Below are 111,576 nucleotides of genomic sequence, written 5' to 3' on the forward strand. Positions count from 1 at the left end.
GTGAGGACCACAAAGGGCGCTTCAAACCCACTTCGGAGGGCGACCGCATCATGAGTTTGTCCGACTACCTTGTTCGAAGCGCCCATCGCGGGCGCGCGAAAACGAGTTGTTCAGACCTTCCCTCGGCGAATTTGCCGACCCGCAGGTGGCCTGGCTTCATGCAAATGGCGAAACCAGGGTGCTCGATGGCTTGAGCGGCGCCATTGCCATCGACGAGCAGGGCAAGGTGCTCGGGGTGTCGAACGAAGCAGGCCACGAAGGTGAACTGGCGCTTTGGTCGGCGGGCATGCTGTCGTATGGCGGCCTCAGCCTGCCGCCTCCGCGGCCGAGCTACGCCACGCCGGACCCGAGCGAGGTGTTCCCTTTTGTGGAGCCGCTGACAGGGCTCTACGCGGAACACCGTCTGGTCGGGCTTTACGCTGCCAACGAGGCTGGGCAGTTGGCGGCGATGGCCTGCACCGACATCAGCGGATGGTGTGTGGCACTGCGGCTCGACCCTATCCCAGCGGTGCCCGAGCCGTCCACGGCCGCCGCCTTCCTGGCCGGCGCGGCTGCGCTCTGCATGGCCGGGCGGCGGCGGATGCGCAAAGGCTGAGCGATCAGCCCAGCGCCGCCAGGCGGGCGGTGAGTTCCCGCTTGCCGATCTGGCGCAGCGACGCAATCGCTTTGAGCTTGGCCGCGCTGGGCCGCGTCTTGCCCGCTTCCCAGGCGTAGATCGACTGTCCGGTGGCCCCGACGAGGCGCCCGAAGTCCTGCGCCGACAACCCCAGCCGCTTGCGTTGCGCTGCCAGCCGGGTGGCGCTGAAGCGCAGCCCCTCGGCGCCCGTGCCAGCCTCTTCGGCTGCCGCAGCTTCCGGGCGCGACCTGGCCGAGGCCTTGGCACTGGCGGCCAACGACCGCTGCTGCGCTTGAACGAGCCGCTTCAACTGGGTGATCTGCGCACGCTGGCCGCTCAGGGCCTTCTTCAATGCGTCGATGTCGTTCCGCACCGTCTTGCGGGCAACTCGTGCGATCTCGTCTTTCAGTACGGCTGCAATGTTCGGCATGTGTGTGGAGTGATGGTCGCCCTGTTGTGACGCGGCCGATGGCCGCGTTGTCCGGACGTTGATGGCTCCCTCCCACGTTGCGCCCTGGTGAGCAGGCGGCTTGCTCTGGCGGAAGCGGTGAGATTCGAACTCACGGATGGGTTCCCCCATCGCCGGTTTTCAAGACCGGTGCCTTAAACCGCTCGGCCACGCTTCCTTGCTGTGCGCAGGAGCCGCGAGTTTACTCGGGGCGCGCGCCAGCGCGGCGTTGTGGCACAGTGCCGCTCGCGGCGAGCCTCATTCGCCCGAGCTTGAGGAACGAGTGAATCACAGGACCGGCGCAGTGCCCACCATCGTCGAAGTGGCCGAGCAGGCCGGGGTGTCGATCAAGACGGTGTCGCGCGTGTTGAACAACGAGCCCAACGTGCGGCCCGAGACACGCGAGCTGGTGCTGCGTGTGGCCGGTGAGCTGAACTACCGGCCCAAGCTGTCGGCTCGCAGCCTGGCGGGCGCACGCTCCTTCCTGATCGGGCTGCTGTACTACGACCCCAGCGCCGAGTTCGTGGCGCGGGTGCAGCGCGGCGCCACGCTGCGCTGCCGCGAGGCGGGTTATCACCTGGTGGTGGAGGCGCTGGGCAGTGCGGCGCGCGACGTCGGGCCGCAGCTGGACCACATGCTGGCCGCACTGCGCCCCGATGGGGTGATCCTCACCCCGCCGATCTGCGACAACCCCGAGGTGCTGGCTGCGATGGAAGCCACGCGCACGCCCTGCGTGCTGATCTCGCCCGGGCACCAGGGCAGGCGCCTGCCCCATGTGCGCATGGACGACGTGCATGCCGCGGAGGAGGTGACCAACCTGCTCATCAGCCTGGGCCATCGGCAGATCGCGTTCATCAAGGGTGCCAGCGACCAGGCCGCTTCCGCCTGGCGGCTGCGCGGCTTCCGCCAGGCCATGCGCGCCCATGAGCTCGAAGTGGACGAGTCGCTGCTGTGCCAGGGCGATTTCCAGTTCGCCTCTGGCGAGGCGGCGGCGCATCAGCTGCTGAGCCGGCGCTCCCCGCCCACGGCGGTGTTCGCCAGCAACGACGACATGGCACTGGGTGTGCTCGCCGCGGCCCATCGCCTCGGTGTGCAGGTGCCGCAGGACCTGTCGGTGGTGGGCTTCGACGATTCGCCGGCAGCCAGCCTGGTGTGGCCGGCGCTCACCACGGTGCGCCAGCCGTTGATGGAGATGGCCACTGCGGCCGTGGACATGTTGCTGGAGCGCGGTGGCCGCCCCACGGCGGACGGCGTCCAGCAGCCCAGCGCACCGCGCGTGCTGGCGCATGAGCTGGTGGTGCGCGCCTCGACCGCTGCGCCTGCCAAGCGCGGCCGGCGGGCACCCGGCTCACACGCTGACCGGTTGGCGTGAGGTGCCCGCGCGCGCGCACAGCTGTTCCACCAGCGCGCGGTGGTCCGGCAGGTCCGCCAGCGCATGCTGGGCCACCTGGGCGATCGTTGCGAACTCACGCCGCGCCTCGTCCATGCGTGGGTGGCTGGCGGCATGGGCACGCATGTCGGTCTGGAACTCCATGCCGTAGAGCACGAACTGCCAGCTGGCGGCCTGGTACATCTCCAGGTCGGCGATGAAGTCCAGCCGGTGTGGCGGGCGGCAGCGCCACATCGAGAGCTTGTCGCGCAGGGATGGCGGCATGGTGGCGGGGTCGGCGTTGTCGGTCCAGAAGCGGTGGTCGGTGCGCTGGCTCAGGCCGTAGTGCAGCTTGATGAAGTCGATGATGCGTTCGTAGCGGCCCCGCATGAACTCGTTGAACAGCTTGGCCACCGGCTCGGTCCGGCCGTCGTGCGGGAACAGGTGGCTCACCAGGTAGGCGGCCGACTCGATCAGCCCGATGCCGGAGGATTCCAGCGGCTCCAGGAAGCCGCCCGACAGCCCGACCGCAACGCAGTTCTTCACCCAGTGGGTCTCGCGGTAGCCCACGTCCAGCTTGAGCAAGCGAGGCGTCAGCCCCCGCGCCTGCGGGCCGATGTAGGACTTGAGCACTTGTTCGGCCCGCGCTTCGTCGGTATGGCGGCTCGAGTACACATAGCCGATGCCGCGGCGCTGCTGCAGGCCGATGTCCCAGGTCCAGCCTGCTTCGTGGGCGGTGGAGATGGTGTACGAGGGGATGGGTGTGTCCGCACGCTCGTAGGGCACCTGCAGCGCCATCGCGCGGTCCACGAACAGCACGTGGTTCATGCTGCGCCAGGGGGAGCCGAGCGCCTTGCCGATCAGCTCGGCGCGGAAGCCGGTGCAGTCGATGTACAGGTCGGCGCGCAACGGGCCATGCTCGTGGGTGTGAAGGCAGGCGATGGCGCCGCTGTCGTCCAGCGCCACCCGCTCCACGGTGGCCAGCACCCGCTGCACGCCGAGCGACTGCGCGTGTTCGGCCAGCAGGCCGGCAAAACGGCCGGCATCGAAGTGGTAGGCGTAGTTCAGCGGCCCGACATAGTCACCATCCGATGGCCGCTTGGGTGCGCGGCTGGCGTCGGCCACGCGCTTTTGCAGCGTGGCGGCCTGCGCAAACGGCACGTCCTTGCCGGCGGCGCCCAGCAGCCAGTAGGGCAGCAGCTCCGGGCCGCCGCTGCGCTGGCTGGGCAGGCTGAAGGGGTGGAAGTAATGGTCGGCACCCGCGCTGCCGGGCGGCCGCACCCAGTGAGCGAACTTCACGCCCAGCTTGAAGGTGGCGTGGCTGTCACGCAGGAAGCGGGCTTCGTCGATGCCGATGGCGGCCAGCGTGCCCTTGATCGAGGGGAAGGTGCCCTCGCCGACACCGATGATGCCGATGTCGCTGGACTCCACCAGCGTGATGCGCACCGGCGCGTGGGGTGCCGCCGCGCCGAGGGTGCGCGCGAGGTAGGCTGCGGTGAGCCAGCCGGCGGTGCCGCCGCCGACGATGAGCACGTCCCGGATCGCTTGCATGTCAGCGCTGCCGTTTCATCCAAGTGTTTGCACTGCGCAGACAGTGCGCCGCGCGCTCGATGATGCATGAAAGACAGCGTTGTCATCTTGGTGTTGACCCGTAGTTGACAACGTTGTCATCGGTTCGCATGATGCTCAGCGTTTGGCGAGCTCGGACGCCAAGGCGGTCCATGCCCAAGCAGCATCCACTACGCGAGGAGACAAGATGAATTCCCGTATTCGGAAGTACCGAAAGGCATTGGTGTCGCCCACCCAGGTGGCGGTGCTGATGCTGCTGGCCACCCATGCGGCGCATGGCCAGAGCACCGCCGCGCCCCCCGCGGCCGCCGCCAGCGCCGCCGCGTCCGAGGACGTGCAGCAGGTCACCATCACCGCCACCAAGCGGGCCACCTCGCTGCAGCGCACGCCGCTGGCGGTCACGGCGCTGAGCGCCACCGACCTGGAGAACGCCCATGTGCAGACGGTGCAGGACATCGTGCACCTGGTGCCCAGCTTCCAGGCCACCACGCAAGGCGACCACGGTGTCATCACGATGACCTTGCGCGGCATCGGCAATGACAGCGCCAAGACCGAATACGCCGACCCCGAAGTGGCGCTGTTCGTGGACGGCATCTACTCGCCGCGCGCTGAAGGCGCCGCCGCGCTGCTGTTCGACATGGAGGGCATCGAGGTGCTGCGCGGCCCGCAGGGCACGCTGTGGGGCCGCAACTCCACCGTGGGCGCGGTGAACATGAAAACCGCCAAGCCGGTGCTGAAGGACAAGTTCGGCTCGATCGAGGGTGGGCTGGGCAACTACAACCGCCAGGGCCTGCGCGGTGCTTTCAACGTGCCGGTGGGCGACACGGTGGCCCTGCGGTTTGCCTTCGCGCACGAGCAGCACGACGGCTACGTGGACTACCAGCGTGCGCCCCATCCGTCGCTGGCCGAGCAGCAAGCCGCCTTCCTGGCGTCCAACCCGCCCGCCGGGCTGGCCTTCCAGCCGCTGAACCCGAATCTCTTCGTGCAGGGCGGCCCCAAGTACAACGCGCAGGACCAGACCGCCGCTCGCATCAGCCTGCTGTGGAAGCCCACGCCCGCGTTCAGCTGGAACCTGTCGTATGAGCAGTTCCTGGACCGCGGCACGCCCAGCATGAACCTGCTGCAGGAGCAGCGCCCGGGCGAGAAGTTCTGGTCCGCGCTGATCCAGGTGGCGCCGTACCTCAAGCGCGACGTCAACACCGTGCGCAGCCGCATCGACTACGACCTGGGCAACGAGATGAGCCTGTCGTACATCGCCGGCTACTCGCGCTACACCGGCTCGTCCGATTTCGACCAGGCCGGCGGCGCCACCGTGCCCACCAGCTTCACCACCGGCGCCACCTACCAGCAGGACCGCACCAACTGGTCCAAGTACACCAACCACAGCCATGAGCTGGAGTTGCAGTCCACCGGCACCCACACGGTGGACTGGATCCTGGGCCTGTACTACGCCGCGGAGGACAACGGGATCCGCTTCGACATCCCCATCATGAACGGCACCCAGCAGGGCACCGTGGGCTGGCAGGGCTCGTTCATCCAGCCCAAGGAAACGGTGGATTCCAAGGCGGTGTTCGGCCAGGCCACCTGGAACGTGACCGACGCGCTGCACCTCACCGGCGGGCTGCGCTACACGAAGGATGTGCGCAAGAACATCGGCGGCCGCAACTGGGGCTGGGACGGCAGCGACCCGCTGGCGCCGCACGTGCCGGTGGACCCGGGCCTGGATCCGTCGTCGCCGCACAGCGGCTTTGGCGCCAACCCGCAACACAACGACGGCCGCTACGAAGGCAGCAAGACCACCTACCTGGCACGCGCCAACTACGACGTGACCAAGGACTTCATGGTCTACGCCAGCGTGTCAAGCGGCTACAAGTCCGGCGGCCTGCAGGACGGTGGCGTGCCCTACGGCTCGGAGACGCTCACCAACTACGAGGTGGGGACCAAGAACACCTTCCTGGGCGGGCGGGTGCGCTTCAACAACGCGCTGTACTACGAGAAGTTCAAGGGCTTCCAGTTCAGCGCGCCGGTGACCAACCCCGACGGCACCCACTCGCTGGCCACCTCCAATGCCGAAGGCGCCAAGGTCTATGGCTTCGAGAGCGAGCTGGCCGCCAAGCTGACCGACAACGACCGGGTGCAGGCCTCCTTTGCCTACACCCACACCGAGCTCGGTCACCTCATCGGCGGCAGCAACGACTACCGGCTGCCCACCTGCACGGTGCCCGGCATCAGCACCTGCCTGGACGTCACCGGCAACCAGCTGCCGCACGCGCCGAAGTTCGCGGCGCAGGTGATGTACGAACACACCTTCCAGCTCGGCAATGGCGACACCCTGGCGCCGCGCATCAGCGTGCACTACGAAACCGCCAGCTGGCTGAGCGTGTTCAACATGGGAGACCCGGACCGGCAGAAGGCCTACTCACGCACCGACCTGGGCTTGCGTTATGCCTCGTCCAAGGACTGGTGGGTGGACCTGTTCGTGCGCAATGCGGAAAACGGCAAGGTCAAGACCAGTGCGCAGAACGCCTTCGGGCCGTGGCAGGCGCAATACCTGCCGCCGCGCACCTATGGGCTGAACGCCGGCGTCTCGTTCTGACCCTGGACCTTCGTGCGCACGATGACGATCCGGCGCTGGGCGGCGGCGCTGCTGGCTGCCTGGGGCGTGGCGCTGGCCATGCCCCAGGCGCTGGCCCAGCCAGCGCCCATCACCCTCACGGTGGCCACCTTCCCCGACCTGGACCGCTCTGCCAAGGCAGCGCTGGCCCAGTGGGCGAAGGAGCGGCCCGACGTGCAGGTGAAGATCGCGTCGCTGCAGTACGCCGACCACCACACCGCGATGACCACGGTGCTGGCCACCGGCTCCGGCGTGCCCGACGTGATGGCGCTGGATTTCCGCTTCATCGCCAAGTTCACCGAATCCGGTGGCCTCACCGACCTGTCGCAGCCGCCCTTCAACGGCCTGCAGCTGAAATCCTTGTTCGTGCCCTTTGCCTTCGCGCAGGGCATCAACAGCCACGGCGCGCTCGCCGCTATTCCCACTGACATCGGCCCCGGCACGCTGCTGTACCGCAAGGACCTGCTGGACCGTGCGGGCGTCAGCGAGGCCGAGCTCACGGCGAGCTGGGAGAGCTACATCGCAGCCGGCCGCCGCATCAAGGCGGCCACCGGCGCCTACCTGCTGGCCGATGCGGCCGACGTGCGCGACATCCTCATCCGCAGCGGCGTGCAGCCGGGCGAAGGCCTGTACTTCGACGACGCGGGCAAGGTGCTGGTGGACAGCCCGCGTTTCGTGCGCGCCTTCGAGATCGGCCGAGCGGTGCGCTTGGGTCGCCTGGATGCCAAGGCGGTGGCCTGGTCCAACGAGTGGACCGCCGGCTTCAAGCACGACCGCATCGCCACCCAGATGATGGGCGCCTGGCTGGCCGGCCACCTGAAGAACTGGCTGGCACCGCACAGCGCCGGCCAGTGGCGCTCGGCGCTGCTGCCGGGCGGGCAGGTGGCCTCGTATGGCGGCTCCTTCTATGCCATCCCGCGCCTGGCGTCGCACAAGCAGGCGGCCTGGGACTTCATCCGCTTCCTCACCACGCGCAAGGACGTGCAGCTGAATTCGCTGAAGGTGATGGACGCCTTCCCGGCGCTGCTGGCCGCGCAGGACGACCCGATGATGGACGAGCCGCTGCCCTTCCTCGGCGGCCAGCGCGCCCGGCTGCTGTGGCGCGACATCGCGCGCCAGGTGCCGCCGATTCCCGTGAACCGCAACGACTCGATGGCCACCGACGTCATCCGCTCGGAGTTCGAGCAGGTGGTGAGCGAGGGCAAGGACATCCGCCAGGCGCTGGCCGATGCGCGCCGCCTGCTCGAGCGACGCACCCGCCGCTGAAGGCCACCATGAGCTTCCAACCCGTTGCCGCCATGAGCAGCACCCCCGCCGTTGCCGCCAGCCCGAGGCGCCAACGCCGCTGGACCGCGCGCCAGGTGATGCCCTATGTCTTCATCTCGCCGTTCTTCATCCTGTTCTTCGTGTTCGGCCTGTTCCCGCTGGGCTTTTCCGTCTGGCTGTCGCTGCACCAGTGGAACCCGGCGGCCGGGCTGGAGGCGATGCGCTGGGTGGGCCTGGAGAACTACAGCTTCACCCTGGGCGACCCCTGGTTCCACCAATCGCTGCTGAACACGCTGTGGTTCGCGGTGGCCTCCGGCGTGCCGCAGCACCTGGTGGCGGTGCCGCTGGCGTACTTCATCCACCGGCGCCTCAAGCGTAGCCGCAACCTGGTGATCGGCGCCTACTTCGTGCCCTACATCACCTCCAGCGTGGCGGTGGCGCTGATCTTCGCCACCTTGTTCTCGCGCGACTACGGCCTGATCAATGCGGTGATCGAGCAGCTGGCGCGCGTGCCCGGCTTGCAGGCGCTGCTGCCCGCGGGGGCGGTGGACTGGCTGGGCAATGCGCGCACCACCAAGCCGGCGGTGGCGTTTGTCGTGTTCTGGCGTTACCTCGGCTGGAACGTGGTGCTCTACCTGTCGGCATTGCAGACGATCGACAAGGACCTGTACGAAGCCGCCACCCTGGATGGCGCGGGCCCCTGGGCGCAGTTCCGCCACATAGCGCTGCCGCTGCTCAAGCCGATGATGTACTTCGCGGTCACGCTCACGCTCATCGGCAACCTGCAGCTGTTCGAGGAGCCGTTCATCCTGATCGACGGCGAAAGCGGCGTGGCGCGCTCGGTGATGACCACCGCGATCTTCATGTACCGCACCGCGTTTTCCGATGGTGACTTCGGCACCGCCTCGGCCATCTCGTGGCTGCTGTTCATCATCATCGCGGCGCTGGCCTGGCTGAACAGCCGGCTCTTCGGCCGGCAGGGGGGCGAGCATGGCGCGCGCTGAGCGGCGGGCCGACGCGGCCGCCTTGCATCCGGTGAGCATCGCGTTCATCGGCGCTGGCGCGCTGCTGCTGGTGGCGCCGCTGTACTTCACCTTCGTGTTCGCCACCCACGCGCGCAGCGAGATCTTCAACTCGCCGCCGCCGCTGTGGTTCGGCCACGCGCTGCTGTCCAACCTGCAGCTCCTGCTGGAGCGCCTGCCGTACTGGCGCAACCTCGGCATGAGCCTGTATGTGGCGGGCATGACCACTGCGCTCAACCTGCTGCTGTGTTCGCTCGCGGGTTTTGCGTTTGCGGTGTACGAATTCCGCTTCAAGCGCGCGCTGTTCGCCATGGTGCTGGGCTCGATGATGCTGCCCAGCTTCCTCAACATGATCCCCAGCTTCATGGTGATGAACGTGCTGGGCTGGATCGACGAGCCGCGCGCGCTGTACATCCCGGGCGCGGCGGGCGCGCTGGGCATCTTCATGATGCGGCAGTACATCGGCAGCGCCATTCCGCGCGACCTGCTGGATGCAGCGCGCATGGATGGCTGCAGCGAGCCGCGCATCTTCTGGAGCGTGGTGATGCCGCTGCTGGGGCCGGCCCTGGGAACGCTGGGGCTGATCACCTTCATCACCTCCTGGAACAACTTCGTCGGCCCGCTGGTGGTCATGCGCACGGTGGATAACTACACCCTGCCGCTGGCGCTGCGCAGCATGCAAAGCCCCAACAACACCGAATGGGGCGCACTGATGGCCGGGAGCGCCATCGCGATGCTGCCGCTGCTGGTGGCCTTCTTCTTCTGCGCCCGCCGCCTGGTGGCGGGCTTGACCGCCGGTGCCGTGCGCGGCTGACCGGCATTTCTCCCGACCTCCAAGAACATGACCTTGCTTGCCACACCCGTGTCCATGCCCGTGCTTGATGCCGCGCTGTTCCGCCCCGGCTTCCTCTGGGGCGCTGCCACCAGCGCTGCGCAGATCGAAGGCGCTGCGGACACGCGCGGCCCGTCCATCTGGGACCGCTTCTGCGCCGAGCCCGGCCGCATCATGGACGGCTCCAACATCGACGTCGCCTGCGACCACGTGCACCGCTTCCACGAGGACGTGCAGCTGATGCGCTGGCTGGGCACCAAGGCCTATCGTTTCTCGATCGCTTGGCCGCGCGTGCAGCCCGACGGCCGCGGCGCCTGGAACGAAGCCGGCTTTGCCTTCTACGACCGGCTGATCGACGAGCTGGTGGCAGCCGGCATCCAACCCCATGTCACGCTCTACCACTGGGATCTGCCCGCGGCCCTGCATGACGACTTCGGCGGCTGGCAGTCGCGCGAGGTGGTGCCGCTGTTTGCTGCCTATGCTGCCGAAGTGGCGCGCCGCTTCGGCAGCCGGGTCAAGAGCATTGCCACCTTGAACGAGCCCTGGTGCGTGGCCACGCTGGGTTATGAAACCGCGCAGTTCGCGCCCGGGCTCACCAGCCGTGCTGCGGCCGCGCAGGTGTCGCACCACCTGCTGCTGGCCCATGGCGCGGCCATCGAGGCGATGCGCCAGGTGACCCGGACGCCGCTGGGCATCGTGCTCAACCACACACCGGCGTTTCCCGCCGAGCCCACCGAAGCCGACCGCCGCGCCGCGCGCCTGGATGACGGGCTGAACGTGCGCTGGTACATGGACCCGATCTTCCGCGGCAGCTACCCGGCCGACGTGATCGAGCACCTGGGCGCCGACGCACCGAAGACCGAGCCCGGCGACCTGGAGCGCATTGCCCAGCCGCTGGACTTCCTGGGCGTGAACTTCTACACCCGCAGCTTCATCAGCACCCAGCAGCCTGCCGTGCCCGCACCGGGCGCGATGGGCTTCACCGACATGGGCTGGGAGGTGTACCCCAAGGCGCTCACCCAGCACCTGGTGCGCATCACGCGCGAGTATTCGCCGCCGCCGATCTTCATTACCGAAAACGGCATGGCGAACCCCGACACGGTGACCGGCGGCCGGGTGCATGACGAGGCGCGCATCAACTACCTGCGCGAGCACCTGCTGGCGGTCAGCCGCGCGATCGAACTGGGCGTGGACGTGCGGGGCTATTTCTACTGGAGCCTGCTCGACAATTTCGAGTGGAATTCGGGGTACACCAAGCGCTTTGGCCTGTTCCATGTGGACTACGCGACGCAAGTCCGCACGGCGAAGGACAGCGCGCATTGGTATCGTGAGTTCATTCGGCAGCATGCTGCCGTTGCTTCGGGAAGCTGAGCATGGGGCCTCTCTACTGGTGTGCGCGAGATCGGGCCGCTGGGGCGCTCTACTGCGCTCATGTCCCCCGGCGCCGGCCTTCGGCCGACACCTCCTCCTTTACTTCGCTACGCAGAACGCCCCATCGTCCCGATCAGGCAACGCTGTGGCTGTTCGACGGACCGAACACCCCGGTGGTCCGATGCGAGGGCGGTAGGTGGCCAACGCAGCGAAGTAAAGGGGGAGGTTCGGGCGCAGCCCGAGCCGGAGGACATGAGCGGAGGTGGCCGCCCGCCGCCCTCGCCGCGCGCTCGGGGCACTGAGCATGGCGCAACTACGCCTCGCTGGCCTCGCCAAACGCTACGACAACGGTGCCCATGCCGTGCACGAGGTGAACCTCGACGTCGAGGACGGTGAATTCATGGTGCTGGTCGGCCCCTCGGGCTGCGGCAAGAGCACCACCTTGCGCATGGTGGCGGGGCTGGAGGATCCCACCGAGGGCCGGATCTTCATCGGTGGCCAGGATGTGACGGACCGGGCGCCGGCCCAGCGTGGCGTGGCCATGGTGTTCCAGAGCTATGCGCTGTACCCGCACATGACGGTGGCGCAGAACATGGGCTTCGGGCTGAAGATGGCCGGGCAGTCACGCGAGCAGGTGGAACAGGCGGTGCGCCATGCGGCACAGACGCTGCAGCTGGAAGCGCTGTTGCAGCGCAAGCCGCGTGAACTCTCCGGCGGGCAGCGGCAGCGGGTGGCCATCGGCCGCGCCATCGTGCGCCAGCCGCAGGTGTTCCTCTTCGACGAGCCGCTGTCCAACCTGGATGCCGCCTTGCGCACGCAGATGCGGGTGGAGCTGTCGCGCCTGCATGAGCGCCTGCGCGCCACCATCGTGTATGTCACCCACGACCAGGTGGAAGCCATGACCCTGGGCCAGCGCATCGCGGTGTTCAACCAGGGGCGCATCGAGCAGGTGGGCACGCCCATGGATCTGTATGCCCAGCCGGCGAACCGCTTCGTGGCCGGTTTCCTCGGGTCGCCGCGCATGAATTTCCTGCCTGTGCGGGTGTTGCCCGACGGTGAGGGCGGCTGGCAGCTCGATGCCGGGCTGGCCGGCCGGCTGGCCTGGCGCGCCCATGGCGTGCGTGACCCGCTCAGCGGCGCGGCGGTGGGCGTGCGGCCGGAACACTTGCAAGTGATGGCCGTCGATGACCCGCAGGCGCTGCAGGCCCAGGTGGAATTGGTGGAGCACCTGGGCGACGTGGTGCTGGTGCACTGCCGGCTGCCCGGCGTGGAGGACCCGGTCACGGTGAAGAGCCCACCCGAGCGCGCGGCGCAGTTGTCGCGTCATGAGGCGGTGGGCCTGCGTCCGCAGACCGAGCACCTGCTGGTGTTCGATGCGCAGGGCGCGAACCTGGGGCGTTGAGGTGGCAGAGGCCGGTTTCCCAAGCGCGACGGGCGGCATCGGCCTGCGTGTCACGGGGCTGTTTGTCCATCCGATCAAGGCCTGTGCCGGTGTGCCGGTGCACGCCTTGTCGTTCTCCGATGGCGGCGGGGTGGTGGGCGACCGCGAATGGGCGGTCACCGATGCCGAGGGTGCGGTGACCTGGCAGGGCGCTTATCCGCGCCTGGCGCTGGTGCGGCCGATGCTGGTGGATGGCGGCCTGCGCCTGCAGGCGCCCGGCATGCCCAGCCTCATCGTGCCGCGCCGGCAGAGCCGCTGGGACTGCGAAGTGCGCCTGTGGAACGACACGCGGGGCCTTCACGAATCGTTTGCGGCGGAAGAGGCTGGCGCCGACGTGCAAGCCTGGCTGGCCGGGGTGGTGGGTGCGCCGCTGCGGCTGGTGCGGCTGGGTGCGGCGGCGTTGCAGCGCCCCTCCATCAACCCGGTGCACCTGGTGTCCTGGCCGTCGCTGCGTGCACTCGACGCGCATCTGCACGCCGGGGCGGCGGTCGGCGACCTGATGGAGCGCCTGCGCCCCAACATCGTTGTCGATGCGCTGGAGGACGAGGCGCTGCAGCCCTTCGACGAGGACCACCTGGCCCGCATCGCCTGGCCCCAGGCCGGCGTGACGCTGGAGGCCACCGGCCCGTGCGTGCGCTGCGTGGTGCCCAACGTGGACCCGCGCACCGCCAGCGTGGGCGATGAGCCGCTGCGCGGCATGGCCGCCCTGAGCGCCACCCGCCATCCCGGCCAGCCGGTGCGCTTTGGCGTGTACGCACGCAGCCGCAGCGCGGGCAGCCTGGCCGTGGGTGACGCCGGGTGGGCCGAGCTGCGCTTCTAGCGGTGCGGGTGGTGTGCGCGGTTGTATGCGCTAACCCGGCGCCTGCGCCTGCTCGCAGGCCACCTGCACCACCTCGCGCCGCCCGCCGTCCACCCGCACCGCAGTGAGCCGGCCGCCCCAGACGCAGCCGGTGTCCAGCGCCAGCAGGTCCGGCCGCTCGATCAAACCGAGCGTGGACCAGTGGCCGAAGGCGATGGGCGTGCTCTCGGTGCGCCGGCCGGGCACCTCGAACCACGGCCGGAAGCCCGGGGGCGCAGCGTCCGCACCTTCCTTGGCCTTGAACTCCAGCGTGCCGTCGTCGGCACAGAAGCGGATGCGGGTGAGCACGTTGATCACGAAGCGCCAGCGGTCGGGGCCCTGCAGCGCCTCGTCCCAGCGGCTGGGTTCGTTGCCGTACATCACCCGCAGGAAGCCGGCCAGGTCGGGGCTGCGCAGCAGGGCCTGCACCTCGCCGGCCAGCGCCAGCGTCTGCGCACGGTCCCATTGCGGCACCACGCCGGCATGCACCAGCAGCCAGCCGTGCGCCTCGGCCGCCAGCGGGCGCTGGCGCAGCCAGTCGATCCAGGCCTCGCGCTCGGGTGCGGCCAGGATGTCGCGCAGGGTGTCGCTGCGGTGCTCCGGCCGCACGCCCTCGGCCACGGCCAGCAGGTGCAGGTCATGGTTGCCCAGCAGGCAGGTGGCAGCGTCGCCCAACGCATGCAGGCGCCTCAAGGTCTGCAGCGACTGCGGCCCCCGGTTCACCAGGTCGCCCAGCACCCACACCTTGTCGCGCGAAGGCGAAAACTGCAACTCGGCGAGCAGGCGCTCGAACGCATCGCAGCAGCCCTGCAGGTCTCCTATCAGGTAGTCCATCAGGCCTCCCGCGGGGCCAGCCGGAAATCCAGTTCCGACGGTGCATAGGGCAGGGAGCGCGCTAATCCTGAGGGGTTCATGCCGGTGATTCTGCTACGCTCGCAACCCTTCGCCCCCTGGGGGTGGTGCCGCTGCGCGCACCGCTCTCGCCGCATGGACGTCGCCCTACTCGCCTTCCTCATCCTCCTGAACGGCCTGTTCGCCATGTCGGAAATGGCGCTCACCGCCAGCCGCAAGGCGCGCTTGCAGGTCATGCTGGAAAGCGGCGAATCGGGCGTGCAGGCTGCCATCGACCTGCACGACAACCCGACCAAGTTCCTGTCCACCGTGCAGATCGGCATCACCTCCATCGGCGTGCTCAACGGCATCGTCGGCGAATCGGCCTTCTCCGGCCCGGTGGCGCGCTGGATGGAAGACAGCTTCCGTGTGTCGCACCGCGTGGCCGAGATCAGCGGCACCGCGCTGGTGGTGATGTTCATCACCTTCCTCACCATCATCTTCGGCGAGCTCGTGCCCAAGCGCGTGGGCCAGATGTACCCGGAAACGGTCGCGCGCCTGGTGTCGCGGCCGATGGAATGGCTCTCGCTGATCGCCCGGCCCTTCGTGCGGCTGCTCACGGTGTGCACCGAGGCCTCGCTGCGCGTGCTGGGCATCCGTGGCGGGCCGGACCGGTCGGTGACGGAAGAAGAGATCGCCGCCAGCCTGGAGGAGGGCGTGGACGCCGGCGTCATCGAAGCCCAGGAGCACCAGATGGTGCGCAACGTGTTCCGGCTGGACGACCGGCAGGTGGGCTCGATGATGATCCCGCGCGCCGACGTGGTGTGGCTGGACGTGGCCGACCCGTTCGTCGATGTGCTGAAGACGATTGCCGAATGCGGCCGCTCGCGCTACCCGGTGTGCCGCGGCGGGCTGGACGACGTGCTCGGCGTGGTGGCCGCGCAGGACCTGCTGCAGCCGCTGGCCAGCGGCGAGACGCCCGCGCTCACCGACCGGCTCAAGCCCCCGGTGTTCGTGCCCGAAACCCTGTCCGGCATGGAGCTGCTGGACCACTTCCGCGCCTCGGGCGCCGAGCTGGTGTTCGTGGTGGACGAATACGGCGAGGTGCAGGGCGTGATCACGGTGCGTGACGTGCTGGAAGCCATCACCGGCGAGTTCGCCACACCCAGCGACGAGGATGCCTGGGCCGTGCAGCGCGACGACGGCAGCTGGCTGCTGGACGGCCTGATCCCCGTGCCCGAGCTGAAGGACCGGCTCGACCTGAAAGACCTGCCCGAGGAAGACCGAGGGCGCTACAACACGCTGGCCGGCATGATCATGCTGCTGCTGGGCCGCCTGCCCCACACCGCCGACAAGGTGGAATGGGAGGGCTGGACGTTCGAGGTCGTGGACCTGGACGGCAAGCGTGTCGACAAAGTGCTGGTGCAGCGCAGCCAAGACGTTGGAGAACGAGAGACATGATCGTCGAAGCCCTTTACAAGAACGTGCTCGCGCTGGACCGCGTGCAGCACAAGTCGCTGCGCATGCGCCACGGCTTCACCGACCTGACGCCCACCGCCGGCATGAACGCGGTCTTCGTGGCCGCCATCGAATTCGCCGACGTGTGCCGCGAGTACCCGATCGTGTTCGTGCGCGCAGGCAAGGACGAAGCCACCGGCAAGGACCACATCGCGCCCATGGCCGTGCTGGGCATCTCGCAGAACGACAACCTCTACCTGCAGCCGGGCGGGCGTTGGCGCACCAGCTACATGCCCGCGTTCCTGCGCCGTTATCCCTTCGGCATGGCGTCGGTGGGCCCGGACCAGATGGCCATCTGCATCGACCGCGCCTGGGACGGCTGGTCCGAGACCGAAGGCGACCCGCTGTTCGAAGCCAGCGGCGAGCCGACGCAGCTGCTGAAGAACGTGCAGAACTTCGTCGAGAACTTCGAACAGGAAGTGCACCGCACGCGCCTGTTCTGCGGCGTGCTGCGCGATGAAGGCCTGCTGCAGGACATGCGCTTCGATGCCACCCTGCCGGACGGGCAGAAGATGGCAGTGGACGGCTTCCTCGCCATTGACGAGAAGAAGCTCGCCGAACTGCCCGACGCCAAGGTGGTGGAGCTGCACCGCAACGGCATCCTCGGGCTCATCCATGCGCAGCAGGTCTCCATGGGCCTGATGCGCCGCCTGGTGGAATGGCATGCCGAGCGTGCCGCTGCCAAGCATTGAGCATCGCTTGAGCATGGTGAACCCGGTGCCCGGCTGATGTCTGCCACCGTGTTCGAGCAGTTCCTGTCCACGCCCGAGATGCTGGGCGTGTTCAGCGAGGCCGGCGTCGTGCAGGCGATGCTGGACTTCGAGGCCGCACTGGCGCGGGCGCAGGCCGGCGAAGGCCTGCTCACCGACGCGCAGGCGGCCACCATCGCGGGGGCCTGCCGGGTGGAGCAGCTGGACGTGCCGGCCCTGCTGGCCGCCAGCGGACGCGCCGGCAGCCTGGCCATCCCGCTGGTGCAGCAGCTCAAGGCGTGCGTGGCGCAGGCGGACCCCGAGGCCGCCAGGCGCGCCCACCACGGCAGCACCAGCCAGGACGTGATCGACACCGCGATGGTGCTGTGCACCCGCCGCGCGCTGGCCCTGATCGACCGGGATCTCTCCTCGCTGGCCGGCGCACTGTTGCGGCTGGCCGATGCACACATCACGACACCGATGCTCGCCCGCACGCTGATGCAGCCGGCGGCCGTCACCAGCTTCGGCTTCAAGATCGCGCAGTGGCTGCAACCCCTTCTGCGTGCCCAGGCCCGCCTGCATGAGGCCGGGCAGCGGGCGCTGCAGCTGCAGCTGGGGGGGGGCGTGGGCACGCTGGCCGCGATGGGGCAGGCTGGCCCGGCGGTGGCGCGCCGCACGGCCGCCTTGTTGGGCCTGCCCGAGCCGCACGGCGCCTGGCACACCCAGCGCGACGACTGGGTGCGGCTGGCCTGCGAACTCGGCGTGTTGTGCGGCTCGCTCGGCAAGCTGGCGCGCGACTGGTCGCTGATGGGCCAGGCCGAAGTGGCCGAACTGGCCGAGCCGAGCGAAGCAGGCCGCGGCGGCTCCACCGCCATGCCCCACAAGCGCAATCCGGTGGCGGCCATGGCGGGCTTGGCAGCCGCCCAGCGTGCGCCCCAGCGCGTGGCCGCGCTGCTGCAGGCCATGCCGCAGGAACATGAGCGCGGCCTGGGCAACTGGCAGGCGGAGCTCGCCGAATGGACCGGCCTGCTGCTGTCGGCGCACGGCGCGCTCAAGGCGCTGGCCGATGCAGCGGCAGGCCTGCAGGTGGACACGGCCCGCATGCGCCACAACCTGGCCTTGCTGGGCGATGCCCTCGCCCCAGGCACCGATCTCGACGAAGCCGCCGCCGGCGCGGGCCAGCGGGCCGACGAATTGCTGCAGCGCCTGCGCCCCCAGGCCGCCGCGTTGGCCGCCCGCCAGCCCTGGCGCGCCTGGCTGCCCTGAACTCCACACAACTGCCATGACGACATCCCGAGACGACGATTTCGACCGCGGCCTGAAGAACCGGCGCGAGGTGCTGGGCGAGGACTGGGTCACCCGGTCCACCGCCGGTGCCAACAGCTTCAACGCCGACTTTCAGGCCTTCATCACCCGTTACGCCTGGCACGACGTGTGGGGCCGCCCCGGCCTGGACCGCCAGACCCGCCGCCTGCTGGTGCTGGCCATGACCATGGGCCTGGCGCGCTGGGAGGAATTCGAGCTGCACTGCCGTGCCGCGGTGCGCGGCGGCGTGCCGCTGGAGGCGATCAAGGAAACCCTGATGCAGGGCGCCATCTACTGCGGCGTGCCGGCGGCCAACACCGCCTTCAAGATCACGCAGGAGATCCTCAAGGCCGAACACGTCACGCTGGAACCGGCGCCGCTGGTGGCCGGCCGCCGGGTGCAGGTGCACCACACGTTCAGCCAGCCGCAGCTTCGCGTGGCGCTGCAGGGCGCGGAGCACGGCGTGCCCATCGTGATGAGCCACGCGCTCGGCCTCGACCTGGGCATGTGGGACGAGCTGGCCGACACGCTGGGCGAACACCATCCCGTGCTGCGCTATGACCAGCGCGGCCATGGCGGCTCGGCGCCCCAGCGCGAGCCCGCCACGCTGGACGAGATGGTGGACGACGTGGCCCGGCTGGTGCGCGAATGGGGCCGCGGGCCGGTGGTGTTCATCGGCCTGTCCATGGGCGGCATGGTGGGCCAGGGTTTTGCCATCCGCCACCCGGAGCTGGTGCGCGGCCTGGTGCTGGCCAACACCACCGCGCGCTACCCCGACGAGGCCCAGCTGGGCTGGACCCAGCGCATCGCCACCGTGCAGCAGCAGGGCATGGCGGGCATCGTGGACACGGTGGTGGAGCGCTACCTGAGCGAGGACATGCGCCAGCGCGAACCGGCCTTTGCCCAGGCCCTGCGCGAGCGCCTGCTGCGCTGCGACCCGGCCGGCTATGTGGCCTGCTGCCATGCGGTGCGGGCGGTCGACTGGCTGGACGGTTTGAGCAGCATCAAGGTGCCCGCCCTGGTGATCGCCGGCGGCCGCGACACCGGCACGCCGCCGGAGATGAACCGGGCGATCGCCGAGCGCATCGCCGGCGCCCAGCTGCAGCTGCTTGAGCACGCCGCCCACCTGAGCGTGGCCGAGGCGCCGGAGCGGTTTGCCGATGCGGTGCGCGGGCTGCTCAAGCGCGCGGCTTGAGCCCTGCGGCCCGGCGGGCCCGCGTTCGCCGCGGCGTCGCTCCTCTCGCGTCCCAGATGAAACCAGATGTACGGCGGTGCCGCTGTGCCGCAGTTGTCGGGCGCGCCGCTTCCACGGAACTAACCCGCCTTGGCCGCAACGAAGCTGCGGCCCTACACTGCATTGCGGCTGCCACATCCGGTTGCATGCACTCCCGGCCCCGCCGACGGGCTGCACACGCGACCCGCTAGGCTTGCCGGAGGTGCACCGCACTGCGGCCCACGTTTCCCCCGCCACTTCAAAGAGATGCCCATGGCCCAATCCAACACGCCGAAGCTGCGCGAAGTCGCTCGCGCCGAAAAGGAACCCACCGAGTCCAGCACGCCCGTGGTGCGCGCCATCGACGTCGGCTTCGGCCTCGTCAAGCTCTCGGTGCCCGCCGGTGACGGCGTGCAGTTCATCAGCTTCCCTTCGATGGCGATCCCGGCCGATGCCAGCGCCGTGCGCACGCTGGGCACCCGCCGGCGCGACACCTTCGACGTGCCGGTCAACGGCGCGCTCTACGAAGTGGGCCGTGACGTGGGCCTGGCCCAGGCGGGCGGCAGCTTCGGCCGCGACGTGACCGACGAGTTCTACCGCGGCGCGATCTACGAAGCGCTCACCAAGGGCGCGCTGCGCTACATGGCTGAAGCCGGCGACACCGTCATCGACGTGCTGGTGCTGGGCCTGCCGGTGAACCAGTACAACGACGCCAAGCGGCGCGACTACCTGCGCGCCACCTACGAAAACGAAATCGACATCGGTGACGGCAAGAAGATCACCGTGCGCAAGGTGATCGTGCAGGCGCAGCCCATGGGCGGCTATGCGGCGCTGGACGACCACCTGGACGAACTCAACCGCGTGATCACCAGCACTGGCGGTGCGCTCAAGCCGCTGAATTCCGGCGAGGAGCTGGACGACCTGGCCGTGCTGATGATCGACCCCGGCGAGCACACGCTGGACTGGCTGCTGATCCAGCAGGGCACCATCAACCCGCGCGCCAGCGGCGCGGCCTCCGACGCCGGCCGCCACCGCGTGGTGCGCTCGGTGGTGGAGTCGCTGGGCTCCGACGTCGGCCGCCCGCTGGGCCCCGCCGTGCTGCCGCGCATCAACGAGGCGCTGCGCAAGAAGACGCCGGTCAAGCTGAGCGGCGTGGCGCACGACCTCAACCGCTATGAGCCGGTGATCATGAGCGTGATCGAGGACTCGATCAACCGCATGGTCGACGGCCTGCGCGACGCGCATGAGATCGTGGACCTGATCGTGCTGGTGGGCGGCCATCCGGAGCGCTACCGCGACGTGCTGGTCAAGCGCTTCCCCGCCATTCCGGTGTTCATCATGCCGGAGTCCATGGCGGCCAACGTGCGTGGCTTCCAGATGATCGGCGAGGCGCTCGCCGCCGGCTGACGCACGCGCATCCGATGGCTGTGCTGCGCCTGGAGCTGGACATCGACAGCGATGTCTACCCCGAGCTCTATGCCCAGTTGGTGTTCATCACCCGCTCCGCCGCCCGCGGCGAGCGGGTGCGCCAGCTCGCTGCCACCGGCCTGGTGTGGGAGACGGTGCGCATCCATGGGTTCGCGGCGGCGCAGCTGCCGGCCGTGCCCGGCGTGCCGGCGCCCCTGAGCCCCGCGGTGGTGGCCAGCCCGCCACCAGCCCCGGCGGTCAAGCCGGCGGCAGCCAAACCCGTCCCCGCGCCGCGCAGCACACCGCGTGCGGCCCCCAAGCCGGCCCGCGCCGCGGCGGCGCGCCCGCCTGCGCCCGCAGCGGCGGCGTCGGCCGACTTCGTGGACCTGGGCATCAGCGCCATGCCACCCGAGGCACTGCCCCCGCTGGTGCCGCCCAACGAACTGGCTGCCGCTGCCGCGCAGCTGCCGGTGCTGGTGGACGTCGTGGACACCAGCATGGGCCACAGTGGCGGGCCCATCCCGACCCTGATGGAGCAGGCGCCGCTGCACGACGGCGACGAGGCGGTCCACGCCCGCGAGGAGGCCGATGCCGGCACGGCCGGGCTGGGTGGGATGGCGCACCGTTCGGCGCCGCGCTCGCGCCTGATCCGCATGAAGGAACGCGGGCTGTTCAAGAACGGGTGAAGCCACGCCGGGTCGTGTGGCTGGCCCGCCCGGCCTGAGCCTTGCGTTTTGCGATGCTGCAGCAACACACCACCACGCTCACCTTCACCACCCGCGGCCGAGGGCTGAGCGAGATCACACCCGAGGTGCGGCGCTGGGCTGAAGCGCAAGGCCTGCAGACCGGGCTGTTGACGCTGTGGCTGCAGCACACCTCCGCCAGCCTGCTGGTGCAGGAGAACGCCGACCCCGATGTGCAGGCCGACCTGGAGCGCTTCTTCACCCGGCTGGTGCCCGATGGCGACCCGCTGTTCGAACACACCGCCGAAGGCCCGGACGACATGCCCGCCCATGTGCGCACCGCGCTCACCACGGTGCAGCTCAGCGTGCCGCTGGTCGACGGCCGCCTGGCACTGGGCACCTGGCAGGGCCTGTACCTCTGGGAGCACCGGCGCCGCGGGCACAGCCGGCACCTGGTGTTGCACCTGCTGGGCGCCTGAGCGCCGAGCGGCGGCCGTGAGGAGCGCGGCAGTCACGACAGCGGCTGCACGCACAGGCGAACCACCGGCCCGCGCACCCCTGGCAGGCCTTCCAGCGCCGCCAATACCGGCCGAAGCTGCAGCGGGGTGGCCTCGCCGGTGATGAACGCCAGCGCGCCGGCGTGAGGCGCCTCGCCCGCCGTCTCGCGGTGGGCCAGCACCGTGATGTCGTGCTCCGAGAAGGCGCGCAGGGCAGCCGGCAGTGTTGCTGCGGCGTCGTCAACCGGCAGGCGCAGGTAATTGCGGGTGGGCAGCTCGTCCACCTGCAGCGCCGGCACCGCCGCCATCACATGGAGCTGGCGCCCGAGGGCCGGCACGCGCTGCACCGGCAGCGCATCCGCCAGCCGCGCCACGTCCACCAGGTCCGCAATCACCGCCGAAGCGGTCTGCTCCGAGCCGGCCCCCGCGCCGTAGTAGAAGGTGACGCCGGCCGCGTCGCTGTGCACCATCACGCCGTTCATCGCGCCATCCACCTGCGCCAGCAGCGTGCTCGCGGGCAGCAGGGTCGGTTGCACGCGCAGTTCCAGGCCCTCGGCATGGCGGCGTGCCACCGCCAGCAGCTTGATGCGGTAGCCCAGCTGCTCTGCATGGTGGTGGTCCTCGGCCTGCAGCGCACGGATGCCCTCGACGTGCACTGCGTCCAGCCGCACCGGCGTTCCGAAGGCGATGCTGGCCAGCAGCACCAATTTGTGGGCCGCGTCGATGCCGTCCACGTCGAAAGCCGGGTCGGCCTCCGCATAACCCAGGCGCTGCGCCTCGTGCAGCGCTTTGTCGAACGACAGGCCGCGACCACGCATCTTTGTGAGCACGAAATTGCTGGTGCCGTTGACGATGCCGGCCACGCTTTCCACCCGGTTGGCCGCCAGCCCTTCGCGCAGGGCCTTGACGATCGGGATGCTCACCGCCACCGCGCCTTCAAAGGCGACCATCACGCCGCGCGCCTGCGCCGCCGCGAAGATCTCGCAGCCATGTTCGGAGAGCAGGGCCTTGTTGGCGGTGACCACGTGCTTGCCGTGGGCGATGGCCTCGAGCACCAGTTCGCGCGCCACGGTGCAGCCGCCGATGGCTTCCACCACCACATCGATCTGCGGATGCCGCACCACGCGCATCGCGTCGGCCAGCACTTCCACATCCGGGCCGACCAGCGCCCGCGCACGCGGCAGGTTGCGCGCAGCGACCATCAGCAGGTCGATGGTGCGCCCGGCACGGCCCGCGATCAGCTCGCGATTGCGCACCAGCACACGGGCGGTGCCGGAGCCGACGACGCCGATGCCGAGCAAGCCCACCCGCAGCGGCGGTCGCGGCGCAGGCGTGGCGTCAGGGGAAGGAAGGTGCTGCATGGGTTTCTCCGTTGTGAGCCGGCGGCGGAGCGGAGAAACAACAAGGCCCCGTCCATCGCTGGCGGGGCCTGGGGGGTGAAGCGTCTACTGGATGCGCTGGCTCACCTCCACGTCCCGCACTGAGCGGTCGTGGTGGTAATGATGATGGTGGGCATCTGCGGACGCATGGGGCGCATCATGCCTGCGTTCGCGGCAGGGCGTCAACTTCCGGCGAACACCGCCTGCCCCAGACGATCCCGCTGGCCCGGCTGAGGGTCAGCGTGACGGCCATGCTGCAAGGGGCTATGCGGCGCCGCTGCTCTCAGCCGCAGCGTGGATCTCCATCTTGAAACCCTCGTCGTCTGCGGGCGGCTCGAACAGCGAAGAGACATGGTCGAAGTCGGCCTGCGTGAGGTGATACGAGCCCTCCGGCCGTTCAATGTTCCGCTTGCCCATGCGTCTGAGGCAAAGCGGATCCGGCGTGTCCAAAAAGTGCAGCACATGCGCAGCACCGGCCGATTCAAACAGCGAACGAAGCCATGCTCGCGAGGCTTTGGTGTTCGCGGGGTAGTCGAGCACCACGGTCTGGCCCAGGCGCAACAGGTCAATGACGAGGGGACCGACCACCGTCTTGGCTCGCTGCGAATAGAGCCGGTAGTCGTCAAACGACTTCATCGGCCCGTAGAGGCGGATGAGCCAGATGTCTTCGGCGATGAGGATCGCCTTGTGCTCCGCGGCCAGTGCGGCCGCAAGAGTGGACTTGCCTGCGCCGGCTTTCCCGCACAGGAGATGGAGCGTGGCAGTGGAACTCATCGGCGGTTGCGCGAAAGGGCCATGGCGATGCCTAACGATGGGTACGAACGGGCATGACTCGGCTTGCCGGGGCATGTCCGCTCGGTGGAGGGCTCCCACCGCTTTAGGCTCACTGACGCTCAGGCGGAAACGTTGGGCTGTTCGAGCGTTGGATATCTTTACGCTGCTTCTCCAACACTGCCGGAGCCAAGCCGTCCCACCGGGTGGGTACTCCGGAAGCACCAGACGCTGGCTCCCCAACCTTTGGCATTGAAGACCGCTGGGAGGCCGCCCCTTCGGGCCTAACCCCCGCCTGCGCCCACGCCCCGCTGGCGAACAATACAAGCAGCGCAGGCAGAAACGACGAGCCGACTTTCAACATAGCGCTCTCCTGTGTGAGACACAGCGAACTGTAAAGCGCTTGCCCACTTATGGAGCTAACCCGATCTCCGCAAGAGGTGTCGCCGCACCTAGGGATCATGTCCACCCGCGTTCCGCTCGCGTCGCCCGGCGCTGCGCACGCGGACCGCTGGGGCAACGTTGCAACCAATCCCCAGCCTCACTGCGGCCGCCGCAGCGTGCGGATCATCAGCTCGTGCAACGCGTCCACTGCAGCGTGGCCCCTGGACGCGCGGCTGCGCAGCACCGCCACGGCCATCGCGGGTAGCGCCGGCAGGCCGGCCTTGTGATCCAGCACCAGCAGGGAGGGCGGCACGCTGCAGCGGGTGAGGACGCCCACGGCCACGCCGCTCTCCACGGCGGCGAGTTGCCCTGCGAGGCTGGGTGTGTTCACCACCACCCGGAAGCGCCGCCCTGCGGCCTTCAGTGCCTGCAGCGCGCCCTTGCGGGCCTGGCTGCCGGGTTCGTACACCGCCACCGGCAGCGGGTCGCGGTGCCAGAGTTCGAAGTTGGCGGCCGCCACCCACACCAGCGGCTCATGGAACAGCAGCACACCGCGCCCGGGCTTGTCGCGCGACACCAGCGCGACGTCGATCTCGCCCCGGCTCACGCGCGGCACCAATGCGGTGGACTGTTCGCAATCCAGCACGATCTCCACGCTGCCGTGCCGGGCGGCAAACTGGCGCAGCACCGGCGTGAGGTAGGTGGCCGCATAGTCGTCCGGCACGCCCAGGCGCACCTGGCCGCTCAACTGCGGCTCGCGCAGCGCGGCCACCGCCTGGCCATGCACCTCCAGCAGCTTGCGCGCATGGGGCAGCAGCTCCTGGCCAGCCAGGGTGAGTGCCAGGTGGCGCGGCCCGCGCGACAACACCGGCTGCCCAACCGCCTGCTCCAGCTTGAGCAGCTGCATGCTCACCGCGGACTGCGATCGATGCACCAGCGGTGCGGCTGCCGACAAGGAGCCGGCATCCACCACGGCCACGAAGGCTCGCAGCCAGTCGAGTTGCAGGTCGGTCTGGGTGGCCATGAAGTGAACGTCTCCGAGGTGTATCTGAATACTCTATTCGAATATCGAATGGATGGATCGCGAAACATCCGCTTGTCGCATGGCAAACCCGCGGCCAGCATCACGGCATGCGCACCCCTTCTCGCTCAACCGCCGCCCACGGCCTGCTCTGCATGCTCGCCGGCGGCCTGCTGCTCGGCACGCTCGGCGTGTTTCTGGAAGAAGCGGGGCAGCACCCGCTCACCGCCGTGTGGTTTCGCTGCGCGTTTGGCTGGCTGGCGCTCAGCGCAGCACTTGGCCTGGCGGGGCGCTGGCGCGACATACGGTTGTCGCCCCGCGCGTTGCGAGCGGCGGTGGCCGGCGCCCTGCTGATGCTGCTGAACTGGGCCTTGTTCTTCTCGGCCATCCAGCGTACGTCGATCGCCCTGGCCACCGTGGTGTTCCACGTGCAGCCCTTCATCGTCATGGCGCTGGCGGCCTGGTGGTGGCGCGAGCCGGTGCGTCGCACGCAGTGGGCTGCAGCTGCGGTGGCGCTGATCGGCCTGGTCCTGGCGGCAGGGGCGGCCTCCGCAGGAGGTGCCAGTGGCTCGACTGCCAGCGTCGCCGGCCTGGCGATGTGCCTGGGCGGGGCCTTCAGCTATGCCCTCGTCGTGCTGCTCGCCAAGGCGGTGTCGGTGGAAGGCGGCAGCGCGCTGGCGATGGCCTGGTGGCAGTGTGGCGTAGGCACCGTGGCGCTGGCCTGGTGGCCGCTGCGCGAAGGCCTGCCGCCGATGGGCCCGGCGTGGGGCTGGCTCGCCGGGCTGGGGGTGCTGCACACCGGGCTGGCCTACGTGCTGCTCTATGCCGGCATGGCGCGGCTGGGCGCTGGCCAGGTGGCGGTGCTGCAGTTCGTCTACCCCATCACCGCGGTCGCCATGGACGCGATGGTGTACGGGCGCCGATTCACGCCTGCACAGGCGCTCGGGCTGGTGCTGATGATGGCCGCGCTCTGGGTCGCGATGCGGCCGGCACCGCGGCGCGGCGCGCAGGCCGCGCCATCGCCTGCTGCGGCTGGGCCGCGCCCGGACGCATCTGCCGGGGCGTAGCGCCGTAGGACTTCTTCATCAGGCGGCGCAGCGCGGTGGCGTCGCCATAGCCCACGCGGTGGGCCACTTCCTCCACCGACAGCCCGCTGCCCTCGAGCAGCGCACGCGCGCACGCCAGCCGCACCGACTGGATCAGCGCCAGCGGAGAGCGCCCGGTGGCCAGCCGCACCTGGCGCGACAGCGTGCGCGGCGACATCGCCAGCGCATCGGCCAGCGCCTGCACCGTGGGCGCTTGCGGCAGGGTGGCGCGCACCCGGGCCTCGATGCGCGCCAGCAGCTGGTGCCCGGCGTTGACCATGGTCTGGTCGATGTACGGGCTTTGCAGCTGGCGGCCGTCGATCAGCAGCACGCGGGCCACCGCTTCGCTCAAGCCCTGGCCGAACTGACGCCGCAACAGCCACAGCATCAGGTCGATCTGCGCAAAGGCGGCGCCGGCGGTGATCACCGGCCCGTCCTCGATCACCATGCGCATCTCGTCGACCTGGCACGCGGGCGCCATGCGCCGCAGCAGCGCCGCCAGCCACCAGGAGATGGTGGCGCGCCGGCCCTGCAGCAGCCCCGCGTGCGCCAGCACCAGCACGCCCGAACACGAGGCCGCGATCGTGCTGCCCTGTGCTGCGGCGCGTTGCAGCCAGCCGATGGCGGCCTGGGTGCCGGGCTCGGCCAGCAGGGCTGCGGCCTGGCGCCCCCCTGTCATGCCCAGGCCGGGCACCACCCAGGTGGGCCGACCGGGCGGCAGGCGGCGCGGCAGCGGTTGGGTGGTGATGCTCAGGCCGTTGCTCAGCGGCACGCTGCCGCCGGTGGCCGACACCACGGTCCAGCGCGGGCCGGGCTGGCCGAGGCGGCTTGCCATGTGGCGCGCCGCATCCAGGATGTCCAGCGTCGCCGCCACGCTGGTGGCATGGGCGCCGGGTGCCAAAAGCACCACAAAATCATGCATGGCCGGAATCGCCTGAAAAGTGTCTGAACGGACACTGTAGCGCGGCGCGGTTCTCCCCTCCAATGGCAGGTATCGAAGCCCGGGAGAACCGCACATGCCTGAACGTGTCGTCATCGTGTCCGCCGCCCGCACGCCGCTGGGCGGCTTGCTGGGCGATCTCGCCGGCCTGCCTGCGTGGGAGCTGGGTGCAGCCGCGATTGCCGCCGCGGTGCAGCGCGCCGGCGTGCCGCGCGACAGCATCGACGAGGTGCTGATGGGCAACTGCCTGATGGCCGGCCAGGGCCAGGCGCCCGCCCGCCAGGCCGCACGCCGCGCCGGCCTGCCCGACGCGACCGGCGCGGTCACGCTCAGCAAGGTGTGCGGCGCGGGCATGCGCGCGGCGATGTTCGCGCACGACATGCTGCTGGCCGGCAGCGCCGACGTGCTGGTGGCCGGCGGCATGGAGAGCATGAGCAACGCGCCGCACCTGGCGCACATCCGCAAGGGCGTGAAGGCCGGCAGCACCTCTTTGCTGGACCACATGGCCTACGACGGCCTGGAAGATGCCTACGAGCCCGGCAAGCCGATGGGCCTGTTCGGCGAGGAGTGTGCGCTGCGCTACGGCTTCAGCCGCGAGGCGATGGACCGTTTCGCCATCGCCTCGGTGGAGCGCTCACAGCGCGCCAACGAGGACGGCAGTTTCGAGTGGGAGATCGCGCCGGTGCCGCTCAAGGGCGGAGCCGGCAGCGTGCTGATGTCGCGCGATGAGCGGCCCTTCAAGCTCAAGGTCGACAAGATCCCCAGCCTCAAGCCCGCCTTCCGCGAGGACGGCCGCATCACCGCCGCCAGCTCATCGAGCAATGCCGATGGCGCGGCCGCGCTGGTGCTGATGCGCGAGAGTGATGCACAACGCCAGAGCCTGGCGCCGCTGGCGCGCATCGTGGCGCATTCGGTGCACGCGCAGGAGCCGCGCTGGTTCACCACCGCGCCCATCGGCGCCATCCACAAGCTGCTGGACCGCGCCGGCTGGAGCTCCGGCGAGGTGGACCTGTGGGAAGTGAACGAGGCCTTCGCGGCCGTGCCCATGGCGGTGATGCACGAGTTCAAGCTCGGCATCGAGCAGATGAACGTGCACGGCGGCGCTTGCGCGCTCGGCCACCCGATCGGCGCCTCCGGCGCACGCATCGTGGTCACCCTGCTGGGCGCCTTGCGCCAACGGGGCCTCAAGCGCGGCGTGGCCTCCTTGTGCATCGGCGGCGGCGAAGCCACCGCGATGGCGCTGGAGCTGCTCTGAACAACGACCGCAGCGCCGCCCTTCAGCGGGCCGCCGCGGGCGGCGCCTGGTAGATGCGCACGTAGTCCACTTCCATCTGCAGCGGGAAGATCGTGTCGTCCACCGGCCCGCCGAGCGCGCCACCGATCGCCAGGTTGAGCAGCAGGAACTGCGGCTTGTTGAAGGGCCAGGCCCGCTCGCCCGCGTCCAGCCGCGGATAGCGCAGGAAGGCAAAACCGTCCACGCCGAAGACCACCTCGTCGGCGGTCCAGTGCATCTGGTAGCGGTGGAAGCCGCTGCAGGCGTCGGGCAGGCGCAGCGTGCCACCCACCGCATGGCCGCCATGGCCGGCGGTGGTGTGCACCGTGCTCAGCACCTGCGTGGGATTGCTGCCCACGTGTTCCATGATGTCGAGCTCGCCGTCCTCGGGCCAGCGCCCGCCGCTGCCCAGCATCCAGATCGCCGGCCAGGTGCCCTTGCCGCAGGGCAGCTTGGCGCTCACCTCGAAGAAGCCATAGGTCCAGGCTGCCTTGCCCTGGGTGTTCAGGCGCGCCGAGGTGTAGCGTTGGCCGCCCCAGTCGGGCGCGGTGCTGCGCGTTTCCTTGCGCGCCGTGATCACCAGGCGGCCGTTGCGCACCACCGCGTTCTGCGGGCCGCGGGCGGAGTAGTACTGCAGCTCCTCGTTGTGCCAGCCCTGCTTGTTGCGGGCGGTGTCGTAGACCCACTTGGCGGGGTCGGGCAGGCCATCAGCGTTGAACTCGTCGGCCCACACCAGCTGGTACCCGGGCGGTGGCGCGAAGGTGTCGGCCGCGCCCGCCGGCCAGGGCAGGGCGGCACCCAGGGCGCCGGCCAGCGGCATCACGCAGGTGGTGGGCCAGGCGAAGGCTCGCCGAAGCTGGGAAAACAGGGGCATGGGGAATAACCTCAAGGAACGCGACGGCCATCGGCGTCGAAAGCCAGCGTGGCGCCGGTCTGGGCCTGCAGGCCAACGGCCTCGCCAGCCGCGAGGGCGGCCTCGCCCGCGCCCACCTTGGCGTGCAGCAGCTCGCTCACGCCCTCGATGCGCAGGTGCACGATCGCCGAATCACCGAGGTGCTCGGCCAGCACCACGCTGGCCGGCACGCCCTGGCCCGCGGGCACCAGGCGCAGGTGCTCCGGCCGGATGCCGGCACGCCGCACGGCCTCGGTGGCGCTGGGCAGCAGCGCCTGCCACAGCGCCGTGTGGGCCGGTGCTGCGCCGGCGGTGGGCCGGTCCACGAAGTTGATGCGCGGTGCGCCGAGGAAGGCGGCCACGAACTCGTTGGCCGGCCGCTGGTACAGCTCCAGCGGTGCGCCGAGCTGCTCGATGCGGCCGCGGTTGAACACCGCGATGCGGTCACCCAGGGTCATGGCCTCGACCTGGTCGTGGGTGACGTAGACCATGGTGGTGCCCAGCTCCTGGTGCAGCCGCGCCAGCTCGATGCGCATGTTCACGCGCAGGGCAGCGTCCAGATTGGACAAGGGCTCGTCGAACAAAAAGACTTTGGGCTTGCGCACGATGGCGCGGCCGATGGCCACGCGCTGGCGCTGGCCGCCGGACAGCTCGCGCGGGTAGCGCCCCAGCAACTCGGTGATGCGCAGCGCCTCGGCCGCGCGCTGCACCTGCTGCGTGCGCTCGGCGCGGGGCGTGCCGGCCATGCGCAGCGCGAAACCCATGTTGTCCGCCACCGTCATGTGCGGGTACAGCGCATAACTCTGGAACACCATGGCGGCGCCGCGTTCGGCTGGCCGCACCTCGTTGGCGCGCTTTCCGTCGATCAGCAGTTCGCCTTCGCTGATCTCTTCCAGACCCGCGATCATGCGCAGCAGCGTGGACTTGCCGCAGCCCGACGGCCCCACGAAGACCAGGAACTCGCCGTCGCGCACGGCCAGGTCCACGCCGGCGATCACTTCCACATCGCCGAAGCGCTTGCGCACACCGCGCAGGCTCAGGCCGTGCGACGCGCCGTGTTCCCGCACGGGGCTGGCATTCAAGGCACTCATGTGGAGCTCCGTTCCCTGCAGGCGCGCACGAGGTCGCGGTACCACAGCCCGCTGTCCTTGGGCGCGCGCTGCTGGGTGGCGTAGTCCACGTGCACGATGCCAAAGCGCTTGGCATAGCCACTGGCCCATTCAAAGTTGTCCATCAGGCTCCACACCATGTAGCCGGCCACCGGCACGCCGCGCTCCATGGCGTCGGCCACCGCGCCGATGTGGCCGCGCAGGTAGTCGATGCGGTCCGCGTCGTGCACCTTGCCGCCGTCCATGTGGTCATCGAAGGCCGCGCCGTTTTCGGTGATGTAGACCGGCGGCAGCTCGTATTCATGGTGCAGCGTGGTCAGCACGCCGGTGAGGCCGCGTGGATAGATTTCCCAGCCCATGGCGGTGAGCGGCAGGCCGCTCTTCTTGGCATCGAAGGAGTTGTCCGCGCTGGCCACGTGGCGCGAGTAGTAGTTGATGCCCAGGTAGTCCATCGGCGTGGCGATGTGCGCCATGTCGCCCGCTTCCACCCGCGGCGCGTCCGCCCCCAGTTCGTCGAGCGCAAGCTGCGGATAGCGGCCCTTGAAGAGCGCGTCGGTATACCAGCGCCGGCCCATGGCCTCGTCCAGCTCCACCCGGGCGGCGTCGGCGGCCGACGAGGTGGCGGGCTCGGTGTGTGCCAGGTTGAGCACGATGCCCAGCGGCGCCTTGGCACCGTCGGCCCTCATTGCCTCCAATGCAAGGCCATGGCTCACCAGCAGGTGGTGGGCCACCTGGTAGGCGGTCTTGCGGCTCTTGATGCCCGGGGCGAAGGTGCCGAACTCATGGCCGAGGATGGCGATCACCCAGGGCTCGTTGTGGGTGGTGATCATGCGCACCCGGTCGCCCAGGTGGCGTTGCACGCCGCGCGCGTAGTCCACGAAGCGGTGCATCGTGTCGCGCGCCGCCCAGCCGCCCCGCTCCTGGAGGGCTTGCGGCAAGTCCCAGTGGTTCAGGGTGAGGCAGGGCTCGATGCCGCGCGCGAGCAGGCCGTCCACCAGGCGCTCGTAGAAGGCCATGCCCTTGGGGTTCCAGGCGCCGCTGCCAGTGGGCAGCACACGCGGCCACGACACCGAGAAGCGGTAGCTGGTGACGCCCAGCGAGGCGATGAGGTCCAGGTCGCTCTCCCAGCGGTGGTAGTGGTCGCAGGCCACGTCGCCATGGCTGCCATCGGCGATGGCGCCCGGCTGGTGGCAGAAGCGGTCCCAGATCGACTCACCGCGCCCGTCCTCGAAGGCGGCGCCCTCGATCTGGAAGGCGCTGGTGGCCACGCCCCAGCGGAAGCCGGGCGGGAATCGGAGGTGCAGGTCGTTCGGTGAAGGCATGGTGTCGGGGGAGGGCAGAAGCGCTTACTTCACGGCGCCGGCGGTGAGGCCGGCGATCAGCTGGCGCGAAGCGATGGCAAAGAGCACGAGCAGCGGCAGGGTGGCGATGGCCGAGCCCGCCATCAGCGCACCCCACTCGGTGTTGGTGGTGCTCTGCATGCTGCGCAGCGCCAGCGGCAGCGTGTAGTTGCCCACGCTGCGCATCACCACCAGCGGGTCGATGAAGTTGTTCCAGGAAGAGATGAAGGTGATGAGCCCCAGCGTGCCCAGCGCGGGCTTGAGCAGCGGCAGCACGATGTGCCAGTAGATGCCCAGCTCGCCGCAGCCGTCCATGCGCGCAGCCTCCATCAGCTCGCGCGGCACCGCGGTGCTGGCGTACTGCCGCATCAGGAAGATGCCGAAGGCGCTGGCCGCGCCCGGCACGTAGAGCGCGCGATGGGTGTCGATCCAGCCCAGCGCGTCCATGATCAGGAAGGTGGGGATCATCTTCATGAACGAGGGCATCAGCATGGTGGCCATCACCAGCGCGAAGATCGCCTTCTTGAAGCGGAACTCCATCAACGCAAAGGCGTAACCGGCCATAGAGCAGAACAGCAGGGTGAGCGCGGTGGACATCAGCGCCACATAGAGGCTCCAGCCCACGTTGCGCCAGAACGGCAGCAGGCCGGTCAGGATCTTCAGGTTGCCCGCCAGGTCGTTGCCGAACCACAGCGGCGGCGGCAGGTCGAAGATCTCGCTGCGGGTGTGGGTGGCAAACACGAACATCAGGTAGAAGGGCGCCAGCATGAACAACGCCCCCACGCCCACCAGCGCATAAGCCGCCCAGGTGGACATCGGCTGGCGGTCCATGTACTTGCCCTGGCGCGGTGCGGCATCGCGCCGAAGCGGCGCCTGCAGCGGCTCCGGCGTGCTCATTGGGTAACCTCCGCGCTACGCACTGCGGTGCGAGCGCCTTCGGGCGGCCGGGCGGCGCTCATTGCGGGCCCCTTTCCTTGAACGCGCGGTTGGTCGCCCAGGTGAGCAGCGCCACCACCGCCATCAACAGCCAGGCCATGGCGCTGGCACCGCCGAAGTCATTGAAGTCGAAGGCCATGCGGTAGAGGTACAACGCCGAGGTCATGCCGGACTGGTCGGGGCCACCGATCGGGCGGTCGGAGCCGCCGGTGAGGATGAAGGGCTCCTCGAACAACTGCAGCCCGCCGATCACGCTGAGCGTCACCCCGAAATACACCATCGGCCGGATGCCCGGCAGCGTGATGTGCCAGAACTGGCTCCACGCGCCGGCGCCGTCCAGCGTGGCGGCTTCGTACAGGTCCTTGGGGATGGTCTGCAGCGCGGCCAGGTACAGCACCAGGTTGAAACCCAGGTAGCGCCAGAACACCAGCAGTGCGATCGCCGGCTGCAGCGCCTCGGGCTGGTTGAGCCAGTCGATGTTGGGCAGGCCGAGCGGGCGCAGGCCCGCGTTGATGAGGCCGTAGTCGGTGGAGAAGAGCGCGCTGAACAGCAGCGCGATCGCGACCGTCGACGTGATGTAGGGCAGGAAGTAGGCGCCGGTCAGCCCGTCACGCAGGCGCTTGAACGAGCGGTGGACGAACACCGCCAGCGGAATCGCCACCAGGTGCTGCGGTGCGCCCGAGACGATGGCCAGCCAGACGGTGTTGCGCAGCGACTTCCAGAACCAGTCGTCCTGCAGCGCGAACGAGAAGTTGCCCCAGCCCACGAACTCCATCGCACCCAGGCCGCTGGTGGGCTCCCAGGACTGGAACGCCAGGTACAGCGAAAACGCCAGCGGGAACAGCGCGAACACCAGGAACAGCACCAGAAAGGGGCTGAGGAACACATAGGGCGCCCAGCGGGGCGACAGGAGGGGGGGCAATCGCATGGCGTGGCTCTTCAGCGGTGGGCGCGTTTTTCGAGCAGGCGCTGCGCGTCGGCCAGGGCCTGGGCGATGGGCTTGCCACGGTCGATCACGTTGTCCAGCTCGGTGTTGATCACTTCGTCGCCGAAGGCGTTCTGCTTGTGGATGCCGGGCACCGCGATCTTGCGCGCGGCATCGCGCCACAGCACGCGGGCACGCTGCCCACCGAGGAAGGGCAGGGGCTGCTCGAAGAACGGGTCCTCATAGGTGGCCTGCAGCGCGGGGAAGGCGTCCTCCGACTTGAAGGCCGCCAGCTGCAGGGCCGGGTCCAGCGTGAGCAGCTGCAGAAACTCCCAGGCCAGTGCCTTGTTCTGCGCCGCGGCCCTGCGCGGCAGGGTGTAGAAGGTGCCACCGAAGGCCGCGTAGGTGTTGCCCGGCAGCTGAGCGGCGCGCCACAGGCCCTTGGTGTTGGGCGCCACCCAGTTCGACATCTGGCCCACCATCCAGCAGCCGCGCAGGTCGGTGGCCACCTGGCCGCGCTTGAAGCCCTCGGCCCATTCGTTGGTCCAGGCCGTCACCCGTGCGTCCAGCCCATGCTGGCGCACCCGCTTGCAGAGCTCGAAGGCGCGCACGAAGCGCGGCGAGGTGACCAGCGGGCGTGATTCGGCGTCGAAGTACAGGCCCTCGCCCTGGGCGACCGCGCGGACCAGGATGTCCTTGAGCGACTGCACGCTGCCGATGAGGTAGGCGCCGGTGGCCTTTTTCAGGCGTACTCCCGCCTCGACATACGCCTCCCACGAGCTGGTGAGGTCGGCCTCGGCCAGGCCGGCCTTGGCCAGCAGGTCGACGCGGTACAGCAGGGTGCCGGGGCCGATGTCGGTGGGCAGCGCCCTCAGTTCGCCGTGCAGGCCGTGCGCCTGGCGCCAGGCGAAGGGCACGAAGCCCGAGGCGAAGCGGTCGGCTCCAAAGGGCTCGCTCGACAGGTTCTCCAGCCCGGCGCCGAGCGCGAAGTTGCCGAGATAGCGCGATTCCAGTGCCATGACATCCGGCAGCCCCACCGAGGTGGATAGCGCGGTCGTCATCGCGGTGTGGTGGTCCTTGTAGCTGCGGCTCACCACCTGCACCGGCACATCCGGATGCCGCTGGGCCCAGGGGCCGGCCACGGCGGCCTTGACGATCTCGTCGATGCGCGGGAAGGCCGCCACCGTCAGCTGCGGCTGCGCCGCGGCCGCGCGCAGCGGCATGGCGCCCGCCAGCCCGGCCGCCAGCATGGCGCGGCGACTGAATGCGTTGCGGCCGGCGCTCATCGAGGCGCCCTTTGCGATGCGCGCGTCGGCACCCGCCGGCGGGAGGCATGGCACGTCAAGGGCTTGAAAGAAGTCGCCGGTTGCATCGGATGAGCGCGGAGCGCGCCGTGTGAAAACGCTTTCAGAATTCTGCGTTCACCTGTCTGCCCGGTGCATCAGGGCAAACCCTCCTGCGAAAGCGCTTTCAACGTATCACGCGGCGGGTGGATTCCCGCGGTACCAGGGTGGGTGCCGGCAGGGTCGCCACCGGCGTATTGCCGCGCAACAGCTCCAGTGCCGCGAGCGCCGCCTGGGCGCCGGTTTCATAGACCGACTGGCGCACCGTGGTCAGCGGCGGGATGGCGAAGCGGGCGGGCGCCACGTCGTCGAAACCGACGAGTGACACGTCGTCCGGCACCCGCACGTTGCGCCGGTACAAGCCCAGCGCCGCGCCGATGGCGGCCTGGTCATTGGAGGCGAAGATGGCGGTGAAGGGGGCGCGGCTGTCGAGCAGGCGGTTCACCGCCATCAGGCCGCCGGCTTCGGTGAAGTCGCCCGGCATCACCAGGCCGGGGTCGAATGCCAGGCCGGCCTGCTCCAGCGCCTGGCGATAACCGGCCTCGCGCTCCAGTGCATCCTCATGGCCCGGGTCCCCGGCGATGAAAGCGATGCGGGTGTGGCCGCACTCGATCAGATGCTGGGTGGCCAGCACGCCGCCCTGGCGGTTTTCGAAGCTCAGGCTGAACAGGCGCGGGCCCTTGACCTCGCGCCCCACCACCACCATAGGAAGGCGCTTGGCGTAAGCCTGCAGCGCGGTGTTGGAGAGGCGGCCCGCCAGCACGATCAGGGCATCCACCCGGCGCGACAGCAACGCCTCGATCGCATTGCGCTCCTCGCCTTCGGTCCAGTGGCCGCTCACGAACAGCGGGATGTAGCCGGCGCGTTCGAGTTCGTCCTCGATGCCCAGCAGCGCTTCGCCGTAGAACGGGCTGCTGATGGTTTGGGTGAGCACGCCCACGCTCATGGTGCGGCCGCCCGCCAGCCCGCGGGCCACGGGGTTGGGCCGGAAGCCCAGCTTCTTGATCGCCGCGTCCACGGCCACCTTTTTGTCCGGGCTCACCGTGGCGGTGCCGTTGAGGATGCGCGACACCGTGCTCGGCGACACGCCAGCCTGCTGCGCCACCATTTCCAGCGTCACCACGCCGGCAGGGTTGGACTTGGAAGAGGCCGCCTTGGAGGCGGTGCGCCGGCTCGCCGGGGTTTTGGAATGCGGTTTCATCGGGATCGCATCGTACCTGCGCCCGCGCCCTGCGGCTACCCGGCGTTGCCTCTGGCGCGCGGCCAGGCCGCACTCGTTGCGGCCTCTCGGCTGCCTATGAAGAAAGCGCTGTCAGATTTCACGCTGCATTAGGGTGCGCCCTAGTTCGAACTCCGTAACGTGCCGCCTATTATTCTGAAAACGCTTTCAGCAACCCGCCACCACGGCGCCCTGACTTTCCGAAGCGTCGATGCCGGAGGGCATCGCACAACACACCACTGGAGACCGACATGTCCGTTTGTTCACCCGCCGGCCGCCGGCAGCGCGAGCGCCACGCCTTCACGGCCACCCGAATTGCGGCGGCGGTCGGGCTCTTGATCACGGGAGCAGGCAATGCCGTGGGACAGCAGGCGACCGACGCGCCGGCCCCTGCGGCGACGGATGCGGCGCAAGTGGAGCGGGTGGTGGTCACCGGCATCCGGCGCAGCCTGGACACCTCGCTCAGCCTGAAGCGGGACGCGCAGGGGGTCGTGGACGGCATCGTCGCCGAAGACATCGGCAAGTTCCCGGATACCAACCTCGCCGAGTCGATGCAGCGCATCAGCGGCGTGTCCATCGACCGCCAGAACGGCGAGGGCTCGCGTGTCACCGTGCGCGGCGTCGGCCCCGACTTCAACCTTATCCTGCTGAACGGCCGCCAGATGCCGACCGCAGCCATCGAGGGCACGGCCGCGTCCAACTCGCGTGCCTTCGACTTTGCCAACCTCGCGTCGGAATCGATCGCTGCGCTGGAGGTCTACAAGACCAGCCGTGCCAGCACGCCCACCGGCGGCATGGGTGCCACCATCAACATCAAGACGGCGCGGCCGTTCGACAACCCCGGCCTGCAGGCAAGCTTCGGCGTCAAGGGCATGTATGACCAGTCGAACGCCCGCCTGCCCGAGCAGCTGCGTGGCGACAAGGTCACGCCGGAGATTTCCGGCATCTACAGCAACACCTTTGCAGACAAGACCTTCGGCATCGCGCTGTCGGGCAGCTACCAGGAGCGGCAGCTGGGCTACAGCCAGGGGGGCATCAGCGGCTGGCGCGCGTTCCGCGGCGACGAGAACAACTGGGGCACCATCCCGCAGGAAGGCCAGCCCGGCTCGGAGAACATCACCAACCGGCCGGGGCCCAACGACATCTATGCGGTGCCGCAAAGCATCGCCTACAGCGTCACCGCGGTCCAGCGCACGCGCATCAACGGCCAGCTCACGCTGCAGTACGCGCCCACCCGAGACGTCACCGCCACGCTGGACTACACCTACTCCGAGAACAAGCTGGAGACCCGGCGCAACGACATGTCGGCCTGGTTCAACTTCGGGCCGTCGAGCAGCTCGTGGACCAACGGGCCGGTGGCTTCGCCGATCTTCTATTCGGAGACCATCACGCCCAATCCGGAAACCGGCCGGTTGAGTGACTTGGCCATGGGCGCGGGCCGCTTCGCCACCCGCAACAAGAACGACTCCGTCGGCCTGAATGTGACGTGGAAGCCGTCCGACCGGCTGAGTTTCGACTTCGATGCGCACAAGTCCACCGCCACCTCCGGGCCCGACAGCCCGTACGGCTCCGATGCGGTGCTGGGCGCAGCCAGCTTCAACCGCGGCACCACGCGGGCCGACTTCTCGCATGACCTGCCGGTGCTCAGCATCCAAGGAGCGGTGGCCGACCCGGCGCTCATGGAACTCACCGGCTCGTCGTTCCGCAACAGCTACATGAAGTCGGAGATCGAGCAGGGCCAGTTCCGCGGCAAGTACAAGCTGGGCGACGCCTCGCGGCTGGACTTCGGCTTGAGCCTCACCGACGCGCGCAACCGCTCGGCCTATGGCTTCGTGCAGCGCGACACCTGGGGCGGGGCCACCGACGCACAGGGCAACGTGATCGGCCCCGGCCCGTTCCCGGATTCGATGTGGCACCCCGACCAGATCAACCGCTACCTCGGCCGCATCGACGGCAGCGGCGACCCGGCGCTGTTCAACAATTTCTTCATCTGGGACTTCGACACCGCGCGCGGCATCGTGGCGTCGGCCAGCGGGCTGGGCAACCTGTACCAGGCGCCGTCGGCCTACACGGTCGACCGCCGGGTGAAGGAAAAGTCGCAGAGCGCCTTCCTGCAGTACAGCACCGACTGGGAGCTGGGCGTGCCCATGGGCCTGGGCGTGGGCCTGCGCTATGAGCGCACCAAGGTGACCTCCAGCGCGCTGGTGCCCACCCCAACCGGCGTCAACTGGGTCGGCACCAACGAGTTCCAGGTGGTGTTCGGCGAACCGGCCTTCACCACGCTGAACGGCACCTACAACTACTGGCTGCCGAGCATCGACTTCGACGCCGACCTGACCGACAAGCTGAAGTTCCGCGCCAGCTATGGCGAAACCATCGGCCGGCCGGCCTGGAACTACATCCAGGGCGGGCAGACGCTGGACCAGCTGGTGCGCGTGGGCGGCGGCACCGGCGCCCAGGGCAACCCGGGGCTGAAGCCGCTGAAGTCGAAGAACATCGACCTGTCGCTGGAGTGGTACTACGCCAAGAGCAGCTACGCGGCGGTGGGCTACTTCGCGAAGAACATCTCCAACTACGCCGGCTTCAATGCGGCGACGGCCAGCCCGTTCTCCATCACCACGCCGGCCGGCGGTGCAATGTTCCAGCAGGCGGTCACGGCGGGTGGCTGCCCGCAGTCCGACCTGGCCTGCATCCGCAGCTACATCTTCGCCAACTTCAACGGCGTGGGCGGCGTGAATGCAGCCACCGGCGTCATCCCCGGCCAGCCGGGCGATCCGGTGGCCACCTTCCAGATCACCACGCCGGTGAATCAGCGCTCGGCGCGCCTGTACGGGGTGGAGCTGAACCTGCAGCACCTGTTCGCCGGCTCCGGGTTCGGCGTGGCCGCCAACTACACCTACGTCAACTCGGGCCTGAAGTTCAACAACGCCGGCCTGGGCGAGCAGTTCGCGCTGGTGGGCCTGTCGGACACGGCCAACCTGGTGGCCTTCTACGAGGACGACCGCTTCAACGTGCGCGTGGCCTACAACTGGCGTGACCAGTTCCTGGCCAGCACCACCGACGGTCTCGGGCTGCCCAACCCGACCTACGTGGAGGCGTACTCACAGCTGGACATGAGCATGGGCTACAAGCTGACGCAGAACCTGTCGCTTCAGTTCGAGGCCATCAACCTGCTCGATGCCACGCAGCGCACCCACGGCCGCAGCGAGCAGATGGTGTTGCAGAACACGCAGACCGGCCGCCGCTTCATGGTCGGGGCACGCTACACCTTCTGAAGCCGCCCGCGCGCCCTGGCATCATGGCCGGCATGTCGGACCAGCCTGTCGCGCACGTCGTCATCCTGGGCGGCGGTTCGGCGGGCTGGCTGACAGCCGGCCTGATCGCTGCGCAGCACCGTCACCGGCTGAGGGTGACGGTGATCGAGGCGCCGGATATTGCGCCGATCGGCGTGGGCGAGGGCACCTGGCCCACCATGCGCGACAGCCTGCGCAGCATCGGCGTCAGCGAGTCGGACTTTGTTCGCGAGTGCGAGGCCACCTTCAAGCAGGGTTCGCTGTTCCGCCGCTGGGTGGACGGCAGCGCGGACGACCTGTACTTCCATCCCTTCATGCTGCCGCAGGGTTGGGGCGACGCGCCTCTGGCGCAGGCTTGGCAGCAGCATGCCGGCACCCGCTTCGCCGACTGCGTGAGCGTGCAGCCGCACCTGTGCCAGCGCGGCCGGGCGCCCAAGCAGTTCGCCACGCCGGAGTACGCAGGTGTTGCGAACTACGGCTACCACTTCGACGCCGGCCGCTTCGGGCCGTTCCTGCGCACGCACTGCGTAAAACGCCTGGGCGTGCATCACGTCGCCGATCAGGTGGTTGCGGTGCTCTCGCACGACAACGGCGACATCGCGGCGCTGCAGACGCGCAGCCACGGCGCGATCGCCGGTGATCTGTTCATCGACTGCAGCGGCCTGAAGGCCCATCTGCTGGCCGGCCACTATGGCGTGCCCTTCGTGTCGCACAAGCACGTGCTGTTCTGCGATGCGGCGCTCGCGCTGCAGGTGCCCTATGCCGACCCGCAGGCGCCGATCGCGTCGCAAACGGTGTCCACCGCGCAGTCGCACGGCTGGGTGTGGGACATCGGGCTGCAGACGCGGCGTGGTGTGGGGCTCGTGTATTCCAGCAGCCACTGCGACGACGAAACGGCGCACCGGACGCTGATGGACCATATCGCGCGCAGCGGCGCCAACGGCACCGCGGCTGTCGACCTGCCGCAGCCGCGCCAGTTGCGGTTCGAGCCCGGACATCGGCGCACCTTCTGGCACCGCAACTGCGTGGCGATCGGCCTGTCGGCGGGCTTCCTGGAGCCGTTGGAGGCCTCCGCGCTGGCCTTGGTGGAGTACTCGGCGGAGTTGCTGCGCCAGCAGATGCCCGCCACGCGCGGAGCGATGGAGCTGCTGGCGCGGCGCTTCAACGAGGCCTGCAGCTACCGCTGGGCCCGCATTGTGGATTTCCTCAAGCTGCACTACGTGCTGAGCCGGCGCACCGACAGCGCCTTCTGGCTCGACAACCGCCAGCCCGCGTCGGTGCCCGAGCCGCTGCGCGAGCTGCTGGCCCTGTGGCGCCACCTGCCGCCATCGCGCCACGACCTGGTGCGCCACGACGAGGCGTTTCCGGCCGCGAGCTACCAGTACATCCTCTATGGCATGGGCTGGCCGGGCGCGGCAAGCTGCGAACTGCCGGCGCAGGACATCGAGCGTGCGCAGGGCTGCTTCCGCGAAGCGGCAGAGCTCACACGGAAGATGCTGGCCGCACTGCCCAGCCACCGCGACCTGATCGAGCACATCCGGCGCCACGGCCTTTCGCGCATCTAGAACCCAACGAACGGACACTCGCCATGCCTCGCCACGCCGTCCTCAACAACGTCGACCACAAGGACCTGCGCGTCATCAGGGCACACGGCGAGCGCTTCGGCGACGACGTGATGGCCGCTGTCACCTTCCCGGCTGAATTCCGCAGTGTCCAGTCGCACTATCCCATCGTGTTCCAGAAGTCGCAGGACGGCACCACGTTCCAGCCGCTGGCGCTGTTCGGCTTGCGCGAGGGTGAAAACCTGTTCCTGCGCGGCGGCGGCTGGGACGCAGCCTATGTGCCGCTGGCCATCGAACGCCAGCCCTTCCTCGTCGGGTTCGACGGTGCCGAGCCGGTGGTGCATGTGGACCTCGACAGTCCGCGCGTGAGCCGCAGTGAGGGCGAGCCGGTGTTCCTGCCCTTCGGCGGCATCAGTGACTACCTGGAGCAGGTGAACTCCATGTTGCTCGCGCTGCACCAGGGCCTGCAGAGCACGCCTGCCTTCGTCGCCGCGCTGCTGGCGCATGACCTGCTCGAGCCGTTTTCGTTCGACATCGAACGCCCGGATGGCACGCAGCGGCTGGCCGGCTTCTACACGGTGCACGAGGAGCGGCTGCAGAAGCTCGATGGCACGGCGCTGGCGCAGCTGCACCAGGCCGGCCATCTGTTGCCGATCTACATGGTGCTGGCGTCCACCTCGCACCTGCGGGACCTGGCTGACCGGGCTTGCCAGGCAGGCAACGAGCGCGTGCATGCGTGAGCTGAGCGGCGTTTCAGCGCGGCAGCTCCCCGAAGCACTGCTGCGCTCCACCGAGCCGCTGGTACTGCGGGGCCTGGTGGCCGAATGGCCGGCCGTGCAGGCCGCGCAAGCAGCCGGCGGCATCACCGCCTACCTGCGACGTTTCGACGCCGGTGCCACCGTGGGTGCCTGGATCGGCCCACCGGAAATCCAGGGGCGCTTCAACTACACCGATGACCTGACCGGTTTCAACTTCGCGCGCGAAAAGCTGCGTTTCGCCGCAGTGCTGGACGCGCTGGACAGCATGGCCGCCGAGCCCCGGCCGCAGGCGCTGTACATGGGTTCCACGACGGTGGAGACCTGCGCCCCCGGTTTCCGCGAACACAACGACCTGGGAGCCGGGCCGCTGGAGCAGTGGCAGCCGCTTGCCAGCCTCTGGCTGGGCAACCGCACCTGCGTCGCCGCGCACCAGGACTTGCCGGACAACCTGGCCTGCGTGGTGGCCGGGCAGCGCCGCTTCACGCTGCTGCCGCCGGAGCAACTGCCCAATCTGTACGTCGGCCCGCTGGAGCACACACTGGCAGGGCAGCCCACCAGCCTGGTGGACTTCGCCAGGCCCGACCTGAACCGGTTTCCAAGGTTTGCCGAAGCCCAGCGCCATGCACGGGTGGCCGAACTGGGCCCGGGCGATGCCATCTTGATCCCGAGCATGTGGTGGCACAGCGTGGAAGCCATGGCGCCGGTGAACCTGCTGGTGAACTACTGGTGGCGGCGCTCGCCGGAGCACATGGATTCGCCGATGGGTGCGCTGCTGCACGCTGTCATGACCGTGCGCGACCTGCCGCCGGAGCAGCGCGAGGCCTGGCGCCACCAGTTCGAGCATTACGTGTTCGGCGCCGGTGAACAGACAGCAGCCCACCTGCCGCCCGCGGCGCGCGGCGTGCTGGCACCCCTGGATGAACCTGCCACCCGGGCGCTGCGCGCACGCCTGCTGCGCCGGCTGAACCGCTGAGGAACCGCATGGACCCGACCGCTGCCTCCGCCATGCCCCAGGCCCCTGCCCGGCCGGTGCGCCGCATCGTCATCGCCGGCGGCGGTACAGCCGGCTGGATGGTGGCCGCCTGCCTGTCCAAGACCATGGGCAGGCTGCTGGACATCCAACTGGTGGAGTCCGACGAGATCGGCACCGTGGGCGTGGGTGAGGCCACCATCCCGCCGCTGCAGATCTTCCACCAGCTGCTGGAACTGGACGAGCGCGAGTTCATGGCCGCCACCTCGGCCACCTTCAAGCTGGGCATCCAGTTCGAGAACTGGCGCAACGGCAACGACCGCTACATCCACTCGTTCGGCACGACCGGCAAGGACCATTGGACAGCCGGCTTCCAGCACTTCTGGCTCAAGGGCCGCGAGCGTGGGCTCGCGCGCGACTACGGCGACTACAGCCTGGAGCTGCGCGCGGCGCAGGACAGCCGCTTTGCCCACCTTCCGCGCGGCGGCCTGAGCTACGCCTACCACTTTGACGCCACACGCTATGCCGCCTTCCTGCGCACCTTCAGCGAGTCCCATGGCGTGCGGCGCATCGAGGGCAAGATCCGCGCGGTCAACCTCGATGCCGCCAGCGGCCACATCCGCTCGCTCACGCTGGACTCCAGCGCGTCGATCGATGGCGACCTGTTCATCGACTGCACCGGCTTTCGTGCGCTGCTGATCGGCGAGGCGCTGAAGGTGCCTTACGAGGACTGGTCGCATTGGCTGCCCTGCGACAGCGCGCTGGCGGTGCAGACCGCTTCGGTGGGTGAGGCCGTGCCCTACACCCGCTCGATCGCGCATGCCAGTGGCTGGCAGTGGCGCATTCCCTTGCAGCACCGGGTGGGCAACGGCCTGGTGTACTGCAGCCGCCACATGAGCGACGACGAGGCTCGTGCGCTGCTGCTGGCCAACGTGCAGGGCGAAGTGCTCACCACGCCGCGCCAGCTCAAGTTCAAGCCGGGCCAGCGGCGTGAGGTGTGGCGCCACAACTGCGTGGCGATCGGCCTGGCCAGCGGCTTCATCGAGCCGCTGGAATCCACCAGCATCCACCTCATCCAGCGCGGGCTGATCCGGCTGATGCAGATGTTTCCCACGGCGGGCATCAGCGCCGCCGACATCGCCGAATACAACCAGCAGGCGCAGACCGAGATCGAGCACATCCGGGACTTCGTGGTGCTGCACTACCACCTCACGCAGCGGGATGATTCCGCGTTCTGGCGTGAGTGCCGTGCGATGAACGTTCCGGCATCGCTGCGCCATCGGCTCGCCCTGTTCGGCGAGACCGGACGCGTCTTCCGCGGGCCCAACGAGCTGTTCGCCGAGAACTCCTGGATCCAGGTGATGCTGGGGCAGGGCCTGATGCCGCAGCAGCACCACCCGGTGGCCGACCTCATGGGCGATGGCGAACTCACCGACTTCCTGGAATCCATCCGCGGCACCATCAACCGCACGGTGTCGCAGCTGCCGCCGCATGAGCGCTATGTGCAGCAGTACTGCGCCGCGCCGGCGCGTTGAGTCGCTTCTTTCGCTGAACGACACCGCGCGGGCAGAGCTTGGCTTCAGGCCGGCGCCGCCCCCAGCCGGCGCGAAAGGTCACCCGCACAGCGTTTCAGGGTCTGGGCCACGCTGCCCTTCCAGGCGGTGTCCAGCGCGGCCGTGGGGCCGATCACCGTGATGGCGAGCACCATCGCGCCCGTGCCGTCGAACACCGGCGCCGCCAGCGCGCTCACGCCCGGCACCGACAGGTCCACCGCCCGCCCGATGCCGTGCTGGCGCGCCTCGGCCAAGCGGGCGGCGAAGGCCGCCTCATCGAAATGCGGGCTGTCCGGCGGCTCGTGGGTCAACACCTCCTGCACCGCGGCGGCCGGCCGGTGGGCCGCAAACAGCCAACCGGAAGCCGTGGCCCGCAGGCTCATCACCGTGCCGTGGCGCATGGAGATGTGCACCGGCGAGGGCCCTTCGGCCACCCGCACGATGGTGGGCCCGCGGTCGCCCCACACCGCGATCGCCACCGTGTGGCCCAGCGCCTGGGCCAGCTCCTCGATCAGCGGCGTGGCCAGGCGCACCGGGTCGTATTGCTGCAGGCTGATCAGGCCCAGCTGCATCGCCAGCGGCCCCAGGCCGTAGCGGCCGGTGGCCGGGTCCTGCTCGATCAGGCCCAGCTTGCCGAAGCTCACCAGGTAAGGGTGAGCCTTGGCGGGCGCCATGCCGGCGTCGCGCGCCAGGTCCTTCAGCGCCATGGGCCGGCCGTGGTGCGCCAGCGCGAGCAGCAGTTGCCCTCCCACCTCCACGCTCTGGATGCCGCGTGACCCTTTTTCCCCGGCGCTGTCGTCCATCTTGGTATTTGTACTAATGCGAACTGATTAGACATTATCGAACAGGCTGACTAAGATCAAACTCGTTAGACATACGCGAACTCGTTAATCAACGTCAAAGACATCGGACACGTCATGAGCAGCAAAGCCTTCGCTTCCCAGGCCGACCTGGAAGATAAGCAGGTCAGCTTCACCCAGCTGTCCGAGCACGCCTGGGCCTACACGGCCGAGGGCGACCCCAACACCGGCATCGTGATCGGCGACGACGCGGTGATGGTGATCGACACCCAGGCCACGCCGGTGATGGCGGCCGACGTGATCCGCCGCATCCGCGAGGTGACGGACAAGCCGATCAAGTACGTCACCCTCAGCCACTACCACGCGGTGCGGGTGCTGGGCGCCTCGGCCTACCAGCCGCAGCACATCATCGCCAGCCAGGACACCTACGACCTGATCGTGGAACGTGGCGAGGCCGACAAGGCGAGCGAGATCGGCCGCTTCCCGCGCCTGTTCCGCAACGTCGAATCGGTGCCACCGGGGCTGACCTGGCCGACCATCACCTTCAAGGGCAAGATGACGCTGTGGATGGGCAAACTCGAAGTGAAGCTGCTGCAGCTCGGCCGCGGCCACACCAAGGGCGACACCGTGGTGTGGCTGCCGGGCGAACGCACCTTGTTCTCCGGCGACCTGGTGGAGTTCGATGCCACGCCGTATGCGGGCGACGCCTACTTCCAGGACTGGCCGCAGACGCTGGACAACATCGCCGCCCTGAAGCCCCTGGCCCTGGTGCCCGGCCGCGGCGCCGCCTTGAAAGGCGAGGCCCAGGTGGCGCAAGGCCTGGCCGGCACACGCGCCTTCGTCAGCGAACTGTTCGCCAGCGTGAAGGCTGGCGCGCAGGCCGGGCAGGACCTGAAGAGCGTGTACCGCGCCACCTACGAGCGCCTGAAGCCCAAGTACGGCCAGTGGGTGATCTTCGACCACTGCATGCCCTTCGACGTGACGCGGGCCTATGACGAGGCCACGCAGTACGCCGACCCGCGGGTGTGGACGGCGCAGCGCGACATCGACATGTGGAAGGCGCTCGAGTCCTGAAGCCGATCCGACGCCGGCTGCCATGCTGAAGACCCACGTCGTCCCCGAGTACGCCTATACGCGCAGCGCCGAGCAGCGCAGCGGCGTGCCGCAGCGCCACGCGGTGGTGATCGTCGGTGCCGGCCCGGTGGGCCTGACCGCCGCGCTGGACTGCGCGCAGCGGGGCCTGCCGGTGGTGCTGCTGGACGACAACAACACGGTAAGCATCGGCTCGCGCGCCGTCTGTTATGCCAAGCGCTCGCTCGAGATCTGGGATCGCCTCGGTGTGGGCGAGGCGCTGGTGGAGCGGGGCGTGCAGTGGAAGGTCGGCAAGGTGTTCCTCCGCGACGAGCTGGTCTACAGCTTCGACCTGCTGCCGGAAAGCCGCCACAAGATGCCGGCGATGATCAACCTGCAGCAATACCACCTGGAAGAAGCACTGGTGGCGGCGTGTGAACGAAGCGGCCGCGTCGACTTGCGCTGGAAGCACAAGGTGGTGGGCCTGCAGCAGCACGCCGACCATGTGAGCCTGCAGGTCGAAACGCCCGATGGTGTGTTCGAGATGCAGGCCCAATGGCTGATCGCCTGCGACGGCGCCAACAGCGACGTGCGCAGCATGGTGGGGGCGCCCTTCACTGGCCAGCGTTTTGAGGACCGTTTCCTCATCGCCGACGTGGTGATGAAAGCGGCTTTTCCAGATGACAAGGCGCCCCCGGCCGCCGACGGCGGCCACCCCCCGCGGGGGTCCGGGCTCGGCTTGAGGCGGCTCGGCACCGAGCCCGAGCGCTGGTTCTGGTTCGACCCGCCGTTCCACCGCGGCCAGTCGGTGCTGCTGCACAAGCAGTGCGACAACGTCTGGCGCATCGATTTCCAGCTCGGCCGCGACGCCGATCCGGTGGAAGAAAAGAAGCCGGAGAAGGTGATCCCCCGCATCCAGGCGATGCTGGGGCCGGATGCGCAGTTCGAGCTGGAATGGGTGTCGGTGTACCAGTTCGCCTGCCGCCGCATCGACAGGTTCCGCCACGGCCGCGTGCTGTTCGCGGGCGACGCCGCGCACCAGGTATCGCCCTTCGGCGCGCGCGGTGCCAACTCCGGCGTGCAGGACGCGGACAACCTGGTGTGGAAGCTGCAGCAGGTGCTCACCGGCCAGGCGGGCGAAGCGCTGCTGGACAGCTATCACGACGAGCGCTGCGCCGCGGCCGACGACAACATCGCGCACTCCACCCGCTCCACCGACTTCATCACGCCCAAGAGCCGCAGCAGCCTGCGCCTGCGCAATGCGGTGCTGGAGTTGGCGGCGCAGGAAGCGTTTGCGCGGCCCTTGATCAACAGCGGGCGGCTGTCGCGCCCCACGCCGTATACGTCCTCGCCGCTGAACACGCCAGACAACGAGGCTTTCGACAGCGGCCTTGCGCCTGGAAGTGCGTGCGCCGACGCGCCGGTGCTGCGTGATGGCCGCGCGAGCTGGCTGCTCACCGAACTGCGCGGCGGCTTCAGCTTGTTGTGTTTCGGCGAAACGATCGAACTGCCCGGCGTGCAAGTGCTGCAGGTCGGCACGGATGTGATCGATGTCGAAGGCCTGCTGGCCGAACGCTACGGCGTGGGCCCCGAGGGCGCGGTGCTGATCCGGCCCGACCAGCATGTGGCCGCGCGCTGGCGCCACCCCACGCGCGAAGCGGCGCAGGCAGCGCTGCGGAGAGCCACATGCCGCTGATCCTCACACCGAACATCGCGGATGCCGATGGCTTCTACGAGGAGCTCATTGCCGGCCAGCGCGGCCTCACCGATGAACAGGCCGAGCTCATGCTGGCCAAGCTGGTGCTCATCCTCGCCAACCACGTGGGCGACCGCGCGGTGCTGAGCGAGGCGATCGCCCTGGCCCGCGACAACCCCTTGAATCCCGAACCGCACCCCACGCGATGAACGAGACCTTGAACTACCAGTCCGGCTTCGGCAACCACTTTGCGAGCGAAGCGGTGCCGGGTGCCTTGCCCATCGGGCAGAACAGCCCGCAGCGTGCGCCCAAGGGCCTGTACGCCGAGCTGCTGAGCGGCACCGCCTTCACCGCGCCGCGCCATGAAAACAGGCGCACCTGGCTGTACCGGCGCCAGCCCTCGGTGCTGTGCGGCGAATACCGTCCGGAGCCGCATGCCTGGTGGAAGACCGGTGCGAAGGACGGCGTGCCGCTGCCGCCCAACCCGCTGCGCTGGTTGCCGTTTCCGCAACCCAACGAGCCGCAGGATTTTGTGCAGGCGATCCGCACCCTGGCGCTCAATGGCGATGCGGACGCCCAGGTCGGCATGGCCGCGCATGTGTTCCACGCCAACCGCTCGATGGAGCGGCGTGCGCTGGTCAATGCCGATGGCGAGATGCTGGTGGTGCCGCAGCAGGGCCGGCTGCGCGTGACCACCGAGCTGGGCGTGCTGGAGGTGGCGCCCGGCGAGGTGCTGCTGCTGCCGCGGGGCCTGGCGTTCAAGGTGGCTCTGCCCGATGGCGCGGCGCGCGGCTACATCGCGGAGAACTACGGCGCGCCCTTCCGGCTGCCGGAGCTGGGGCCGATCGGCTCCAACGGCCTGGCCAACCCGCGCGACTTCCTCGCACCCGTGGCGGCCTATGAACAGGGCGCCGGCGAATACGAGATCGTCAAGCGCTACGGTGGCGCGCTGTACCGCGCGCAGGCCAAGGCCTCGCCCTTCAACGTGGTGGCCTGGCACGGCAACCTCTGCCCGCTGAAGTACGACACCAGGCACTTCATGACGATCGGCTCGATCAGCTTCGACCATCCCGATCCGTCGATCTTCACGGTGCTCACCTCGCCCAGCGACACACCGGGCACCGCCAACTGCGACTTCGTGATCTTTCCGCCGCGCTGGATGGTGGCCGAGAACACCTTCCGCCCGCCCTGGTACCACCGCAACTTCATGAGCGAGTTCATGGGGCTGGTGTACGGCCAGTACGACGCCAAGCCGGAGGGCTTCAAGCCCGGCGGCGCGTCGCTGCACAACAGCATGGTGCCGCACGGCCCCGACACCGAGGCCTTCGACAAGGCCAGCAGCGCCGAGCTCGCGCCCCACAAGCTGGACAACACCCTGGCCTTCATGTTCGAAAGCCGCTGGCGCTTCCATCCCACCGAGTTCGCGCTCAAGGTGGCCGTGCTGGACCCGAATTACGCCGACTGCTGGGCGGGCCTGCAGGACCGCTTCCAACCATGATCGACCACACCCACGATCCCGCGCTCACCAGCTGGGTGGCGTCGGCCAATGAGCCCCACACCGACTTCCCGATCCAGAACCTGCCCTTCGGCCGCTTCCGCCCGGCCGGCGGTGGCAAGGGCTGGCGCATCGGCGTGGCCATCGGCGACCAGGTGCTCGACCTGCGCCTGGTGATGGAAGAAGAACTCTGGGGCCAGGGCGAGCAGCGGGTGATGCAGTGGCTGGCCGAGGGCGAGCTCAATGCCTTCATGGCGCTGGGTGGGGACGCGCGCCGCAAGCTGCGCCACCTGCTGAGCGACGCCTTGCGCGAGGGCAGCCGCCAGGAGGCCGCACTCAGGCACTGCCTGCGGCCGCAGGCCGACATCGAGCTCGGCCTGCCGTGCCACATCGGCGACTACACCGACTTCTACACCGGCATCCATCACGCCACCGCGGTGGGCAAGCTGTTCCGGCCAGACAACCCGCTGCTGCCCAACTACAAGTGGGTGCCCATCGGCTACCACGGCCGGGTGTCCTCGTTGGGCGTGAGCGGGCAGCGCTTTCATCGCCCGCTGGGGCAGACGCAACCGCCCGCGCCCGATGCCAGCCCGGTGTTCGGCCCCAGCCAGCGGCTGGACTACGAGCTGGAGCTGGGTGTGTTCGTGGGGGCGGGCAATCCGCTGGGCCGGCCGATGAGCATGGCGCAGGCCGAGAACGACTGGTTCGGCATGGTGTTGCTCAACGACTGGTCGGCGCGTGACCTGCAGGCCTGGGAGTACCAGCCGCTCGGCCCCTTTCTCGCCAAGAACTTCGCCACCACCATCTCGCCCTGGATCGTGACGCAGGAGGCGCTGGCGCCGTTCCGCGCACCGCATCAGCGGCCGGCCTCGGACCCGCAACCCCTGGCCCATCTCGATTCACCCGCCAACCGCGAAGCGGGCGCGCTGGACATCACGCTGGAGGTGCTGCTGCAGACCGCCCGCATGCGCAGCGAAGGTGTCGCGCCCGAGCGGCTGATGCGCTCCAACTTCCGCGACGCCTACTGGACGGTGGCGCAAATGCTGGCGCACCACAGCAGCAATGGCTGCAACCTGCAGCCCGGCGACCTGCTGGGCAGCGGCACGCAGTCCGGGCCCGAGGTGGGGCAGGGCGGTTCGCTGCTGGAGCTCACCCAGGGCGGCAAGCAGGCGATCACGCTGGCCAATGGCGAGACGCGCCGCTTCCTGGAGGATGGTGACACCGTGCTGCTGCGCGCCGTGTGCGAGCGGCCGGGTGCGCGGCGCATCGGCTTCGGCCCGTGCGCGGGCACCGTGCTGCCGGCGGTCGAGGGTCCGCGCCATTGACCGGGCTCCATCGCCTCGATAGAGTTGTTCGCAAATAGATCAGATGTTCGTTAATAGAACAAGGAGACATCCATGAACCGTGTTGCCCGCCGTGCGCTGCTGCTGGCGCTGTCCACCCTCGGCCTGGCCGCCTCGGCCCAGGAAGTGACGCTGAAGGTGTCGCATTTCTGGCCGCCGGGCGCGATGCCGCCCACCAAGATCCTGCAGCCCTGGTGCGACCGCATTGCGGCCGACTCCGGCAACAAGCTCAAGTGCCAGATCTTCCCGGCCATGCAGCTGGGCGGCACGCCGGCGCAGCTGATCGACCAGGCCAAGGACGGCGTGGCCGACGTGGTGTTCACGTTGCCGGGTTACACCGCGGGCCGCTTCCCCGCGATGGAGGCCTTCGAGCTGCCCTTCATGTCGCGCTCGGCCGAAGCCACCAGCAAGGCGGCCTGGGACTTCTACGAGAAGTACGGCAAGAAGGAGTTCGCCGGCCTGCACCCGCTGATGTTCGCGGTGCACGACAACGGCTACCTGCACACCAAGGACAAGCAGGTCAAGGTGCTGGGTGACCTCAAGGGCCTGAAATTCCGCGCCCCCACGCGCATGACCAACAAGCTGCTGGCCTCGCTGGGTGCCACGCCGGTGGCCATGCCGCTGCCGCAGGTGCCCGAGGCGGTGAGCAAGGGCGTGATCGACGGCTTCCTGCTGCCGTGGGAGGTGATCCCCTCGGTGAAGCTGCACGAGATGGTGAAGTACGACACCGAGACCGACCCGTCGCGCCCGGCGCTGTACACCGCGGTGTTCACGATGGCGATGAACCCGGCCAAGTACAACAGCCTCTCGCCGGAGCTCAAGGCCGCGATCGACAAGAACAGCTACGCCGGCCTGTCCGCCACCGCCGGCAAGATCTGGGACGAGAGCCAGGCGCCCGGCCGCAAGGCCGCCACCGAGCATGGCAACACTTTCTACACGATCCCCGCGAGCGAACTCGACAGCTGGATCAAGGCCTCCGCCGGCCTGTACGACGAGTGGGCCGCCGACATGGACAAGCGCGGCCTGCCCGGCAAGCAGATGCTGCAGGACGCACGCGGCCTGATTTCCAAGTACCAGAAATAAGGCGGCTGCATGCAGGAGCCCGTTGAGGGCACCGGCGATGCCGGTGCTCCGCCCTCGTTCGGCCCGGCCGGCCGCGCCTTGCTGCTGGTGAGCAAAGGCGCGGCCATCGCCGGTGGGCTGGTGTTCACCGCGCTGGTGGTGATGTCCATCGTGTCCATCGTCGGCCGCAAGCTCTGGTCCGCGCCGGTGCCCGGTGACGTGGAGCTGCTGCAGGTGTGCTCGGCCTTTGCGGCAGCCGCCTTCTTCGCCTACTGCCACCTGATCGGCGGCGATGTGAAGGTCGACTTCTTCACCCACAACATGAAAGCATCGAGGGTGCATCTGCTGGATGCCATCGGCTCGCTGCTGGTGGGCGCCTTCGGCTGGCTGATCGCCTGGCGTGCGCTGGCCGGCGCGCTGGCGGTGAAGGAGTCCGGCGAGACCACCATGATCCTGGGCTGGCCGCTGTGGATCGGCCAGGTGCTGATGGTGCCGGGCTTCGTGCTGCTGGGGCTGGCGGGGTTGTACATGGCCGGTGTGCATTGGCGCGCACGCCACGCCGCGAAGGCCGCGTCATGAGCGGCATCCAGGTTGGCCTGCTCATCTTCGGCCTGCTGCTGGTGCTGCTGGTGGTGCGTGTACCCATCGGCATCGCGATGTTCGTGATGGGCTCGGCGGGCTATGTCTACCTCACCGGCGGCGACGTCACGCCCTGGCTCAACTCGCTGAAGAACCTGGCCTATGCGCGGCTGTCGAACTACGACCTGGTGGTCATTCCGCTGTTCCTGCTGATGGGCCAGTTCGCCACGCACGGGGGCTTGAGCCGTGCGCTGTTCCGTTGCGTGAGTGCCTTCCTCGGCCACTACAAGGGCGGCGTGGCGATGGCAGCGGTGGGCGCTTGCGCCGGCTTCGGCGCGATCTGCGGTTCGTCGCTTGCCACCGCGGCCACCATGGGGCAGGTGGCGCTGCCCGAACTGCGCCGCTTCGGTTATGCGGGCAGCCTGTCCACCGGCGCACTGGCCGCGGGCGGCACGCTGGGCATCATGATCCCGCCGTCGGTGCCGCTGGTGATCTACGCCATCCTCACGCAGGAGTCGATCGGCAAGCTCTTCATGGCGGCGGTGCTGCCCGGCATCATCGCGATGCTGGGCTACATGCTGGTCATCAAGATCATCGTCACGCTCAAGCCGCACATGGGCCCGGCCGGCGAGCGCATGGCCTGGGGCGAGCGCTTCAAAGCGCTGGCCCAGGTGGCGCCGGTGCTGCTGGTGTTCCTGGTGGTGATCGTGGGCATCTACGGCGGCTGGGCCAACCCCACCGAGGCCGCTGCGATCGGCGCCGCGGCTTGCGGCATCCTGGCCGTGGTGAGCGGCGGCATGCGGCTGCCGGGGCTGATCGCGAGCGCCTTGGGCACGGCGCAGGCCACCGCCATGATCTTCCTCGTGCTGCTGGGGGCCGACCAGCTGAACACCGCGCTCGCGCTGTCGCAGATGCCCACCGAGCTCGCCGCCTGGGTGAAGGCCAGCAGCCTGTCGCCGATGCTGGTGATGGTGGCGATCCTGGTGATCTACATCCTGCTCGGCTGCGTGATGGACAGCCTGGCGATGATCCTGCTCACCATCCCGATCTTCTATCCGATGGTGATGGGGCTGGATTACTTTGGCCTGGGCCAGACCGACAAGAGCATCTGGTTCGGCATCCTCGCGCTCATGGTGGTGGAGATCGGCCTGGTGCACCCGCCCGTGGGCATGAACGTGTACATCATCAACCGGCTGGCCAAGGACGTGCCGCTCACCGAGACCTTCAAGGGCGTGATGCCCTTCCTGGCCTCGGACTTCCTGCGCATCATCCTGCTGCTGTTCGTGCCGGCGATCAGCCTGGTGCTGGTGCGCAACTTCGGAGGCTAGACGTCAGTCCCGGTCGGGTGCGCCCAGCGGGAAGTAGGGCCGGAAGGGCCGCGCTTCGTCCACCGCGCGGGCGAAGGAGGGCCGCGCCAGCAGGCGGCGGCGGTAGGCCAGCACATGGGCGTGTTGCTCGCCGATGCGATGGGTCCAGTCCGCATAGAAGAGGAAGGGCGCGGCCGCGCAGTCGGCCAGGCTGAACTCATCGCCGGCCGCCCATTCGCGCTGCGCCATCACCTTGTCGAGCCAGGCGTAGCTGGTGTCCAGCATCGCGCGGGCCTCGGCCACGCCATGCGCGTCGCGCACGCCTTCGGGCCGCAGGGCGTCGAACACGATCTTCTGCTGCGGCGTGGACACGTAGTTGTCGAAGAAGCGGTCCATCATGCGGACCTCGATGGCCGCCTTCGGGTCCGCGGGGATCAGGCGCACCGGGCCGGGATGGTGCAGGCCCAGGTATTCGATGATGCAGCTGGCCTCGATGATCGTGCGCTCGCCGTCCACCAGCACCGGAAAGCGCTTCATCGGCCACAGGCGGGCCAGTTCGCGTGTCACCTCGCCGTCGGGACCGTCGAGCACGCGCGGCTCGAATGCAGTGCCGTTTTCGTACAGCGCGATCAGCGCCTTCTGGCAGTAGGAGGAGAACGGGTGGAAGTAGAGCTTCAAGGCCATGGCGGAGCTTTCGGTGGGGTGATGCTGGCACGACGAACGGCGCCGCCGGGAATCGACATCGCTGGGATCAGCTGCTACCGCTGGCCTTGGTAGCAACCAGTGGCTTCAGGTCCGCGTCGCTGAAACGCCGGCGATCGGCTTCCATTTCATGCAGCGGCTCTACCTCTTCCAGCGTGGCCAGGCAACGCTCGGTCAGGCGCTGGTAGGTGCGTGTGCCGGCCAGCTTCCATTGCATCTCCTGTTCGGTGAGCTCGCGCACCACCTTGGCCGGCACGCCCGCGGCCAGGGAGCGCGGCGGGATCTTCAGCCCCGCGCGTACGAAGGCGGACGCAGCCACGAAGCTTGCTTCGCCCACCTCCGCTTCGTCCATCACCACCGCGTTCATGCCCACCAGCGCATCGCGCCGCACCACGCAGCCGTGCAGCACCGCGCCGTGGCCGATGTGCCCGTTTTCTTCCACCACGGTGTCGCTGCCTGGAAAGCCATGCATGGTGCAGTTGTCCTGCACATTGCTGCCGCGCTCCAGCACGATGCGGCCGAAGTCGCCGCGCAGGCTGGCGCACGGCCCCACGTACACGCCCGGCCCCACGATCACGTCGCCGATCAGCACCGCGCTCGGGTGCACGAAGGCGCTGGGGTCCACCACCGGCACCAGGCCGTCGATTGCATAACAGGGCATGGTTGTCTCCTTGCGGATGCACCGCGGCATCCATCGGGCATCGATTGTCCACAGGGATGGACTGACCGGCCCGCTGGGGCTACGCTGCGCCGGGGCTGACGCCCCACCTACCGACAACCATCCATGGAGAGGCACTTGAACCACAAGCTCAAAGTCCTTGCCGCGGCCCTGGCGCTCATCAGCGGCGCGGCGCAGGCGGCATCTGACACGACGGTCGATTTCGACCACTGGCGCCAGGGCTGGAAAGGCCCCAAAGGCAGCGGCGGCAGCACCTGGCGTGACACCACGATGGGCAACGATGCGCCGGCCCTGCACACCCAGTTCACCGACTTCGGCATCACCTTCAGCACCGATCGCAACCAGCACTTCCTGGGCGACTACACGCTCATGCCGGGGGTGCAGATCGGCCTGGACGTGAGCACGCAGTCGGTGTTCTTCTTCGATCGCGAGGTCACGCGGGACCTGGTGGTGGAGCTGCGCGACTACGACAACGCGCCCGAAGGCATGCCCTACGTGGCGGTTTGGGCGAAGCTGGGCACGCTGGATGCGGCCCAGGCCGGCTGGCAGCACTGGTCGGTGACCATCAGCGACACCCACTCCCAGGCGCTGCCCACGGGCTGGGGCGGTTATGGCGCGGAGGACCCGGTGACCTTCGAGCCCAGGCTGCCCGACGGCCGCACCTTCGCCAGCGTGCTGGCCGGCATCGACGAAATCGCGTTCACCACCTACGTGCCCGGCATGGTGTTCGGCGGCACGTACTTCGACGTCGCGATCGACAACATCTCGATCGCCAAGGTGTCGCCAGTGCCGGAGCCCGCATCGCTGGCGCTGATGGCGGGCGGCCTGGGTCTGCTGGCCTGGCGCCGCCGCGGCCTGCGGCGCAGCTGAGTCGAAGGGGAGGCGCCGGCCTGCCGGCCGGCGCCTTTCTTCCTGCTTACCCTAGAAGCTGACGCGCAGCCCCGCCATCACGCCGCGGCCAGGCAAGGGCGACAAAGGCCGCACCGTGCCGATCGTGCTGGCGTTGTAGGCCAGCGCGTTGCCCACGTTGTTGAGCTTCACGAACGCCAGCGCATCGGTCTCGCCCAGGCGCAGCTTGTAGGCGGCCGACAGATTGACGATGGTCCACGCGGGCGTCGGCGTGTCGTCCTCCGGCACGCGGGTCTGCCGCGTTGCGTGCTGTACCTCGGCCCGGGCACTCCAGGCGTCCTGCTGCCAGTACAGCGCCACCGTCGCCCGCAGGGGCGCGATGCGAGGCAGCGGTTCGCCGGTGCTCAGGTTGTCGCCGCGCACCAGGTCGATATGGCCTTCGAGGTCGAGGCTACCGGCACCTTGCCAGAGCCGCTTGCCGGCATCGACTTCAGCACCGTACAAGCGGGCCGGCACGCCGCGGAAGGTGTACACCGGAAACGCGTTGCCCTCCTCGTCGACGAAGTCCGGCTCGCTGCTGCGCACCAGCGCGATGTAGTTCTGGAAGCGGCTCCAGAACGCGCCCACCTTGGCGTGGTCATGGCCGTCCTTCCATTGCAACGCGAGGTCGATGTTGCGGCCGCGCTCCTTCGCCTGCGCGGTGTCACCGCGCTCGAAGGTGGCGGTGGCCGCATGCACGCCGTTGGCATAGAGCTCATAGCTGGTGGGCGCGCGTTCGGTGTACGCCGCATTGCCGCTCAGCTGCCACCGTGTGTCGAGGTTCCACACCGCGCCCAGCGACGCGCTTTTGGGCGAAAAGCTGCGCTGCAGCGCCGGGCCGAACTTCGCCGCGTCGGCGTCGGCATCGCCGTCGGAATCCACCGTGGCCCGCTCCGCGCGCAGGCCGCCGCTGAGCTGGATGGCCTTGCCCAGGCTCCACTGCTCGTACACGAACGCGGCCGCCTGCCGGCTGTGCGTGGTGGGGACAAAGGCTTCCTCGCCCAGGGCCTCGAAGCGTGACGACTCACCCTGGAAGCCGAACACGCCCTCCAGCTGGCCCGCGCCGAGCGCTCGCGCGGCGTGCACCGCCTCCACGCGCAGGTCACCGCCCTTGTTCTTGAAGGTGGTGCCCACCTCGCCGGTGCCTTCGACCTCCTGGTGTTCGTAGTTGGTGAAGCCGGCCTGCGCCCGCACGGTGGTGATGAAGCCGCCCAGGTCGCGCACCTCGCCCGATAGCGAGAGCTTGTCGCGTTGCATGCGGATCGTGACGTCCTCTTCCGCGACGGTGCCGTAGTCATTGCGGTAAGTGTCCACGCTCGCCCCCAGGAAACCGTGGTCCCAGACCATGGAGCCGCCGACGGCGCCGCCCTTGGCTTCGCTCGCGGAATTCACCACTCGGTCGCGTCGTTCGGTGCCGCCGCCGTCCACGGGGCGGTCGAAGCCCGGCACGCGCAGGTCGTCGGTCTTGCGCCAGAAGGCGTCGGCGTGCAGCGCAAAGCCCGAGCCGCCGGCTTCCACCAGGCCGGACACGCCGCGTTCGTCGGCCGCGCCGCCCATGCGGGCTTCCGCTGCGCCTGAGACGCCGCTCACGGGGCTGCGCGGAATCCGGTTGTCGATGGCGTTCACCACGCCGCCCACGGCGCTGCCGCCGTAGAGCAGGGCGGCCGGGCCGCGCAGCACTTCCACGCGCTCCACCACCAGCGGATCGATCGGCACCGCATGGTCGAAGCTCAGGCTGGACGCATCCAGCGACGCACCGGCATTGCTGAGCACGCGGATGCGGTCGCCGTCCTGGCCGCGGATCACCGGGCGGTTGGCGTTGGGGCCGAAGTAGGTGGACGACACGCCGGGCAGGCCCTCCAGCGTTTCGCCGAGCGAGCTGCCACGGCGCAGCACGAGTTCGTCGCCGCTGATGGACGTGGCGGGTGCGGCCAGTTGCTCCGCGCGCAGCGGGTTGCCGGTGATCACGACCGACTGCACGCCGGACGTGCCGGAGCTGGAGGTGCCGGAGGCAGATGAGGCGATCGTGGCGGGGGTGGATGCCGGCGCAGGCGACGGGGTGTCGTCGGCCGCGCGAGCCGCGCCCATGGCGAGCACGGCGATGGCAACGACGACGGCGCGTTGCCGCGACAGGGGGCAGATGCGATTCATGGAGAGTCCTTGCCCGCGCGGCGGTGCGCGCAGGGCATTCAAGCGTTAAACGGGGTTCCGTGCCCGCTGCGCCGGCGCCCGCACGCAGGCGCGGGCGGTCGGGCAGAGGCACTGCAGCCCACGGCAGCGGTTCACGCGGTGGGCTGCCGGCAACGGCTCAATGCAAAAGGACGGGAGGCGCGCGGCTGAAGTAGGCACTCGGCGCCGCGGCAACCCAGGTGCTGCTGCGATCCGTGCGCGGAGCCGCATGGCGTGCCGCGGACGGCGGCATCCCGGGCAGCTTGCCCAGCAAGGGGCCGCTCGCCAGCCCGGCGGCGGAGAGGCAAAGATCGCAGTGCTCCGGGTGCAGGGCCTGCTGGGTGTCCGGGTCGGCGCCGGCATCGGCCCGCACGTGCGAATAGCCGTGCCAGTCGGCCGCCGCCTGCGCGAACGGCAGCAGCAGTGCCAGCCACAGCAGCCACTGGATGTGCCGCGGTGTGCGAAGGCGGTGAAGCAGGCTGCTCGACATGGCGAAGAGGCGGTATCTTAGTCGCGCCGCCCGAAGGCCCGCGGATTGCGGTGCTGCGACGGCGGCAGCGCCGGCAAGCGAATATGATTACCGACCGGTCGGTCAATCAATTCCGACCATGCCCACGGGGCCTTCCAAGGAGACACCATGACCGAAACCCTGGTGCGGGTGGACGACAGCGGCGCGGTGCGCACGCTCACGCTCAACCGCCCGCAAGCCTTGAACAGCTTCACCACGCAGATGCATGAACAGCTGCGGTCCGCGCTGGACCAGGCCGCTACCGACACCGCGGTGCGCTGCCTGGTGATCACCGGCGCGGGCCGCGGCTTTTGCGCCGGCCAGGACCTGAGCGACCCCGCGATCGCGCCCGACCTCACGCCCGGCGCGCAGCCCAAGGACATCGGTGCCCTCATCGAGGCCTGCTACCGCCCGCTGGCCCTGCGCATCCGTGCGATGCCGATGCCGGTGGTCGCGGCGGTCAACGGCGTGGCCGCCGGCGCGGGCGCCAACCTGGCGCTCGGCTGCGACATGGTGGTGGCGGCCCGCTCGGCCAGCTTCATCCAGGCCTTCTCCAAGATCGGCTTGATCCCCGATTGCGGCGGCACCTGGCTGCTGCCGCGCCTGGTGGGGCGCGCCCGCGCGCTGGGGCTGGCCATGACCGGTGACAAGCTGCCGGCCGAGCAGGCCGAACGCATGGGGCTGATCTGGCAGTGCGTGGACGATGCCGCGCTGATGGACACGGTGCAGGCCCTGGCCGCCCGCCTGGCCGCGATGCCGGTGAAGGCGCTCGCACAAACCCGGCTGGCGATGGACGCTGCCGGCGAGATGACCCTGGACCAGGCCCTGCAACGCGAAGCCGAACTGCAACGCGGCCTGGGCCGGGCCCACGACTACCAGGAAGGCGCCGCCGCCTTCCTGCACAAACGCACTCCCACTTTCAAGGACCGCTGATGCCTTTGCCCCAACTCGACATGCCCGTCACCGTGGCGGTGATCGGCTCCGGCAGCATGGGTGGCGGCATCGCCCAGCTGGCCGCCCAGGCCGGCCACCCGGTGCGCCTGTTCGACGCGCAGGAAGGCGCGGCCGAACGCGCGCTGGAGCGCATCTCGGCCGACCTGGCGGGCGCGGTGAAGCGCGGCCGCCTGGACGATGCGCAGAAGGACGCGGTGATGGGCCGCCTCAGCGTGGCCAACACCTTGCTCGATCTCGAGGGCTGTGGCCTGGTGGTGGAGGCCATCGTGGAAAAGCTGGAGCCCAAGCAGACGCTGTTCCGCCAGCTCGAGGAAGTGCTGGACGAGTCCGCAGTGCTCGCCACCAACACCTCGTCCATCTCCATCACCGCGGTGGCGCAGGGCCTGGTGCACCCCAACCGCGTGATCGGCTGGCATTTCTTCAACCCGGCGCCGCGCATGAAGCTGGTGGAAGTGATCGCCGGCCTGGAGACCGACCCGGCGCTGGTGGCCGAGATGCACGCCCTGTCGCGCGCCTGGGGCAAGACGCCGGTGGACGCACCCAACGCGCCCGGCTTCATCGTCAACCGCGTGGCACGGCCGTACTACGCCGAAGGCCTGCGCCTGCTGGCCGAACGCCTGGCCCCGCTGGAGGCGATCGACCGCCTGATGCGCGAGGCCGGCGGTTTTTCGCTCGGCCCCTTCGAGCTGATCGACCTGATCGGCGTGGACGTGAACCTGTCGGTCACCGAATCGGTGTACGCCGCCACCCAGCAGGACAACCGCTATGCGCCCCACCTGATCCAGCAGGAGCTGGTGCGGGCCGGGCATTTCGGCCGCAAGAGCGGGCGTGGCTTCTACGACTACCGCCCCACCGCCGGCAAGCTGCATGCAGTGGGGCTGGCGGCCGTGGGCGAGGCGCCGGCGCTGCGCGTGGCGGGCGACCTGGGGCTGCTGCAGCCGCTGGTGGAGCGCTTGCAGGGCGCCGGGGCCACGGTGTCGCGTGACGACGGCCTGGCTGCCGGCAGTTTTGCCTTCGGCGAGGTCACGGTGGCGTTGACCGACGGCCGCACCGCCACCGAGCGCGCCGCTGGCGGCGGCCCGCTGCTGCTGCTGGACCTGGCGCGCGACTACGCCACCACCACGCTGGTGGGCGCGGCCGCCAGCGCGGGCGCAGACGCGCACCTGCCAGTGCTGGCCGCGGCGCTGCAGCCAGCCGGCATCGAGCTGCTGCGCCTGAACGACGTGGCGGGGCTGGGCGTCATGCGCGTGGTGTGCGGCCTGGCCAATGAAGCGGCCGACCTGGTCACCTGGACCGGCACGAGCGCGCAGGACATCGACGTGGCGATGGTGCTGGGCACCGCCTATCCGGTGGGCCCGCTGGCCTGGGCCGATGCGATCGGCCCCTCGCGTGTGGTGCAGGTGCTGGAGCACCTGCATGCCCACTACGGCGAGGCGCGCTACCGCCGCTCGCCGCGCCTGCTGCGCGCCCGCTTCGCCCAGGAGAGCCTGCATGCCTGATGCACCGGCTGATCCGCAACAGGTGGCGCTGGCGGTGCGCGAGGCGATGTTCGCCCAGGACCATGCCTCCAGGTCGCTCGGCATCGAGGTGAGCGACATCGGCCCCGGCCGCGCCACCACCACCATGACCGTGCGGCGCGACATGCTCAATGGCTTTGCGATCTGCCACGGCGGCCTCATCACCACCCTGGCCGATTCGGCGTTTGCGTTTGCCTGCAACTCGTACAACGAGCTCACGGTGGCCTCCGGCTTCAGCGTGGACATCGTCGCACCGGCCAAGGAAGGCGACGTGCTCACCGCCCGCGCGGTGGAGGTCAACAAGGCCGGGCGCACGGGGGTGTACGACATCGAGGTGCTCAACCAGCGCGGCGAGCGCGTCGCGGTGTTCCGCGGCCGCAGCTACACCCTCAAGGGCAAGCCCGTCATTCCGGCGAAGGGCTGATGGCGCACGAGCACATCGATGCGGTGGTTGTCGGGGCCGGCGTGGTGGGCCTGGCGGCCGCGCGTCGCCTGGCGCGTGCCGGGCGCGAGGTGGTGGTGCTGGAAGCGGCCAACGCGGTCGGCACCGTCACCAGCTCGCGCAACAGCGAGGTCATCCATGCGGGGCTGTACTACCCCACCGGCTCGTTGAAGGCGCGGTTGTGTGTGCAGGGCCGCGATCTGCTCTACGCCTATTGCGCCGAGCGCAGCATCGCGCACCGCCGCTGCGGCAAGCTGATCGTGGCCACGCACGAGGGCCAGCTCGCGGGCCTGAAGGCGCTTCAGGCACAGGCCCATGCGAATGGTGTGCACGACGTGGCCTGGCTCACGGCCAGTGAAGCGCAAGCGATGGAGCCGCAGCTGCAGTGCGTCGCCGCGCTGCATTCCCCATCGACCGGCATCGTGGACAGCCACGGCCTGATGCTCGCGCTGCAGGGCGATGCCGAAGCGCACGGCGCGATGCTGGCGCTGGAAAGCCCGGTGCTCGGTGGCCGCATCACCGACGCCGGCATCGAGCTGGACGTGGGCGGTGCGGTGCCGATGACCGTGCTGGCGCGCACGGTGGTCAACGCGGCCGGGCTGGATGCACCGGCAGTCGCCGGCCGCATCGCCGGCCTGGACCCGGCCCACGTGCCACGCGCCTGGTTCAGCAAGGGCAGCTACTTTGCCCTGGCCGGCAAGGCGCCGTTTTCGCGCCTGGTGTATCCGGTGCACGAAGGCAGCTGGCTGGGCGTGCACCTCACGCTGGACCTGGGCGGCCAGGCCCGCTTCGGCCCGGACGCCGAATGGCTGCCTGAGGACACCCGCAGCAACTGCATCGACTACCGGGTGGACCCGCGGCGTGGCGAGGCGTTCTACGACGCGGTGCGGCGCTACTGGCCCGGCCTGCCGGACGGCGCGCTGCAGCCCGCCTACGCCGGCGTGCGCCCCAAGATCCACGGGCCGGGCGAGCCTGCGCCGGACTTCGTGATCCAGGGGCCGGGGGTGCATGGCGTTGCCGGGCTGGTGAACCTGTTCGGCATCGAGTCGCCCGGGCTCACGTCGGCTCTGGCGATCGGGGAAGCGGTGGTTGGACTGGTGGATCAGTCGCCCGCGTAGCCCGCCTCGCGCTGGCCGCGGATGGCCAGCACGAACACCACGTCGATGTCGGGAAGGTAGCGATACAAGGCGACGTAGCCCTTGCTGCGCCGGCCGATGACCAACTCACGAAGTTCGTTTTGCGCCGGCCGCCCGATCAGCGGATTGCTGCCCAATATCGACAAGGCCTCGATGATCTCCGGCAGTCGCCGGGAAGCCGCCTCGGGGTCATGCTGCGCCAGGTGCTCGAAGATGCGCTCGAAGTCGTCCGCGACCTCTGGCGCCAGCTCGACGCGGGCCACTCAGCGAGCCAGCTTGCGGGCCGCCGGCCGCCGAGGCTTGTTGCCCGCCAGGCGCTCTTCCAGATAGCTGCGCATTTCCGTCCACGGGATGGTCTTGCCCGAACTGGCAATCTGCTCGAAGCGGCGCTGCGCGGTCTCGTGGAATTCGTTCATCCGCTCGGCCTGATCGGCCTTTTCGGCGATGGCCTCGAGGATGAAGTTGTGCGCCGTCGTACCGGCGCGTTCTGCCGCCGAGGCCACGCGGGCCTTCAGGGCTTCGGGCAATCGAATGGTGGTGGTCGGCATGGCATTCCCTCGTTTGAAAAAATGTAGCACAACGGTGCTACAAATCCGAGACCCACGGCCCACTAACATCCCATCGCCATGAACAAGGCCTTCACCAAGGAACCCGAAGGCGACGCCGACGATGACGACGACGGCGTCGGCCTGCCGCCGCTGCCGCAGGGCACCAAGAACTACCTCACGCCGGCGGGCTACCAGCGCCTGCGCGGCGAGCTGCTGCAACTGATCGACGAGGAGCGGCCCAAGGTGGTGGAGGTGGTGTCCTGGGCGGCCAAGAATGGCGACCGCTCTGAAAACGGCGACTACCTCTATGGCAAGAAGCGGCTGCGCGAGATCGACCGGCGCATCCGCTTCCTCACCAAGCGGCTGGACATCGCCGAGGTGGCCGACCCGTCGGCGCACCACGGCAGCGACCAGATCTTCTTCGGCGCGACCGTCACCTACGCCAACAGCAAGGGCGAGGAGCGCACCATCACGATCAAGGGCATCGACGAAGCGGACAGCCTCAAGGGCGAGGTCAGCTGGATCGCCCCGATCGCACGCGCGCTGCTCAAGGCGCGCGAGGGCGACGAGGTGCAGCTGATGACACCGGCGGGCGTGGACACGATCGAGGTGCTGGCGGTGCGCTACCCGGCGCCCCGCGAAGGCAGCGGCGGATGACGGGGCCACAGGCCGTCGGGGCGGGGCGCGCCGGAAAACAGGCTTGCGACCGGCAACCGCTGTCTTGCGACAGCACAGCATCACCGGCCGCAGCCACTCCCTGCCTTGTGGGCCCGCTCAGGCCTCCTGTGCTTTTCCTCTCCGCCGCACTGTAGAGGCCCGGTGGCGCCGGGGCCAGTGACCATGTCACCTGGGGCAAGTGAACCGCGTCACACCCGCATAATCACCGCCATGTCCAGCGAACCGTTCCGCGACGACCGGCTGCCCCAGCCGCTGCTGGAGGCCATCGCGGCCCGCGGCGGCGTGCGCAGCTTTCCGGCCAACGCCATCCTCATCAACGAGGGCGACACCACCGAGTCTCTCTACATCGTGCTCAGCGGCCGGGTGAAGGCGTATTCCGCTGGCGACAGCGGCCGCGAGGTGGTGCTCAACGAGCTGGGCCCGGGCGAGTACCTGGGCGAGCTGTCACTGGACGGCGAAAAGCGATCGGTGTCGGTGAAGACGATGGAGCCCACCACCTGCTGCGTGGTGCAGGGCGCCGACCTGCGCGAGGTGCTGGCGCAGCATCCGGACTTCGCCCTGCACCTCACCCACAAGCTGATCCGCATGGTGCGCCGCCTCACCGGGCAGGTGAAGAGCCTGGCGCTGCAGGATGTGTATGGCCGCGTGGTGCGCGTGCTCATGGAGCTGAGCGAGCCGCAGGGCGACGAGCGCGTCGTGCGCGCGCGGCTCACGCAGCAGGACATTGCCGACCGGGTGGGCTCCTCGCGGGAGATGGTGAACCGCATCATGAAGGAGCTCACCGTCGGCGGCTACGTCGCCCTGCGCGAGGACCGCCAGATCGTCATCCTGAAGAAGCTGCCGGCTGCCTGGTAGCCGGGCCGGCTGCCCTCAGTGCAGCCCCGGCGTCGCGCTGCCCCGCGCACCGGCATCCACCTGCACGCGGCGCACCCGGTCGAGGTGAGCGCGGGTGCGCTCGTCCAGGATGCGCGCCAGCAGCTCGTGGCGGCGCTCGTCCAGCCGCAGCGACAGCCGGTGCAGGCGCGTGGGCACCAGCTGCGTGCGCACCAGCCAGCGCCAGGACGGCGCCGGCAGGGTCACGGCATACAGCTGCGCCGTCGGTCGGCGCTGCGCGTCGGTCTGCAGCGTGCCGGCCAGCATCACCAGGTCGGTCGGCCCCGAGGTGGTGAGGCTGGCGGTCCACCAGGCATCGAGCAAGGCGGTGGCTTCATCGGGCAGGGCGACGCCGCCGCGCCGGTCCAGCAGCCCGGCCAGGCCCGGGTCGGCGCGCAGCGCACCGGCCAGCATGGGCAGCGGCAGCGTCTGCTGCGAGGACGCTTCGGCCACCCAGCCGGAGGTCTCCAGCGTGGTGGACAGCGTCTGCCACAGGGGCGCACCCTCCTCCTCCGCCAGGGCACAGGCCTGCAGCGCCGATCGCGTCCAGGCCTGCATGCCGGCCGGCTGCGGCACCGTGGCCACGGTGAGCAGCGATCCAATCGTGGTCAATTCCATCGTCGGCAGTGTCCCCAGGCCATCGCCAACTCCGAAGCGAAGCAGGTCACCCCGCCGCAGTGAAGCAGTTCACACGGCCGGCAGCTGGCGCTGCGTGCTAACGTGCCACGCACTCCAACAAGCGCCTGGCCAAGGCGCGCAGCCCGAGGGAATCACCATGTGGCGCAGAACACGCAGGCAGCAGGCACGCCTGCAGAAACTCCATGGCTGGGGGCAATCGGTACAAGCCTTTGCCGCGCCTTTCAGCGGCGACGACGTGACCGCGCTGCAGGCCAGCCTGCAAGGCGACGTGGTGCTGCCGGCCGACGCCAGCTACCCCGCCAACCGGCAGCTGAGCAACCTGGCCTTCCAGAACTTTCCGCTGCTGATCGCGTACTGCGAGGTCTTCAGCGACGTGGCCAAGTGCCTGGCCTTTGCGCACACGCACAAGCTCTGGGTCACCACGAGGTCGGGCGGCCACAGCACCGCCGGCTTCAGCACCAACAACGGCATGGTCATCGACACCAGCCGCATGAACGGCGTGTACGTGGACGCCGAGCAGCAGCGCGCGGTGGTCGGCCCGGGCACCAACTGGGCGCACCTCAACGCCACGCTGGCCGACTACCAGCTGCATGTGCCCACCGGCGTGTGTGGCGATGTGTGCGTGGCCGGCTTCATGCAAGGCGGTGGCTACGGCCTCACCAGCCGCAAGTTCGGCATGAACTGCGACAACGTCACCAGCCTGCTGGTGATGCTGGCCGACGGGCGCATCGTGAAGGCCGACGAGCACACCCACGCCGACCTGTTCTGGGCGATGCGTGGCGGCACCGGCAACAACTTCGGCATCCTGCTGCAGGCCACCTACCGGCTGCACCCGCTGCCGCTGCTGTGGGGCTATGGCCTGCGCTGGACGCTGGACCAGGCGCCGGCCGCCATGGTGGCCCTGCAGAAGAGCTACATGGCCGATGGCGTGAGCGGCGACCTGGGCTACATGGGCGCCTTCGTCTTCGAAGGCCCAGGCGGCGAAACGCCGGGCGAGCCGGTGCTCATCATGCGTGGGGTGTACTGGGGCGAGCGCAAGGCGGGCCTCAAGCTGCTGCTGCCGCTGATCGAGGACACCGGCGCCACCTTGCAACTCGACAAGGTGGGCACCTACCAGGAACTGAACGACTGGCTGTTCGAAACGCCGGAGCCGGTGCCCAATTGCCCCGACCTGGCGCGCGAGGACAAACAAAGCACCTACATCGCCCGGCGCCTGAAGCTCAAGGAATGGAAGAAGGTGTGCGACCTCTTCCGCAAGAGCCCCAACCCCTGGAGCTGCTTCGCGATCGAGCCCTATGGCGGCGCCATCAATGCGGTGAAGCGCGATGCCACCGCGTTCGTGCATCGTGACAGCGACATGGACTTCTTCGTCGACGTGTTCTGGATGACCGATCAACAGCGCCTGGAAGTGCAGGCCTGGCTGGACGAGTGCATGGTGGTGATGAACGGCTTTGGCAACGGCGAGAGCTACCAGAACTACCCGCGCCTGAGCCAGCTGGACTATCGGGAGCGGTATTGGAAGGAGGCGTTCCCCAAGCTGCTGGCGGTGAAGAGGAAGTACGACCCGGGGAACTTCTTCAGGTATGCGCAGAGCGTGTCGCCGGGGGACGGGGAACGGTGGCCGAAGGCGGAGAAGGGCGGAGCGGTGGTGGCGGTGCCGTGGAGTGGCGTGCCGGTGTCGAACGACTGATTTGGAACCATGCCCCCTTCTCTCAACCCCGCGCTCCTACTAGCCGCAGCGCTGAGTTTCATCGCCGCCCTGCTCCACCTCGGCTGCATCCTGGGCGGCCCGGCGTGGTACCGCTTCTTCGGTGCCGGGGAGCGCATGGCGCAGGCGGCGGCACGCGGGTCCTGGGTGCCCGCGGGCGTCACGGCCGGCATCACGCTGGTGCTGCTGGCGTGGGCCGCCTATGCCTTGTCGGCCGCCGGCGCGGTGCCCCGCTTGCCCCTGCTGAAGGCCGCCATCGTCGCCATCACCGTGGTGTACCTGCTGCGCGGCCTGGTGCTGGTGCCCGCACTGGTGTTCAAGCCGACGCACGTCACGCCCTTCGTGGTGTGGAGCTCGCTGATCTGCCTGGGTTACGGGCTGGTCCACCTGCTGGGGGTAGTACAGGTGTGGGGGCGCTTGTGACATGAGCGCCAATTCCGTAGTTCGCCGCGCTGAAGAACGAGCGGCGCTGGCTGGCAACCTCTGGAGTGTGTTGTGAGCAGTCGGGACTCGAAGATGACCCGCCGTACTTTGCTGGCTGGACTGACAGGGTGTCTGGCTGCCTGTGCGCAGGCGCCTTTGCGGCAACCGCTCGTGCCTGCAACAAGAACCGTGCTGATCTCTGACCTGGAGGTGACGCGCGCAGTTGCTGCGGTGGTGGATGCTCGGCCGCCCGCCGACCGGGAGTCGCTGACTCTGGATCACGGCTTTCGTTTCGGCGACGCTGTTCTCAGCCCGTCGCCGGCGGATGCAGTGGCAGCGGAATTCGCGCGGGCTGTGCAGCGGCATCGCAACCGGGATGCGATTCTTCGCCACTTGTCGGGTGCGGCGCCCGAGCTGGTGGGCTTCAGCGTGGCGGTCGTGGGTCGCAATCTGACGGATGACGTTCGCAAGAACCAGCCGCCCGGTTTCAGCGCCGCGGAATACCTGGTCGCCAATCTGTTGGATCACGCGGCCGGTGTCTCGGAAGCCGACGCTCGGGTGTCCATGAACATCAGTGGCCAAACCCGTTTCGCCTATGCGGTGGAGAAGTACTTCGGTGCACTCCCAGCCGACTTCATGGTGCATCCCGTCCGCCGCGCGATAGAGAACATCGTGGAGCAGGTCTCCCGGGCGCTTGAGCGAGGCATGCCGTTTTGAACGGCGCGCACGCGGATCGATCCGGAGCCAGGCGATGCTGCCTGCCACTCTGAACTGCGATTCACGCCTCGCACAGAGCCTCAACGACAGGTTTTCAGGAAGCAACCATGCGCACCCTGCTCGCCATCTTCTTCAACCCACCGATGGCCATCGCCCGCGTCGGCGCCAGCCCCACCCCGCTGGATGCCTTCGAGTGGCAGACCTCGCGAGCTGAACATGGCGGCGTGCAGACGGTCATCGAGCCGGCCATCAGCCTGCGCGTGGACGAGGACGGCTGCGCACAGCCCCTCCTGCCGCACAGCATCCGCTTCAAAGACGACGACGGCGCGGTGCGGCCGGTAGCGCCGTTTTTCGAGCTGTGGGCGCGCCTGCAGTCACCACACGATGGCAGCGTGGAAGAACAGCCGCTCACCCCCACGCTGCTGCACGAGCTGGGCATCACCCTGCGCCACCTGGCCATCGAGGTGACCGCCGGCAACTTCAAGGCGGCGCGGCGCCTGGCGGATGCCAAGACGGGCATCGCCGACATGGGCTGCAGCTTCACCGCGCGGGTGGAGATTCCCGGCGACGACCATGCTCGCCACCCCTTGCTGGCCTTCAGCCGCCACACCAGCGGGCAGCAGGCGCTGGTGTCGCCCGAGCAGCCGATTCCCTTGGGCGCGGTGCAGTGGCTGCGTCCCCGTGCCGGCCGCGATCCGGCCTTCGCCGACGTGGCGCTGGATACCTTGCGGCTGCGCTTCACGCCCGCCGTGGGCACGGTGTACGGCCCGCCGCGCGCGGTGGTGGGCATCGACCGGCTCGCCGTCACCGGCCCGATCGACGTGTTGCAGCTGGCCGGCACTGAGCAAGGCCGCATGCACACCATCGTGCCGCCAAACAACCGCTTCCTCAACGACAACACGCCGTACTCGCGCTACCGCATGGTCACCGGCGAGTACGAAGACCCGCAGCCGCAGGACGGTTATGACGGCGCCGACGACGGCGACAGCACCGCGTGGGGCGTGGTGGACGACAGCTGCGACGCGGTCATCACCGCCGGCCTGGCGTGGCGCGGCCAACGTTATCGCTGCGATGCGCGGGTGTTCGTGGGCCCGCCCGACTTCGCGCCTGACCGCCGCCCTTTTTATGGCGTGGACGCCGACCTGGACGACCGCGACCTGCCCCCGGTGCAGGTCACGCGCGACAACTTCGAGGCGGTGAAGGACGAGGTGGTGGAACTCTTCCGCCGTGTGTTCGAAACCGCCAGCACGCTCAACCTCGACCAGGCGCGCACCGAAGGCCTGCAGGACAACGCGATGAGCACCAGCGCCACCGCGCAGCTGCCAGCCACCGGCCCGAGCAGCATGACGCGCACCGACCAGCCCTGGGTGGACCGCGTGCCCGAGCTCACACCCGGCCAGCAGGCTTCGGTGTTCAGCACCACCAGCGCGCGCGGCGACCGGCTGCCCTTCACGCAAACCGTGCCCTTCGTGCATTCGCAGCTGATGGACGAGACGATCCTGATGGACTTCCTGCGCCGCCGCCATGCGCATGTGCGCCGCCTGCTGCGCCCGGCCTTCGGCACGGTGCCCGAGTGGGACGAAAACCCTGGCCCCGAGCCGCACCCTGATTTCCGCGACCCACGCGTGCAGCGCGACCTGCAGCACGACATGCGCATGCCGCCCTATATGCGCGACGCCTACTGGGTGCCGCTGTCGCTCACGCGCCGGCAGTACCAGATGATGATCGGCTTTCTCGACTTGTTGGCCGAGGAAGAGCGGCTGCAGGCTGAAGCAGAAAAGGGGCATGCATGAGCGCCGAAAACGAGATCAGGCCCCGGAATCGCACCGCGCGCGCCGCAGTGATCGGCAACCCGGCGAGCGCGCGCCTGGACGCCGCGGTGGGCAACTGCTTCCCCGGCCTGGAACTCGATGTGCGCAACCTCGACGGCCGCTTCTTTCCCGGCCTGCTGTTCCGCGTGGTCGCCGCACCGGTGGCGCCGCTGCCCGGCACGCCGCTCAACGAGGGCGGCGCGCGCTTGGTGGTTGTCGATTGGCAGAACGATCCGATGCTGCCCGAGCGCAGCACCGAGCCCTGGGTGGTGGCGCTGCTCGCCCAGTTGAGCGGCGACGTGGGCAACACCCTGAGCCGGGGCCGCTGGTACCTGCAGTGGGTGGAGCAGGGCGGCAAGCGCATCTCCTGCCTGCAGCCCGATGGCCAGCCGTGGGATGGCAAATGGGTGTGGCGCTTCCTGCGCAGCCTGGTGCCCGACGAGCCGCTGGCGATCGGGCTGGTGAACCGCGATGCGCCAACGCCGCAAGCCGTCATCGAGTTGCACGGTTATCGCCGCCGCTACACCACGCCCGACGGGGTGATCTCGCCGGTGTTCGAGCCCGGTGAGCTGACGCAGAGCCTGTGCAACCCATGGCAGCACGACTTCCGCGACTGCGCCTGCTATTACTGGGCCAGCAACCATCCGGATGTCGTACTGGGTGAAAGCAGCGCCAATGTCGACGGCCAGCCCGAGGACGCCACCACCGCACTCACCTACCTGGACTGGCTGCGGCGCGACCGCACACCGGCCGGCGAGGTGGCCGCACCCGACACACGCACGGCCGCGCGCCCCGACCAGATCGACCACTTCGAGATCAACCAGCGCTGGCAGGAACTCAACTTCGTGATCGGCGGGCGCGAGATCGGCGCGGTCTACACACCACCCAAGCCGGACCATGCCAAGCCCTATGCCAGCGCCGAAGCCTTGGTCGATGCGCTGGAGAACGAGCTGGCGCCGATGGAGATGACGCTGGCCATCGAGTACCTGTACTCGCTGTTCTCGCTGCGCAGCGTGGCGGAGGCGCCGGCGGACCGCTGGCCCACCCTGCCGGACGACCTGCTGGCGGTGCGGCAGTCGCTCACGCTGGTGGCAGTGAGCGAGATGACGCACCTGCGCTGGGTGAACCAGCTGCTGTGGGAGCTGGGCGCCGCCGGCTTCTACCCGCCCGGCCGGCACTACACGCCGGTGGTGCGCCACAGCCGCCACGGGCCGATCGGGCTGCACGGGCTGCACCAGCCGGCCTTGCGCGTGCTGGACCCACAGGCCCTGCAGGCCTACATCAGGGTGGAGCGCCCTGGCGGCCCGCTGGACCGTGCCTATGCCCGCTGCGTCGCCACGCTGGAGCAGCCGCAGTACCCGCGCCACCTGTACGAGCTGGCGGTCAAGATCGACACCGATGGCGTGCAGCACTGGGAGCGCTTCAAGGACATGCACAACACCCTGGCGCGCTACTTCCAGGCCACGCCGCTGCCGTACCTGCGCCACATCCGCCTTGGCCATCCCAAGGAAACCGCCGCTGCGCTGGAAACCTATGAGGCCCTGGTGGCCGAGCTGCGCAAGGCCTATGCGGACGAGGCGCAGCACAACTTCGCCGGCGCGCAGCTGGCGATCAGCCGCTCGCGCGCCCTGATGACCGCCTTGAATGCGGAGGCCGAAGCGCTGGCGGCGCGCGGCATCGGCATTCCGTTCTTCAGCGTGCCATGAGCGTGGCCACCATATCCGTGGCCGGCCTGAAGCGGTGCGCCCATGCCGGGCCGGTGGAGGCCCATTGCTTCGATACCGAAGGCGGTACACACGCGTTGCTCGCCGACGGCTCGCGGGTGTACGACGTGCCGGCCGACTTTGCGCCGCGCCTGGATGCGGCGGCCCGGCAAGGGCGCGCGGCCGAGCGCGATCTGCTGTCCGCCTTCGGCCTGCTCGCAGATGCACCGGCCATCGGTGACCACGTGGAGCCGCCGGTCGTGAACGCGCTGGCGCTCGCCGTGTCGGAGCACTGCAACCTCGCCTGTGGCTACTGCTACGCCGATGGCGGCAGCTTCGGCGGTACCGCGCAGCACATGCCGTGGGAGGTGGCCCGCGATGCCGTGCAGGCGCTGCTGGCGCGCGTGCCGTCGGGCGGCTCTGCGAGCCTCGCGTTCCTCGGTGGTGAACCCTTGCTCAACCGCACCGTGCTGCGCCAGGCCACCGAGCTGGCGGCATCGCTGGCGGCCGAGCGCGGCATCCGCATGCGGTTTGCGCTGACGACCAATGCGACGGTGGTGAACGAGGAGGACGTGGCCTTCCTCTCGCACCACGGCTTTACGGTCACGGTCAGCATCGACGGCGAGAAGGAGCTGCACGACGCGCTGCGCCCCACGGTGGGCGGCACCGGCAGCTATGAGCGCATCGTGGCGCGCCTGCGGCCGCTGTTGGCCGCGCAAGGCCCGCAGCTGCAGGTCAGCGCGCGTGTCACCGTCACCCCGTGCCACACCGCCTTGCGGGCCACGCTGGACCACCTGCTCGGCCTGGGCTTCCACAGCGTGGGCTTTTCCCCCAGCCTGTCGGCACGCGACCCGGCGCTGCAGTTGTCGGAACAGGACCTGCAGGCGCTGCTGGCGCAGATGGTGGACTGCGCGCTGGCCTTCGAGCAGCACATCGTGCGTGGCGAGCCCTATCCGTTTTCCAACATGCTGGCGGCGCTGCAGGAGCTGCACCGCGGCACCCACCGGCCGCTGCCCTGTGGCGCGGGTGCCGGCTACCTCGGTGTGTCGGCCAATGGCGAGTACAGCGCCTGCCACCGCTTCGTGGCCGATCCGCGTGCGGCCATGGGCAGCCTGGGCCGCGGGATCGACGAGAGTGCGCGTGAGCGCTGGCTGCAGGCGCGCCATGTGGACCGGCAGGAGCCCTGCCGCAGCTGCTGGGCGCGTTACCTGTGTGGCGGCGGCTGCCACCACGAGGTGCTGAACCGCGGGCGCGTGGCCTGCGATTTCATCCGTGGCTGGCTGCATCACACGCTGGGCGCCTATGTGCGCATCGCGCAGCAGCGGCCTGACCTGTTCCGATGAACCTGCACGCCGATGTGTGCGTGGTGGGCGGCGGGCCGGCCGGCGCGGCCTGCGCCTTGCGGCTGGCGCAACTCGGGCATGCGGTGGTGCTGGTGGAGCGCGGGCCGCCGGGCCGGCCGCATGTCGGCGAATCGCTGCCTGCCAGCGTGCTGCCGGTGCTGGACCAGCTCGGTGTGCGCCAAGCGGTGGAAAGCGCCGGGTTCTTGCGCCCGCGCGGCGCCCTCGTGCGGTGGGACGGCCCGCTGCACACCATGGACGAGCCGCGCGCCGGCGACGCCGGCTTCCAGGTCGATCGCGCGCGCTTCGACGCTCTCTTGCTCGGCGCCGCCAGCGCGGCCGGTGTGCGGGTGCTGCAACCAGCCACGGCAGGGGCGCCGATGGTCGGGCCGCAGGGCGTGAGCTTGCCGCTGCACGACGGGCGGATGGTGCTGGCGCAGACCCTGGTGCTGGCGCATGGCCGGCGCGGCGGCGAGCCCACCGCGCCGCGCACCGCCGCGCTGTTCGCCCGCTGGCACCGCCTGCCTGCGCACACCGACCCGCGCATGCGCGTGGAAGCGGCGGACCATGCCTGGTACTGGGGCGCGCCACTGCCCGATGGCTGCGTCAACACCGCCGTGTTCGTGGATGCATCGCGCTGCGCCGGCCTCGCGCCGTCCGCGCGCGAGGCGCTGTACCGGCGGTTGCTGGGCGAGTCCTCCCTGCTGTCGGCTTGCCTGCAGGGGGAGGCCGCGGGGCCGGTGCAGGTGTGTGATGCCACGCCGCGGTTGGCCCGGGACATCGCCGATGCACGTGTGTTCAAGGTAGGCGAAGCCGCGTTCAGCATCGACCCGCTGTCCTCCCAGGGTGTGCAGGCCGCACTGCGCAGTGCCTTGCATGCGGCCGCCTGCCTGCACACGCTGGTGCACCGGCCTCACCACCAGGCGCTGGCCCTGCAGTTCCATCGTGACCAGGTGCAGCGGGCGGCAGCGCGGCATGCGCAGCTGGCGGCCGGCTTTCATCGGGCCGCTGCGCTGGCGCGCGGCACTGCCTTCTGGCAGGCACGCGCGGCTGCCGCCTCGCCGGCCGATGCGCGGACCACGACGCCGCAGGCGCTGCCCGCGCTGGACAGCTGGGTGGGCCTGGACACACGGCTGCGGTGGCAACGCATGCCCACCCTGCAGGGCGACTTCATCGTGGAAGCCGATGCCCTGGTGCACCCCGCGCTGGACGGGCCGGTGTCCTTCATCGGCGGCGCCTCCATGGCGGCGTTGTTGCGCCCGCTGGCGCAGCCCCTGCCGCTGTGCGCCTTGTTGAAAGCCTGGTGTGCCGAAGCGGGTGAAGCGGCCGCCGTGCAATGGCTGACCGCGTTGTGGCGTCAGGGCGTGGTCGTGGCCGCGCCCGCGCACTGAGACGGCATCGCGGCCTGCGTCTGCATCAGGCTGATCGCCGCCCGGCGTTCCCAGCCAGCGGCGCCTTGGGCATGCGCCAAGGCCAGCGCCTGTTGCAGCCGGGCGATGCTGGCGTCCTGGCCGTCCACCTCGCGCAGCAGCAAGCCTTCCATGCGCAGCAGCTCCGGCTCCACCCAGCGTTCGCCGGTGTCCTCGATACCCTGGCGCGCCGCAGCGAGCAGCTGGCGCGCCGCGTCGAAGCGGCCCAGCGCCGCCTGGGCCTGGGCCATCAGCAGTTCGCCATAGGAGCGGTAGTTGCGCGCGCCGGTGCCCCACCACAGCTGCGCACCTTGCTGCATGGTCTGCAGGCCGGCTTCCAAGGCGGCCATACCGCCACCACCAAAGGCCTGGGCCGCGCCGAAGAAGAAGGTGGCGCCGCCTTCCATCAGCGGAAAGCCGCGCGTGCGCCCGAGGTCGATCACACGCTCGGCCCACAGCGGCAGCTCTTTCCAGTCGCCCCGCAGGGCCAGCAGCAGGCAGCCGAACACCCGCGCCTGGGCCTTGCTGTGCGCGTGGTCCAGCGCATCGGCCTGGGCCAGGCCGGCGCGCTGCACCTGGAGCGCTTTGTGTTCGTCACCCAGCACGAACAGCGTGAGCGAGAGGAAGTTGCTGGCCGTCACCTTGTGGTCGATGCCCAGGGTGACGGCCAGCGGCGCGTGCACCATGGGGTCGTAGGCGGCCAGCGCCACCTCCAGGTGCTCGCGGGCGGTGAGCGGCTCACCGAGGTGGAAGGCCACGGCGCCCACCGCACGGTGACCGATCATCTGCATGACCGCGTCGCCGCGCGCTTGCGCCACCTGCAGCAGCGCCTGCGCCGGCGCGAGCGCGGCGTCGCACTGGCCACGCACCATGTGGTAGGCGTACAGGCCGTTCAAGGCCGGCACCAGGCGCGCCGAGTCCTCCAGGCGGCGTGCCAGCGCCACGGCGCGTTCATACGCTTCGCCGGTGTCCGGCGCCGCCACGCCCTTGGTGGCGCGCAGCGCACTCGCGCGCTGCACCTGCAGCTCCAGCTCGATGCGGTCCCGCTCGGTGCCGGTGCCGGCCGCATGCAGCAGGGCCAGCCCGGCGTCCAGGTGGGCCGTGGCCTCCACCAGCGCCGAGCGGGCCAGCGCCCGCTCGCCGGCGCGCTGCCACAAGGGAATGGCGCGCATGGACTCGCCCGCTTCGCTCAGGTGGCGTGCCAGGGTTTCAGGCTCGGCGTCGGCCACCGCGCCAAAGCGGGTCTGCAGCGCGTCGGCAATGCGCCGGTGCAACTGTGTGCGGCTGCTGCGCAGCAGCGAATCGGCGGCCGCCGCCTGCAACAGGGCATGGCGGAAGGTGTAGCGCGCCTGTGGCGGCGTGCCGCGCCGGCGCAGCAGGTCCGCGCTCACCAGCTCGTGCAGGGCGGGCCCGAGCTGGGCCACCGGCAGGTCCGCCACCGCGGCCAGCAGTTCGAACGAGAACTCCCGCCCCAGCAGCGCAGCGGTCTGGGCCACCGGCTTGATCGCGCCCAGCCGGTCCAGCCGCGCCAGCAGCGACGCCTGCAAGGTGGCGGGCACTTCGATCGGCGCGCCCGCCTGCGCGGCCGCCGCGGAGTCCAGCACCGCCTTGGCGATCTCCTCGGCATACAGCGGCACACCTTCGGCAACCGCGACGATCCGCTCCACCAGGGCCGGCGCCAGCTGGCGCGGGCCGGCCACCTGGCGCACCAGCTCGGCCAGCGCGTTGGCGGGCATGCGGTCCAGTGTGAGCGTGGCCACCGGGCTCTCGCTGCCCCAGGGCGGCACGAAGTCGGGACGGGCGGTCAGCACCAGCAGCGACTGCGCCGCACACGGTGTATCGACCAGGCGCTGCAGCAGCGCGAGCGTGGACGGATCAGCCCAGTGCAGGTCCTCGCACACCAGCAGGAGCGGCGCCCGCTGGGCGGCCGCGGCCAACCAGTCGATCAGCAGCGCCTGGGTGGCCTGCATCAGCTGCGCCGGCGGCAGGGTGGCCGCGGCGGCGGCGGTGGCGCTGCCTGGCGCGGCCAGCAAGGCCAGCAGGCCGAGCGCCTGCACGTCGTCCAGCCCGGCCTGCTGCAGCAGCGCCCGCAGGCGCTCGCTCACGTCGTCCGACGGCGAGTCAGCCTCCAGGCCGGCACGGCGCGCGATCTGCTCGGCAAAGGGATGCAGCGCGCTGTGGCGGTGGAAGGCCGAACAGCGCAGCACCAGCACTTCGGCCGAGCCCGAACGCACGGAGGTGCGCAGCTCGTCGACCAGCCGGGTCTTGCCCAGGCCCGCTTCGCCACGCACCAGCACGGCGCCGGCGCGCCCGCTGCAGGCCTGCTCCCAGGCGCTGCGCAGCTGCTGGCCGTGGCCGTGCAGGTCGATCAGCAGCCGGCCGGTGCGCTGCTCGCGCAACAGCGGATCGTTTTCGCTGGCGATGCGCAGCAGGCGCAGCGCCCGGCTGCCTTCCTTCAGCGGCTGCTCGCTGTGCAGGTCGCCAACAAAACGGCCGGCCAGCAGCCGGAAGGTGTCCTCACTGGCGAGCACGGTGTTGGGCTCGGCGCGCGCCTGGATGTGGGCGGCGAGGTTGGGGGCTTCGCCGAGCGCCAGCGTCTCGCGGCGTTCCGCGCTCCCCATGTCGCCGATGACGACCAGGCCGGTGTGGATGCCCACCCGCACCTGCAGCTCGACGCGAAAGCGCGCGCGCAGGCGCTCGTTGAGCCGGCGCACCGCCTGCACCAGGCCCAGGCCGGCGCGCACGGCGCGCTCGGCATCGTCCTCATGGGTTTGTGGATAGCCGAAGTAGGCCAGGATGCCGTCGCCCAGGTACTGCGCGATGTGGCCGCCCAGGGGTTCGAGCACCGCGCTGCATTCCGCCTGGTAGCGGTGCACCACCTCGCGCAGGTCTTCCGGGTCCAGCGCAGCGGCCAGGCGGGTGGAGCCCACCAGGTCGCAGAACATCACGGTGAGCTGGCGCCGCTCCGCAGGGGCCACGGTGTGGGCATCACGCCAGACCAGCACCTGGCCGTCTTCCTCGCGTGCCACCCGCTGGCCGTGGAGCAGCTCGTCGCGCAGGTCGGCAAAGGCGGCGTCGTCCAGGCCGAACTCACGCTGCAGCAAGCCGCGCGTGACGCGTCGCCGCCGGCGCAGAAGATCGACCGCCGCATCCACCACCTGCTCGAACGCCATGCCGCACTACCGCCTTCGCACTACCGCCCTTTGTCGTGCCGGGCGGGCCGCAGCCGGCACGGTCGCGGGCAGTATAGGCGTCACGTCTTGTCACCAGGCCGCTGCCGCGCGGCATGGCGCGTGAAGCGTGAACTGGTGTGCGGGCAGGCTGCTCAGTTCGGCGGCGCGTCGGGCAGGTCGGACACAAAACCGGTGTCCACGAACGGGGACTGGGGGTAGGGCGGCAGCAGCAGTTTCACCGCCTGCACCATGCCTTCGTCCTCCGGATGCGGGCTGCGGAAGAAGCCGCTGCGCTTCATCAGGCCCAGCATCCGCAGGTTGTCCTCGCGCATGTCGCCGCGCAGCCAGCGCAGGCCGCGCCGGGCCGCCGCTTCGGCCAGCAGGTGCAGCAGGTGGGTGCCGATGCCCTGGCCTTGCCAGCGGTCATCCACCACCAGCGCAAAGTCAGCCGATTCGCCGTCGGCGCCCACCACGAAGCGGGCGTCGGCAATCATGGTTTCGCGCTCCGCGCTCACATGGGTGGCGATGAAGGCCTGGTGGTGCCGGAAGTCCACCTGTGTCATCTGCGCCAGCAGGGTGGGCGTGGGGGCGTTCACCGCGCCCAGGAAGCGCTCGAAACGCGTCTGGCGCGACAGCCCGGCCACGAAGGCGGCGAGCAGGGCTTCGTCCTGCGGATGCACGGGGCGCCAGATCAGCCGGGTGCCGTCGTTCAGGCGCCACGTCTCGATCAGCTCGCCGGGCAGGCGATGGAAGCGGTGGCGCCGCGACGGGCCGGCTTGCGTCGGGGGGGCGCTTTGTTCTGCTGCGTGCATGGGTGCACTGTAGGCAGCCGGTGTGCCCGCCGCGATGAACAATGTCGGCGCGCAGGAGTGAACTAGTTACGCCGGCGCGGCGCGCCTCAGGGCTTGACGCGCTGGGCGCGCAGCACCGAGGGCGCGCGCTTGAGCGTGCGCAGCACGTCGGCCAGGTGCAGCCGGTCGCGCACGCTGATCAGCAGCCGGATCTCGGTGGTTTCGGCGGCGCGCTCCTCGCCCATGTCGATGTGGGTGATGTCGGCCTCTGCCGCGCTCACCGCCTGCGCCACCCGCGCCAGCACACCCTTGCCATTGCTCACCAGCACCTGCACCGCGGTCTCGAAGGCGCGGGCCAGCTCCTCGGCCCACTCCACGTGCATCCAGTGCTCGCTGTCGCGCTCGAACAGGCGCTTGCCGGTGCCGCATTCGGCGGTGTGCACCACCAGGCCTTCGCCGCGGCCCAGGTAGCCCACGATCTGGTCGCCCGGGATGGGGCGGCAGCAGGTGGCCAGGCGCACCGAGGCGCCCTCGCTGCCATCCACCACCACCAGGCCCTGGGTGGGCACCGCGTCGTCGGCGGCATAGCGGCCCATGGTCAGGGTGACGGCATCAGGCTTTTCGCCCTGGTCGGCCATCAGCTGCGCCAGGCGCTTGGCCACGATGGTGGGGATCTTGCGGCCCAGGCCGATGTCGACCAGCAGCTCGGCGCGGCTGCGGTTGCCGCTCCAGCGCGTGACCGCGGCCCACAACGCAGTGGCGGATTCATTGGCGGGATCGTCCGGCGGCAGCTTCAGGCCCTCGGCCCGCAGCGCCTGCGCCAGCAGCTTCTCACCCAGCGCCCGCGACTCCTCCTGCTCCATGTTCTTCAGGTAGTGCCGGATCTTGGAGCGGGCGCGGCCGGTGCGCACGAAGTTGAGCCAGCCGGGATTGGGCCGGGCGCCAGGGGCGGTCATCACCTCCACCACGTCGCCGGAGCGCAGCTCGGTGCGCAGCGCCACCGGCTCGCCATTGACGGTGGAAGCCACGCAGTGGTCGCCGATGTCGGAGTGGATGGCGTAGGCGAAGTCCACCGGCGTGGCGCCGCGCGGCAGCGCCAGGATCTTGGATTTCGGCGTGAAGACGTACACCGCGTCGGGGAACAGGTCGATCTTGACGTGCTCGAGGAACTCGGCGGCGTCGCGGGTCTCGTCCTGGATGTCCAGCAGGCTTTGCAGCCACATCGCACCCAGGCGCTGCGCCTCAGAGACCCCGTCCTTGTCCACCTTGTAGAGCCAGTGCGCGGCGATGCCCTTTTCAGCCACCGCATGCATGGGCTCGGTGCGCACCTGGAACTCCACCGGCGTGCCCAGCGGGCTGACCAGCGTGGTGTGCAGCGACTGGTAGCCGTTGGCCTTGGGGATGGCGATGTAGTCCTTGAAGCGGCCCGGCACCGGCTTGTACAGCTGGTGCAGCACGCCCAGCGCCAGGTAGCACTCCGGCAGCGTGTGCGTGACGATGCGGAAGCCGAAGATGTCGTTCACCTGCGCAAAGCCGGCGTGCTTTTCGCGCATCTTGCGGTAGATGGAGTACAGCGTCTTCTCGCGGCCGGACACCAGCACCTTCATCTTGGCGGCGCCGAAGGCCTTTTCCACGTCGCGCTGCACACGCTCCACGATGTCGCGCCGATGCCCACGGGCTTTTTGCACCGCCTTGGTGAGCGCGGCGTGGCGCCACGGGTGCAGGTGCTCGAAGGACAGCTCCTGCAGCTCGCGGTAGGTCTGGTTCAGGCCCAGCCGGTGCGCGATGGGGGCGTAGATGTCCAGGGTTTCGCGCGCGATGCGCAGCCGTTTTTCCGCCGTCATCGCACCCATGGTGCGCATGTTGTGCAGCCGGTCGGCCAGCTTGATGAGGATGACGCGCACGTCGCGCGCCATTGCCAGCAGCATCTTGCGGAAGCTCTCCGCCTGCGACTCCTCGCGGGTGGAGAAGTGCAGCTTGTCCAGCTTGGTGAGGCCGTCCACCAAGTCGGCCGTCGGCGCGCCAAAGCGCTCGATCAGCTCGGTCTTGTTGATGCCGCAGTCTTCCATCGCGTCGTGCATCAGCGCGGCCATGATGGCCTGCACGTCCAGCCGCCAGTCGGCGCACAGGCCGGCCACCGCGATCGGGTGGGTGATGTACGGCTCGCCGCTGGCGCGGAACTGGCCCAGGTGCGCCTCGTCGGCGAACTTGTAGGCGTCGCGCACCCGCTTGATGTCGGCCTTGCCCAGGTAGTCGAGCTTGGCGGTGAGGGTGGCGAAGGAGGCGGCTTCGGCCTTGTCGGTGGCGCTGCTGCTCGCCGCAGGCGCGGTGCCGCCAAAGCGCGGCAAGCCTGGCAACAGGTGTTCAGCGGCGAAGGAGCGAATGCCCATGCGCCCGAATTTATCAGGCGCGCACGCCGAACACGGCCGAGGGGATGTACCGAAAAGCACAAAGGGCGCGCATGCGCCCTTCCCAAAATGCAGAAAGGGCGCCGAAGCGCCCCTTGGTCTGCGGGTCAAGCAGCCGTATCAGACGGGCACTTTGCGCAGCATCTCAATGCCGACGGCGCCTTCGGCGATCTCGCGCAGCGCGGTCACGCCGGGCTTGTTCTTGCTGTCGATCTTGGGCGCGTGGCCCTGGCTCAGCATGCGGGCGCGGTAGGTGGCCGCCAGCACGAGCTGGAAGCGGTTGGGAATCTTTTGCAGGCAATCTTCGACGGTGATGCGGGCCATGTGCTTTTCTCAGGCTAGATCAGGTTGAGGGCAGCGAACACCTGCGACTTGGCTTTGCGCTGCGCAGCGTATTTCAGACGCTGGGAGTGGACGACGGTCTTCAGGTCGAAAAGCGCCGTCTCGAACAGAGCGTTGATTATAACGAAGTCGAAGTGGCAGGCCTGCGCCACCTCCAGCCGGGCGTTCACCATGCGCTGGGCGATCACGTCGGGGCCGTCCTCGCCACGCCGGTGCAGGCGCTGCAGCAGTTCCTCGTAGCTGGGCGGCAGGATGAAGATCAGCACCGCGTCCTGGAAGAGCTGCTTGATCTGCAGTGCGCCCTGCCAGTCGATCTCCAGCACCACGTCCTCGCCGCGGTTCAGGCGGTCCTCGATCGCCTTGCGCGAGGTGCCGTAGAGGTTGCCGTGCACCTCAGCCCATTCGAAAAACTCCCCCCGTTCGATCATCGAACGGAAGGTGTCGGTATCGACGAACCAGTATTCCCGCCCGTGCTGCTCCTGGCCGCGCGGCTTGCGGGTGGTGTGGGACACCGACACCGCCAGATGCGAATCCAGTTCCAGCAGCGCCTTCACGAGGCTGGACTTGCCGGCGCCTGACGGCGCGGCCACGACGAACAGGTTGCCCGGGGTTTGCATGCCTGAGTTTAAGTTTTCCTGCGCCACGGATCAGTGACCGAATCCCCGCCCGCGTTCATTTGCGCCGTGTCCAACGGCCGCAAGCCCAGCAGAACACCGCGGATCCGGCGCCGCCGGGCCGCCGGTGTTGCCCCTTGAGGGGGCGGCCGCAGGTCGTCGGGTGGGCCAGCCCTACTCGAGGTTCTGCACCTGTTCGCGCATCTGTTCGATGGCGACTTTCATTTCCACCGAGATATTCGTGAGCTCCAGTGCGGAGGATTTGGAGCCCAGGGTATTGGCCTCGCGGTGTAACTCCTGGATGAGGAAATCCAGCCGCTTGCCCACCTCTCCGCCGGAATGCAGCAGGCGGGTGATTTCGTCCAGGTGCGCCTTCAGCCGGGCGAGTTCCTCGGCCACGTCGATGCGGATGGCGTAGGCGGCCGCTTCATTGAGCGCGCGCTCCTGCAGGGCCTCGGCCGGCACGCTGGCGGCGGCGCCGGAGGCGAGCAGCGCCTCCTGCCAGCGCTCGAGAAAGCGCTCCTGCTGGCGCTGCACCACCTGCGGCACCAGCGGCTCGGCCTGGCCAGCCAGTTCACGCAGGCGGGCGATGCGCTCCATCAGCACACTCACCAGCCGGTCGCCTTCCCGGGCGCGGGCTTCGCGCAGCCCGGCGGCGCAGCGCTTGGCGGCCTCCAGGGCCGCCTCGTCCAGCCGTTCCGCCGTGCCGCCGCCACGGCACCACTGCAGCGCCTCGTTCACCGACAGCGGCTGGGCCTTGGGCAGCCAGTTCTGCACCGAGCCTTCCAGGCGCGCCAGCCGGTTGAGCTGGTCCGGTGTGGGCGTGGGCCAGTTGTTGTCGGCATCTCGATGGGTTGAGAGCCGAAGTTCGATCTTTCCGCGTCGAACCACCGCGGCGATGATGTCGCGCAATGCCGGTTCCAGGCCGCGCAGATCGTCCGGCATGCGAAAACTGAGGTCCAGGAAACGCCCGTTCACGGAGCGCATCTCGATCGTGACCCCGGCGCCGCTGACGCCCGGCGTTTCCGCGCCGGAGGCGGCCGCGGCAGCCGCACCCACCGTGGCGCTGGCATAACCGGTCATGCTGTAAACTGCCATCGACTATTCGCCCAGAAAGCAAACTTCGATTATGTCAAAGCCAAAACCCGCCCCGTTGCCTGCAGGCACCGTGGTCGGCGGCTACCAGATCGTCAAGAAACTGGCAGCAGGGGGTTTTGGCGTGGTCTACCTCGCCGAGGACGAGCAGCGCCACCTGGTGGCCTTGAAGGAATACCTGCCTTCCTCGCTGGCCGAGCGTTCCCCGGGTGAACTCACCCCCCGGGTCAAACCTGAAAAGCAGCCGCTGTATCGCCTGGGCCTGAAAAGCTTCTTCGAAGAAGGCCGCTCGCTCGCGCAGATTTCGCACCCCAGCGTGGTGTCGGTGCTGAACTTTTTCCGCGAGAACGAAACCGTTTACATGGTGATGAACTACCTGCAGGGCGACACCCTGCAGGATTTCATCGTCACCGCGCGCGACATGAAGCGCGACAAGGTGTTCCGCGAGTCCACCATCCGCAGCCTGTTCGACGAGATCCTGCGCGGCTTGCGCATCGTGCACCAGCACAAGATGCTGCACCTGGACATCAAGCCGGCCAACATCTTCATCACCAACGACAACAAGGCGGTGCTGCTCGATTTCGGTGCGGCGCGCGAGGTGCTTTCCAAGGAAGGCAACTTCATCCGCCCGATGTACACGCCGGGTTTTGCGGCGCCCGAGATGTACCGCCGCGATGGCACGCTGGGCCCCTGGACGGACATCTACGCCATCGGCGCGTGCATCTACGCCTGCATGCAGGGCTACCCGCCCAACGACGCGCCCCAGCGCATCGAGAAGGACCGCCTGGCGCTCAGCCTTTCGCGCCTGCGCAATGTGTATTCCGACAACCTCATCGAGGTGACGGAGTGGTGCATGTCGCTGGACCCGCTGTCGCGCCCGCAGAGCGTGTTCGCGCTGCAAAAAGAGCTGGCGCGCGAAACCGAGCGCCGCTATACCAAGTTGAGCTTCAGCGAACGCCTGAAGCTGCAACTGGAGAACCTGAAGACCGGCGCCAAGCCGTGATCCCGCCCAGCGTGAAGTAGTGCCCCTGGTCGCTACCCCTAATTTGGGGGAACGCGGGGGCGGGCCGGCATTTCCAATGCATGATCCGGGGCGCACCATGGGTCAGCACACCACCACTTCCACATGAGGTTCACCGTCTACCAGGTCAGCCGTAAAGGCGGCCGCGAAAAGAACGAAGACCGCATGGGCTATTGCTACACGCGGGATTCGGGCCTGTTCGCGCTGGCCGACGGCATGGGCGGCCATCCGGAAGGCGAAGTGGCGTCCCAGCTGGCCCTGCAGACGCTGGCGGCGCTGTTCCAGCGCGATGCGAAACCCACGCTGAAGGACCCGCTGCGTTTCCTGCACGATGCGGTGATCGCAGGCCACCACCAGCTGCTGCGCTACGCCACCGAACGGGCCTTGATCGACACCCCGCGCACCACCATCGTCGCCTGCCTGTTGCAGGGCAACGCGGCCTATTGGGCGCACTGCGGTGATTCGCGCCTGTACCTGGTGCGTGGCGACAAGCTGATCGCCCGCACGCGCGACCATTCCTATTCCGAGCTGCAGGAGACGCTGGCCCAGGTGGTGCCCATCGGCGAGCGTTTCAACCGCAACGTGCTCTTCACATGCCTGGGTTCGCCGGGCAAGCCGGTGGTGGACACCGCCGGCCCGATGCTGCTGCAATCGGGCGACCGCATCCTGCTGTGCTCCGACGGCCTGTGGGGCACGGTGGACGACGCCGAGATCACCGCCCAGCTGGCCGAGCGCCCGATCCACGACGCGGTGCCCGAGCTGGTGGAGCAGGCCCTGCGCAAGGGTGGCCCCAAGAGCGACAACGTGACGGTGATTTCGGTCGAATGGGAGTCCGCCGAAGACGGCGATTCCACCGGCGGCATCTCCACCCAGACCTTGGGCGAAGAAGTGTTCGCGTCCACCATCCAGGCCAGCGTGCTGGGCCAGGAGCCGGCGGACGAGCTGGACGAGGCGGAGATCGAGCGGTCGATCCGCGAAATCAACGAGGCAATTCGCCGGTCATCACAGAAAAAAGGCTGACGCCTTTTCTCTGTGCCGCCCGGCGATTGCCTCCGGCCGACCGTCGGGCTCCCCCGCGCCCCCTCCAGGAGGGGACTCCAGCATGAATGTGGGCCGGCCGTGCGGCCGGTGAGGTGCTCACGGCGTCTTGCGGTGAAACGGCATGGGGCGCACTCGATGGTGCGTTTCGTCGATCGCGGACAATCGGCCTCATGACATTCCAACGCTCCAACGGCCGCGCACACGATTCGCTGCGCCCGGTCACCATCACCCGCCACTACACCAGGCATGCCGAAGGCTCGGTGCTGGTCGCTTTTGGCGAAACCAAGGTGCTGTGCACGGCTTCGGTCGAGGAAAAGGTGCCGCCGCACAAGCGTGGCAGTGGGGAAGGCTGGGTGACGGCCGAGTACGGCATGCTGCCGCGTGCCACGCACACGCGTGGCGACCGTGAAGCGGCGCGAGGCAAGCAGAGCGGGCGCACGCAGGAGATCCAGCGCCTGATCGGCCGGTCGCTGCGGGCGGTGTTCGACCTCGCGGCGCTGGGCGAGCGCAGCGTCCTGCTGGACTGCGACGTGATCCAGGCCGACGGCGGCACCCGCACCGCGGCCATCACCGGCGCGTTCGTGGCTGCGCACGATGCGGTGAGCTGGCTGCAGCAGCAGGGGCGCATCGTGAATACGCCCATCCGCGATTTCGTCGCCGCCATTTCGGTGGGCCTGGTGGAGGACACGCCGCTGCTCGACCTGGAATACGTGGAAGACGTGGGCTGCGACACCGACATGAATGTGGTGATGACCGGCAGCGGCGGCTTCGTGGAAGTGCAGGGCACGGCCGAGGGCCTGCCGTTCTCGCGCGCGCAGATGGACCAGTTGCTGGCGCTGGCGGGCAAGGGCATCGGCGAGCTGGTGGCCGCGCAGAAGCGCGCGCTCGGGTCCTGAGAAGGTGTGAAAGAACCCGCCATGCGCCTGGTGCTCGCCTCCAACAACGCCAAGAAGCTGATCGAGCTGCAGACCTTGTTTGCGCCGCTTGGGCTGGAGCTGGTGAACCAGGGCGCGCTCGGCATCTCCGAAGCCGAGGAGCCGCATGTCACCTTCGTTGAGAACGCGCTGGCGAAGGCGCGCCACGCCGCGCAGGCGAGCGGCAGCGCGGCCATCTCCGATGATTCCGGCTTGTGCGTGGACGCACTCGGCGGAGCACCGGGCGTGCAGTCGGCGCGCTACGCCACGCTGTTCGGCGGCGTGCGCGACGACGAAGCCAACAACGACACATTGCTGCGGCAGCTGGCCGATGCGAAGGACCGGCGCGCGCGCTTCGTGAGCGCGCTCGTCGCGGTGCGCAGCGCCACCGACCCGGAGCCGCTCATCGCCTTTGGCCGCTGGGACGGTGAAGTGCTGAAGGCACGCCAGGGCAGCGGGGGTTTTGGTTATGACCCGCTGATGTGGATTCCCGCCTTGGGCAAGACCGTCGCCGAGTTGACGCCGCAGCTGAAGAACGAGCACTCGCACCGCGCCATTGCGGCGCGGCAGATGCTGGCCCTGATGCGCGAGGTGTGGCATCTTGGCTGACCGCGACCCCCAGCGCTCCGCCGAGGCCGCTCTGGGTGCCATCCCTGTCCGTGGGGCGCCTGCGGGCGCCGCGGCGGCCGACCGCTTCCTGCGCGACGGCACCCTGCGCCTGGGCGCGCTGCCACCGCTGTCGCTCTATGTGCACCTGCCCTGGTGCCTGAAGAAGTGCCCCTACTGCGACTTCAACTCGCATGAGCAGCGGCCAGGCGGCGTGCTGCCTGAAACGCAGTACCTCGATGCACTGCGCGTTGACCTCGAGGCCGCGCTGCCGCTGGTCTGGGGCCGCCGGGTGCACAGCATCTTCATCGGCGGTGGCACGCCCAGCCTGTTCTCGCCCGACAGCATCGACCGCCTGCTCGCTGACATCCGCGCGCGCCTGCCCCTGGAGCCGGGCTGCGAGGTGACGCTGGAGGCCAACCCCGGCACCTTCGAGCGCGACCGCTTCCGCGGCTTTCGCCAGGCCGGCGTGACGCGGCTGTCAGTGGGCGTGCAGAGCTTCGACGACGCGGCGCTTCGACGCATCGGCCGCGTGCACGACGCACAGCAGGCGCGGGCCGCGGTGGACGAAGCGCGTGCTGCCTTCGACACCTTCAACATCGACCTGATGTATGCGCTGCCCGGGCAGGACCTGGCCGCACTGCAGCGCGACCTGGACCAGGCGCTGGCCTTCGAGCCGCCGCACCTGTCGATCTACCACCTCACGCTGGAGCCGAACACCTTCTTTGCAACGCATCCTCCGGTGCTGCCGGACGACGACACGGCCTCCGACATGCTGGACCTGATCGCCCAGCGCACCGCCGCCCGCGGCCTGCAGCGCTACGAGGTGTCCGCCTTCGCCCGGCCCGGCCATCGCTGCGTGCACAACCTCAACTACTGGCAGTTCGGCGACTACCTCGGCATTGGCGCCGGCGCCCACGGCAAGCTGAGCTTTCCGCATCGCATCGTGCGCCAAGTGCGCTGGCGCGAGCCGGCGGCCTACATGGCCAACGCTCTGGCCGGCGAGGCGGTGTCCAATGAACACGAGGTCAGCCGCGAGCAGCTGCCGTTCGAGTTCATGCTCAATGCGCTGCGCCTGAAAGATGGCTTCGAGCTGGCCCAGTTCAGCGAACGCACCGGGCTGCCGATCACCGCGATCCAGCGTGCGCTGGAGGCGGCCGAAGCCAAGGGCCTGCTGGCGCGCGACTTCGTGCGGGCCTGGCCCACCGAGCGCGGCTTCGATTTCCTGAGCGACCTGCAGGCGTTGTTCCTGCCCGCTTGACGCGAACTGTTATGCCGCCTTCTCGCGGCAGCGGGCGCCGGAGGCTTCCAGCTCCTCCATCAGCCAGCCGCGCAGCGCCACCAGCGGCGGCCAGTCGCGCAGCGCAAGCGGGTAGACCAGGTGGTAGTTGTAGACGCCCTCCAGGGTGATGGAGCGGGAGGACAGCCGCATCAGCCGGTTGTCAGCCAGCGCATCGGCAGCCAGCAGCTCGCGCGCCAGCGCGATGCCCAGGCCCTGTTCGGCCGCCTGCAGCATCAGCCCGGCGTCGTTGAAGCTGGCCACCGGCACGATGCGGCGCTTGATGCCGAAGGCGGCGAACCATTCGGTCCATGAGTCCACGTCGCCCAGCAGTGGCTCCTCGGCCAGCGCCTCCGGCGGCGCGCCGATCAGCCGCCGTGCGGTGGCCGGGGCGCCGACGGCGACAAAGGGTGATTCCGCCAGCAGCTCGTTCTGCAGCCCCGGCCAGGGTCCGCGGCCTTGGCGCACCGCGGCATGGAAACCTTCGCGCTGGAGGTCGATCACGCGGTGCGAGGCTTCGAGTTCCAGCGCGATGTCCGGATGGCGGTCGCGCCAGCGCGCGATGCGGGGCATCAGCCAATGCTGCGCGAACGAGGGCAGGGTGGTCAGGCGAAGGCGCAGTTCGGTGCTGCCGCTGGCAGCGGCGGCCATGTGCACCGCGTCGTCCAGGTGCACCCAGGCCCGCTCCACACCCTGCAGCAGCGCCTCGCCGGCGGCGTTGAGCTCGATGCGGCGGCCGTGGCGGTGGAAGAGCTCGAAACCGAGCTGCTCCTCCAGCCCGCGGATCTGCTGGCTCACCGCACCATGGGTGAGGCTCAGTTCCTCGGCGGCGGCACGCAGGTTCTGCAGCCGGGCGGCGGCGCGGAAGGCGGCCAGGTTCTGCAGGGGCAGGCGGGGCAAGCGAGGCATACTGGTTAGCTTACCTCACCAGATTGGCCGGAACAATTCGATTCCATCGGGCGTGGTGGACAACTATTCTCACCAGCATTGCAAACCGATCTGGAGCCGTCACCATGCAAGCTGCCACCCTACCGCGCCCGATCCCGCTGTCGCGCCCGCTGCCCGTGCGCTGGTTGCAAAGCGTCGCCGCCGCATCGAAGAGCGCATGGGCTGCGCTGGCTGCGGCCGTGGCCGGCCGGGCGCACGATGTGCGCGAGGTCTGGGACCTGGACACCGCCACCGGCCTGAGTGACCGCACCCTGCGCGACATCGGCGCGCCCGACTGGCTGCGGGTGGAAGCGGCCGCGCGCCGCGACGCCGACCACGTGTCGGTGGTGGAGTTGCGCGTGGGCAGCACCGGCCTGTTCGACCGCTCGGCGTTCTGAACGCCACAGCCGTGCCCCTTGGGCACGGCGCCGCGCATGGCTTGCAAACGCCGGGCGTCCGGTGTCGCGGGTCGAAGCGGCTACACCCGATTCAGGGACACACCGGCCGTGCTGCGCAGATGCTCGATCACCCGCGGGGCGATCTGCTGCAAGGGCAGCACTTCATTGGCCGCGCCATGGTTGATGGCCTCGCGCGGCATGCCGAAGACCACGCAGCTGGCTTCATCCTGGCAGACGTTGAAACTGCCGGCATCGCGCATCTCGCGCATGGCCCGTGCGCCATCCCCGCCCATGCCCGTGAGCATGATGCCCACCGCGTTGGGCCCCACCACGCGGGCGGCGGAGAGAAACAGCACCTCGACCGACGGTTTGTGCCGGTTCACCGGATCGCCGTCGCGCACGCGGGCGATGTAGTTGGCACCCGAGCGCTCCACGCTCAGGTGCAGGCCACCAGGGGCGATGTAGGCGTGGCCGGGCAGCACCCGCTCGCCATCGGTGGCCTCCTTCACCCGGATGCGGCACAGGCCGTCCAGCCGCTTGGAATAGCTGGTGGTGAAGCCGGCCGGCATGTGCTGCGTGATCACCACCGCCGGCGCATCGGGCGGCAGGTTCATCAGCACTTCCTTGGTCGCTTCGGTGCCGCCGGTGGAGGCGCCGATGAAGACGATCTTCTCGGTGGACAGCCGTCCGATCGGCGTGGGCAGGGCCGGGCGGCTGGGCAAGGCGGTGTTGGTGGCCGTCACGCTCGGCAGGGGCGTGCTCGCACGCCGCACCTGCGCCTTGGCGGCCACCCGGATCTTGTCGGTGATGTCCTCCGACAGCTGGCGCATGCCATTGGCCACGCCGATCTTGGGCTTGGCGACGAAGTCCACCGCACCCAGCTCCAGTGCACGCATGGTGACGTCGGCGCCACGCTCGGTCAGCGTGGACACCATCACCACCGGCATGGGGCGCAGCCGCATCAGCTTGGAGAGGAAGTCGATGCCGTCCATGCGGGGCATCTCCACGTCCAGCGTGATCACGTCCGGATCCAGGTTGCGGATCATCTCGCGGGCCACCAGAGGGTCCGCCGCCGCGCCCACGCATTCCATGTCCGGCTGGCGGTTGATGATCTCGGACAGCAGGCTGCGAACCAGCGCCGAATCGTCCACCACCACCACTCGTGTCTTCGCCATGTCGGGCTCCCCGTTGCTGGCGCGTTAAAACAGATCGATCGAACCGCCGCCGGTGCTCTGCGGCACGGCCTTCTGCGCCGCGGCCTTGTCCTGCGCCACCAGGGCCTCGGCATTCGACGGCTGCAGCCGCTTGACCATGGCCTTGCCGCTGGCCGGCAGGAAACACACCTTGCGCGGATAGATGTCCAGCACGTCCTTGGACATGATCGGGATGCGTTCGAGCTTCAGGTAGTCCAGCACGAAGGCGGTGTTGCGCTCGCCCACGTTGATGGTGTTCATGCCGCTGATCACCGCGCCGCCGCCAAAGACCTTGGCTTCCATGGTCTGGCGGCTGGCGCCGCGCTTCATCATCTCGTTGATCAGCAGTTCCATCGCGTAGGAGCCGTAGCGGCCGGAGTCGCCCGCGCCCTCGGGCAGCATGAAATGGTTCATGCCGCCCACCCGGGCCTGGCGGTCCCACAGGCAGGCCGCGATGCAGGACCCGAGCGTGGTCATGACCAGCATGTCCTCGTTGTCCACGTAGTACTCGCCCGGCAGCACCTTGACCGCATCGTTCTTGAAGTGCGCGTCGTAGAAGAAGAAGGACGCTTCGCCCGGCTTGCGCGCCTGGCCCTTCAGGCGCTCGAGCCGCGTGGACGGGCCCGCGGGCGCGCGGCCAGGCAGCGAGCCGCCGGCTGTGGCAACGGCGGACTGGACAGGGTGACGGAGCATGGTGGTTGTCTTCGGCAGGGCGCAGTGGTTCTTGAGACGGGTGCGTTTCCGCTCGTCACACGCGTTCGTAGATGGTCTTGCCGCGCAGCCGGAACACGTCCCGTGCGTCGGTGAAGTTTTCGGAGTGGCCCACGTACAGCAGGCCGCCGGGACGCATGGCGCCGTGCATGCGTTCGAGCACGCGGCGCTGGGTGGGCGCGTCGAAATAGATCATCACGTTGCGGCAGAACACGATGTCGAACGGCTCGCCCAGGCTGCCCCACTGCGCCGACATCAGGTTGAACGGCCGGAACTCGATCAACCTGGCCAGCTCGGGCTTCACGCGGATGCGGCCGGCGTTGGCGCCGGTGCCGCGCAGGAAGTGGCGGTGCAGCCGCTGCGCATCCAGCCCGCGCGACTCCGCGGTGTACACACCGCGCTGCGCCGTGGCCAGCACCTTGGTGTCGATGTCGCTCGCGACGATCTTCACCGGCGCATTGGCCCCCAGCGTCTCGGCCACCGTCATCGCGATGGAGTAGGGCTCCTCGCCGGTGGAGGCGGCGCTGCACCACACGCGCAGCGGCTTGCCCGCGCGGGCCTTCAAGTCCTGCGCCAGGGCGACGAAGTGATGTTCTTCACGAAAGAAGGAGGTGAGGTTGGTGGTCAGGCAGTTGATGAACTCCTGCCACTCCGCCTCGCCGGCGGGCCCGCTGTGGCTTTCCAGCCATTGCAGGTAGTCCGCAAAGCTGCGGTGCCCGGTTTCGCGCAGGCGGCGCGACAGGCGGCTGTACACCATGGCCTGCTTGCCGGCATGCAGGCTGATGCCCGCACGCTGGTAGATGAGTTGGCGCACACGATCGAAATCGGGCTTGCCGAACGGGAACTCCTGCTCGACACGGTCGGCGGGCAGGCTGCCGGCGGGCGGGTTCAGGACATCGTTCATGGGCTGGGCCAGGGCTGTGGGCTTCAGTGGTGTCATCGGCATCCCCGGCGCCAACTGAAGTGAGTCAGCTTTACCGGTCTTCTCCCCGCTTATCCCCCAAAAGGGGGACTGCTAGACTGCGAGAACCTGCTTAGAAGCCCGCCTTGAACCCGCCAACGCAAGTCCCCACTCCCGATCCGCAGGCCTTGCGGCTGGAGATGGCGTTGCAGCTGCTGGAGCAGTCCGGTGTGGCGGCGCCCGCGGGCGAACCCGGCAGCGCGGCCTGGATGCAGGCGGTGATCGACGGCCTGTGCGACCTGTCCAGCCGCGATGCGCTGACGGGGTTGTCCAACCGGCGCAACTTCCAGGTGGCGCTCTTGCGCGAGATCGACCGGGTGGCGCGCGCCGGCGAGCCGGCCCTGCTGCTGACCGCCGACATCGACCATTTCAAGCAGGTCAACGACCGCTGCGGCCATGCCGCGGGCGACCTGGTGCTCAAGGCGGTGGCCGCCGCCCTGCAGGACAGCGTTCGCCCGATGGACACGGTGGCCCGCATCGGCGGCGAGGAATTTGCCATCATCCTGCCCAACTGCCCGCCGGCCTTCGGCGAGGCGGTGGCCGAGCGCATCCGCCGCCGCGTGGCCGACCGGCCGGTGGCCATCTCCCCACGCCATGAGATCAATGTGAGCGTGAGCATCGGTGGCGCGTATGCGCCCCAGTGGGTACGCTCCACGGCCACGGTGTGGTGTGAGCGGGCCGACCTGCAGCTCTACCGCGCCAAGGCCCAGGGCCGCAACCGGGTATGCATAGAACCCACCGCGGTGTCGCTGGTGAGCGCCGAGGAAAAGGGCTTGCTGTTCGGCACCTCGCAGTTTATGGACCTCGAATGAGTTCACCTCTGCCCGACCCCGCACCCCGGCGTGCCCGCATCACCGCGGTCACCAGCGGCAAGGGGGGCGTCGGCAAGACCTTCGTCTCGGCCAACCTGGCCGCCGCGCTGGCGCGACGGGGCGAGCGCGTGCTGGTGCTGGATGCCGACCTGGGGCTGGCCAACCTGGACGTGGTGCTCAACCTGTACCCCAAGATCACGCTGCACGACGTGTTCACCGGCAAGCACCCGCTGGACGAGGCCATCCTCGCCGCGCCGGGCGGGTTCTCGGTGCTGCTGGCGGGCTCCGGCATGGTGGAGTACTCGCGCCTCACGCCCGAGGTGCGGGATCAGTTCCTCAGCGTGGTGCAGACCGTCACGCCGCGTTTCGACCGGGTGCTGCTGGACACCGGCGCCGGCATCTCCGATGTGGTGCTGTTCACCGTGTCCCTGGCCGACGATGTGCTGGTGGTGGCCACGCCAGAGCCCACCTCGCTCACCGATGCCTATGCCACCATCAAGGTGCTGGCCACCACGCAGTCGCGCCGTGCGATGCAGATCGTGGTCAACCAGGCCAATCGCCCGGGCGAAGGCCGCGTCATCCGCGGCCAGCTGCAGCAGGTGGTGGACCGTTATGTGTCCCCCGCGATCGATGCGCCGGTGAAGCTGGAGCTGGTGGGCGAGATCCCCAACGACCAGGCGGTGCGCGAGGCGGTGCAGAAGCGCCAGTTGCTGCTGGAGTGCTTCCCTGGCTCCAGCGCGGCCCAGGCCATCGGAGCCCTCGCGCAAAAGCTGGTCGAGTTGTGAGCGACAAGGCAGCAGACAAGCCGACCGCGTACGAGCGGCTGGGCGGCGAAGCCGCGGTGCGTGCGCTGGTGGACCGCTTCTACGACCTGATGGACCTGGAGCCCGGCTATGCCCGGCTGCGCGCGGTGCATCCCACCACGCTGGACGGCTCGCGCGACAAGCTGCACTGGTTCCTCTGCGGCTGGCTCGGCGGCCCCAACCACTACATCGAACGTTTCGGCCATCCGCGCCTGCGTGCGCGCCACCTGCCGTTTTCGATCGGCATCGTGGAGAGGGACCAGTGGCTGGCGTGCATGCACCAAGCCATGCATGAGATGGGTGTTGACGAGACGCTGGCCGACCGGCTGGCGGAATCGTTCTTCAATACTGCCGACTGGATGCGGAATCGTTAGCTCGTTGTCTGCCCCTTGAGCAGCACGATCAGCGCGCCGGCGCCTCCTTCCGGGCCGCGCGCCTGGGTGAAGGCCAGCACGTCGGCTTTCTGCACCAGCCACGCGCGCACCTTGCCCTTTAGCACCGGCGTGCGGCCCGGCGAGCCCAGGCCTTTGCCGTGCACCACGCGCACGCAGCGAAAACCCTGGCGCTCGGCTTCGCGCAGGAAGCCGCCCAGGCGCTCGCGTGCTTCGTCGCGGCGCAGGCCGTGCAGGTCCACCTCGGCCTGGATCGCCCACTCGCCGCGGCGCAGGCGCTTGAGCACGTCCGGGCCGATGCCCTTGCGCCGGAAGCTCAGGCCCTCGTCGGTTTCCAGCAGGCGCTCCACGTCCATCTCATCGGAGAGCGCCTCGCGCAGCGCAGCGCGTTCGTCGAGCTCGCGCTGGCGCGGCAGGGGCAAGGGCAGGTGGCGCTGCAGCTCGGCCAGGCGCCGGTCCTTCAGGCGGTGCACCGGGCCCACGGAGCGGGCGAACAGTTCGCGTTCACGCAGCTGGCGCTGTTCGAGCGCGCGCTGCTGGGCCTCCAGCTCGGCGGCTTCGCGTCGGGCGTGGTCCAGCTGCATCTTCAGCGCCTTCAGCTCCGACAGCGCGCGCAGTTTCACAACAGCCCGCGCTCCGCGAAAGACACCACGCCGGCGCGTGCGATCACCAGGTGGTCGAGCACGCGCACGTCCACCAGCGCCAGCGCGCTCTTCAGCGCCTGCGTGAGCAGCTCGTCCGCACGCGACGGTTCGGCCACGCCTGAAGGATGGTTGTGCGCCAGGATCACCGCGCCGGCGTTCAGGCTCATTGCGCGGCGCACGATCTCCCGTGGGTAGACGCTGGTCTGTGAGAGCGTGCCGCGAAACATCTCCTCCAGCTGCAGCAGGCGATGCTGGCCGTCCAGGAACAGCACGGCGAACACCTCGTAGGGCAGCTGTGCGAGGTGCAGGCTGAGGTAGTCCTTCACCGTCTGCGGCGAATCGAAGGCGGGCGCGCTGCGCAGCTCCTGGCGCAGCGAGCGGCGCGCGATCTCCAACAGCGCCGCCACTTCGGCGCGCTTGGCCGGCCCCAGGCCCTTGATGCGCTTCAAGTCCGCGGGTGCGGTGTTCAGCAGGCCGGCAAAACCGCCGAAGGCATCGAGCAGTTGCTGCGCCAGCTGCAGCACCGGCGTGCCCTTGATGCCGGTGCGCAGCAACAGCGCCACCAGTTCGGCATCGGCCAGTGCCTGGGGCCCTTGCGCCAGCAGTTTTTCGCGCGGCCGCAGGGCGGCAGGCAAGTCCTTGATCAGCATGAAATGGGGTCAAAGACCCTGGCTCGTAAAATCGCAGCCAGTCTAGGCCCTTAGCGCGCCCCCTCGCGCCCACCTCCCTTGAATGCCGTCCAACCGGGGTCGTTCCTGACCCTGCACTACCGCCTGACCGGCCCGCATGGCGACGAGCTGATCAACACCTTCAACGACAAGCCCGCCACGCTCTCGCTGGGCACCGGCGAGCTCGCGCCTGCCATGGAGGCGCGCCTCATGGGGCTGGAGGAGGGCACGCATGCGCGCTTCGAGCTCGCGCCGGGCGAGGCCTTTGGCCAGCGCAGCCCTGACCTGCTGCAGCGGGTGAAGCTGGCGCTGCTGCACCAGCTGGGCGACCCTGACGAGCAGTACAACGTCGGCGACGTGGTGCAGTTCCCCACGCCGGACGGGCAGGGCTCGTACGCCGGCGTGGTGCGCGAGGTCGGCAGCGACTGGCTGCTGTTCGACTTCAACCACCCGCTGGCGGGCGAAGCGGTGAGCTTCGAAGTGCAGCTGATCGGAGTGCTGTGAACATGTCCGTGGTGAATGATGTTTTGCTCGCCGAGCCCCGCGGCTTCTGTGCCGGCGTCGACCGTGCGATCGAGATCGTGGAACGTGCGCTCACCAAGTTCGGCGCGCCCATCTACGTGCGCCACGAGATCGTGCACAACACCTATGTGGTGAACGACCTCAAGGCCAAGGGCGCCATCTTCATCGAGGACCTGGCCGAGGTGCCGCCCGGTGCGGTGCTGGTGTTCAGCGCGCATGGCGTCAGCCAGGCCGTGCGGCGCGAGGCGGCCGAGCGCGGCTTCAGCGTGTTCGATGCCACCTGCCCGCTGGTGACCAAGGTGCATGTGGAAGTGGCCAAGCTGCACAAGGAAGGCTACGAATTCGTGATGATCGGCCACAAGGGCCACCCGGAGGTGGAGGGCACCATGGGCCAGCTCACCGACGGCATCTACCTGGTGGAGGACGTGGCCGACGTGCAACGGGTGCAGGTGACCAAGCCGGACAAGCTGGCGGTGGTGACGCAGACCACGCTGTCGGTGGACGACGCGGCCGAGATCCTGGCCGCGGTGAAACAGCGTTTCCCGAACGTGCGCGAGCCCAAGAAACAGGACATCTGCTACGCCACCCAGAACCGGCAGGACGCGGTGAAGATCCTGGCGCCGCAGGTGGACGTGGTGGTGGTGGTGGGCAGCCCCACCAGCTCCAACAGCAACCGCCTGCGCGAGCTGGCCGAGCGCCTGGGCACGCCGGCCTACATGGTGGACAGCGCCGACGACCTGCAGGCCGCGTGGTTCGCCGAGCGCCATCGAGTTGGCCTGACCGCCGGTGCCTCCGCGCCCGACATCCTGGTGCAGCAGGTGATCGACCGGCTGAAGGCGATGGGTGCGGTGTCGGTGCGCAAGATGAACGGCGTGGAGGAGCATGTGCAGTTCCCCTTGCCCAAGGGGCTGAAGTAAGCCGAATCCCGCCCTGGCGCGGGATTTTGGAGAATGAGAGTCATTCGCGTTAAGATTCCGCGCTTTGCATCCTGAGCGCTGGAGTTTTCGAATGTCCTGGTCCCGTTCCCTGTCCGTGTGCGCGTTGGCGCTGCTGTCGCTGCCCGCCCTGGCCGACGAAAACCTGTTCGGTTATGTGCGCGGCGCCGAAACGCTGCCCAAGGGCGCCGGCGAGGTGTACCAGTGGTTCACTCAACGTTCCGACAAGGGCGCCGGCCACTACCGCGCGCTGGACAGCAAGACGGAAGTGGAATACGGCCTGACCGACCGCTTCCAGCTGTCCGCCGAAGTGAACGCGATGGCGATCAACACCTCCGGCCTGCTGATCGATGGCTACCTGCCCGCCGAGCGCAAGACCGGCCTGCGCCTGCAAGGCCTGGAAGTGGCGGCCAAGTACAACTTCCTCAGCCCCGCCAAGGACGACTTTGGCCTCTCCGGCCTGGTCTCCTTCGAGTACGGCATCCTGGACCGGCATTCCGGCCAGAAGAAGACCGAATACGAAGTGGAAGGCGAGCTGCAGGCGCAGAAGTACTTTCTCGAAGGCCAGCTCACCTGGGTGGGCAACATCGGCGTGCGCGCGGCGTATGAAAAACGCAAGCCCATCGCCAACCTGCCCGAAGGCTTTGACTGGCCGACCGACCCGGAGATGGAGATCTCCACCAAGCTGGGCACCGGCATCTCCTATCGCTTTGCGCCGGGCTGGTATGCCGGTGCGGAGCTGCTGCGCGAGGCCGAGTACGAAACCGAAGTGGGCCTGGAGCGCTGGACCACCTTCGGCGGCCCCAGCGTGCACTGGGCGGGCCAGAAGTGGTGGGCCACCTTCACCTGGTTCAAGCAGCTGCGCGGTGGCGGTGAAAAATACGAAGACCAAACCGAGGCGCACCTGCACCTGATCGAGAAGACCAAGAACGAAGTGCGGATCAAGATCGGCTACAACTTCTAAGAGGACCTGTGATGCGCCGCCCGTTGGACCTTGCTGCGTTTCTGCTGCCCGCCGCGGCGCTGGTGTCGCCCGCGCACGCCACCGACTACCTGTCGGTGGCCCAGGCCCAGACGCTGCTGTTCCCTGCGGCCAAAAGCTTTGTCGAGCGGCCGCTGAAGCTGAGCGACGAACAGCGTGAGCGCATCAAGGCAGTGTCCGGCGTGCGCCAGCGCGCCGAGGAACAGAAGGTGTGGCGCGCGGAGCGCGATGGCGAGCTGCTCGGCTGGTTCCTGGTGGACGAGGTGATCGGCAAGCACGAGTTCATCACCTACGCCACCGCGCTGTCGGCCGACGGCAAGGTGCTGGGCGTGGAGATCCTCAGCTACCGCGAGACCCATGGCGGGCAGATCAGGGACGCTGCCTGGCGCAAGAACTTCGTCGGCAAGACGCTGGCCAACCCGCTGAAGCTGGATGAGGACGTGCCCAACATCAGCGGCGCCACCCTGTCCTGCCGTAACGTGACGGACGGCGTGAAGCGGCTGCTCGCGATCCAGAAGCTGTATCTGCATGCCTGAACAGCGTCGCATGCGCCCGCTGCTCGGCACCTTTGTCGAGGTGGGTGCGTGGGCGCCTGATGAGGCGGATGTGGCGCGTGCAGTGGATGCGGCCTTCGCGAGCCTGGCGCAGTCGCATGCGCGCTGGAGCTTTCATTCGGCGGACAGCGAGCTCTCGCTGCTCAATCGCGGGCCGGGTGACAAGGTCGCGCTTTCGGGCACCACCTTGCGGCTGCTGCGCGCGGCCCTGGCGATGACGCGCGCAAGCCATGGCGCCTTCAATTGCACGGTGGGTGGGGCGCTGGTCGCTCGCGGTGTGTTGCCGGATCATGGTGGGCCTGAGCCCGTGCCTGTGGGCGAAGCCGATGACGTGGTGCTGGGGTCTGGCTGGGCGCTGCTGCGCCGGCCCGTGCGCATCACGCTGGACGGCATCGCCAAGGGCTTTGCGGTCGATCTTGCGGTGCAGACGCTGCGCCGGTGTGGTGCCACCAGCGGGTGGGTGAACGCGGGTGGGGATCTGCGGGTGTTTGGCGAGCGCAGCGTGCCGGTGCAGCGCCGGGAGCTGGACGACAGCCTCACGCCCCTGGGGCAGCTGCGGAACGCGGCGCTGGCCTCCTCCCGCGTGGGGGGCGCACTCGACGAGCGCTTCCCTGGCTGCATCGTCGGCGCGCCGGCGAACGCCCCGGTAGAAGTGCTGAGCGTGGTGGCCCGCAGCGCCTGGCGCGCGGATGCGCTCACCAAGGTCGCAGCCCTCACGCCGCCGGCCGAGCGCGCGGCGCGGGTGGCGCAGCTGGGCGGTTGTCTGCTCGCGCCCACTGCATGGCGGCAAGCGGCATGAAGGGCTACCCACGCTGGTTCCAGCCGGCGTTGCTGGCCGGCTCGCTCGGCTTGTACGCCAGCGGATGCCTGCTGGCGCCCACCACCTTGCAGCTGCGCGCCGATTGGGATCTGGCGTGGCGGCTGGCCGCCAATGCGCGCATCGGCATGGCGGCGCTGCATGCCACGCTGGCCTTCGTGGTGCTGATGTTCGTCGGCGCCTTGTGGAGCGTGCACATGCGTTCGGGCTGGCGCCGCCATCGCCAGAAAAGCAGCGGCCTGCTGGTCGCGCTGCCGGCGTTGCTGCTGGCGCTCACCGGCGTGGCGGTGTACTACCTGGCCGACGAGGCGTGGGCCAACGTGGCGGCCCTGGTGCACCTGGGCGTCGGCGTGTTGCTGCTGCTGCCCTTCCTGTGGCACCTCGTGGCCGGGCGGCGCCTGCGCCGGCGCCACCACCACCATCATCCTCACCACCGCTGACGCCGGCAAGCGCTCTCCTACAATCGGCGCTCCCTTCAAAGGCCCGCCGCAGCGCACCGATCGCGCCGGCGCACACCACACCCATGCTCGACATCGCCCTGCTTCGCCGTGACCTCGACGGCGTGATCGCCAAGCTGGACAAGCGTAAGTCGCCCCAGCCCTTCCTGGACGTTGCCCGCTTCAAGGCGCTGGAGTCCGAACGCAAGAGCATCCAGACCCGCACCGAGGAGCTGCAGGCCAAGCGCAACAGCCTTTCCAAGCAGATCGGCGTGCTCAAGGGCAAGGGCGAAGACACCTCGGCGGTGATGGCCGAAGTGGGCGGCATCGGCGACGAGCTGAAGGCCAGTGCCGAGCGCCTGGAGCAGCTGCAGGGCGAGCTCACCGGCATGCTGATGAGCGTTCCCAACCTGCCGCACGACAGCGTGCCGGTGGGTGCCGACGAACACGCGAACGTGGAAGTGCGGCGCTGGGGCAGCCCACGCGAATTCGGCTTCGCGGTGAAGGACCATGTGGACCTCGGCCAGCCGCTGGGGCTGGACTTTGAAACCGGCGCCAAGCTGTCGGGCTCGCGCTTCACCTTCATGCGCGGGCCAATCGCCCGGCTGCATCGCGCGCTCGCGCAGTTCATGCTGGACGTGCAGACCACGCAGCATGGCTACACCGAGTGCTACACGCCCTACATCGTCAACCGCGAGGTGCTGGAAGGCACGGGCCAGCTGCCCAAGTTCAAGGAAGACATGTTCTGGGTGCTGCGCGGCGGGAGCGAAGAACAGGCCGAGCAGTACCTCATCTCGACCTCGGAGATCTCGCTCACCAACAGCGTGCGCGAGCAGATCCTCGATGCCGCGCAGCTGCCCATGAAGCTCACGGCGCACAGCCCGTGTTTCCGCTCGGAAGCCGGTAGCGCCGGCCGCGACACGCGCGGCATGATTCGCCAGCACCAGTTCGACAAGGTCGAGATGGTGCAGATCGTGCACCCGGAAAAGAGCTACGACGCACTGGAAGAGATGACCCGCCATGCCGAGGCCATCCTGCAGAAGCTGGAGCTGCCCTATCGCGTGATGGCGCTGTCCACCGGCGACATGGGTTTTGGTGCCACCAAGACCTACGACCTCGAGGTGTGGCTGCCCGCGCAGAACGCGTACCGCGAGATCAGCAGCTGCTCCAACTGCGAAGCCTTCCAGGCCAGGCGCATGCAGGCGCGCTTCCGCAACGCGCAAGGCAAGCCGGAGCTGGTGCACACGCTCAATGGGTCCGGCCTCGCGGTGGGCCGCACGCTGGTTGCCGTGCTCGAAAACGGCCAGAACGCGGACGGCACCATCACCGTGCCCGCGGCGCTGCGGCCGTACATCGGCGGAGTGGAAGTGCTGCGCCCTTGATGGGCTAGAATCCGCGCTTCGCTCGAAATCGACCCGAGCGCGCGAGTTACCCGGAAAGGTGGCAGAGTGGTCGAATGCACCGGATTCGAAATCCGGCATACGGGTCCTCCCGTATCGGGGGTTCGAATCCCCCCCTTTCCGCCAGGTGCCAAGAGGTGAAGAGCCTCGGGAACCAAGATCAAGCCGCCCTTCGAGGCGGCTTTGTTTTTGAGGCTATGGGAAATGCTGCGAAGCGCCCCGTCGCTTCAGCGCAGCGACTTGCTGCTCGCCTGCCGGCGCGCTCTGGTTGCGCTGCTTGCCGCGGTGATCGACGTACGGCAGCGCAAACAGGGACAACCCCGAAAACGGCAGCAGAAACAGCGGCGCGAGCTTGCTTCTCCGAAACTGCTGCGCACCGTGCCACCGCTACTGCACGGGGCTCAACACGACATTCGTCGGGGTTGCCGAGCCCGGTGCCGTTGCCCAGCCGAGAATGAATCCTTCGTCGTTGATCGTGATCACCTCGACGATCTTCCAGCCGGCGCCCCCACCGGGGACGAGGAGCGAGTCGAGGTTGTACATGATGCCGCCGCGGTGGAGGAAAGCCGCCGACGACAGATCCGCGGCGTCGCCGCCGGCAACCGTGCCGGCGTACCCGATGATGTCCCCCGCGTTGTTGATGCTGACCGCGCTGCTGTCGTTGCCGCCCAGCGTGCCCAGATCCTTCATCACGCCGGCGTCCCAAAGGTAGGCGCGTCCATGGGTGACCCCGTTGCTGGCCAGCCCGGTGAGGCTCCAGCCGACCACCTGGTCGCGGTCATTGATGCCGTTTGCGCTGCTGATGATCTCGGTGCGCACAGGCGGGTTGGGCATGAAGGCGGGAATGGGGCTCAGCTGGCCGTTGCGATGGATGTAGCCCGTGAATCGGGCGCCTGTGGCAGCCTGTGACCAGCCCACCACATGGCCAAGTCCGTTCATGGCGCTGGCCAAGTTGTGCCGGCCGCCCAGCGTGCCGAGGTCCGTCGCGCCTTGCGGGCCGTAGAGCACCGCATGGCCTGCGCACGGTGGCGCACAGGCCGCCGTGTTGGCAAGTGCACGGCCGGTCGCGTCGGCGGCGACATACCAGGTATTCGGGCCCATCGGCGGCATCGGCTGGGAGAGCACGCTGAATGCACCAGCCCCATAGCCGATCACTTGGGTGGACAACTCGTCATGCTGCAACCCCACGATGCTGCCTGCGTTGTCGATGCGCATCGGCGTCCATTCGAACGGCCTCGGCAGGAACTTGACGCGGCTGCCATCGAACAACACCGGGACGTAGCGACCGCCGGCGGTCCTCGTCCTGCCGACCACTTGCCCCAGTCCGTTGACACCGGCGGCGTCGAACATGCCCAGTGCGCTGAGGTTGGTGAGCCGATAGGCGGGCGTCGCGCCGGCGGCGAACGCGCCAAGGCTTACGAGGAAAGTGGTCGCAACGAAGGACCGCAACAAAGAACGACGGTTCACACGGGCTCCCTTGGGTTCGAGCCCACAAACCGGGGCCGCAAGTCGTCCGATGGACGGCGCGCCACGATAGGTTGGGGACGCGAGGCAGTCCATCCCCTAAGGTGTGGACCCGGAGTCCCCGTTACGTCGCCGCGAACCGGCCACCGTGCCGAGCGGCCTCGTTTTCCGACCCCGCTTCAGTCTTCGTTCTCGATGGACGGGTCCAGCGGAATCAGGCGCCCGGTGCTGGCTTCCTTGACTGTCACCGTGTACTTGAACAGCGCCCGTCGGCTGTTGCGGTTGAACAGGTGCACCTTTGTCGGGCTAGGCGTGGTGGATGGATTCGGAAACTCCGTTCCCGGGTCGGTGACCACCACGGCATCGGAGTCGGGAAACACATAACCATCGGTGCGCAAGTGGAAGGTCAGGATGCAGTTGCGGCCGCGGGCCTGCACGGTGTCGGGTGTGCACACGGGCGTGCCGCTGCCGTTCACCGTGACGATGACGTGGTTGTGCTCGATGTTCGTGGTCATGTGGTTGTCCTGAGTTTTATGGGGTTGGCGCCGCCCCCGCTTCGGCGGCCAGTCTGCGACGGAGATCGGCGTATGCGGGGTGCCGGTAGGAACTCGTTTCGATGCGTTCGGCGAGCCTGCGGGCCTCGGCGTTGAGCCCGAGGCGCAAGTCCGCGTGGGCCAGGAGCGTCATGGCAGACAGCACCCCGCTTGCAGCCGGCGCTTTCAGCCGTTGTGCCGCAGATTGCCAATGCGCGGCGGCCTGCGGGGCGCTGTTGCTTCGAAGCAGGTCGCCCAGCGCAAGCTCCGCCGCAGCGACCGCCAGGGTTTCGTCGGCGTCGAGGCGCCCCATCTTGGCAGCGGTCTGCTGCGCTTCGAGCACATAGGCCTGCATGTCATGCAGCAAGGTGCCGGATGCGTCCGGCCGCTGGAGCGCCTGCTGTTGCAAGACCGCGCCGCGCAGCGTGATGTTCCACTGCGGGCGCGTCGCGTCGGTGCCCTGCAGCTTGGCGATGTCAGCGGCAGCCCGCTGCAAGGTGGCGCGGGCGTCGTCGCGCTGGCCGAGCGCCCACTGTGCATGTGCGAGGCTCACGCGGGTGGCGGTCGCTTGCGCCAGCCACCACGTGTTGCTGGGGTCAAGCGTTTGGAGCGCCTCCATGCTCTCCAGCGCTCTCCGCGCGACCTGCGCTGCGGGGCTGTATTCACCTTGCGCCAGGTAGAGGCGGGCCAGCGCGAGCTCGGCGGCGGCCAGCTGGCGCTGCGCGTTGCGGTTCTTCGCCGCATCCGGCATCTGCTGCAACACGGACATCTTGGTTTGCTGGGCATTCACCGCATCGTCAAACTGCCCCATCACTTCACGCGCCTTCGAGATCCAGCCCCAGCTGTCGGCCAGCTTCAGCTTCATCTCCGGCCGTTCCGCTGCCACAGCCTGCCAGGTGTCACGCGCGGCCACGAACGCCGCCAGCGCCTCGGCCGCGCGCCAGGCCTCAAGGTGCACCACGCCGAGGTTGGTGCTGGCGTGACCCCTTTCCATGCGCCAGTCGATGTTGCTGGCGTCCAGCCGGTTCAACTGCTCTGCCAGCTCGGCATAGCGGCGGAAGGAGACTTCTGCCTGCGCCAGCTCGCCGCGCTTGCGCGCCACATAACCCACCCAGTACACGCTCTGTGCATGGTCGAACACGCGCTGGCCGTCCGCTGGGGCACGGGCCATCAGTTCGGCGGTGGTGGCGGCCGCTTGTTCGAAGACCCGTGAGGCGTCCGCCAGTTGGCCTTGGCGCTCGGCGATTTCGCCGATCAGGTGCAGCGCACGCGCCTTGCGGCCCAGCGCGTTGGCATCCAGGCCCTGCGCGTCCTGCGCCGCGTAGTAGGCGAGCGCCTTGTCGCCCACCGCGTTCATCACGTCCAGTCGACCCACCGGCTGCAGCTTCTTGCGCAGGTCGCCCAGCATGAATTCGATCAGGCCTTCGGCCTGCACACGCTGGCGCTGGGCCTCGCGCGCCTGCCACAGCGCCACGCTGATGCCGGCGGCCAGCGCGGCCACGGTCACCAGGCTGGCTGCCACGCCCAGGCGATGGCGGCGCACGAACTTGGCCAGCACATACGCTGCGCCATCGGCGCGCGCGGCAACGGGTTCGTGCCTCAGGTAGCGCTGCAGGTCATCAGCGAATGCGGCTGCGTTGGCATAGCGCTGGGCTGGCGCCTTCTTGAGGGCGCGCGCAACGATGTTGTCCAGGTCCCCGCGCAGCTCGCGCGCCAGTCGCGCCGCGTGGGGGCCGCCCCGGCGCAGCACGGTGTCGGACAGCCGACGCGGCTCGACCTCAATCGCCGCACGCATCTGCTCCAGCGGCGCGGTGGTGCCACTGGCCGTGGGGTGTTCACCACCGAGCAGCACATGCAGCAGCACACCGAGTGCATACACGTCGGTGGCGGTGGTCACGTCGCCGTCCTGCAGCTGCTCCGGCGCGGCGTACTGCGGTGTGAAGGCGCGGCCGGCCTGCCGCGTGAGCTCCGTCGCTTCGCCCGGCGCCGTGGCGTCGTCCAGCAGCTTGGCGATGCCGAAGTCCAGCAGCTTCACCTCGCCGGCCTGGGTGACCAGGATGTTGCTGGGCTTGATGTCGCGGTGCAGGATCAGCCGGTTGTGCGCATGCGCCACCGCGGCCAGCACGTCGAGGAACAGGCGCACCCGCTGCTGCAGGTCCAGCCCCATCGCATCGCAGTGCAGGTTGATCGGCTGGCCGTCGGTGTATTCCAGCACCAGGTACGGCTGGGTGCCTTCGCGCGCCACGCCGGCGTCGAGCAGGCGCGCGATGTGCGGATGCGCCAGGCGCGCCAGGATGCTGCCCTCGCGGGCAAAACGCTCCGCTCCGCCGCGCGACATCAGGCCGGCGTTGAGGAACTTGATCGCCACCTGGCCTTCGTAGCGGCCGTCGGTGCGGCGCGCCAGCCACACGCTGCCCATGCCGCCCTGGCCGAGCTCGCGCTCCACGGTGTAGGGGCCGATGGTCTGGCCGGCCAGCGTGGCCGGGGGCAGCAGCGGCGGGCGCTCCAGGAACGCCTCGCGCTCGATGCGCGGCAGTTCGCCGAGCAAAGCCTGCAGCTCCGCGGCCAATGCCGGGTCGCTGGCCCGGATGTCGGCCAGCCGCGCGGCGCGTGCCTCGCCGTCCACGTCGAGCAGTTCGTCGAGCAGGGGGCTCAGGACAGGCCAGCGGGCCTGGGGCGAGGCTTGCATGCGCTGGTTACTTCAGCGCGGCCGCCAGGAACAGGCGTGCCTTCTGCCAGTCGCGCTGCACAGTGCGCTCGGTCACGCCCAGGCAGTCGGCGATCTCGGCTTCGCTCAGGCCGCCGAAGTAGCGCATTTCCACCACCTGGGCCAGCCTGGCGTCCACAGTCGCCAGCTCCTGCAGCGCCTCATGCACCCGCAGCAGCTCATCGTCGGACTGCGGCGTGGTGTCGGCCACCGCGGTGTTCAGCGTCACGTGCATCGCCTCGCCGCCGCGCCGGTCGGCTTGGCGGGCGCGCACCAGGTCGATCACCACGGTGTGCATCACGCGGGCTGCGTAGGCCAGGAAGTGCTTGCGGTCGGCGAAGTCGAGGTCCCCGCCGTGGTGCATGCGCAGGTAGGACTCGTGCACCAGCGAGGTGGTGTCCAGCAGCGTCAACTCCCCCGACCGACGCAGGCGGCTGCGCGCCAGCCGTTGCAGGTCCGCATACAGCATTTCGACAACCTGCTCGGCGGCGCGCGGGTCACCCGAGCCGGCCGCCCTCAGCAGCGTGGTGATCTCAGTCATGCCATGGGGAAGTGGAAGCGCGCCACTCTATCCGCCCTTGTTACACGCCGCAATCGGTGCGCATGTCGGGTTTTGCACGGCGACTGCGTTTTAACAAGGCAGAGAGGAGCCAAAACATGCGAGGAGCACACCCCATGCTGCAAAGCCGACAGGAGAGCGCGTCCGTCATCCTGCTGCATCCGCCCAAGCCATCGCGCCTGCCGCAGGCGCCGGACAACGAGCCCTTCGTGCCGGCGGTGGAGCGCCAGCTGGCGGCATGCCGGCGCTACGGTGCCCGCATGGCGGTGCTGACCGTGCAGCTCGACGGGCTCGCGCCGCTGGGCCAGCGCCATGGCCTGGCGGTGCAGCAGGCAGTGGTGGACGCGGCCTGGCAGCGCATGCGCAGCCGCGTGCGGGGCGTGGACCACCTCGTCCGCGTGGCGGTGGACACCTTCGGCGTCGCGCTGTTCAGCGTGGGGGATTCGGTGCTCGGGCCGATCGAGGCGCGGCTGTTCGACGAGCTCTCCGCGCCGTACCGGGTGGGCAGCCTGGTGGTGGAGGTGATGGCCGTCACCGGAGCGCTGGTGTGGCCGTCGGAAGCGACCAGCGCGGAGGCGGTGGTGCAGGCCGCACACGAGCTGCGCCTGGCAAAGATGGCTTGAGCCCGCGCCCGGGCCACCGCCACCCGCAGCAACGACTACTGAAACAGGGGGGAGGACTGCAGGCGCGGAACGGCGATGGAGCACAATGCGCGCGGCCTTTTGCCTCGTCCATGCCCCTTCGTCGTTCCGCTCCGCTCCTTCTGGCTTTTTCGCTCGCTGCGGGCTGTGCCACGCGCTCGGCCGACGTGAAGCCGCTGCCCACGAGCGCGGCCGACTTTGCCGGCTGGCCCTGCGATGCCATCGCCGACGAGATCGAGCGGGTGCAGCAGAAGGCGGCCGACGTGGCCTACGCGGTGGACGCGAACGTGGCCAACAACATGATCGTGCTCACGCTGGGCACCACCGTCTTCTGGCCTGCGCTGCTGGCCATGCGGCCGGATGGTCCGGATGCGGAGGCCCTGGCGCGCTTGAAGGGCCGCTACGAGGCGCTGAGCGCCGCCGCGGCCCAGCGGGCTTGCCCGCCGATGAGCGATGCGCTGCCGCCGGCGCGCGCCGCGGCCTTGCCGGTGGCCCTGGGGGAGCGCCTGGTGTACGAGGAGCGGGCCGCCAGCGGCGGCCCGGCCACCGAGCTGGGCCTGCGGCTGCAGGCGCTCAAGCGCGGCGAGCTGAATTTCCAGCTCGACCATGGTCCGGCCACCCGAGCGCTGCCGTGGCGGCAGGATCCTGCCGGCAATGCCCTGGCGCCCCAGCCGTACCGCGTGCTCAGCTGGACCCGGCTGCTGCACCGCGACCTGCAGCTGGGCGACGTGCTGTCCGGCGAGCTGCACGGGCCCGACACGGCCGAGCGCACCGCCCGCGTGCGCGGCCAGGTGATCGCGGTGGGCCCCACGGTGGTGTCCGGGCGCCAGTTCGATGGCGCCACCATCGAACTCTTCGGCGACGTGCCCAACGGCGTGGCCAGCACCCGGGTGGACGGCGTGATGGTGGTCGACCGGCACAGCGGCGTGTTGCTGCGCCTGGAGCTGCGCAGCGGCAACCCGGAGTACGCGCTGCGGCGCAAGCTGGTGCGGATCGAAACGCCCGGCTGAGCTGGCTGCGGGCGCCGCCGGACGGCACCGCCTTCACAGATCTTTACCGCCAGCGCACACCGCCTCAACAGCCGGCTTGCATCCTTCATTCCGTGGTTTCAACCAATCAAGGAGTCCCGATGAAAGCCGCTTCCTTCCAGTCCCCTGTTGCCTTCCAGTCCATGCGCCTGCTGCTCGCGGCGCTGATCCTCGCCGTCATCGGCACCTTTGCGCTCACCGCCTACGCACAGGATGGCCCCCGCCACGGCGGGCATGGTGGCGGCCACGGCATGTTCATGGGGCCAGGCGTGATGGGGCCGCACCTGGACCGCATGCTCGACAGCGTCAAGGCCACCGACGCCCAGCGCAGCCAGATCAAGCAGATCGCCCAGGCGGCGGCCAACGACCTGAAGGCCCAGCGCGAGTCGGGCAAGGCGCTGCATGAGCAGGGCATGGCGCTGTTCACGCAGCCCACCGTGGATGCCAATGCGGCCGAGGCCCTGCGCCAGCAGATGATGGCCCGCCATGACCAGGCGTCCAAGCGCATGCTGCAGGCCATGCTGGACATCAGCCGCGTGCTCACGCCGGCGCAGCGCCAGCAGCTCGCCCAGCAGATGAAGCAGCGCCACGAGATGATGCAGCGCCACAAGCAGGAGCGCGAGCAACTCAACAGCAAGTGACCCGCCGGCAGCCGCTATGCTGCTTCACGACCTTGTTTCCTCTCGGCCAGGAATTCGCCCCGGTGCTCGCGCCCGGGGCGCTTTTTGCATTGCGCGCACCATGAATGCCCACGCCCGATTGCTGCTCATCGACGATGACGCCCGCCTCACCGCGATGGTGGGCGACTACCTGCGCCAGGCCGGCCATGAGGTGGACGTGGCCGGCTCCCTGCAACAGGGCCGCCAGCTGCTGCAGGCCGCGCACTACGACGCGCTGGTGCTGGACCTGATGCTGCCTGACGGCGACGGGCTGGACCTCACGCGCGAGCTGCGGGCGGAAGCGCGCACCCGCCGCCTGCCGCTGCTGATGCTCACCGCCCGTGGCGAGCCGATGGACCGCATCCTCGGCCTGGAGCTCGGCGCCGACGACTACCTGCCCAAACCCTTCGAGCCGCGCGAGCTGCTGGCGCGGGTAAAGGCACTGCTGCGGCGCGCGGCACCGGAATCGCCCGACGACGTGCTGCAGTTCGGCCGCCTGGAGATCGACCTCGGCGAGCGCAAGGCGCGGCTGGACGGGCGGGACTGCGACCTCACCGGCCACCAATTCGACCTGCTCGTGGTGCTGGCGCAGAGCGCCGGCCGCGTGCTGTCGCGCGACCAGATCATGGACGCGCTCAAGGGCCATCCGATGGAGGCCTTCGACCGCTCGATCGACGTGCACATCTCGCGCATCCGCGCCGTGATCGAGGACGACCCGAAGAACCCGCGCCGCGTGCTCACCGTGCGTGGTGCGGGCTACGTGTTCGCGCGCAAGCAGGACAGCGACGGCTCAGCATGAAAAGCCTGTACCTGCGCATCTACCTCACCATCGTCGCCGCGCTGCTGCTGTTTGCGCTGGTGGCCGGCTGGCTGGCGCAACGCCACCTCGACGAAGAGCGCCAGAACATGCAGGCCGTGGTGAGCGACCGTGCCGGCGCCTGGGCCGCGCTGATCGAGAACAGCCTGCCCGCCGGCTCCGCGCCGCAGGCCGAGCAGCGCGCGGCCTTGCTCGACTGGGCACAGCGCCTGCGCATGCCACTGGCGCTGGACGATGCGCAGGGACGGCGCATTGCCACCTCCGAGAGCTTTGCGCGCCACGAGGCGGACCCCGACGGCCCGGCCCGGCGCGCCTTGCGGGTGCCGCTGTCCGATGGCCGGGCGCTGTGGATCCTGCGCCCGGTGCTGCTGCGTGCCGGCCCGGGTACGGCGGCGGCCCGGCCCGGTGACGAACCGCGGCCGCCCCGGCCACCGCGTGAACATGTCGCGATGGCGCTCCACTACGGCGGGCCGCCGCTGTTCGTGGGCGGCGTCGGCCTGGCCGCGGCTCTGGTGGTGCTGTTCGTGGCGGTGGCGGTCGGCGCCTACCCCGTCGTGCGCCGCCTCACGCGCCGGCTGGAAGGGTTGCAGCAAGGGGTCGAGGCCTTCGGCGCCGGTGCCTTCAGCCACCGGGTGAACACCGACGGCCGCGACGAGGTCGCGGCGCTGGCCGGCAGCTTCAACCGCGCCGCCGACCGCATCGAGCAACTGCTGCGCTCGCACCAGTCGCTGCTTGCCAATGCCAGCCATGAGCTGCGTTCGCCGCTGGCACGCCTGAAGATGGCGCTGGCCATGCTGGAGGATGCGCCGCCGCCGCAGCGGGCACGCTTGCGCCAGGAGATAGACACCAACATCGCGGAGCTCGACGCGCTGGTGGAGGAGGTGCTGCTCGCCAGCCGGCTCGATGCGCAGGCCGCCCTGGAACGCCAGGAGCCGGTGGACATGGCCGGCCTGGCCGCGGAAGAGGGCGCCCGCGTGGATGCGCAGCTCGAAGCAACGCCCGCCTTGCCGCAGGTGCTCGGTGACGAGCGCCTGCTGCGCCGGGCCCTGCGCAACCTGCTGGAGAACGCCAGGCGTTATGGCGGCGGCGACATCACGCTGACTCTGGCCGCGCTGCCGGGCCAGGTGGAGCTGCGCGTGTGCGACCGGGGCCCCGGTGTGCCGCAGGCGATGCGCGACCGCATCTTCGAGCCCTTCTTCCGGCTGCCTGGCCATGCCGAGCAGGCGGGTGGCGTGGGGCTGGGCCTGAGCCTGGTGAAGCAGATCGCGGAACGGCACGGCGGCCAGGTGCGCTGTGAGGCGCGCGAGGGTGGCGGCAGCTGCTTCGTGCTCAGCCTGCCGCAGGGGTCAGCCCGCGTGGGATAGGCCTGCGCGGGTCTTCTGCTTCATCACCCAGGCCAGCAAGGCACACAGCAACGCGGCCGCCAGCAGCAGGCTGCTGGTGCTGGCGATCCAAAAGCCGCGTGCGCCTTGCAAGGCCGGCATGCCGAGGTGGCCGAAGGCGGCGGCATAACCACCGCCCAGCCCGACGCCCCACAGCGCCACCGCATAGATCACCACCGGCACGGTGGCGACGTGCCAGGCGCGCAGCACGAACGAGGCCGCGCACTGCAACGCGTCGCCGATGTGGAAAAGCGCCACCCAGGCCAGCAGCGGCAGCGCGGCCGCCACGATGGTGGCGTCGTGCGTGTACAACCGGAGGATGGGCTCGCGCAGCAGGAACACGGCGCCGCCGAGAACGCTGGCCAGCAGGCCTGCAATCCACACCCCGTGCCAGCCCAGGCGGTGTGCATCCCGGGCGTCGCCCGCGCCGATGCGCTGCGCCACCAGCGTGCTGGTGCCGTTGGCCAGCCCCAGCGGCAGCATGAACAGCAGGGCCACCAGGTTCACCGCGATCTGGTGGCCGGCCAGCGGCGTGGCGCCCAGGCGCGAAATGAAAAACGCCATGAAGGTGAAGCCGCTCACCTCGATGAGGATGGCCAGCCCCATGGGCACACCCAGGCGCAGCTGCGCCATGATGGGATCGCGTTGCGGCCGCGCCAGCCCGTGCGCCCAGAGCCGGAAAGGGCGGTAGAACGGATCGCGCCGCAGCAGCGTCAGCGCTGCCAGCCACTGGCACCACATGACGATCGCGGTGGCGATGCCGCAGCCGGTGAGCCCCAGGGGCGGGATGTTCACCGGGCCCCATGCCGTCCCGTTCACCAGCAGCATGGACAGCGGCACCTTCAGCGCCAGGCCGCCCAGCTGCAT

General features: G+C 69.2%; 104 protein-coding genes, 2 tRNA genes and 1 pseudogene (1 of these 107 only partly in view). 67 read left to right on the forward strand and 40 right to left on the reverse strand.

Annotated elements, in window-relative coordinates; translation table 11 throughout:
* Positions 1–106: 106 nt before the first annotated feature.
* Entirely contained in the window at positions 107–595 is a 489-nt protein-coding gene (locus tag VPH43_RS17425; RefSeq protein WP_328579009.1) for a PEP-CTERM sorting domain-containing protein, read from the forward strand.
* 4 nt (positions 596–599) lie between these two features.
* Here the strand turns inward: VPH43_RS17425 and VPH43_RS17430 are convergent, their stop codons facing one another.
* Together VPH43_RS17430 and VPH43_RS17435 are read right to left on the reverse strand one after the other, a co-directional pair.
* A complete protein-coding gene (locus VPH43_RS17430; RefSeq protein WP_328579010.1) occupies positions 600–1,196 on the reverse strand; it encodes a helix-turn-helix domain-containing protein in 597 nt (198 codons plus the stop codon).
* Positions 1,153–1,242: transfer RNA gene (locus VPH43_RS17435), tRNA-Ser, on the reverse strand. The genes VPH43_RS17430 and VPH43_RS17435 overlap by 44 nt, the downstream gene beginning before the upstream one ends.
* Positions 1,243–1,368: 126 nt before the next feature.
* On the opposite strand from VPH43_RS17435, the gene VPH43_RS17440 reads away from it, so the two are divergent.
* Positions 1,369–2,436: a LacI family DNA-binding transcriptional regulator gene (locus tag VPH43_RS17440; protein ID WP_328579011.1), complete on the forward strand. Its 1,068-nt coding sequence runs from the start codon at positions 1,369–1,371 to the stop codon at positions 2,434–2,436.
* Here the strand turns inward: VPH43_RS17440 and VPH43_RS17445 are convergent.
* Positions 2,413–3,984: a tryptophan halogenase family protein gene (locus tag VPH43_RS17445; RefSeq protein WP_328579012.1), complete on the reverse strand. Its 1,572-nt coding sequence runs from the start codon at positions 3,982–3,984 to the stop codon at positions 2,413–2,415. The two genes, VPH43_RS17440 and VPH43_RS17445, sit on opposite strands and share 24 nt — an antisense overlap.
* A 205-nt stretch (positions 3,985–4,189) precedes the next feature.
* On the opposite strand from VPH43_RS17445, the gene VPH43_RS17450 reads away from it, so the two are divergent.
* The 7 genes from VPH43_RS17450 (at position 4,190) to VPH43_RS17480 (ending at position 13,368) form a co-directional block, all read left to right on the forward strand.
* On the forward strand, positions 4,190–6,598 hold the full coding sequence (locus VPH43_RS17450) for a TonB-dependent receptor (protein ID WP_328579013.1): 2,409 nt from the start codon (positions 4,190–4,192) through the stop codon (positions 6,596–6,598).
* Positions 6,599–6,619: 21 nt separating this feature from the next.
* Complete coding sequence (locus VPH43_RS17455; RefSeq protein WP_328579310.1) at positions 6,620–7,882, forward strand: ABC transporter substrate-binding protein; 1,263 nt, start codon at positions 6,620–6,622, stop codon at positions 7,880–7,882.
* 8 nt (positions 7,883–7,890) lie between these two features.
* Positions 7,891–8,886 carry a carbohydrate ABC transporter permease gene (locus VPH43_RS17460; RefSeq protein WP_328579014.1) on the forward strand — a complete coding sequence of 332 codons (996 nt, stop codon included), beginning with the start codon at positions 7,891–7,893 and terminating at the stop codon, positions 8,884–8,886.
* Complete coding sequence (locus tag VPH43_RS17465; RefSeq protein WP_328579015.1) at positions 8,873–9,718, forward strand: carbohydrate ABC transporter permease; 846 nt, start codon at positions 8,873–8,875, stop codon at positions 9,716–9,718. Before VPH43_RS17460 ends, VPH43_RS17465 begins: the two co-directional genes overlap by 14 nt.
* A 54-nt stretch (positions 9,719–9,772) precedes the next feature.
* Positions 9,773–11,107, forward strand: coding sequence for a GH1 family beta-glucosidase (locus VPH43_RS17470; RefSeq protein ID WP_328579016.1), 1,335 nt, complete (start codon positions 9,773–9,775; stop codon positions 11,105–11,107).
* Between the two features lie 304 nt (positions 11,108–11,411).
* Positions 11,412–12,509 carry an ABC transporter ATP-binding protein gene (locus tag VPH43_RS17475; protein ID WP_328579017.1) on the forward strand — a complete coding sequence of 366 codons (1,098 nt, stop codon included), beginning with the start codon at positions 11,412–11,414 and terminating at the stop codon, positions 12,507–12,509.
* Position 12,510: 1 nt separating this feature from the next.
* Positions 12,511–13,368 (forward strand): MOSC domain-containing protein, encoded by an 858-nt coding sequence (locus tag VPH43_RS17480; RefSeq protein ID WP_328579018.1) that lies wholly within the window; start codon positions 12,511–12,513, stop codon positions 13,366–13,368.
* Positions 13,369–13,398: 30 nt separating this feature from the next.
* Here VPH43_RS17480 and VPH43_RS17485 read toward each other — a convergent pair whose 3' ends face one another.
* Positions 13,399–14,220: a symmetrical bis(5'-nucleosyl)-tetraphosphatase gene (locus VPH43_RS17485; protein WP_328579019.1), complete on the reverse strand. Its 822-nt coding sequence runs from the start codon at positions 14,218–14,220 to the stop codon at positions 13,399–13,401.
* A 153-nt stretch (positions 14,221–14,373) separates the two neighbouring features.
* Here VPH43_RS17485 and VPH43_RS17490 point away from each other — a divergent pair, with 153 nt between their 5' ends.
* From VPH43_RS17490 to VPH43_RS17520, 7 genes are all read left to right on the forward strand, one after another.
* The gene (locus VPH43_RS17490; RefSeq protein ID WP_328579020.1) at positions 14,374–15,678 is read left to right on the forward strand and encodes a hemolysin family protein; all 1,305 of its coding nucleotides are present in this window, start codon (positions 14,374–14,376) and stop codon (positions 15,676–15,678) included.
* Entirely contained in the window at positions 15,675–16,427 is a 753-nt protein-coding gene (locus tag VPH43_RS17495; RefSeq protein WP_328579021.1) for a SapC family protein, read from the forward strand. The genes VPH43_RS17490 and VPH43_RS17495 overlap by 4 nt, the downstream gene beginning before the upstream one ends.
* Positions 16,428–16,463: 36 nt before the next feature.
* Entirely contained in the window at positions 16,464–17,690 is a 1,227-nt protein-coding gene (locus tag VPH43_RS17500; RefSeq protein WP_328579022.1) for a lyase family protein, read from the forward strand.
* Positions 17,691–17,706: 16 nt separating this feature from the next.
* Positions 17,707–18,924: a bifunctional 4-carboxymuconolactone decarboxylase/3-oxoadipate enol-lactonase PcaCD gene (gene pcaCD, locus VPH43_RS17505; RefSeq protein WP_328579023.1), complete on the forward strand. Its 1,218-nt coding sequence runs from the start codon at positions 17,707–17,709 to the stop codon at positions 18,922–18,924.
* 291 nt (positions 18,925–19,215) lie between these two features.
* Entirely contained in the window at positions 19,216–20,349 is a 1,134-nt protein-coding gene (locus tag VPH43_RS17510; protein ID WP_328579024.1) for a hypothetical protein, read from the forward strand.
* Positions 20,350–20,363: 14 nt separating this feature from the next.
* On the forward strand, positions 20,364–21,035 hold the full coding sequence (locus VPH43_RS17515) for a hypothetical protein (RefSeq protein WP_328579025.1): 672 nt from the start codon (positions 20,364–20,366) through the stop codon (positions 21,033–21,035).
* 56 nt (positions 21,036–21,091) lie between these two features.
* Positions 21,092–21,511 carry a secondary thiamine-phosphate synthase enzyme YjbQ gene (locus tag VPH43_RS17520; protein WP_442909312.1) on the forward strand — a complete coding sequence of 140 codons (420 nt, stop codon included), beginning with the start codon at positions 21,092–21,094 and terminating at the stop codon, positions 21,509–21,511.
* A 32-nt stretch (positions 21,512–21,543) separates the two neighbouring features.
* Here VPH43_RS17520 and VPH43_RS17525 read toward each other — a convergent pair whose 3' ends face one another.
* The 3 genes from VPH43_RS17525 to VPH43_RS17535 form a co-directional block, all read right to left on the reverse strand.
* Complete coding sequence (locus VPH43_RS17525; RefSeq protein WP_328579027.1) at positions 21,544–22,890, reverse strand: homoserine dehydrogenase; 1,347 nt, start codon at positions 22,888–22,890, stop codon at positions 21,544–21,546.
* Between the two features lie 282 nt (positions 22,891–23,172).
* The gene (locus tag VPH43_RS17530; RefSeq protein ID WP_328579028.1) at positions 23,173–23,682 is read right to left on the reverse strand and encodes an AAA family ATPase; all 510 of its coding nucleotides are present in this window, start codon (positions 23,680–23,682) and stop codon (positions 23,173–23,175) included.
* A gap of 538 nt (positions 23,683–24,220) precedes the next feature.
* Entirely contained in the window at positions 24,221–25,087 is an 867-nt protein-coding gene (locus VPH43_RS17535) for a LysR family transcriptional regulator (protein WP_328579029.1), read from the reverse strand.
* A gap of 152 nt (positions 25,088–25,239) precedes the next feature.
* Here VPH43_RS17535 and VPH43_RS17540 point away from each other — a divergent pair.
* A pseudogene (locus VPH43_RS17540) lies at positions 25,240–26,004 on the forward strand (DMT family transporter); the annotation flags it as partial.
* Between the two features lie 4 nt (positions 26,005–26,008).
* Here VPH43_RS17540 and VPH43_RS17545 read toward each other — a convergent pair.
* Positions 26,009–27,076 carry a GlxA family transcriptional regulator gene (locus VPH43_RS17545; RefSeq protein WP_328579030.1) on the reverse strand — a complete coding sequence of 356 codons (1,068 nt, stop codon included), beginning with the start codon at positions 27,074–27,076 and terminating at the stop codon, positions 26,009–26,011.
* Between the two features lie 109 nt (positions 27,077–27,185).
* On the opposite strand from VPH43_RS17545, the gene VPH43_RS17550 reads away from it, so the two are divergent.
* The gene (locus VPH43_RS17550; protein ID WP_328579031.1) at positions 27,186–28,364 is read left to right on the forward strand and encodes an acetyl-CoA C-acyltransferase; all 1,179 of its coding nucleotides are present in this window, start codon (positions 27,186–27,188) and stop codon (positions 28,362–28,364) included.
* Between the two features lie 22 nt (positions 28,365–28,386).
* Here VPH43_RS17550 and VPH43_RS17555 read toward each other — a convergent pair whose 3' ends face one another.
* The 7 genes from VPH43_RS17555 to VPH43_RS17585 all read right to left on the reverse strand — a co-directional run bounded on the left by VPH43_RS17555 (position 28,387) and on the right by VPH43_RS17585 (position 36,128).
* Positions 28,387–29,256: a glycoside hydrolase family 16 protein gene (locus tag VPH43_RS17555; protein WP_328579032.1), complete on the reverse strand. Its 870-nt coding sequence runs from the start codon at positions 29,254–29,256 to the stop codon at positions 28,387–28,389.
* Between the two features lie 11 nt (positions 29,257–29,267).
* Entirely contained in the window at positions 29,268–30,365 is a 1,098-nt protein-coding gene (locus tag VPH43_RS17560) for an ABC transporter ATP-binding protein (RefSeq protein WP_328579033.1), read from the reverse strand.
* Positions 30,362–31,705 (reverse strand): GH1 family beta-glucosidase, encoded by a 1,344-nt coding sequence (locus tag VPH43_RS17565; RefSeq protein ID WP_328579034.1) that lies wholly within the window; start codon positions 31,703–31,705, stop codon positions 30,362–30,364. The genes VPH43_RS17560 and VPH43_RS17565 overlap by 4 nt, the downstream gene beginning before the upstream one ends.
* 24 nt (positions 31,706–31,729) lie before the next feature.
* Positions 31,730–32,620: a carbohydrate ABC transporter permease gene (locus VPH43_RS17570; RefSeq protein WP_328579035.1), complete on the reverse strand. Its 891-nt coding sequence runs from the start codon at positions 32,618–32,620 to the stop codon at positions 31,730–31,732.
* Between the two features lie 58 nt (positions 32,621–32,678).
* Entirely contained in the window at positions 32,679–33,587 is a 909-nt protein-coding gene (locus tag VPH43_RS17575) for a carbohydrate ABC transporter permease (RefSeq protein WP_328579036.1), read from the reverse strand.
* 11 nt (positions 33,588–33,598) lie between these two features.
* The gene (locus VPH43_RS17580; RefSeq protein ID WP_328579037.1) at positions 33,599–34,870 is read right to left on the reverse strand and encodes an ABC transporter substrate-binding protein; all 1,272 of its coding nucleotides are present in this window, start codon (positions 34,868–34,870) and stop codon (positions 33,599–33,601) included.
* Positions 34,871–35,054: 184 nt separating this feature from the next.
* The gene (locus VPH43_RS17585; protein WP_328579038.1) at positions 35,055–36,128 is read right to left on the reverse strand and encodes a LacI family DNA-binding transcriptional regulator; all 1,074 of its coding nucleotides are present in this window, start codon (positions 36,126–36,128) and stop codon (positions 35,055–35,057) included.
* A 269-nt stretch (positions 36,129–36,397) separates the two neighbouring features.
* On the opposite strand from VPH43_RS17585, the gene VPH43_RS17590 reads away from it, so the two are divergent.
* Genes VPH43_RS17590 through VPH43_RS17610 form a run of 5 tightly spaced genes read left to right on the forward strand, consistent with a single transcriptional unit; the run spans position 36,398 to position 44,264 of the window.
* On the forward strand, positions 36,398–39,421 hold the full coding sequence (locus VPH43_RS17590; RefSeq protein WP_328579039.1) for a TonB-dependent receptor: 3,024 nt from the start codon (positions 36,398–36,400) through the stop codon (positions 39,419–39,421).
* Between the two features lie 32 nt (positions 39,422–39,453).
* On the forward strand, positions 39,454–41,004 hold the full coding sequence (locus VPH43_RS17595; protein WP_328579040.1) for a tryptophan halogenase family protein: 1,551 nt from the start codon (positions 39,454–39,456) through the stop codon (positions 41,002–41,004).
* A 23-nt stretch (positions 41,005–41,027) separates the two neighbouring features.
* Positions 41,028–41,741, forward strand: coding sequence for a SapC family protein (locus VPH43_RS17600; RefSeq protein ID WP_328579041.1), 714 nt, complete (start codon positions 41,028–41,030; stop codon positions 41,739–41,741).
* Complete coding sequence (locus tag VPH43_RS17605; protein WP_328579042.1) at positions 41,734–42,732, forward strand: cupin-like domain-containing protein; 999 nt, start codon at positions 41,734–41,736, stop codon at positions 42,730–42,732. Before VPH43_RS17600 ends, VPH43_RS17605 begins: the two co-directional genes overlap by 8 nt.
* A gap of 8 nt (positions 42,733–42,740) precedes the next feature.
* Positions 42,741–44,264: a tryptophan halogenase family protein gene (locus VPH43_RS17610; protein ID WP_328579043.1), complete on the forward strand. Its 1,524-nt coding sequence runs from the start codon at positions 42,741–42,743 to the stop codon at positions 44,262–44,264.
* Positions 44,265–44,308: 44 nt separating this feature from the next.
* Here VPH43_RS17610 and VPH43_RS17615 read toward each other — a convergent pair whose 3' ends face one another.
* On the reverse strand, positions 44,309–45,085 hold the full coding sequence (locus tag VPH43_RS17615; protein ID WP_328579044.1) for an IclR family transcriptional regulator: 777 nt from the start codon (positions 45,083–45,085) through the stop codon (positions 44,309–44,311).
* 114 nt (positions 45,086–45,199) lie between these two features.
* Here VPH43_RS17615 and VPH43_RS17620 point away from each other — a divergent pair, with 114 nt between their 5' ends.
* The 8 genes from VPH43_RS17620 to VPH43_RS17655 all read left to right on the forward strand — a co-directional run bounded on the left by VPH43_RS17620 (position 45,200) and on the right by VPH43_RS17655 (position 53,656).
* Positions 45,200–46,156: an MBL fold metallo-hydrolase gene (locus VPH43_RS17620; protein ID WP_328579045.1), complete on the forward strand. Its 957-nt coding sequence runs from the start codon at positions 45,200–45,202 to the stop codon at positions 46,154–46,156.
* A gap of 22 nt (positions 46,157–46,178) precedes the next feature.
* Positions 46,179–47,849 carry an FAD-dependent oxidoreductase gene (locus VPH43_RS17625; RefSeq protein ID WP_328579046.1) on the forward strand — a complete coding sequence of 557 codons (1,671 nt, stop codon included), beginning with the start codon at positions 46,179–46,181 and terminating at the stop codon, positions 47,847–47,849.
* Positions 47,840–48,058, forward strand: coding sequence for a DUF2783 domain-containing protein (locus tag VPH43_RS17630; protein ID WP_328579047.1), 219 nt, complete (start codon positions 47,840–47,842; stop codon positions 48,056–48,058). Before VPH43_RS17625 ends, VPH43_RS17630 begins: the two co-directional genes overlap by 10 nt.
* On the forward strand, positions 48,055–49,347 hold the full coding sequence (hmgA, locus tag VPH43_RS17635; RefSeq protein ID WP_328579048.1) for a homogentisate 1,2-dioxygenase: 1,293 nt from the start codon (positions 48,055–48,057) through the stop codon (positions 49,345–49,347). The genes VPH43_RS17630 and hmgA overlap by 4 nt, the downstream gene beginning before the upstream one ends.
* Positions 49,344–50,669, forward strand: a complete 1,326-nt coding sequence (gene fahA, locus VPH43_RS17640) for a fumarylacetoacetase (protein ID WP_328579049.1) — start codon at positions 49,344–49,346, stop codon at positions 50,667–50,669. Before hmgA ends, fahA begins: the two co-directional genes overlap by 4 nt.
* A gap of 72 nt (positions 50,670–50,741) precedes the next feature.
* A complete protein-coding gene (locus VPH43_RS17645) occupies positions 50,742–51,770 on the forward strand; it encodes a TRAP transporter substrate-binding protein (protein ID WP_328579050.1) in 1,029 nt (342 codons plus the stop codon).
* Positions 51,771–51,779: 9 nt separating this feature from the next.
* Complete coding sequence (locus VPH43_RS17650; protein ID WP_328579051.1) at positions 51,780–52,328, forward strand: TRAP transporter small permease; 549 nt, start codon at positions 51,780–51,782, stop codon at positions 52,326–52,328.
* Positions 52,325–53,656 (forward strand): TRAP transporter large permease, encoded by a 1,332-nt coding sequence (locus VPH43_RS17655; RefSeq protein ID WP_328579052.1) that lies wholly within the window; start codon positions 52,325–52,327, stop codon positions 53,654–53,656. Before VPH43_RS17650 ends, VPH43_RS17655 begins: the two co-directional genes overlap by 4 nt.
* Positions 53,657–53,659: 3 nt before the next feature.
* On the opposite strand, the gene VPH43_RS17660 is transcribed toward VPH43_RS17655, so the two are convergent.
* A complete protein-coding gene (locus tag VPH43_RS17660) occupies positions 53,660–54,319 on the reverse strand; it encodes a glutathione S-transferase family protein (RefSeq protein WP_328579053.1) in 660 nt (219 codons plus the stop codon).
* A gap of 67 nt (positions 54,320–54,386) precedes the next feature.
* Positions 54,387–54,998, reverse strand: a complete 612-nt coding sequence (paaY, locus tag VPH43_RS17665; protein ID WP_328579054.1) for a phenylacetic acid degradation protein PaaY — start codon at positions 54,996–54,998, stop codon at positions 54,387–54,389.
* 135 nt (positions 54,999–55,133) lie between these two features.
* Here paaY and VPH43_RS17670 point away from each other — a divergent pair, with 135 nt between their 5' ends.
* The gene (locus tag VPH43_RS17670; RefSeq protein ID WP_328579055.1) at positions 55,134–55,886 is read left to right on the forward strand and encodes a PEP-CTERM sorting domain-containing protein; all 753 of its coding nucleotides are present in this window, start codon (positions 55,134–55,136) and stop codon (positions 55,884–55,886) included.
* A 51-nt stretch (positions 55,887–55,937) separates the two neighbouring features.
* On the opposite strand, the gene VPH43_RS17675 is transcribed toward VPH43_RS17670, so the two are convergent.
* Together VPH43_RS17675 and VPH43_RS17680 are read right to left on the reverse strand one after the other, a co-directional pair.
* Positions 55,938–58,055, reverse strand: coding sequence for a TonB-dependent receptor (locus tag VPH43_RS17675; protein WP_328579056.1), 2,118 nt, complete (start codon positions 58,053–58,055; stop codon positions 55,938–55,940).
* 157 nt (positions 58,056–58,212) lie between these two features.
* A complete protein-coding gene (locus tag VPH43_RS17680; RefSeq protein ID WP_328579057.1) occupies positions 58,213–58,563 on the reverse strand; it encodes a hypothetical protein in 351 nt (116 codons plus the stop codon).
* Between the two features lie 147 nt (positions 58,564–58,710).
* On the opposite strand from VPH43_RS17680, the gene paaG reads away from it, so the two are divergent.
* Genes paaG through VPH43_RS17700 form a run of 4 tightly spaced genes read left to right on the forward strand, consistent with a single transcriptional unit; the run spans position 58,711 to position 62,612 of the window.
* Positions 58,711–59,514 (forward strand): 2-(1,2-epoxy-1,2-dihydrophenyl)acetyl-CoA isomerase PaaG, encoded by an 804-nt coding sequence (gene paaG, locus VPH43_RS17685; protein WP_328579058.1) that lies wholly within the window; start codon positions 58,711–58,713, stop codon positions 59,512–59,514.
* Positions 59,514–61,034 (forward strand): 3-hydroxyacyl-CoA dehydrogenase, encoded by a 1,521-nt coding sequence (locus VPH43_RS17690; RefSeq protein WP_328579059.1) that lies wholly within the window; start codon positions 59,514–59,516, stop codon positions 61,032–61,034. Before paaG ends, VPH43_RS17690 begins: the two co-directional genes overlap by 1 nt.
* On the forward strand, positions 61,027–61,476 hold the full coding sequence (gene paaI / locus VPH43_RS17695; RefSeq protein ID WP_328579060.1) for a hydroxyphenylacetyl-CoA thioesterase PaaI: 450 nt from the start codon (positions 61,027–61,029) through the stop codon (positions 61,474–61,476). Before VPH43_RS17690 ends, paaI begins: the two co-directional genes overlap by 8 nt.
* Positions 61,476–62,612 carry an NAD(P)/FAD-dependent oxidoreductase gene (locus tag VPH43_RS17700; protein WP_328579061.1) on the forward strand — a complete coding sequence of 379 codons (1,137 nt, stop codon included), beginning with the start codon at positions 61,476–61,478 and terminating at the stop codon, positions 62,610–62,612. Before paaI ends, VPH43_RS17700 begins: the two co-directional genes overlap by 1 nt.
* Here the strand turns inward: VPH43_RS17700 and VPH43_RS17705 are convergent.
* Together VPH43_RS17705 and VPH43_RS17710 are read right to left on the reverse strand one after the other, a co-directional pair.
* Positions 62,597–62,893 (reverse strand): type II toxin-antitoxin system RelE/ParE family toxin, encoded by a 297-nt coding sequence (locus tag VPH43_RS17705; RefSeq protein WP_328579062.1) that lies wholly within the window; start codon positions 62,891–62,893, stop codon positions 62,597–62,599. The two genes, VPH43_RS17700 and VPH43_RS17705, sit on opposite strands and share 16 nt — an antisense overlap.
* Entirely contained in the window at positions 62,894–63,178 is a 285-nt protein-coding gene (locus VPH43_RS17710; RefSeq protein ID WP_328579063.1) for a CopG family transcriptional regulator, read from the reverse strand. It lies immediately after the preceding gene.
* A gap of 78 nt (positions 63,179–63,256) precedes the next feature.
* Here VPH43_RS17710 and greB point away from each other — a divergent pair, with 78 nt between their 5' ends.
* Positions 63,257–63,835: a transcription elongation factor GreB gene (greB, locus tag VPH43_RS17715; RefSeq protein ID WP_328579064.1), complete on the forward strand. Its 579-nt coding sequence runs from the start codon at positions 63,257–63,259 to the stop codon at positions 63,833–63,835.
* 231 nt (positions 63,836–64,066) lie between these two features.
* Positions 64,067–64,711 carry a Crp/Fnr family transcriptional regulator gene (locus VPH43_RS17720; RefSeq protein WP_328579065.1) on the forward strand — a complete coding sequence of 215 codons (645 nt, stop codon included), beginning with the start codon at positions 64,067–64,069 and terminating at the stop codon, positions 64,709–64,711.
* Between the two features lie 15 nt (positions 64,712–64,726).
* Here the strand turns inward: VPH43_RS17720 and VPH43_RS17725 are convergent, their stop codons facing one another.
* Positions 64,727–65,347, reverse strand: a complete 621-nt coding sequence (locus VPH43_RS17725; protein ID WP_328579066.1) for a hypothetical protein — start codon at positions 65,345–65,347, stop codon at positions 64,727–64,729.
* 157 nt (positions 65,348–65,504) lie between these two features.
* Between VPH43_RS17725 and VPH43_RS17730 the strand changes: the two genes are divergently transcribed.
* The 7 genes from VPH43_RS17730 to qhpG all read left to right on the forward strand — a co-directional run bounded on the left by VPH43_RS17730 (position 65,505) and on the right by qhpG (position 74,461).
* On the forward strand, positions 65,505–67,058 hold the full coding sequence (locus tag VPH43_RS17730; RefSeq protein WP_328579067.1) for an FAD-binding oxidoreductase: 1,554 nt from the start codon (positions 65,505–65,507) through the stop codon (positions 67,056–67,058).
* 9 nt (positions 67,059–67,067) lie between these two features.
* Positions 67,068–67,499, forward strand: a complete 432-nt coding sequence (locus tag VPH43_RS17735) for a hypothetical protein (RefSeq protein ID WP_328579068.1) — start codon at positions 67,068–67,070, stop codon at positions 67,497–67,499.
* A gap of 189 nt (positions 67,500–67,688) precedes the next feature.
* Positions 67,689–68,216 carry a hypothetical protein gene (locus VPH43_RS17740; RefSeq protein ID WP_328579069.1) on the forward strand — a complete coding sequence of 176 codons (528 nt, stop codon included), beginning with the start codon at positions 67,689–67,691 and terminating at the stop codon, positions 68,214–68,216.
* 107 nt (positions 68,217–68,323) lie between these two features.
* A complete protein-coding gene (locus VPH43_RS17745) occupies positions 68,324–70,009 on the forward strand; it encodes a hypothetical protein (RefSeq protein WP_328579070.1) in 1,686 nt (561 codons plus the stop codon).
* Entirely contained in the window at positions 70,006–71,733 is a 1,728-nt protein-coding gene (locus tag VPH43_RS17750; RefSeq protein ID WP_328579071.1) for a ferritin-like domain-containing protein, read from the forward strand. The genes VPH43_RS17745 and VPH43_RS17750 overlap by 4 nt, the downstream gene beginning before the upstream one ends.
* Positions 71,730–73,073, forward strand: a complete 1,344-nt coding sequence (locus VPH43_RS17755) for a radical SAM/SPASM domain-containing protein (RefSeq protein WP_328579072.1) — start codon at positions 71,730–71,732, stop codon at positions 73,071–73,073. The genes VPH43_RS17750 and VPH43_RS17755 overlap by 4 nt, the downstream gene beginning before the upstream one ends.
* Positions 73,070–74,461 carry a flavin-dependent monooxygenase QhpG gene (qhpG, locus tag VPH43_RS17760; protein ID WP_328579073.1) on the forward strand — a complete coding sequence of 464 codons (1,392 nt, stop codon included), beginning with the start codon at positions 73,070–73,072 and terminating at the stop codon, positions 74,459–74,461. Before VPH43_RS17755 ends, qhpG begins: the two co-directional genes overlap by 4 nt.
* Here the strand turns inward: qhpG and VPH43_RS17765 are convergent.
* The 6 genes from VPH43_RS17765 to VPH43_RS17790 form a co-directional block, all read right to left on the reverse strand.
* Positions 74,428–77,652 carry an AAA family ATPase gene (locus tag VPH43_RS17765; RefSeq protein WP_328579074.1) on the reverse strand — a complete coding sequence of 1,075 codons (3,225 nt, stop codon included), beginning with the start codon at positions 77,650–77,652 and terminating at the stop codon, positions 74,428–74,430. The genes qhpG and VPH43_RS17765 overlap by 34 nt on opposite strands.
* 152 nt (positions 77,653–77,804) lie before the next feature.
* Entirely contained in the window at positions 77,805–78,464 is a 660-nt protein-coding gene (locus VPH43_RS17770; RefSeq protein WP_328579075.1) for a GNAT family N-acetyltransferase, read from the reverse strand.
* 86 nt (positions 78,465–78,550) lie between these two features.
* Positions 78,551–80,833 carry a RelA/SpoT family protein gene (locus VPH43_RS17775; RefSeq protein WP_328579076.1) on the reverse strand — a complete coding sequence of 761 codons (2,283 nt, stop codon included), beginning with the start codon at positions 80,831–80,833 and terminating at the stop codon, positions 78,551–78,553.
* A gap of 138 nt (positions 80,834–80,971) precedes the next feature.
* On the reverse strand, positions 80,972–81,175 hold the full coding sequence (gene rpoZ / locus VPH43_RS17780; RefSeq protein ID WP_328579077.1) for a DNA-directed RNA polymerase subunit omega: 204 nt from the start codon (positions 81,173–81,175) through the stop codon (positions 80,972–80,974).
* A 14-nt stretch (positions 81,176–81,189) separates the two neighbouring features.
* The gene (gmk, locus tag VPH43_RS17785) at positions 81,190–81,810 is read right to left on the reverse strand and encodes a guanylate kinase (RefSeq protein ID WP_328579078.1); all 621 of its coding nucleotides are present in this window, start codon (positions 81,808–81,810) and stop codon (positions 81,190–81,192) included.
* A 171-nt stretch (positions 81,811–81,981) separates the two neighbouring features.
* A complete protein-coding gene (locus VPH43_RS17790) occupies positions 81,982–82,905 on the reverse strand; it encodes a YicC/YloC family endoribonuclease (RefSeq protein WP_328579079.1) in 924 nt (307 codons plus the stop codon).
* Positions 82,906–82,936: 31 nt separating this feature from the next.
* On the opposite strand from VPH43_RS17790, the gene VPH43_RS17795 reads away from it, so the two are divergent.
* From VPH43_RS17795 to hemW, 5 genes are all read left to right on the forward strand, one after another.
* Positions 82,937–83,905, forward strand: coding sequence for a serine/threonine protein kinase (locus tag VPH43_RS17795; RefSeq protein WP_328579080.1), 969 nt, complete (start codon positions 82,937–82,939; stop codon positions 83,903–83,905).
* Positions 83,906–84,028: 123 nt separating this feature from the next.
* The gene (locus VPH43_RS17800) at positions 84,029–84,943 is read left to right on the forward strand and encodes a PP2C family protein-serine/threonine phosphatase (RefSeq protein ID WP_328579081.1); all 915 of its coding nucleotides are present in this window, start codon (positions 84,029–84,031) and stop codon (positions 84,941–84,943) included.
* A gap of 191 nt (positions 84,944–85,134) precedes the next feature.
* Complete coding sequence (rph, locus tag VPH43_RS17805) at positions 85,135–85,860, forward strand: ribonuclease PH (RefSeq protein WP_328579082.1); 726 nt, start codon at positions 85,135–85,137, stop codon at positions 85,858–85,860.
* A 21-nt stretch (positions 85,861–85,881) separates the two neighbouring features.
* A complete protein-coding gene (gene rdgB, locus VPH43_RS17810) occupies positions 85,882–86,487 on the forward strand; it encodes an RdgB/HAM1 family non-canonical purine NTP pyrophosphatase (protein WP_328579311.1) in 606 nt (201 codons plus the stop codon).
* Positions 86,488–86,527: 40 nt separating this feature from the next.
* Complete coding sequence (hemW, locus tag VPH43_RS17815; RefSeq protein WP_328579312.1) at positions 86,528–87,745, forward strand: radical SAM family heme chaperone HemW; 1,218 nt, start codon at positions 86,528–86,530, stop codon at positions 87,743–87,745.
* Positions 87,746–87,754: 9 nt separating this feature from the next.
* Here hemW and VPH43_RS17820 read toward each other — a convergent pair whose 3' ends face one another.
* Positions 87,755–88,672, reverse strand: coding sequence for a LysR substrate-binding domain-containing protein (locus tag VPH43_RS17820; protein ID WP_328579083.1), 918 nt, complete (start codon positions 88,670–88,672; stop codon positions 87,755–87,757).
* 104 nt (positions 88,673–88,776) lie between these two features.
* On the opposite strand from VPH43_RS17820, the gene VPH43_RS17825 reads away from it, so the two are divergent.
* Positions 88,777–89,088, forward strand: a complete 312-nt coding sequence (locus VPH43_RS17825; RefSeq protein ID WP_328579084.1) for a hypothetical protein — start codon at positions 88,777–88,779, stop codon at positions 89,086–89,088.
* Between the two features lie 80 nt (positions 89,089–89,168).
* Here the strand turns inward: VPH43_RS17825 and VPH43_RS17830 are convergent, their stop codons facing one another.
* From VPH43_RS17830 to VPH43_RS17840, 3 genes are read right to left on the reverse strand one after another with little or no spacing between them, the layout of a single operon-like run.
* Positions 89,169–90,263, reverse strand: a complete 1,095-nt coding sequence (locus VPH43_RS17830) for a protein-glutamate methylesterase/protein-glutamine glutaminase (protein WP_328579085.1) — start codon at positions 90,261–90,263, stop codon at positions 89,169–89,171.
* 24 nt (positions 90,264–90,287) lie between these two features.
* Positions 90,288–90,974, reverse strand: coding sequence for a chemoreceptor glutamine deamidase CheD (cheD, locus tag VPH43_RS17835; RefSeq protein ID WP_328579086.1), 687 nt, complete (start codon positions 90,972–90,974; stop codon positions 90,288–90,290).
* A 55-nt stretch (positions 90,975–91,029) separates the two neighbouring features.
* Complete coding sequence (locus VPH43_RS17840) at positions 91,030–91,896, reverse strand: CheR family methyltransferase (protein ID WP_328579087.1); 867 nt, start codon at positions 91,894–91,896, stop codon at positions 91,030–91,032.
* Positions 91,897–92,093: 197 nt separating this feature from the next.
* Between VPH43_RS17840 and VPH43_RS17845 the strand changes: the two genes are divergently transcribed.
* From VPH43_RS17845 to VPH43_RS17855, 3 genes are read left to right on the forward strand one after another with little or no spacing between them, the layout of a single operon-like run.
* Positions 92,094–92,765 carry a GGDEF domain-containing protein gene (locus tag VPH43_RS17845; RefSeq protein WP_328579313.1) on the forward strand — a complete coding sequence of 224 codons (672 nt, stop codon included), beginning with the start codon at positions 92,094–92,096 and terminating at the stop codon, positions 92,763–92,765.
* Positions 92,762–93,550: a MinD/ParA family protein gene (locus VPH43_RS17850; RefSeq protein ID WP_328579088.1), complete on the forward strand. Its 789-nt coding sequence runs from the start codon at positions 92,762–92,764 to the stop codon at positions 93,548–93,550. Before VPH43_RS17845 ends, VPH43_RS17850 begins: the two co-directional genes overlap by 4 nt.
* Positions 93,547–93,942 carry a group II truncated hemoglobin gene (locus VPH43_RS17855; RefSeq protein ID WP_328579089.1) on the forward strand — a complete coding sequence of 132 codons (396 nt, stop codon included), beginning with the start codon at positions 93,547–93,549 and terminating at the stop codon, positions 93,940–93,942. Before VPH43_RS17850 ends, VPH43_RS17855 begins: the two co-directional genes overlap by 4 nt.
* Here the strand turns inward: VPH43_RS17855 and VPH43_RS17860 are convergent.
* Together VPH43_RS17860 and radC are read right to left on the reverse strand one after the other, a co-directional pair.
* A complete protein-coding gene (locus VPH43_RS17860) occupies positions 93,939–94,583 on the reverse strand; it encodes a Smr/MutS family protein (protein ID WP_328579090.1) in 645 nt (214 codons plus the stop codon). The two genes, VPH43_RS17855 and VPH43_RS17860, sit on opposite strands and share 4 nt — an antisense overlap.
* Positions 94,580–95,254: a RadC family protein gene (gene radC / locus VPH43_RS17865; RefSeq protein ID WP_328579091.1), complete on the reverse strand. Its 675-nt coding sequence runs from the start codon at positions 95,252–95,254 to the stop codon at positions 94,580–94,582. Before radC ends, VPH43_RS17860 begins: the two co-directional genes overlap by 4 nt.
* A gap of 78 nt (positions 95,255–95,332) precedes the next feature.
* Between radC and VPH43_RS17870 the strand changes: the two genes are divergently transcribed.
* The 8 genes from VPH43_RS17870 (at position 95,333) to VPH43_RS17905 (ending at position 101,045) form a co-directional block, all read left to right on the forward strand.
* Positions 95,333–95,776 (forward strand): FKBP-type peptidyl-prolyl cis-trans isomerase, encoded by a 444-nt coding sequence (locus VPH43_RS17870; RefSeq protein ID WP_328579092.1) that lies wholly within the window; start codon positions 95,333–95,335, stop codon positions 95,774–95,776.
* A gap of 2 nt (positions 95,777–95,778) precedes the next feature.
* Complete coding sequence (gene ispH, locus VPH43_RS17875) at positions 95,779–96,711, forward strand: 4-hydroxy-3-methylbut-2-enyl diphosphate reductase (protein ID WP_328579093.1); 933 nt, start codon at positions 95,779–95,781, stop codon at positions 96,709–96,711.
* A 91-nt stretch (positions 96,712–96,802) separates the two neighbouring features.
* Positions 96,803–97,693 carry a DUF6662 family protein gene (locus VPH43_RS17880; RefSeq protein ID WP_328579094.1) on the forward strand — a complete coding sequence of 297 codons (891 nt, stop codon included), beginning with the start codon at positions 96,803–96,805 and terminating at the stop codon, positions 97,691–97,693.
* Positions 97,694–97,704: 11 nt separating this feature from the next.
* Positions 97,705–98,247, forward strand: coding sequence for an FMN-binding protein (locus VPH43_RS17885; RefSeq protein ID WP_328579095.1), 543 nt, complete (start codon positions 97,705–97,707; stop codon positions 98,245–98,247).
* The gene (locus VPH43_RS17890; protein WP_328579096.1) at positions 98,240–99,064 is read left to right on the forward strand and encodes an FAD:protein FMN transferase; all 825 of its coding nucleotides are present in this window, start codon (positions 98,240–98,242) and stop codon (positions 99,062–99,064) included. Before VPH43_RS17885 ends, VPH43_RS17890 begins: the two co-directional genes overlap by 8 nt.
* The gene (locus tag VPH43_RS17895; protein ID WP_328579097.1) at positions 99,061–99,522 is read left to right on the forward strand and encodes a hypothetical protein; all 462 of its coding nucleotides are present in this window, start codon (positions 99,061–99,063) and stop codon (positions 99,520–99,522) included. Before VPH43_RS17890 ends, VPH43_RS17895 begins: the two co-directional genes overlap by 4 nt.
* An 83-nt stretch (positions 99,523–99,605) precedes the next feature.
* A complete protein-coding gene (gene serS / locus VPH43_RS17900) occupies positions 99,606–100,901 on the forward strand; it encodes a serine--tRNA ligase (protein WP_328579098.1) in 1,296 nt (431 codons plus the stop codon).
* A 52-nt stretch (positions 100,902–100,953) separates the two neighbouring features.
* Positions 100,954–101,045: transfer RNA gene (locus tag VPH43_RS17905), tRNA-Ser, on the forward strand.
* Between the two features lie 261 nt (positions 101,046–101,306).
* Here VPH43_RS17905 and VPH43_RS17910 read toward each other — a convergent pair.
* The 4 genes from VPH43_RS17910 to VPH43_RS17925 all read right to left on the reverse strand — a co-directional run bounded on the left by VPH43_RS17910 (position 101,307) and on the right by VPH43_RS17925 (position 106,164).
* Positions 101,307–102,386, reverse strand: coding sequence for a hypothetical protein (locus tag VPH43_RS17910; protein WP_328579099.1), 1,080 nt, complete (start codon positions 102,384–102,386; stop codon positions 101,307–101,309).
* 176 nt (positions 102,387–102,562) lie between these two features.
* On the reverse strand, positions 102,563–102,898 hold the full coding sequence (locus VPH43_RS17915; RefSeq protein WP_328579100.1) for a hypothetical protein: 336 nt from the start codon (positions 102,896–102,898) through the stop codon (positions 102,563–102,565).
* A 16-nt stretch (positions 102,899–102,914) separates the two neighbouring features.
* Entirely contained in the window at positions 102,915–105,605 is a 2,691-nt protein-coding gene (locus VPH43_RS17920) for a serine/threonine-protein kinase (protein WP_328579101.1), read from the reverse strand.
* Positions 105,606–105,612: 7 nt separating this feature from the next.
* Positions 105,613–106,164 (reverse strand): ECF-type sigma factor, encoded by a 552-nt coding sequence (locus VPH43_RS17925; protein ID WP_328579102.1) that lies wholly within the window; start codon positions 106,162–106,164, stop codon positions 105,613–105,615.
* A gap of 134 nt (positions 106,165–106,298) precedes the next feature.
* Here VPH43_RS17925 and VPH43_RS17930 point away from each other — a divergent pair, with 134 nt between their 5' ends.
* From VPH43_RS17930 to VPH43_RS17950, 5 genes are all read left to right on the forward strand, one after another.
* A complete protein-coding gene (locus VPH43_RS17930; protein ID WP_328579103.1) occupies positions 106,299–106,805 on the forward strand; it encodes a GGDEF domain-containing protein in 507 nt (168 codons plus the stop codon).
* A gap of 185 nt (positions 106,806–106,990) precedes the next feature.
* Positions 106,991–107,833: a hypothetical protein gene (locus VPH43_RS17935; RefSeq protein ID WP_328579104.1), complete on the forward strand. Its 843-nt coding sequence runs from the start codon at positions 106,991–106,993 to the stop codon at positions 107,831–107,833.
* Between the two features lie 119 nt (positions 107,834–107,952).
* Positions 107,953–108,492, forward strand: a complete 540-nt coding sequence (locus VPH43_RS17940; RefSeq protein ID WP_328579105.1) for a Spy/CpxP family protein refolding chaperone — start codon at positions 107,953–107,955, stop codon at positions 108,490–108,492.
* 100 nt (positions 108,493–108,592) lie between these two features.
* A complete protein-coding gene (locus VPH43_RS17945; protein WP_328579106.1) occupies positions 108,593–109,309 on the forward strand; it encodes a response regulator transcription factor in 717 nt (238 codons plus the stop codon).
* Positions 109,306–110,691, forward strand: coding sequence for a sensor histidine kinase (locus VPH43_RS17950; protein ID WP_328579107.1), 1,386 nt, complete (start codon positions 109,306–109,308; stop codon positions 110,689–110,691). The genes VPH43_RS17945 and VPH43_RS17950 overlap by 4 nt, the downstream gene beginning before the upstream one ends.
* Here the strand turns inward: VPH43_RS17950 and VPH43_RS17955 are convergent.
* Positions 110,674–111,576 carry the 3' portion of an MATE family efflux transporter gene (locus tag VPH43_RS17955; protein ID WP_328579108.1) on the reverse strand. The gene runs 492 nt beyond the window's last position, so 903 of the gene's 1,395 nt are visible here — the last part of the coding sequence; its start codon lies beyond the right edge, outside the window; the stop codon is at positions 110,674–110,676. The genes VPH43_RS17950 and VPH43_RS17955 overlap by 18 nt on opposite strands.

Source organism: Ideonella sp. BN130291 (assembly GCF_036231905.1).
Taxonomy (GTDB): domain Bacteria; phylum Pseudomonadota; class Gammaproteobacteria; order Burkholderiales; family Burkholderiaceae_C; genus CAMLIZ01.

What these genes read in the sequence shown, in the direction of transcription:
- VPH43_RS17430 (WP_328579010.1), bottom strand. Translation starts at nt 1,196, where the DNA reads ATGGGGGAACCCATCCGTGAGTTCGAATCTCACCGCTTCCGCCAGAGC.
- VPH43_RS17445 (WP_328579012.1), bottom strand. Translation starts at nt 3,984, where the DNA reads ATGCAAGCGATCCGGGACGTGCTCATCGTCGGCGGCGGCACCGCCGGC.
- VPH43_RS17450 (WP_328579013.1), top strand. Translation starts at nt 4,190, where the DNA reads ATGAATTCCCGTATTCGGAAGTACCGAAAGGCATTGGTGTCGCCCACC.
- VPH43_RS17455 (WP_328579310.1), top strand. Translation starts at nt 6,620, where the DNA reads ATGACGATCCGGCGCTGGGCGGCGGCGCTGCTGGCTGCCTGGGGCGTG.
- VPH43_RS17460 (WP_328579014.1), top strand. Translation starts at nt 7,891, where the DNA reads ATGAGCTTCCAACCCGTTGCCGCCATGAGCAGCACCCCCGCCGTTGCC.
- VPH43_RS17465 (WP_328579015.1), top strand. Translation starts at nt 8,873, where the DNA reads ATGGCGCGCGCTGAGCGGCGGGCCGACGCGGCCGCCTTGCATCCGGTG.
- VPH43_RS17470 (WP_328579016.1), top strand. Translation starts at nt 9,773, where the DNA reads ATGCCCGTGCTTGATGCCGCGCTGTTCCGCCCCGGCTTCCTCTGGGGC.
- VPH43_RS17475 (WP_328579017.1), top strand. Translation starts at nt 11,412, where the DNA reads ATGGCGCAACTACGCCTCGCTGGCCTCGCCAAACGCTACGACAACGGT.
- VPH43_RS17485 (WP_328579019.1), bottom strand. Translation starts at nt 14,220, where the DNA reads ATGGACTACCTGATAGGAGACCTGCAGGGCTGCTGCGATGCGTTCGAG.
- VPH43_RS17490 (WP_328579020.1), top strand. Translation starts at nt 14,374, where the DNA reads ATGGACGTCGCCCTACTCGCCTTCCTCATCCTCCTGAACGGCCTGTTC.
- VPH43_RS17495 (WP_328579021.1), top strand. Translation starts at nt 15,675, where the DNA reads ATGATCGTCGAAGCCCTTTACAAGAACGTGCTCGCGCTGGACCGCGTG.
- VPH43_RS17500 (WP_328579022.1), top strand. Translation starts at nt 16,464, where the DNA reads ATGTCTGCCACCGTGTTCGAGCAGTTCCTGTCCACGCCCGAGATGCTG.
- pcaCD (WP_328579023.1), top strand. Translation starts at nt 17,707, where the DNA reads ATGACGACATCCCGAGACGACGATTTCGACCGCGGCCTGAAGAACCGG.
- VPH43_RS17510 (WP_328579024.1), top strand. Translation starts at nt 19,216, where the DNA reads ATGGCCCAATCCAACACGCCGAAGCTGCGCGAAGTCGCTCGCGCCGAA.
- VPH43_RS17515 (WP_328579025.1), top strand. Translation starts at nt 20,364, where the DNA reads ATGGCTGTGCTGCGCCTGGAGCTGGACATCGACAGCGATGTCTACCCC.
- VPH43_RS17525 (WP_328579027.1), bottom strand. Translation starts at nt 22,890, where the DNA reads ATGCAGCACCTTCCTTCCCCTGACGCCACGCCTGCGCCGCGACCGCCG.
- VPH43_RS17530 (WP_328579028.1), bottom strand. Translation starts at nt 23,682, where the DNA reads ATGAGTTCCACTGCCACGCTCCATCTCCTGTGCGGGAAAGCCGGCGCA.
- VPH43_RS17535 (WP_328579029.1), bottom strand. Translation starts at nt 25,087, where the DNA reads ATGGCCACCCAGACCGACCTGCAACTCGACTGGCTGCGAGCCTTCGTG.
- VPH43_RS17550 (WP_328579031.1), top strand. Translation starts at nt 27,186, where the DNA reads ATGCCTGAACGTGTCGTCATCGTGTCCGCCGCCCGCACGCCGCTGGGC.
- VPH43_RS17555 (WP_328579032.1), bottom strand. Translation starts at nt 29,256, where the DNA reads ATGCCCCTGTTTTCCCAGCTTCGGCGAGCCTTCGCCTGGCCCACCACC.
- VPH43_RS17560 (WP_328579033.1), bottom strand. Translation starts at nt 30,365, where the DNA reads ATGAGTGCCTTGAATGCCAGCCCCGTGCGGGAACACGGCGCGTCGCAC.
- VPH43_RS17565 (WP_328579034.1), bottom strand. Translation starts at nt 31,705, where the DNA reads ATGCCTTCACCGAACGACCTGCACCTCCGATTCCCGCCCGGCTTCCGC.
- VPH43_RS17570 (WP_328579035.1), bottom strand. Translation starts at nt 32,620, where the DNA reads ATGAGCACGCCGGAGCCGCTGCAGGCGCCGCTTCGGCGCGATGCCGCA.
- VPH43_RS17575 (WP_328579036.1), bottom strand. Translation starts at nt 33,587, where the DNA reads ATGCGATTGCCCCCCCTCCTGTCGCCCCGCTGGGCGCCCTATGTGTTC.
- VPH43_RS17580 (WP_328579037.1), bottom strand. Translation starts at nt 34,870, where the DNA reads ATGAGCGCCGGCCGCAACGCATTCAGTCGCCGCGCCATGCTGGCGGCC.
- VPH43_RS17585 (WP_328579038.1), bottom strand. Translation starts at nt 36,128, where the DNA reads ATGAAACCGCATTCCAAAACCCCGGCGAGCCGGCGCACCGCCTCCAAG.
- VPH43_RS17590 (WP_328579039.1), top strand. Translation starts at nt 36,398, where the DNA reads ATGTCCGTTTGTTCACCCGCCGGCCGCCGGCAGCGCGAGCGCCACGCC.
- VPH43_RS17595 (WP_328579040.1), top strand. Translation starts at nt 39,454, where the DNA reads ATGTCGGACCAGCCTGTCGCGCACGTCGTCATCCTGGGCGGCGGTTCG.
- VPH43_RS17600 (WP_328579041.1), top strand. Translation starts at nt 41,028, where the DNA reads ATGCCTCGCCACGCCGTCCTCAACAACGTCGACCACAAGGACCTGCGC.
- VPH43_RS17605 (WP_328579042.1), top strand. Translation starts at nt 41,734, where the DNA reads ATGCGTGAGCTGAGCGGCGTTTCAGCGCGGCAGCTCCCCGAAGCACTG.
- VPH43_RS17610 (WP_328579043.1), top strand. Translation starts at nt 42,741, where the DNA reads ATGGACCCGACCGCTGCCTCCGCCATGCCCCAGGCCCCTGCCCGGCCG.
- VPH43_RS17615 (WP_328579044.1), bottom strand. Translation starts at nt 45,085, where the DNA reads ATGGACGACAGCGCCGGGGAAAAAGGGTCACGCGGCATCCAGAGCGTG.
- VPH43_RS17620 (WP_328579045.1), top strand. Translation starts at nt 45,200, where the DNA reads ATGAGCAGCAAAGCCTTCGCTTCCCAGGCCGACCTGGAAGATAAGCAG.
- VPH43_RS17625 (WP_328579046.1), top strand. Translation starts at nt 46,179, where the DNA reads ATGCTGAAGACCCACGTCGTCCCCGAGTACGCCTATACGCGCAGCGCC.
- VPH43_RS17630 (WP_328579047.1), top strand. Translation starts at nt 47,840, where the DNA reads ATGCCGCTGATCCTCACACCGAACATCGCGGATGCCGATGGCTTCTAC.
- hmgA (WP_328579048.1), top strand. Translation starts at nt 48,055, where the DNA reads ATGAACGAGACCTTGAACTACCAGTCCGGCTTCGGCAACCACTTTGCG.
- fahA (WP_328579049.1), top strand. Translation starts at nt 49,344, where the DNA reads ATGATCGACCACACCCACGATCCCGCGCTCACCAGCTGGGTGGCGTCG.
- VPH43_RS17645 (WP_328579050.1), top strand. Translation starts at nt 50,742, where the DNA reads ATGAACCGTGTTGCCCGCCGTGCGCTGCTGCTGGCGCTGTCCACCCTC.
- VPH43_RS17650 (WP_328579051.1), top strand. Translation starts at nt 51,780, where the DNA reads ATGCAGGAGCCCGTTGAGGGCACCGGCGATGCCGGTGCTCCGCCCTCG.
- VPH43_RS17655 (WP_328579052.1), top strand. Translation starts at nt 52,325, where the DNA reads ATGAGCGGCATCCAGGTTGGCCTGCTCATCTTCGGCCTGCTGCTGGTG.
- VPH43_RS17660 (WP_328579053.1), bottom strand. Translation starts at nt 54,319, where the DNA reads ATGGCCTTGAAGCTCTACTTCCACCCGTTCTCCTCCTACTGCCAGAAG.
- paaY (WP_328579054.1), bottom strand. Translation starts at nt 54,998, where the DNA reads ATGCCCTGTTATGCAATCGACGGCCTGGTGCCGGTGGTGGACCCCAGC.
- VPH43_RS17675 (WP_328579056.1), bottom strand. Translation starts at nt 58,055, where the DNA reads ATGAATCGCATCTGCCCCCTGTCGCGGCAACGCGCCGTCGTCGTTGCC.
- VPH43_RS17680 (WP_328579057.1), bottom strand. Translation starts at nt 58,563, where the DNA reads ATGTCGAGCAGCCTGCTTCACCGCCTTCGCACACCGCGGCACATCCAG.
- paaG (WP_328579058.1), top strand. Translation starts at nt 58,711, where the DNA reads ATGACCGAAACCCTGGTGCGGGTGGACGACAGCGGCGCGGTGCGCACG.
- VPH43_RS17690 (WP_328579059.1), top strand. Translation starts at nt 59,514, where the DNA reads ATGCCTTTGCCCCAACTCGACATGCCCGTCACCGTGGCGGTGATCGGC.
- paaI (WP_328579060.1), top strand. Translation starts at nt 61,027, where the DNA reads ATGCCTGATGCACCGGCTGATCCGCAACAGGTGGCGCTGGCGGTGCGC.
- VPH43_RS17700 (WP_328579061.1), top strand. Translation starts at nt 61,476, where the DNA reads ATGGCGCACGAGCACATCGATGCGGTGGTTGTCGGGGCCGGCGTGGTG.
- VPH43_RS17710 (WP_328579063.1), bottom strand. Translation starts at nt 63,178, where the DNA reads ATGCCGACCACCACCATTCGATTGCCCGAAGCCCTGAAGGCCCGCGTG.
- greB (WP_328579064.1), top strand. Translation starts at nt 63,257, where the DNA reads ATGAACAAGGCCTTCACCAAGGAACCCGAAGGCGACGCCGACGATGAC.
- VPH43_RS17720 (WP_328579065.1), top strand. Translation starts at nt 64,067, where the DNA reads ATGTCCAGCGAACCGTTCCGCGACGACCGGCTGCCCCAGCCGCTGCTG.
- VPH43_RS17725 (WP_328579066.1), bottom strand. Translation starts at nt 65,347, where the DNA reads ATGGAATTGACCACGATTGGATCGCTGCTCACCGTGGCCACGGTGCCG.
- VPH43_RS17730 (WP_328579067.1), top strand. Translation starts at nt 65,505, where the DNA reads ATGTGGCGCAGAACACGCAGGCAGCAGGCACGCCTGCAGAAACTCCAT.
- VPH43_RS17735 (WP_328579068.1), top strand. Translation starts at nt 67,068, where the DNA reads ATGCCCCCTTCTCTCAACCCCGCGCTCCTACTAGCCGCAGCGCTGAGT.
- VPH43_RS17745 (WP_328579070.1), top strand. Translation starts at nt 68,324, where the DNA reads ATGCGCACCCTGCTCGCCATCTTCTTCAACCCACCGATGGCCATCGCC.
- VPH43_RS17750 (WP_328579071.1), top strand. Translation starts at nt 70,006, where the DNA reads ATGAGCGCCGAAAACGAGATCAGGCCCCGGAATCGCACCGCGCGCGCC.
- VPH43_RS17755 (WP_328579072.1), top strand. Translation starts at nt 71,730, where the DNA reads ATGAGCGTGGCCACCATATCCGTGGCCGGCCTGAAGCGGTGCGCCCAT.
- qhpG (WP_328579073.1), top strand. Translation starts at nt 73,070, where the DNA reads ATGAACCTGCACGCCGATGTGTGCGTGGTGGGCGGCGGGCCGGCCGGC.
- VPH43_RS17765 (WP_328579074.1), bottom strand. Translation starts at nt 77,652, where the DNA reads ATGGCGTTCGAGCAGGTGGTGGATGCGGCGGTCGATCTTCTGCGCCGG.
- VPH43_RS17770 (WP_328579075.1), bottom strand. Translation starts at nt 78,464, where the DNA reads ATGCACGCAGCAGAACAAAGCGCCCCCCCGACGCAAGCCGGCCCGTCG.
- VPH43_RS17775 (WP_328579076.1), bottom strand. Translation starts at nt 80,833, where the DNA reads ATGGGCATTCGCTCCTTCGCCGCTGAACACCTGTTGCCAGGCTTGCCG.
- rpoZ (WP_328579077.1), bottom strand. Translation starts at nt 81,175, where the DNA reads ATGGCCCGCATCACCGTCGAAGATTGCCTGCAAAAGATTCCCAACCGC.
- gmk (WP_328579078.1), bottom strand. Translation starts at nt 81,810, where the DNA reads ATGCAAACCCCGGGCAACCTGTTCGTCGTGGCCGCGCCGTCAGGCGCC.
- VPH43_RS17790 (WP_328579079.1), bottom strand. Translation starts at nt 82,905, where the DNA reads ATGGCAGTTTACAGCATGACCGGTTATGCCAGCGCCACGGTGGGTGCG.
- VPH43_RS17795 (WP_328579080.1), top strand. Translation starts at nt 82,937, where the DNA reads ATGTCAAAGCCAAAACCCGCCCCGTTGCCTGCAGGCACCGTGGTCGGC.
- VPH43_RS17800 (WP_328579081.1), top strand. Translation starts at nt 84,029, where the DNA reads ATGAGGTTCACCGTCTACCAGGTCAGCCGTAAAGGCGGCCGCGAAAAG.
- rph (WP_328579082.1), top strand. Translation starts at nt 85,135, where the DNA reads ATGACATTCCAACGCTCCAACGGCCGCGCACACGATTCGCTGCGCCCG.
- rdgB (WP_328579311.1), top strand. Translation starts at nt 85,882, where the DNA reads ATGCGCCTGGTGCTCGCCTCCAACAACGCCAAGAAGCTGATCGAGCTG.
- VPH43_RS17820 (WP_328579083.1), bottom strand. Translation starts at nt 88,672, where the DNA reads ATGCCTCGCTTGCCCCGCCTGCCCCTGCAGAACCTGGCCGCCTTCCGC.
- VPH43_RS17825 (WP_328579084.1), top strand. Translation starts at nt 88,777, where the DNA reads ATGCAAGCTGCCACCCTACCGCGCCCGATCCCGCTGTCGCGCCCGCTG.
- VPH43_RS17830 (WP_328579085.1), bottom strand. Translation starts at nt 90,263, where the DNA reads ATGGCGAAGACACGAGTGGTGGTGGTGGACGATTCGGCGCTGGTTCGC.
- cheD (WP_328579086.1), bottom strand. Translation starts at nt 90,974, where the DNA reads ATGCTCCGTCACCCTGTCCAGTCCGCCGTTGCCACAGCCGGCGGCTCG.
- VPH43_RS17840 (WP_328579087.1), bottom strand. Translation starts at nt 91,896, where the DNA reads ATGAACGATGTCCTGAACCCGCCCGCCGGCAGCCTGCCCGCCGACCGT.
- VPH43_RS17845 (WP_328579313.1), top strand. Translation starts at nt 92,094, where the DNA reads ATGGCGTTGCAGCTGCTGGAGCAGTCCGGTGTGGCGGCGCCCGCGGGC.
- VPH43_RS17850 (WP_328579088.1), top strand. Translation starts at nt 92,762, where the DNA reads ATGAGTTCACCTCTGCCCGACCCCGCACCCCGGCGTGCCCGCATCACC.
- radC (WP_328579091.1), bottom strand. Translation starts at nt 95,254, where the DNA reads ATGCTGATCAAGGACTTGCCTGCCGCCCTGCGGCCGCGCGAAAAACTG.
- ispH (WP_328579093.1), top strand. Translation starts at nt 95,779, where the DNA reads ATGTCCGTGGTGAATGATGTTTTGCTCGCCGAGCCCCGCGGCTTCTGT.
- VPH43_RS17880 (WP_328579094.1), top strand. Translation starts at nt 96,803, where the DNA reads ATGTCCTGGTCCCGTTCCCTGTCCGTGTGCGCGTTGGCGCTGCTGTCG.
- VPH43_RS17885 (WP_328579095.1), top strand. Translation starts at nt 97,705, where the DNA reads ATGCGCCGCCCGTTGGACCTTGCTGCGTTTCTGCTGCCCGCCGCGGCG.
- VPH43_RS17890 (WP_328579096.1), top strand. Translation starts at nt 98,240, where the DNA reads ATGCCTGAACAGCGTCGCATGCGCCCGCTGCTCGGCACCTTTGTCGAG.
- VPH43_RS17895 (WP_328579097.1), top strand. Translation starts at nt 99,061, where the DNA reads ATGAAGGGCTACCCACGCTGGTTCCAGCCGGCGTTGCTGGCCGGCTCG.
- serS (WP_328579098.1), top strand. Translation starts at nt 99,606, where the DNA reads ATGCTCGACATCGCCCTGCTTCGCCGTGACCTCGACGGCGTGATCGCC.
- VPH43_RS17915 (WP_328579100.1), bottom strand. Translation starts at nt 102,898, where the DNA reads ATGACCACGAACATCGAGCACAACCACGTCATCGTCACGGTGAACGGC.
- VPH43_RS17920 (WP_328579101.1), bottom strand. Translation starts at nt 105,605, where the DNA reads ATGCAAGCCTCGCCCCAGGCCCGCTGGCCTGTCCTGAGCCCCCTGCTC.
- VPH43_RS17925 (WP_328579102.1), bottom strand. Translation starts at nt 106,164, where the DNA reads ATGACTGAGATCACCACGCTGCTGAGGGCGGCCGGCTCGGGTGACCCG.
- VPH43_RS17930 (WP_328579103.1), top strand. Translation starts at nt 106,299, where the DNA reads ATGCTGCAAAGCCGACAGGAGAGCGCGTCCGTCATCCTGCTGCATCCG.
- VPH43_RS17940 (WP_328579105.1), top strand. Translation starts at nt 107,953, where the DNA reads ATGAAAGCCGCTTCCTTCCAGTCCCCTGTTGCCTTCCAGTCCATGCGC.
- VPH43_RS17945 (WP_328579106.1), top strand. Translation starts at nt 108,593, where the DNA reads ATGAATGCCCACGCCCGATTGCTGCTCATCGACGATGACGCCCGCCTC.
- VPH43_RS17950 (WP_328579107.1), top strand. Translation starts at nt 109,306, where the DNA reads ATGAAAAGCCTGTACCTGCGCATCTACCTCACCATCGTCGCCGCGCTG.